Annotated in this window: 86 protein-coding genes and 5 tRNA genes (1 of these 91 only partly in view); 20 read left to right on the top strand and 71 right to left on the bottom strand. The window is 46.7% G+C overall.

Annotated features, from left to right (window positions below; translation table 11 throughout):
- Positions 1 to 81 precede the first annotated feature (81 nt).
- Together dusB and NG78_RS02845 are read right to left on the bottom strand one after the other, a co-directional pair.
- The gene (gene dusB, locus NG78_RS02840; RefSeq protein WP_004134561.1) at positions 82 to 1,236 is read right to left on the bottom strand and encodes a tRNA dihydrouridine synthase DusB; all 1,155 of its coding nucleotides are present in this window, start codon (positions 1,234 to 1,236) and stop codon (positions 82 to 84) included.
- Positions 1,237 to 1,314: 78 nt separating this feature from the next.
- The gene (locus NG78_RS02845; RefSeq protein ID WP_004134560.1) at positions 1,315 to 2,835 is read right to left on the bottom strand and encodes a glycine--tRNA ligase; all 1,521 of its coding nucleotides are present in this window, start codon (positions 2,833 to 2,835) and stop codon (positions 1,315 to 1,317) included.
- Positions 2,836 to 2,973: 138 nt separating this feature from the next.
- Here NG78_RS02845 and NG78_RS02850 point away from each other — a divergent pair, with 138 nt between their 5' ends.
- On the top strand, positions 2,974 to 3,354 hold the full coding sequence (locus NG78_RS02850) for an MTH1187 family thiamine-binding protein (RefSeq protein ID WP_004134559.1): 381 nt from the start codon (positions 2,974 to 2,976) through the stop codon (positions 3,352 to 3,354).
- A gap of 30 nt (positions 3,355 to 3,384) precedes the next feature.
- Here NG78_RS02850 and NG78_RS02855 read toward each other — a convergent pair whose 3' ends face one another.
- The 4 genes from NG78_RS02855 to NG78_RS02865 form a co-directional block, all read right to left on the bottom strand.
- Entirely contained in the window at positions 3,385 to 4,179 is a 795-nt protein-coding gene (locus NG78_RS02855) for an isoprenyl transferase (protein WP_004134558.1), read from the bottom strand.
- A gap of 76 nt (positions 4,180 to 4,255) precedes the next feature.
- Complete coding sequence (locus NG78_RS05925; protein WP_050543418.1) at positions 4,256 to 5,452, bottom strand: hypothetical protein; 1,197 nt, start codon at positions 5,450 to 5,452, stop codon at positions 4,256 to 4,258.
- Positions 5,453 to 5,827: 375 nt separating this feature from the next.
- Entirely contained in the window at positions 5,828 to 6,574 is a 747-nt protein-coding gene (gene recO, locus NG78_RS02860) for a DNA repair protein RecO (RefSeq protein ID WP_004134556.1), read from the bottom strand.
- A 51-nt stretch (positions 6,575 to 6,625) separates the two neighbouring features.
- Positions 6,626 to 8,092: a DivIVA domain-containing protein gene (locus NG78_RS02865; RefSeq protein ID WP_004134555.1), complete on the bottom strand. Its 1,467-nt coding sequence runs from the start codon at positions 8,090 to 8,092 to the stop codon at positions 6,626 to 6,628.
- A gap of 118 nt (positions 8,093 to 8,210) precedes the next feature.
- Between NG78_RS02865 and NG78_RS02870 the strand changes: the two genes are divergently transcribed.
- Positions 8,211 to 8,284, top strand: a tRNA-Val gene (locus NG78_RS02870).
- Positions 8,285 to 8,345: 61 nt separating this feature from the next.
- Here the strand turns inward: NG78_RS02870 and NG78_RS02875 are convergent.
- The gene (locus NG78_RS02875) at positions 8,346 to 9,251 is read right to left on the bottom strand and encodes a YlbL family protein (protein WP_004134554.1); all 906 of its coding nucleotides are present in this window, start codon (positions 9,249 to 9,251) and stop codon (positions 8,346 to 8,348) included.
- Between the two features lie 138 nt (positions 9,252 to 9,389).
- On the opposite strand from NG78_RS02875, the gene NG78_RS02880 reads away from it, so the two are divergent.
- Entirely contained in the window at positions 9,390 to 10,886 is a 1,497-nt protein-coding gene (locus tag NG78_RS02880) for a zinc-dependent metalloprotease (protein WP_004134553.1), read from the top strand.
- A gap of 80 nt (positions 10,887 to 10,966) precedes the next feature.
- Here the strand turns inward: NG78_RS02880 and NG78_RS02885 are convergent, their stop codons facing one another.
- Positions 10,967 to 12,481 (bottom strand): ATP-dependent helicase, encoded by a 1,515-nt coding sequence (locus NG78_RS02885; RefSeq protein ID WP_004134551.1) that lies wholly within the window; start codon positions 12,479 to 12,481, stop codon positions 10,967 to 10,969.
- A gap of 156 nt (positions 12,482 to 12,637) precedes the next feature.
- Between NG78_RS02885 and NG78_RS02890 the strand changes: the two genes are divergently transcribed.
- Both NG78_RS02890 and NG78_RS02895 read left to right on the top strand, forming a co-directional pair.
- A complete protein-coding gene (locus NG78_RS02890; protein WP_004134549.1) occupies positions 12,638 to 14,332 on the top strand; it encodes a phosphotransferase in 1,695 nt (564 codons plus the stop codon).
- Positions 14,333 to 14,350: 18 nt separating this feature from the next.
- On the top strand, positions 14,351 to 14,569 hold the full coding sequence (locus NG78_RS02895; protein WP_004134547.1) for a DUF3107 domain-containing protein: 219 nt from the start codon (positions 14,351 to 14,353) through the stop codon (positions 14,567 to 14,569).
- Between the two features lie 443 nt (positions 14,570 to 15,012).
- Here NG78_RS02895 and NG78_RS02900 read toward each other — a convergent pair whose 3' ends face one another.
- Complete coding sequence (locus NG78_RS02900) at positions 15,013 to 15,933, bottom strand: PHP domain-containing protein (protein ID WP_004134545.1); 921 nt, start codon at positions 15,931 to 15,933, stop codon at positions 15,013 to 15,015.
- Between the two features lie 119 nt (positions 15,934 to 16,052).
- Between NG78_RS02900 and NG78_RS02905 the strand changes: the two genes are divergently transcribed.
- Positions 16,053 to 16,703: a vitamin K epoxide reductase family protein gene (locus tag NG78_RS02905; RefSeq protein WP_004134543.1), complete on the top strand. Its 651-nt coding sequence runs from the start codon at positions 16,053 to 16,055 to the stop codon at positions 16,701 to 16,703.
- Positions 16,704 to 16,736: 33 nt separating this feature from the next.
- Here the strand turns inward: NG78_RS02905 and murI are convergent, their stop codons facing one another.
- The 5 genes from murI to NG78_RS02930 form a co-directional block, all read right to left on the bottom strand.
- Positions 16,737 to 17,510, bottom strand: coding sequence for a glutamate racemase (murI, locus tag NG78_RS02910; RefSeq protein WP_004134541.1), 774 nt, complete (start codon positions 17,508 to 17,510; stop codon positions 16,737 to 16,739).
- A 49-nt stretch (positions 17,511 to 17,559) separates the two neighbouring features.
- Positions 17,560 to 19,194: a nickel ABC transporter ATP-binding protein NikE gene (gene nikE, locus NG78_RS02915; RefSeq protein ID WP_004134539.1), complete on the bottom strand. Its 1,635-nt coding sequence runs from the start codon at positions 19,192 to 19,194 to the stop codon at positions 17,560 to 17,562.
- Positions 19,195 to 19,200: 6 nt separating this feature from the next.
- On the bottom strand, positions 19,201 to 20,994 hold the full coding sequence (locus tag NG78_RS02920) for an ABC transporter substrate-binding protein (protein WP_004134537.1): 1,794 nt from the start codon (positions 20,992 to 20,994) through the stop codon (positions 19,201 to 19,203).
- A gap of 215 nt (positions 20,995 to 21,209) precedes the next feature.
- Positions 21,210 to 22,256: an ABC transporter permease gene (locus NG78_RS02925; RefSeq protein ID WP_410296264.1), complete on the bottom strand. Its 1,047-nt coding sequence runs from the start codon at positions 22,254 to 22,256 to the stop codon at positions 21,210 to 21,212.
- An 89-nt stretch (positions 22,257 to 22,345) separates the two neighbouring features.
- On the bottom strand, positions 22,346 to 23,278 hold the full coding sequence (locus NG78_RS02930; protein WP_004134533.1) for an ABC transporter permease: 933 nt from the start codon (positions 23,276 to 23,278) through the stop codon (positions 22,346 to 22,348).
- A gap of 299 nt (positions 23,279 to 23,577) precedes the next feature.
- Between NG78_RS02930 and NG78_RS02935 the strand changes: the two genes are divergently transcribed.
- On the top strand, positions 23,578 to 23,853 hold the full coding sequence (locus NG78_RS02935; protein WP_004134531.1) for a BrnT family toxin: 276 nt from the start codon (positions 23,578 to 23,580) through the stop codon (positions 23,851 to 23,853).
- Positions 23,831 to 24,034 carry a hypothetical protein gene (locus NG78_RS02940; protein ID WP_004134528.1) on the top strand — a complete coding sequence of 68 codons (204 nt, stop codon included), beginning with the start codon at positions 23,831 to 23,833 and terminating at the stop codon, positions 24,032 to 24,034. The genes NG78_RS02935 and NG78_RS02940 overlap by 23 nt, the downstream gene beginning before the upstream one ends.
- Before the next feature lie 112 nt (positions 24,035 to 24,146).
- Here the strand turns inward: NG78_RS02940 and ileS are convergent, their stop codons facing one another.
- The 6 genes from ileS to NG78_RS02970 all read right to left on the bottom strand — a co-directional run bounded on the left by ileS (position 24,147) and on the right by NG78_RS02970 (position 36,881).
- Complete coding sequence (gene ileS / locus NG78_RS02945; RefSeq protein ID WP_004134526.1) at positions 24,147 to 27,545, bottom strand: mupirocin-resistant isoleucine--tRNA ligase; 3,399 nt, start codon at positions 27,543 to 27,545, stop codon at positions 24,147 to 24,149.
- A 366-nt stretch (positions 27,546 to 27,911) separates the two neighbouring features.
- Positions 27,912 to 27,984 (bottom strand) — tRNA-Arg (locus NG78_RS02950).
- Between the two features lie 44 nt (positions 27,985 to 28,028).
- Positions 28,029 to 28,349: an exodeoxyribonuclease VII small subunit gene (locus tag NG78_RS02955; RefSeq protein WP_004134524.1), complete on the bottom strand. Its 321-nt coding sequence runs from the start codon at positions 28,347 to 28,349 to the stop codon at positions 28,029 to 28,031.
- A 54-nt stretch (positions 28,350 to 28,403) separates the two neighbouring features.
- Positions 28,404 to 29,792, bottom strand: a complete 1,389-nt coding sequence (gene xseA, locus NG78_RS02960) for an exodeoxyribonuclease VII large subunit (RefSeq protein ID WP_004134522.1) — start codon at positions 29,790 to 29,792, stop codon at positions 28,404 to 28,406.
- A gap of 110 nt (positions 29,793 to 29,902) precedes the next feature.
- Positions 29,903 to 29,976, bottom strand: a tRNA-Lys gene (locus tag NG78_RS02965).
- A 731-nt stretch (positions 29,977 to 30,707) separates the two neighbouring features.
- A complete protein-coding gene (locus NG78_RS02970) occupies positions 30,708 to 36,881 on the bottom strand; it encodes a S8 family serine peptidase (protein ID WP_004134520.1) in 6,174 nt (2,057 codons plus the stop codon).
- A gap of 210 nt (positions 36,882 to 37,091) precedes the next feature.
- On the opposite strand from NG78_RS02970, the gene NG78_RS06155 reads away from it, so the two are divergent.
- On the top strand, positions 37,092 to 37,313 hold the full coding sequence (locus tag NG78_RS06155; protein WP_032837769.1) for a hypothetical protein: 222 nt from the start codon (positions 37,092 to 37,094) through the stop codon (positions 37,311 to 37,313).
- 271 nt (positions 37,314 to 37,584) lie between these two features.
- On the opposite strand, the gene NG78_RS02975 is transcribed toward NG78_RS06155, so the two are convergent.
- The 13 genes from NG78_RS02975 to NG78_RS03035 form a co-directional block, all read right to left on the bottom strand.
- Positions 37,585 to 38,691: a class C sortase gene (locus NG78_RS02975; RefSeq protein WP_004134518.1), complete on the bottom strand. Its 1,107-nt coding sequence runs from the start codon at positions 38,689 to 38,691 to the stop codon at positions 37,585 to 37,587.
- A gap of 703 nt (positions 38,692 to 39,394) precedes the next feature.
- The gene (locus tag NG78_RS02980) at positions 39,395 to 39,742 is read right to left on the bottom strand and encodes a hypothetical protein (protein ID WP_004134516.1); all 348 of its coding nucleotides are present in this window, start codon (positions 39,740 to 39,742) and stop codon (positions 39,395 to 39,397) included.
- A gap of 238 nt (positions 39,743 to 39,980) precedes the next feature.
- Positions 39,981 to 41,687 (bottom strand): SpaH/EbpB family LPXTG-anchored major pilin, encoded by a 1,707-nt coding sequence (locus NG78_RS02985; protein ID WP_004134515.1) that lies wholly within the window; start codon positions 41,685 to 41,687, stop codon positions 39,981 to 39,983.
- A 164-nt stretch (positions 41,688 to 41,851) separates the two neighbouring features.
- Positions 41,852 to 48,250 (bottom strand): hypothetical protein, encoded by a 6,399-nt coding sequence (locus tag NG78_RS02990; RefSeq protein ID WP_004134512.1) that lies wholly within the window; start codon positions 48,248 to 48,250, stop codon positions 41,852 to 41,854.
- A gap of 1,188 nt (positions 48,251 to 49,438) precedes the next feature.
- Positions 49,439 to 49,511 (bottom strand) — tRNA-Arg (locus NG78_RS02995).
- A 296-nt stretch (positions 49,512 to 49,807) separates the two neighbouring features.
- Positions 49,808 to 52,597, bottom strand: coding sequence for an ATP-binding cassette domain-containing protein (locus NG78_RS03000; protein WP_004134510.1), 2,790 nt, complete (start codon positions 52,595 to 52,597; stop codon positions 49,808 to 49,810).
- A gap of 54 nt (positions 52,598 to 52,651) precedes the next feature.
- Positions 52,652 to 53,260, bottom strand: coding sequence for an ECF transporter S component (locus tag NG78_RS03005; RefSeq protein WP_004134507.1), 609 nt, complete (start codon positions 53,258 to 53,260; stop codon positions 52,652 to 52,654).
- A gap of 422 nt (positions 53,261 to 53,682) precedes the next feature.
- Positions 53,683 to 54,525 (bottom strand): DUF4191 domain-containing protein, encoded by an 843-nt coding sequence (locus tag NG78_RS03010; protein ID WP_004134504.1) that lies wholly within the window; start codon positions 54,523 to 54,525, stop codon positions 53,683 to 53,685.
- A 157-nt stretch (positions 54,526 to 54,682) separates the two neighbouring features.
- Positions 54,683 to 55,336, bottom strand: coding sequence for a DUF3043 domain-containing protein (locus NG78_RS03015; protein WP_004134501.1), 654 nt, complete (start codon positions 55,334 to 55,336; stop codon positions 54,683 to 54,685).
- 52 nt (positions 55,337 to 55,388) lie between these two features.
- On the bottom strand, positions 55,389 to 56,756 hold the full coding sequence (locus NG78_RS03020; protein WP_004134499.1) for a dipeptidase: 1,368 nt from the start codon (positions 56,754 to 56,756) through the stop codon (positions 55,389 to 55,391).
- An 88-nt stretch (positions 56,757 to 56,844) separates the two neighbouring features.
- The gene (locus tag NG78_RS03025; protein ID WP_004134497.1) at positions 56,845 to 57,393 is read right to left on the bottom strand and encodes a low molecular weight protein-tyrosine-phosphatase; all 549 of its coding nucleotides are present in this window, start codon (positions 57,391 to 57,393) and stop codon (positions 56,845 to 56,847) included.
- Positions 57,394 to 57,469: 76 nt separating this feature from the next.
- Positions 57,470 to 58,135: a dihydrofolate reductase gene (locus NG78_RS03030; RefSeq protein ID WP_004134495.1), complete on the bottom strand. Its 666-nt coding sequence runs from the start codon at positions 58,133 to 58,135 to the stop codon at positions 57,470 to 57,472.
- Between the two features lie 56 nt (positions 58,136 to 58,191).
- Positions 58,192 to 59,064: a thymidylate synthase gene (locus NG78_RS03035; protein ID WP_004134493.1), complete on the bottom strand. Its 873-nt coding sequence runs from the start codon at positions 59,062 to 59,064 to the stop codon at positions 58,192 to 58,194.
- Positions 59,065 to 59,161: 97 nt separating this feature from the next.
- Between NG78_RS03035 and NG78_RS03040 the strand changes: the two genes are divergently transcribed.
- Complete coding sequence (locus NG78_RS03040) at positions 59,162 to 59,581, top strand: OsmC family protein (RefSeq protein WP_004134491.1); 420 nt, start codon at positions 59,162 to 59,164, stop codon at positions 59,579 to 59,581.
- A 198-nt stretch (positions 59,582 to 59,779) separates the two neighbouring features.
- Positions 59,780 to 61,054 carry a glycosyltransferase gene (locus NG78_RS03045; protein ID WP_050543421.1) on the top strand — a complete coding sequence of 425 codons (1,275 nt, stop codon included), beginning with the start codon at positions 59,780 to 59,782 and terminating at the stop codon, positions 61,052 to 61,054.
- A gap of 333 nt (positions 61,055 to 61,387) precedes the next feature.
- On the opposite strand, the gene NG78_RS03050 is transcribed toward NG78_RS03045, so the two are convergent.
- The 3 genes from NG78_RS03050 to NG78_RS03060 all read right to left on the bottom strand — a co-directional run bounded on the left by NG78_RS03050 (position 61,388) and on the right by NG78_RS03060 (position 64,736).
- Positions 61,388 to 62,413 carry a universal stress protein gene (locus tag NG78_RS03050; RefSeq protein ID WP_004134489.1) on the bottom strand — a complete coding sequence of 342 codons (1,026 nt, stop codon included), beginning with the start codon at positions 62,411 to 62,413 and terminating at the stop codon, positions 61,388 to 61,390.
- Between the two features lie 193 nt (positions 62,414 to 62,606).
- Entirely contained in the window at positions 62,607 to 63,323 is a 717-nt protein-coding gene (locus NG78_RS03055) for a C40 family peptidase (RefSeq protein ID WP_004134487.1), read from the bottom strand.
- Between the two features lie 135 nt (positions 63,324 to 63,458).
- Complete coding sequence (locus NG78_RS03060; RefSeq protein ID WP_004134485.1) at positions 63,459 to 64,736, bottom strand: CHAP domain-containing protein; 1,278 nt, start codon at positions 64,734 to 64,736, stop codon at positions 63,459 to 63,461.
- A gap of 233 nt (positions 64,737 to 64,969) precedes the next feature.
- Here NG78_RS03060 and NG78_RS03065 point away from each other — a divergent pair, with 233 nt between their 5' ends.
- On the top strand, positions 64,970 to 65,224 hold the full coding sequence (locus tag NG78_RS03065; protein ID WP_004134483.1) for a DUF2530 domain-containing protein: 255 nt from the start codon (positions 64,970 to 64,972) through the stop codon (positions 65,222 to 65,224).
- Between the two features lie 33 nt (positions 65,225 to 65,257).
- Here NG78_RS03065 and NG78_RS03070 read toward each other — a convergent pair whose 3' ends face one another.
- Entirely contained in the window at positions 65,258 to 66,565 is a 1,308-nt protein-coding gene (locus tag NG78_RS03070; RefSeq protein ID WP_004134482.1) for a sensor histidine kinase, read from the bottom strand.
- Positions 66,566 to 66,727: 162 nt separating this feature from the next.
- On the opposite strand from NG78_RS03070, the gene phoU reads away from it, so the two are divergent.
- Positions 66,728 to 67,408, top strand: coding sequence for a phosphate signaling complex protein PhoU (gene phoU / locus NG78_RS03075; RefSeq protein ID WP_004134481.1), 681 nt, complete (start codon positions 66,728 to 66,730; stop codon positions 67,406 to 67,408).
- A gap of 471 nt (positions 67,409 to 67,879) precedes the next feature.
- On the opposite strand, the gene NG78_RS03080 is transcribed toward phoU, so the two are convergent.
- Positions 67,880 to 68,620, bottom strand: coding sequence for a phosphoglyceromutase (locus NG78_RS03080; RefSeq protein ID WP_004128801.1), 741 nt, complete (start codon positions 68,618 to 68,620; stop codon positions 67,880 to 67,882).
- Positions 68,621 to 68,836: 216 nt separating this feature from the next.
- Positions 68,837 to 70,522, bottom strand: coding sequence for a lysine--tRNA ligase (gene lysS / locus NG78_RS03085; RefSeq protein WP_004134480.1), 1,686 nt, complete (start codon positions 70,520 to 70,522; stop codon positions 68,837 to 68,839).
- A 513-nt stretch (positions 70,523 to 71,035) separates the two neighbouring features.
- Here lysS and NG78_RS03090 point away from each other — a divergent pair.
- The 3 genes from NG78_RS03090 (at position 71,036) to NG78_RS03100 (ending at position 73,999) form a co-directional block, all read left to right on the top strand.
- A tRNA-Pro gene (locus tag NG78_RS03090) sits at positions 71,036 to 71,109 on the top strand.
- Between the two features lie 266 nt (positions 71,110 to 71,375).
- Positions 71,376 to 73,340, top strand: a complete 1,965-nt coding sequence (locus NG78_RS03095) for a DUF4037 domain-containing protein (RefSeq protein WP_004134479.1) — start codon at positions 71,376 to 71,378, stop codon at positions 73,338 to 73,340.
- Complete coding sequence (locus tag NG78_RS03100; RefSeq protein ID WP_329503157.1) at positions 73,337 to 73,999, top strand: DUF4125 family protein; 663 nt, start codon at positions 73,337 to 73,339, stop codon at positions 73,997 to 73,999. Before NG78_RS03095 ends, NG78_RS03100 begins: the two co-directional genes overlap by 4 nt.
- A gap of 185 nt (positions 74,000 to 74,184) precedes the next feature.
- Here NG78_RS03100 and NG78_RS03105 read toward each other — a convergent pair whose 3' ends face one another.
- The 23 genes from NG78_RS03105 to NG78_RS03215 form a co-directional block, all read right to left on the bottom strand.
- A complete protein-coding gene (locus NG78_RS03105; RefSeq protein WP_004134477.1) occupies positions 74,185 to 74,847 on the bottom strand; it encodes an HAD family hydrolase in 663 nt (220 codons plus the stop codon).
- 57 nt (positions 74,848 to 74,904) lie between these two features.
- Entirely contained in the window at positions 74,905 to 75,357 is a 453-nt protein-coding gene (locus tag NG78_RS03110) for a metal-sulfur cluster assembly factor (RefSeq protein WP_004128816.1), read from the bottom strand.
- Positions 75,358 to 75,392: 35 nt separating this feature from the next.
- The gene (gene sufU, locus NG78_RS03115) at positions 75,393 to 76,130 is read right to left on the bottom strand and encodes a Fe-S cluster assembly sulfur transfer protein SufU (protein WP_004134475.1); all 738 of its coding nucleotides are present in this window, start codon (positions 76,128 to 76,130) and stop codon (positions 75,393 to 75,395) included.
- Positions 76,131 to 76,187: 57 nt separating this feature from the next.
- Positions 76,188 to 77,564 (bottom strand): SufS family cysteine desulfurase, encoded by a 1,377-nt coding sequence (locus NG78_RS03120; protein ID WP_004134471.1) that lies wholly within the window; start codon positions 77,562 to 77,564, stop codon positions 76,188 to 76,190.
- Positions 77,565 to 77,617: 53 nt separating this feature from the next.
- On the bottom strand, positions 77,618 to 78,394 hold the full coding sequence (gene sufC / locus NG78_RS03125; RefSeq protein WP_004110671.1) for a Fe-S cluster assembly ATPase SufC: 777 nt from the start codon (positions 78,392 to 78,394) through the stop codon (positions 77,618 to 77,620).
- A 9-nt stretch (positions 78,395 to 78,403) separates the two neighbouring features.
- On the bottom strand, positions 78,404 to 79,651 hold the full coding sequence (gene sufD, locus NG78_RS03130) for a Fe-S cluster assembly protein SufD (RefSeq protein ID WP_004134461.1): 1,248 nt from the start codon (positions 79,649 to 79,651) through the stop codon (positions 78,404 to 78,406).
- Positions 79,651 to 81,189 carry a Fe-S cluster assembly protein SufB gene (sufB, locus tag NG78_RS03135; protein ID WP_004134459.1) on the bottom strand — a complete coding sequence of 513 codons (1,539 nt, stop codon included), beginning with the start codon at positions 81,187 to 81,189 and terminating at the stop codon, positions 79,651 to 79,653. The genes sufD and sufB overlap by 1 nt, the downstream gene beginning before the upstream one ends.
- Before the next feature lie 253 nt (positions 81,190 to 81,442).
- The gene (locus NG78_RS03140; RefSeq protein ID WP_004134457.1) at positions 81,443 to 83,125 is read right to left on the bottom strand and encodes a CTP synthase; all 1,683 of its coding nucleotides are present in this window, start codon (positions 83,123 to 83,125) and stop codon (positions 81,443 to 81,445) included.
- A 60-nt stretch (positions 83,126 to 83,185) separates the two neighbouring features.
- On the bottom strand, positions 83,186 to 83,641 hold the full coding sequence (aroQ, locus tag NG78_RS03145) for a type II 3-dehydroquinate dehydratase (protein ID WP_004134455.1): 456 nt from the start codon (positions 83,639 to 83,641) through the stop codon (positions 83,186 to 83,188).
- Between the two features lie 19 nt (positions 83,642 to 83,660).
- Entirely contained in the window at positions 83,661 to 85,328 is a 1,668-nt protein-coding gene (locus tag NG78_RS03150) for a bifunctional shikimate kinase/3-dehydroquinate synthase (RefSeq protein WP_004134454.1), read from the bottom strand.
- A complete protein-coding gene (gene aroC, locus NG78_RS03155; protein WP_004134453.1) occupies positions 85,325 to 86,512 on the bottom strand; it encodes a chorismate synthase in 1,188 nt (395 codons plus the stop codon). The genes NG78_RS03150 and aroC overlap by 4 nt, the downstream gene beginning before the upstream one ends.
- A gap of 47 nt (positions 86,513 to 86,559) precedes the next feature.
- Entirely contained in the window at positions 86,560 to 87,066 is a 507-nt protein-coding gene (locus tag NG78_RS03160; RefSeq protein ID WP_032837764.1) for a prepilin peptidase, read from the bottom strand.
- Positions 87,067 to 87,244: 178 nt separating this feature from the next.
- Complete coding sequence (mltG, locus tag NG78_RS03165) at positions 87,245 to 88,432, bottom strand: endolytic transglycosylase MltG (RefSeq protein ID WP_004134450.1); 1,188 nt, start codon at positions 88,430 to 88,432, stop codon at positions 87,245 to 87,247.
- Between the two features lie 45 nt (positions 88,433 to 88,477).
- Complete coding sequence (gene ruvX, locus NG78_RS03170) at positions 88,478 to 88,936, bottom strand: Holliday junction resolvase RuvX (protein WP_004134448.1); 459 nt, start codon at positions 88,934 to 88,936, stop codon at positions 88,478 to 88,480.
- A gap of 57 nt (positions 88,937 to 88,993) precedes the next feature.
- On the bottom strand, positions 88,994 to 91,678 hold the full coding sequence (gene alaS / locus NG78_RS03175; protein ID WP_004134446.1) for an alanine--tRNA ligase: 2,685 nt from the start codon (positions 91,676 to 91,678) through the stop codon (positions 88,994 to 88,996).
- 137 nt (positions 91,679 to 91,815) lie between these two features.
- On the bottom strand, positions 91,816 to 92,061 hold the full coding sequence (locus NG78_RS03180; protein ID WP_004134445.1) for a hypothetical protein: 246 nt from the start codon (positions 92,059 to 92,061) through the stop codon (positions 91,816 to 91,818).
- Positions 92,061 to 92,525 carry a DUF948 domain-containing protein gene (locus NG78_RS03185; protein WP_004134444.1) on the bottom strand — a complete coding sequence of 155 codons (465 nt, stop codon included), beginning with the start codon at positions 92,523 to 92,525 and terminating at the stop codon, positions 92,061 to 92,063. Before NG78_RS03185 ends, NG78_RS03180 begins: the two co-directional genes overlap by 1 nt.
- Positions 92,526 to 92,675: 150 nt before the next feature.
- Positions 92,676 to 93,350 carry a histidine phosphatase family protein gene (locus tag NG78_RS03190; protein WP_004128857.1) on the bottom strand — a complete coding sequence of 225 codons (675 nt, stop codon included), beginning with the start codon at positions 93,348 to 93,350 and terminating at the stop codon, positions 92,676 to 92,678.
- A gap of 319 nt (positions 93,351 to 93,669) precedes the next feature.
- A complete protein-coding gene (rpsD, locus tag NG78_RS03195) occupies positions 93,670 to 94,296 on the bottom strand; it encodes a 30S ribosomal protein S4 (protein ID WP_004105277.1) in 627 nt (208 codons plus the stop codon).
- A 257-nt stretch (positions 94,297 to 94,553) separates the two neighbouring features.
- The gene (locus tag NG78_RS03200; RefSeq protein WP_004134441.1) at positions 94,554 to 95,333 is read right to left on the bottom strand and encodes an ABC transporter ATP-binding protein; all 780 of its coding nucleotides are present in this window, start codon (positions 95,331 to 95,333) and stop codon (positions 94,554 to 94,556) included.
- Between the two features lie 4 nt (positions 95,334 to 95,337).
- Complete coding sequence (locus NG78_RS03205) at positions 95,338 to 96,549, bottom strand: ABC transporter permease (RefSeq protein ID WP_004134439.1); 1,212 nt, start codon at positions 96,547 to 96,549, stop codon at positions 95,338 to 95,340.
- A gap of 45 nt (positions 96,550 to 96,594) precedes the next feature.
- Positions 96,595 to 96,987: a DUF4418 family protein gene (locus NG78_RS03210; protein WP_004134437.1), complete on the bottom strand. Its 393-nt coding sequence runs from the start codon at positions 96,985 to 96,987 to the stop codon at positions 96,595 to 96,597.
- A gap of 139 nt (positions 96,988 to 97,126) precedes the next feature.
- Positions 97,127 to 99,787, bottom strand: coding sequence for an ATP-dependent helicase (locus NG78_RS03215; protein ID WP_004134435.1), 2,661 nt, complete (start codon positions 99,785 to 99,787; stop codon positions 97,127 to 97,129).
- A gap of 178 nt (positions 99,788 to 99,965) precedes the next feature.
- Here NG78_RS03215 and NG78_RS03220 point away from each other — a divergent pair, with 178 nt between their 5' ends.
- From NG78_RS03220 to NG78_RS03235, 4 genes are all read left to right on the top strand, one after another.
- The gene (locus NG78_RS03220) at positions 99,966 to 100,547 is read left to right on the top strand and encodes a xanthine phosphoribosyltransferase (RefSeq protein ID WP_004134434.1); all 582 of its coding nucleotides are present in this window, start codon (positions 99,966 to 99,968) and stop codon (positions 100,545 to 100,547) included.
- Positions 100,548 to 100,713: 166 nt separating this feature from the next.
- On the top strand, positions 100,714 to 101,934 hold the full coding sequence (locus NG78_RS03225; RefSeq protein ID WP_004134431.1) for a thiolase family protein: 1,221 nt from the start codon (positions 100,714 to 100,716) through the stop codon (positions 101,932 to 101,934).
- 100 nt (positions 101,935 to 102,034) lie between these two features.
- Positions 102,035 to 103,396, top strand: coding sequence for a hydroxymethylglutaryl-CoA reductase, degradative (locus NG78_RS03230; RefSeq protein ID WP_004134429.1), 1,362 nt, complete (start codon positions 102,035 to 102,037; stop codon positions 103,394 to 103,396).
- A gap of 7 nt (positions 103,397 to 103,403) precedes the next feature.
- On the top strand, positions 103,404 to 104,711 hold the full coding sequence (locus NG78_RS03235; protein ID WP_032837762.1) for a hydroxymethylglutaryl-CoA synthase family protein: 1,308 nt from the start codon (positions 103,404 to 103,406) through the stop codon (positions 104,709 to 104,711).
- 134 nt (positions 104,712 to 104,845) lie between these two features.
- Here the strand turns inward: NG78_RS03235 and NG78_RS03240 are convergent, their stop codons facing one another.
- The 9 genes from NG78_RS03240 to fni form a co-directional block, all read right to left on the bottom strand.
- A complete protein-coding gene (locus NG78_RS03240) occupies positions 104,846 to 106,282 on the bottom strand; it encodes a zinc ribbon domain-containing protein (protein ID WP_004134424.1) in 1,437 nt (478 codons plus the stop codon).
- 350 nt (positions 106,283 to 106,632) lie between these two features.
- Complete coding sequence (gene rplI / locus NG78_RS03245) at positions 106,633 to 107,079, bottom strand: 50S ribosomal protein L9 (RefSeq protein WP_004134422.1); 447 nt, start codon at positions 107,077 to 107,079, stop codon at positions 106,633 to 106,635.
- A 16-nt stretch (positions 107,080 to 107,095) separates the two neighbouring features.
- On the bottom strand, positions 107,096 to 107,344 hold the full coding sequence (gene rpsR / locus NG78_RS03250) for a 30S ribosomal protein S18 (protein ID WP_004105399.1): 249 nt from the start codon (positions 107,342 to 107,344) through the stop codon (positions 107,096 to 107,098).
- A gap of 108 nt (positions 107,345 to 107,452) precedes the next feature.
- Positions 107,453 to 108,061, bottom strand: a complete 609-nt coding sequence (locus NG78_RS03255; protein WP_004134419.1) for a single-stranded DNA-binding protein — start codon at positions 108,059 to 108,061, stop codon at positions 107,453 to 107,455.
- Positions 108,062 to 108,097: 36 nt separating this feature from the next.
- The gene (rpsF, locus tag NG78_RS03260) at positions 108,098 to 108,394 is read right to left on the bottom strand and encodes a 30S ribosomal protein S6 (protein WP_004128903.1); all 297 of its coding nucleotides are present in this window, start codon (positions 108,392 to 108,394) and stop codon (positions 108,098 to 108,100) included.
- Positions 108,395 to 108,699: 305 nt separating this feature from the next.
- Positions 108,700 to 109,848, bottom strand: coding sequence for a PfkB family carbohydrate kinase (locus NG78_RS03265; protein ID WP_004134418.1), 1,149 nt, complete (start codon positions 109,846 to 109,848; stop codon positions 108,700 to 108,702).
- 275 nt (positions 109,849 to 110,123) lie between these two features.
- Positions 110,124 to 112,559, bottom strand: coding sequence for an ATP-dependent DNA helicase RecG (locus NG78_RS03270; RefSeq protein ID WP_004134417.1), 2,436 nt, complete (start codon positions 112,557 to 112,559; stop codon positions 110,124 to 110,126).
- 849 nt (positions 112,560 to 113,408) lie between these two features.
- Positions 113,409 to 113,603, bottom strand: coding sequence for a 50S ribosomal protein L28 (gene rpmB, locus NG78_RS03275; protein WP_004105392.1), 195 nt, complete (start codon positions 113,601 to 113,603; stop codon positions 113,409 to 113,411).
- Positions 113,604 to 113,742: 139 nt separating this feature from the next.
- Positions 113,743 to 115,343 carry the 3' portion of a type 2 isopentenyl-diphosphate Delta-isomerase gene (fni, locus tag NG78_RS03280; RefSeq protein WP_004134415.1) on the bottom strand. 853 nt of this gene lie beyond the right edge of the window, so the window shows 1,601 of its 2,454 coding nt (coding positions 854-2,454); its start codon lies off the right edge, out of view; the stop codon is at positions 113,743 to 113,745.

Below are 115,343 nucleotides of genomic sequence, written 5' to 3'. Positions count from 1 at the left end.
TAGCCGGTAATTTTCTTTGAATAATCACAAGATAATCGCAAAATAATCAGCATATAAAAATGGCCAAAAGCCTAGAAAAACCTAGTAACTAGCGTCCATTGGGTCGTCGCCAAACAAGGCTTCGCGCTCTTCGTGACTTGTAGTACGAGAATCCAACCAACCGTATGGCAAATGAACTTTTTTAGCAAAACGCACGCGTCCGCGCGGCGTGTCTAACACTTGTTCTGGTAGGCGAAGAGAACCGTCGAGCATGTTGAGATTGCGCTTAATATCATCAATAGACTCGCATTCCATAAAGTTTTTGCGAGTTCCTCCCCCAACCGGGAATCCCTTTAAATACCAAGCAATATGCTTACGCAAGTCGTGAACAGCCATACGCTCGTCGCCATCATAAAACTCAACCAAAAGTTCAAGATGGCGCAAAATAACTGAGCCAACTTCCGCCAAAGTCGGGTTAACGCGCTCACTACTGCCCGCACAAGCGTTACGAATATCTGCAAAAATCCAAGGCCTACCTTGGCATCCGCGACCAATAGCAACGCCTGCGCAACCAGTTTCTTTAAACATTGCAAGCGCATCTTGCGCACCCCAAATATCACCGTTTCCAAAAACGGGAATATTAAGCGCCTCAACAAGCTCACCAATACGCTGCCAGTCTGAATGACCGCCGTAATATTCTGAAGTTGTGCGAGCGTGCAAAGTTACGGCAGCGCATCCTTCTTCTTGAGCAATATGACCAGCTTGCATAAAAGTTTCATGATTCTCGTCAATACCAACGCGGAATTTTGCCGTAACTGGGATTCCTGCAGGTTCGCAAACAGAAACAACGCGATGCAAAATTTCTTGCAACAAATCAGTTTTCCAAGGAAGAGCAGAACCGCCGCCGCGTCTTGTAACTTTAGGAACTGGGCAGCCGAAGTTTAAGTCAACATGGTCAGCCATGTTTTCATCAACAACAATTCGAGCAGCTTGTTCAACAATAGAAGGATTAACACCATAAAGTTGCAGCGAGCGCACTTTTTCGCTAGGCGCAAAACGGCAAAGTCTAAGAGCTTTTGGATTTCGTGCAACTAATGCTCTAGCCGTAATCATTTCTGCTACATAAAGGCCGTCCGGACCAAATTCACGGCAGATTACGCGAAATGGCCAGTTAGTAATTCCAGCCATTGGAGACAAAACAACAGGAGTAGCAATATGAACTTTCCCTAAATCCACTGGTTTTATAGAAAAATTCATATTGCTTTAACTCCATTCACTTTAATAATATTTTTGCTTTAATGCTTAAGCTACACTTAAACGATACTTAAGCGCGATTTAGTACAAGCCGCCAGCGGTTGCGATTTTAACAGGCTTAGATTCGTCTTCGCCTGCTTCTTTAGCAACATCCGTAGCGCCGTCAGCTGAACGAGTGCCAACGATTTCAACAGGTCCTTGCGGATACTTAACGCGCTTTTCGTTAATGCGGTCAGCAATGTAATCTGCAACCTTGTCCAAAGAAACGCGCTCCTGCTGCATTGTGTCGCGCTCGCGGATAGTAACAGCATGATCTTCCAAAGTATCGAAGTCAACTGTTACGCACAAAGGAGTACCGATTTCGTCCTCACGACGGTAGCGGCGGCCAATAGCGCCTGCTTCGTCATAATCAATAACCCAATCGTTCTGGCGAAGATCCGCAGCCAAATCTTGAGCAACAGACTGCAATTCCGGCTTCTTGCTCAAAGGCAAAACTGCAGCCTTAACAGGAGACAAGCGAGGATCAAGTCTAAGAACGGTACGCTTGTCAACGCCGCCCTTAGTGTTTGGAGCTTCATCAACGTCGTAAGCATCAACCAAGAATGCCATAAGCGAGCGCGTAAGACCAGCCGCAGGCTCAATAACGTAAGGCACATACTTTTCGCCAGTAGCCTGGTTAAAGTAGCTCAAATCCTCGCCGGAATGCTTAGCATGAGCAGACAAATCGTAGTCAGTACGGTTTGCAATACCCTCAAGCTCTCCCCAGTCAGAACCTTGGAAGCCGAATTTGTACTCAATATCGACAGTGCGCTTGGAATAGTGGCTGAGCTTCTCCTTAGGATGCTCGTACATGCGCAAGTTTTCTGGCTTCACACCCAAATCCACATACCAGCGAACGCGAGTATCAATCCAATACTGATGCCAGGCTTCGTCGGTTCCAGGCTCAACGAAGAACTCCATTTCCATCTGCTCGAACTCGCGAGTGCGGAAAATAAAGTTTCCAGGCGTAATTTCATTACGGAAAGACTTACCAATATTCGCAATGCCAAAAGGAGGCTTTTGACGAGTAGAAGTCATAACGTTCTTAAAATCAACGAAAATACCCTGAGCTGTTTCCGGACGCAAATAATGCAAGCTGTTTTCGTCTTCAACAGGTCCTAAATGAGTGCGAAGCATCATGTTGAAGTCGCGTGGCTCAGTCCAGTTTCCGCGAGTGCCGCAATCTGGGCAAGCAATGTCTTTTAAGCCATTTTCTGGCATTTTATCGCCATGCTTTTCGGCATAAGACTCTTCCAACTTATCTGCACGATGGCGCTTATGGCAGTTCAAGCACTCAATTAAAGGATCGTTAAACACGGAAACGTGACCGGAAGCAACCCACACTTGAGAAGGCAAAATAACGGAAGTATCCACGCCAACAACATCGCCGCGCGTGGTTACCATGTAGCGCCACCATTCGCGCTTGATATTATCCTTTAACGCAACGCCCAACGGACCATAATCCCACGCGGAGCGCGTGCCACCGTAAATTTCGCCAGCTGGGAACACAAAACCTCGACGCTTAGCCAAGGACACGACTTCATCAAGCTTTGAAACAGCCACAATACACCTTTTCGTAAAACTAGAAAATTCGGGTGAAAACGTTGCCATTATAGAAAAACCCTGTGACGCTTGTAGAATTATCAAAATAACATAAATATTACAATTTGTTTAATGTGGCGCGAGTTTAAAGGAATTACTATGAGCGAAAATAATAGCGAGAATACAAAAGACAATGCGAGCGACAATGCGAGCGAGCACAAAACTAACACGGTTGCTGCGTTGTGCATTGCTCCAAGCGGAGTTGGTGACGAGTTAAGCGAGTACGTGGCGGATGCTGTGAAAGTTATTCGCGATTCTGGATTAAAGAACGAAACTAACGCAATGTTCACAAACATTGAGGGCGAATTTGACGACGTTATGCGCGTTGTAAAAGACGCTACGATGGCACTAGTTAGCAAAGGATACCGCACTGGAGTAATCTTAAAGTTGGATATTCGCCCTGGCTTTAGCAATCAAATTGACGCAAAAGCTGCTCTTGTAGACAAAATTCTCGACGAACGCAAAAACAAAGAAGATTAAGCGCGTTTAAGTGCTTAAATATTCTCAAGCTTAGGCGTTTTTTACGCCGCCAAAACGTCGGTCGCGATGCGCATAACGGTCAATCGACCTCCACAGCGCTTCGCGGCCGTAATCCGGGAAGAGTTCCGGCACAAAATCAAGTTCCGCGTAGGATGCCTGCCAAGGCAAAAAGTTGCTAGTACGCTGCTCGCCGGAAGTGCGAATAACCAAATCACAATCTGGAATATCCGGATTATACAAGTGCTCAGCAATCATTTTTTCAGTAACACGATCGCCCTTAATTTTGCCATTTTGAATTTCTTTAGCAATTTGTGCACAAGCATCCGCAATTTCTGCTCGCCCACCGTAGTTTATGCAAAAAACAACGTCAATAGTTTTGTTGTTCTTGGTAATTTCCTGCGCTTTTTCCAACTCGTCAATAACAGACTTCCACAATCTAGGGCGCCTTCCTGCCCAACGAACGCGCACTCCCCACTCGTTCATTTGCGCAACTCTGCGGTGAATAATATCCCTAGAAAATCCCATTAAAAAGCGCACTTCTTGCGGCGAGCGCTTCCAATTTTCGGTAGAAAAAGTGTACAAACTTAAATAGCGCACTCCAGCTTCAATAGCGCCGGCAATAGTGTCAAAAACAACAGGCTCTGCGGCCTTGTGGCCTTCGGTTCGAATCATTCCGCGCTCTTTAGCCCAGCGACCATTGCCGTCCATAATCACGCCAACATGGCGAGGAACCTTGCCCTTAGGAAAATCTGGTATGCGAGAAGGGTCACTAAAAGGAGCCGCCGGAATATTAAGCGACGTATAATCCACGTTTTCAAAAGCCATACTTACGAATGTAACAACCCCATTGAACGAATAAAACACACATCTAAAACAGCGTATTTATAAAATACGCAATTAACTACATATTCATTTCTTCTCGCTTAGGGTTAAGGAACTTTGCCAAACCAAATGCTCTTAAAATTGCAGCTAAAATAATTGGCAAAATTGAAAGAGTTATAAATGTATACGCAAATTCTTCAAGATAGAAGTAAGAGATGCTTGAACCACTAATAATATCAAAAATAAGCATAATTATTACATAAGCAAAAGTAGAAATTAATACGCCAAGAATAGACCCGCCTATATTAGAACGTTTGCGAACAACAAACTGTCTTTGGAAAACCTCTAAAAGAATAATAAAAACCAATGTTGAAATTATGTAAAAAATAAAATACTTCATATTGTAATAATACTGAAGCCAAATGTAGTAAATAGTTCGAACAATAAACCAAACAATAGAAGGTACAATAACAAAATTATTTTTACGAGCAACTTGCGCAAAACCCAATACTACCGCAAGTGGAACTAATGGGTATGCAATATAAAAACAATCGATAATCAAACTATATTCATAGCCAAATCTTGGAGGTGGAGTAATCATAACAAGATATGTACTAATTGCAACAGCAATAGATAAAATAATTACTAAACCTATTTCTTTTTCGTTCCATTGTGAGCAAAAAGTATTAACAAGCTTTTCGTGCTCATTAAAACGATTATATAAGCTAGATTGAGCGTAACCTATAGGCGCACCGTATTGCGGCATACCAGGCCCACCGTACTGCGGACCACCATACTGGTTTACACCGTACTGGTTTACACCGTACTGAGACTGGGCGTAGCCTTGTGGATTTCCATTTTGCATCTGTGCGTAGCCTTGTGGGCTGCCATACTGCGGAGCACCATACTGTGAGCCATACTGCGGCTGAGCATACTGCTGCTGGGGCTGAGCATACTGTGGCTGGCCGTACTGAGTTTGAGAATACTGCGGCTGCTGATAGTAAGTTTGTTGCGACTGAGCATACTGCTGTTGAGCATACTGTGGCTGAGCATACTGTGGCTGCGCATACTGCTGCGGCTGCGTCGGCTGATATTGATCCTGCTGATACTGATTCTGCTGATACTGAGATTGATCATATTGCGGCTGATTGTACACATCAGATTGCTGATTTACATAAGATTGCGCGTTTTGAGAAGAATTTTCAGCATTATAAGAATTACTGTTCTCGCTATTAGTCTGATTATTCACAGCGTCAGAATTGTTATTAACGTCCATTTTGACTCTCTAGCTCTCGTAAAACAAACACTTAACGCTTATTCTACTACACAAATAAAAAGTATAGTTTATTTTACACATTAATTGCTTCGTCATTCATTCACGTGAATACTCGCACACTCTCCAAATTCGATATAACGCTCGCGCTATAAGCGCTCGCTTGCGAAACTCGCGTTGGAAGTCCACTGGACTTCCAACCTAAGCGAGTTTCCGCTCCGAGTTGCTTTCGCGCGCGCCGTGCTGCACTCAAGCAGGTCGTCGCGCACGTTTGGAGCGCAAAACAGCCATAAACGCTCCAAATGCGAGATAAGTTACCCACGTTTGGAGCGCAAAAATATTGAAAATACTAAAATCTAACGAAAAATTACAAGCTAACTAATCAGAAATTAGTCCCATTGAACGAATTGGGCGCTCAAGATAATACTCCGCCCAAAGTTTTGCGCAAGAAAGAGTAGAAGAATCGATTGGCACGCCGTCAATAGAATGCCAATCGCCTTGCAAAAGTGCGAATAGTTGAAGACGTGTTTCGTCAGAACAAATAATAGATTCGGGCGTATGATCGCCAGAACACATAACGCCACCGGCAGAAGGAGAAAAGTAGCACAAATTTTCTTCTTTTCCGCAAACAACGCAAGTTTTTAAACGAGGAGACCAACCAGCCAAAGACATTGCGCGCAAAAGGTATGAAATTCCAATAGCATTCGGCGCATGCTTTCTGTTAGATAGCGACGACAAAGCAGCAGTAAGTAGACGATACTGCCCGGAAGTATCTTGATATTCACGCATATACTCATCCGTATACTCGTTGGAAACTAGAGCATCTGCAACTTCCAACATAACGCTTGCATACTCATAGGAAGTATAATCGGCACAAATCGGGCCAGCGTAGGCAGATATAGAAACAGCCTGAGATACAACATCCAAAGACTTTCCTTGCGCCAAAAGCACATCTACACGCATAAGAGGTTCAAGTCGGCCACCAAAGCGCGATTTAAGACGACGAACTCCTTTTGCAACAGCACGAACTTTTCCATGCTGCTTTGTGAGCAAAACTACAATCCTATCTGCTTCACCCAAAGGAAAAGCACGAAGCACAACGGCTTCATCGCGATACAACGGCATAAATCAAACTGCCAGTCTAAAATTATTGCAAATCTTAGCAAATAAAAGCGTTTACGCTAAGCCGTCGCTAGTATCGTCATTAGTATCGTCATTATCTGAATCATTATTGAAAGAAGTTGATTCATCAATATGACCGATTATTGGGAATGAAAGATCCGGAATATCCAAACTCAATGGCTTGCTAGGCTCTAAATGCGTAACTGGGATTTGCATAGAATCAGATGCACGCTTTGCAGGAGCTGCAGGCGGGAAAGATGGTATAGAAGACGCAGGTGCAGGTGCAGGTGCAGATTCATCAGCTTCGTGCGTACGATGCGAAACCGGAGGGAAAGCAGGAGGCACGCTCGGCGGCATAGAAGTATTCGCAGCAGGCTTTGCAGCTGGTTTCACTGCTGGCGGCAACGTTGGAGGCAAAGTATTAGAAGCAGAGGAATTGTGCATTACTGTGGCACTTTGCAAAAGCTCATCGTTACTATCTTCATCTTCAAGATTTGCAGACTTGCTTTCTGCAGAATGAGCCGTAAAGATTGCGCGCTCAGACTTATTTAGCGCTTCAAACGAATCACTAGAAGGTTGATTATTGTAATCAACCGGAGCAAAAATGCTTTGCTTTTCGTGATCAGGAACATTAGGAACCAATTGAGAGCGAGTAATCTTTGGCAAAACATTTGAAGCTTCGCCCTTTTCTGCAGAAGAAGCTACAGAAGAAGCTACAGAAGATGCACTAGACACCTTTGCTGCAGGAGCAAAAGATGGAGCGTCAGAAGCGGCAGAAGCAGCCGCAGAAGAAGCAGCCGCAACGGACGCGCGCTTATCTTCAGCAGCAGACGCAGCAGCAATAGCCTCAACAAGAGTATGTCCTGAATAATCAGAATCAACGTACTTGTCTAAACGCTTAAGAGATTCCAAGCTACTTAACAAACGCACGCAAGCATTCAAGTAGTAATCAACCTGACGCTCATCATAACCATGTTTGCCAGTTTTTTGAGTGAAAATAACATTAGAAACATATGTGGAGTTAATGTCGTTCAAAGTATTTTCGTCGGTTTCCCACTCAAGCTCGTGACCAAGCATAAGCGCAATCTTATCTAAAGCTTGATCAACCATAATATCTACTTGCTTACGAGCATAAGATGGTCGACGAGAAGCACCGTTATCAAAACGTTCACGATAATCACGCTGAGCATGCTTCAAAAGCTTACGATACAACTCTTCGGCACGAGCTTTCCAAGCTACCCTACCGCACTCGGAAATCTCCTGCTCTGTGCATTTGTCAACAACTGCGCGCTCTAAGCGAGACAGTGCAGCATCAACCTGCCCAATAACATAACCATTGCGCTCTAAATCAAAAGAAACTTCTTGAATGTCTTGCTGAGTAAGTCGAGCCTCATCGCTTTCATACAAAGTGTGCGCACGCTCCAGAAAAGCATCTACCTGTGCGACGTTATATCCTAACTTACGCTTACCCACACGCTCCATTCCTGAAGCATTACGAGCGGTATCAGGTTTATGAGTCATCTACTATCGACCTCCTGAGCACATGTTTCCATTGAGTATACTCTACGCGATTGTTGAGACGCGCGCCACACGTTGCATTCGTACATACCTTCATGTATGTTTTTACTTTGTTGCAAACGGGCGATTAGCTCAGCTGGCTAGAGCGCCACCTTTACACGGTGGATGTCGGGGGTTCGAGTCCCTCATCGCCCACTTTCTGTTCGATTTGATTCTATTATTTAGATTTTTTTATTTAGATTCTCTTATTTTGTATTTATTTTGTATTTACATCTTTTGCGCTACAGCTTGGCAATTTATCTGCGCCACGGCCAGAACCTATAGATTTCAACGCTTTATAAGCTTCATCAATCGTACTAACTCGAACAACTCGCAAGCCTTGTGGAACATGACCAACTACTTCGTCGCAATTATCTTTGGGAGCTAAAAACCAGGTAGCACCATCTCGCTTAGCCGCAATCATTTTTAGACGAATACCGCCAATAGCTCCAATTTTCTTCGATTTTTCAATAGTTCCAGTGCCGGCTATAATTTTACCGCCAGTTTCGCTTTCAGGCGTAAGCTTATCTAAAATTCCAAGCGTATACATCATTCCTGCAGAAGGACCACCAACATCTTCAATATGCAAACGCAACTTCACACCCTTAGTATTAATTCCAAGATGCTTAGAGGCGTATTGTAAAGCAACGTTTTGCGCAACATCCTGCGAATTGTCCATTTCGTGTTCGGATTCTTTATCGTAATCATCTGCATTCTGGCCAACAGGAACAATTGCTTCGCGAGGAATTATCTCTTTTTGAGGATTCAGCCACGAAATAAGCGCGTAAAATGTTGAAACTTCATACCCTGGAACTCCAGAAGTATTAACAGTGAGCATTAATAATTTTCCGCTATCTTTATGCTTTGCATGATTTGAAAGTATTTGAATTACAGGAAGCTTTGAATTTCCAGAAACACCAAGCACATCCTGAGTAGGCCCCGGCTCTTCTACAACATACGCACTTGGTAGCATCAGCGCAATTAACGCAACTACTACGGCGAAAAATCCCGCAAAATAGCGCAAAGAATGTGAATCAATATACAAAATTAACTGCTTCGCAAATGTTAGCAATCTACCTGATAACCTACTAAATATGCGCAAACGTTTAGAAAAGCCAAGCATGTTTGTATCATTACACAAGCCCTATATAGATTAATTTAATTTTGTATTTGACTTATAATGCAAATAAAGCAAAATATAATGCATAAAACGTAATATATAAAACATATTTGCTTGAAACCGCAGCAAAAGGATGAACTCATGAACGATGATGCAATTCACCAGTGGCTTATTGAATGCTTTGGGCCAATACAAGGCGAAGAAGCATGGAAACAACTTGAACAACTTCCTTTTGAGTTGCGCGAACAACTCTTAAATCAGAATCCAGATAAGCTTCCTAAACCGGACGAAGTTCGTAGCATGATGCAAGCTTTCAGCGCGGGAGGACTAAATAATCCTAATGAAATGGAAGCAACACTTGAAGAAGGGCCAATTAACCAAAAACTTGCGCAATCAATTGCATTACAACGAGCAACCGGAGATCAAGGCAACGTAAATGCAGAAGTTGCTGACTCAGCTAGGCGTGCGCTAAGCCAAGCAAATTTGTGGCTAGATATTACGTGCAATTTCAACCCTGCTCCAGGAACACCAGCGGTACTTTCAAGAGCAGATTGGGTTGAAGGAACACTCGGATCATGGGTAAAATTCGCAAATCCTGTTGCAAAATCCGTGAACGAAGCGCTTACTTCTGTTATTGAGGAGAGATTGCGCGATGTGGACGATGCTGAAGTAAAAGGACTTTTTGCAGGAGTTGTGCCAATTCCGCTGCCTGAAGGAATGAATAATCCGTCGCAACTAATGAAACTACTCGGAAACACTTCCTTTGCTATGCAATTAGGTCAAGCTGCAGGCGCACTTTCGCACGAAGTACACGGAAGTTTTGATCAAGGACTTGCGTTATTGCAAAATCCTGCTGGAGGCTTAATTCCATACAACTGCATTGAATACGCAAAAGTGTGGGAGTTAGATATTACAGAAGTCATGAATTATTTGGCTTTGCGAGAAGCAGCTCACGCAAGACTATTCGCATCCGTGCCATGGCTTATGCCGCGATTTGAGTCGCTGATTATTAAGTACGCAAACGGAATAAACATTGATTTAGAGGCGATGGAAGAACAACTTCGCGACGTGGAAACTATGAATCCGGAAGCAATTTCGGGTGCTGTAAATTTGCAGAATATTGGTAGCAACGATTCTGAGGAGCAGCGTCAAGCATTGCACAGTTTAGAAACACTGCTTGCGCTTGTTGAAGGATGGGTTGATTGCGTTACTTGGCAGGCTGGAATGGCTCATATTGTGCATATTGAACAGTTGCGCGAAATGATGCGTCGCGAGCGCGCTGCAGGAGGCCCGGCAGAAGTGACTTTCGAATCGCTTTTGGGATTGAAACTTAGACCTCGCCGAATGAGAGAAGCAACTAAATTGTGGGAAAAGATTACGCAAGAGCGCGGAATTGATAAGCGAGATAGTTTGTGGAGTCACCCGGATTTGCTACCAACTTTGCAGGAAACTAGCGAAAACGCGAAGGAAGATGGTAGCGAATCTAATCATGAAAATAGTAGCAAAAGCGTGGATGCAAATAGCAGCGAAGTCTTAGATACTAGCTTAGGTACTAGCAGTAGCGAAAATTGGGATGCTGACTTTAGCAAGCTACTTGAGGAAGAAGAGCGCAAAAAGAAGCACGACGACGAAAACTAATCAACCGTGAGTAGTTTATGTCGCCTACGCGCGCAAATCCGACCAAAACAGCGCACGCGTGAGTAGTTTATGTCGCAAGATCAAGCCAAGAAGCGGCTAGGAGCGCGATTCATTCCCGCACTTCCCTCTTTTCGGCAAGCGTAAGACAGGTGAAGCGTTTTTTCAGCACGAGTCACAGCAACATACATAAGTCTGCGCTCCTCTTCTATATCTTCATCTGTAGAAGCCGAACCGAATGGTATTAAGCCTTCCGAGCAACCAACCACATAAACGTGCGCAAACTCCAAACCCTTAACTGCGTGAATAGTAGAAACCGTAACTGTTGAAATATCAAGCGTTTTAGAAGCATCACCCGCATCTAAAGAAGCCGGGGTTTGCACATCTTCCAGAACATTTCGCTGCCAGCCAACGTCTCTTCTCACTCGATACGGCATTTTGGCAAATTTCAAAGCTTTGCAAATAACCTGCTGCTGAGCGTTAGTGCGCGTTAGTATTGCGCAATCTCCAGGATTAGCAACGCCGCTTTTTACAAGCTTTGCAATTTGATTGACCACACCTAAAGCTTCATCAACATCAGTCGCAAAAACCTGCTGCGAAACACGAGTACCGCCTTTAGTAAGAGACTTAACTTTTACGTAGTCACGTTTATACGGCGAAGAAGCAAGCACGCGATTAGCAATACCAACTATGCGCTCTGTGGAGCGGTAATCCGTATTCAAACTAATATCGGCGCTTATTGGAGCAAATTCTTGCGGAAAAGCTAACAAATCGTAGCTACTTGCGCCGGCAAACGAGTAGATAGTTTGTGCAGGGTCGCCCACTACGCAAATATCGCGATTCTGCCCCATCCACAATCGCAACAATTCGTGCTGTAAAGGAGACACATCCTGATATTCGTCAACTGTGATCCATCCGATTGATTGCCTAATACGGTTTGCAGCTTCCGGAAAATTTCTCAAAATATGACATGCAAGCAAAAGAATATCGTTAAAATCAATACAATTATGCGAATTTTTTTCGGTTTCGTAAGCTTCGTAAACGTCGACGAATTGCTGTGGCTCTAATCCTGCAGGAGGCAGACGATGAGTTGCAGCACAAGCGCGAATATAATCATCCGGCGCAATAAGCGAAACTTTAGACCAGTTGATTTCCGCCAAAATATCTCGAGCTTGCAGCAAAGTTAAGCCATCAAAATCCGGATAACGCTTAAGAGCTGCAGATATTATTTGCTTAGGATCTTCCATAATAGACGGAAAAGGCGCTGAACAAACTTCGCTCCACACGCTACGAATCTGCTGCAATGCAGCCGAGTGAAAAGTTGCAACACAGCCAATATTTTTAACGCCAAGAGCCTCAATTCTAGAACGCATTTCCGCAGCAGCTTTTACCGAAAATGTAACCGCAAGCACACGCTCAGGATCCCACTTACCACTAGCGCAAGCATACGCAATTCGACGCGTAATAGTGCGCGTCTTACCTGCTCCAGCGCAAGCAATAATGCGCACCGGGCCTTCTACTGCCGTGGCAGCTGCACGTTGCGAATCATCCAAACCATCTAAAAGCGCTTCTGGAGAAGTTACTTGCGAAGAATTCATACCTACTATTGTGGCAGCAATAACGACGCTTGTGCAAGCTGAATAAAAACATGTGTATAACTTACGAAAAATTGGTAAAATCTCGGTGCTTTGTATTACTGTGGGAGTGTGACACAACTCAGTAGATTCAAGTTGGCAGCACTGGCATCTGCAGCCATGCCCGAAGTACAGTTTGCAGGAACGCGCCAAAGTGAGCAAGTTAATGCCACTGATACCGCGGCTGGAATTTCTCACGCCGTTGTGCAAGATATTTCAGGTAAGCTTTATGACGTTTTTATTAGCGCAGACAACAAGGGTCGCAAGCGTTTGCGCGACCGAGCTCGTGCAGCATGGACGCTTGAGCACAGCAAAGATTTAGCAGCTTTGGGATTTGCGTACGACACTATGCTTACGTTTATTCCAGGAAAACGCGAAGGCGAAGAAAACAATACTGCAGCCACGAATGCTAAAAATGCTGCAAATAGCGCAAATAGCGCGAATCTTAAGCAGCCTATGCGAAACATGTCTAGCATTATTTCCGACGAAAATGACGATGACACTGTGCTTATTTGCGAGCATCTTGAAGGAAGTGCGCGCGACTTGCGTCTTCTTACAACGGATGATTGCGCAAATGTTGGAACTGCAATCGGCGCAATACACCGACTTCGCCCTAGCTTCGTAACTCGCGGAAAATATTCTGCTTTTACTACTGGCCAAATTCGTGCGCAATTAACAGGCTGGATTAAAAGGCTTCGTCAAGCAGGTCACATTCCAACAGAAATTACGGACAGCTGGTCCAGAGTGTTGGAAACTGAAGGATTGTGGTCTTTTGAAACATGCCCAGTACACGGCGGTTTTGTTGACGGAGATATTCTGTTTTCAGGATCTACTATTACTGCCGTAACGAATTGGCAGGGCATGCAAATTAACGATCCTGCTCGAGACTTGGCTTGGATTTTTGCAAAACTCAACGAACAGCGCCGAAACGCAGTGCTTTCTGCATACGGCAGAATGATGGGTTCTAGGCTTGACAGTTTGATTATGCTTCGCGCAAACTTGTGGCTGCAAATGGAGCAAGTTGGAGATTTTATTCAGGCTTTGCAGCGTGCAGACACCACAAGTATTATGCGTTTTAAGGCACAGGTTGAACGTTTAGCGCACGAGCTTAGCCGTATTAGCAACGCTCAAGCAGCTAAAACTCACTCTGCTGGAAGCCCGGCTTCTACTATTACAGTTGGCACGCTTCTTGAAAACGACAACACAAAAAGTCGCCAAATTTTGCAAAATAATTCTTCTGCAAATGCTTCAAATGCTGATTCCGCAAATTCCGCAAATGGAGACGAAACCAACGAGCGCGATATTACGGTTGAAGGAAACGTTTCTAAAGATAGCGATCAGAACACAAAAGTCGCGCGCGAAACTGCAGAAAACGACGATACTCACGAGCGCACAGTTCAGTACGCTGTAACTAATTCTTCTAGCAACGAGGAAGCTGAAAAGGCTGCGTATATTGCAGACGATACGGCAACTCAAGTAATTACGCATGTTGAAGCTAAGTCTTCAAATAAGAATGATGACGTTGCAGATGATGACGTTGCGGAAGCTGAAGCTGAAGTTGCGGAAGCCGAGCCAGAAGCAGAAGCCGAAGTAGCAGAAGCTGAAGTAGCAGAAGCTGAAGTAGCAGAAACTGAGCCAGAGGAAGTTGCTGAGCCAGATGCTAACGCTGAAGCAAAGGCAGACGCTGAAGCAGAGGCAAATGCTGAAGAAACTTCCGCTAAGGAAGAAGATGATAAGCCGGAAACGGTTATTATTCCTCTTCACGAGCGCGAAGAGCGAGCAAAGCGCGACGCTGAAGAAGACATTAATTTATAGTACTTATAGGAGGACAGTATGCGAGTAGTGCTGGGAGTAAAGAACGTTTCCGATTCAATCGATTTTGAAACAAACCAGAGCGCAGATGAGGTACGCGCAATTATTAGCGACGCAAAAGATATGCTTGAGTTTACGGACGTAAACGGTCGCACGATTATGGTGTCTGCGTCGTCGTTGTCTTACGCACTAATTGGCGACACTCCAAAGCATTCAGTAGGCTTCGGCGCCCTCAATTAATATAACAAACTCTAGCCAAACCTTATGAAGCTTTGCAGTATTGCTCTGCAGAAGCTAATTACTTATTGCTTAGCGAACACTAGCATCCGTGCTACCGCGTATACTACTCCGGATGTATCTATAACGCACATAACACAGCATTTTGAGCGGCTTTAGTTGCACTTAGCAAACCACGCACTTTGCGTAACTTTCTGCACGAGTCTATGAGTTTTGTGTTGTTGATTAGTGTGTTGAGAGGCTGGAAAAATTGTGTTCAGTGCTAAAAGAGGACTGAGAAGCTACATTCTTTAAATATAGGCGAACACACTAAACTCTTTTAGCAGCCAGGCGCCCGAAGGACGGGACGCACGCAAACACAAATTTTCTAGCCTCGTCAAAAGCAAAGAACAAAATCAGTTACAAAACTCATAGACGAAAGCCAAGAATAACGAAAATAAATAGTTTTAGAGTGTATAGCCGCGAGAAAATATTTCGGACACTACTTCGCGGCTTGTTGTTTCTTCGCCCAAACGGTTTGGCTTGCCGGAACCATGCCAATCCGACCCGCCTGTTACAAGCAAATCGCACTTTTGCGCCAAATCAAGCAAACGCTGGCGCTGATCTTTAGAATTTCCGCGATGATATACTTCCAAACCGTCAAGACCGGCAGCAGCAAACGATGTAATCTGATCGTCTGAAAGAAGCACACGATTACGCGCAGGATCAGCAGGATGCGCAATCACAACAACTCCCCCAGCATCTTTAACAGCCTCAATAACCTCACGAACATTCGGCGAAGGCGTTGGAATATAGTACTTGCTTTGCGGAGAAACAGGGCCTGCAAAAGCCTCGGAGCGCGTGCGAAAAACGCCGGCTTTAACTAAAGCATCCGCAATATGCGGTCTGCCGATTGTTGTTAAATCACCGAGCTTAGCTTGAGCTAAAACATCATCCCAAGTAATCGGAAAATCGTTAGAAATTTGCTCAACCATGTGCTTTGTGCGCTCGAAACGATACTTACGAGTACGCTCAAACATGCTTACAATCTGCTCGTTTTTAGGATTGTACTGGTATGCGAGCATGTGCACATAAACTCCAGCATCTTGAGCAGTAATTTCCGAACCAAACAGCACGGGCATATTTGAAACCTTAGCAGCAGCGCGAAAATCATCCCATCCTGCTGTAGTGTCGTGATCTGTAATAGCAACTCCATGCAAACCAGCGAGCTTAGCTTGCATAATCAAATCTTCTGGAATGGCAGTGCCGTCAGAATAAACGGTGTGACAGTGCAAATCCCAGCGTTCGCTCGCGATACGTGTAAGATGCGTGCTACTAGCATTCGCATAATCAAATGCGTCGCGTTTTTCGTTGCTATTTTCGGTCATATAATCATCGTAAACTGTGCTATGTAAAGAGAAATAAATACGCACTCATAATCATTCGCTATTATTTGCTATTATTCCCATTGTTAGTAGTTTGTTATCGGTAAATTTTAGGAGCGGAAATGGAGCAGACCAGCAAAGCGCAAGAAAAATACGAAACAACACTGCGCGGATGGAGACACTCCTCTTTGTGGACTTACGGCGTAATGCTGTTCTTTTCTGCAGTGGCGCTTATAACATCGCTTATTCTTTCCGCAGAAACGCTTGCTTTGGCGCGCGCACCTAAAAAACTGCTCAGCTGCGATTTTAACAGCGTTGTGTCCTGCTCTAGAGTTGCACAAACTTGGCAGGCAGAAATGGTGAAATTTGGCGAATTAAGCTTCCCAAACGCATTCTTTGGAATTGCTGCAGAAAGCGTGTTCGTAACACTTGCTGTTATTGGTATGATTCGCGTTTGCGTGCCACGCTGGTTCGCAATCTGCACTTGGATTGGCGGATTATGCGCGCTCGCCTACGCTTACTGGCTGTTTTCGCAATCAATGTTTGTGATTCACGCTCTATGCCCGTGGTGCATTGTTCTTATGCTTTCCACAACCTTGCAATTTATGTCGTTGACGCACGCAAGCGTAAGCTCACAAAAGCTACTTGTTAAGCGTTTTACATGGGTTGAAAGCTACTATCGTTTAAGATACGACCTACTAGTTGACGTTCTGTGGATTGCGGCGTTAGTTACGCTGATTTTAAGCCAGTATGCGAAAGTAATTTTTAGCTAAGTTTAAAGTAAAAAGCTACGATTGAATATAAGACTACTTACATAAGCTTTTTGCAAGTTGCTGCATGCGCTCGCTTGTGTTGGAATTAGTAAGCGTAATTGAGCCTTCTTGAGATTCGCTTGCAAGCTCGCCTAGATCTTCCAGAATTTTTCGAAGATGGTTAATCGTGCCTTCGTTGCCGTCAACAATATTCGTGCGCGCAGGCAAAAATTCGCGGAAATAATCGCGATAAAACACAAAATGCGTGCAGCCAAGCACAACCGAATCAATACTGTCTAAATCATACTCGTCGAAATACTTGTGAAGAGCTGCAAAAACTATATTGCGATTATTAAGATTCCCATCTTCAACAATGCGCACTAAATCGGGGCAAGCTTGAGAAAAAATCGTATGATTTTTAGAAAAACGCTGCAATAAATCCGCAAACTTGTGTTCACGCAAAGTAAGCTCAGTTGCGGCCACAATTACGCGCTGAGACTTGCCTTTGCATAAGTCGCAAGCTAATTTAAGCGCCGGCTCCATACCTATGATAGGTATGCTGTAGTTCGCGCGCAAATCGTTTACTGCTGCGGAAGTGGCGGTATTACAGGCAATTACGATGGCTTTTACATTTAGACTAACAAATCGCTCAACAATTGCGAAGCTTAGCTTTTTAACTTCCTCGGGAGTTTTAATGCCGTATGGAGCGTTAGCAGAGTCGCCAAAATAGATGATTCGCTCGTGCGGAAGAGCAGCATGCAACTGACGAGCTACGGAAATTCCCCCAAGCCCCGAATCAAAAACGCCAATTGCTGCCGACGATGCCATAAACTACCTCCTAAAAACGCTTACTATGGTAATGGCGAGCCTCAACATACTACTCGACATACCGCACGCTGCCGTCACGAATTAGCGCAACTTCGTCAGCAATCTCCTGCACAACTCCCAAATCGTGCGTAATAAACAAGCACGCGTAATTGTACTTTTGTTGTAAATCACGCAACAAATTCAACACACGCCTCTGCACTGTAACGTCCAACGCGGAAGTCGGCTCATCCGCAATAAGCAGAGAAGGCTGCAAAATAAGCGCGCGAGCAATACCTACGCGCTGTCGTTGACCTCCGGAAAGCTCGTGCGGAAAACGCTTTGCAAGATCGGTCGGCACTTGCACTTGTTCCAGCATCTTCTTCACGCGCTCCTCACGCTCACTAGCATCAAGTTGCGTGTGCAAAAGCAGCGGTTCTGCAATACTCCAGCCAATGGTTTTACGCGGATTTAGTGCGGAACCTGAATCTTGAAAAACGTATCCAATTTGCGATAATGCTTGGCGGCGAGCTTTACTGTTTAATCTGTTTAAGTTTTCTCCATTAAGTAGCACTAATCCTGAATTTGGTTTGATTTGCCCAGAAATAAGCTTTGCAATAGTGGTTTTTCCAGCTCCAGACTCCCCGACTAAAGCTAGTGTAGAGCCAGAGTTAATGCGCAAGTTTGCGTTAGCGAGAGCAAGCTTATTTGAATCTTTGCTAAAACGAGCATGCGAATACTTCACACTTACGCCTTGAACTTCAACTACTGGAGATTTAGATCCTGGAGATTCAGAAATATTCTTATCAATATTCTTAGCAATATTCTTAGCAATCGCTTTTGCTGCTTCTTCCATACTTTCGTAAGAATCACCACTTGAAGCATATTGCATATCGAATTTCGGAACCGATTCCAGCAAAGTGCGCGTATATTCATGCTGAGGATTCGCAAAAATATGCTGAACTTCGCCAGATTCCACAATATTCCCGCCTTGCATTACATACATTTCATCCGCGAGCGCGCGCACAACACTCATATCGTGCGTAATAATCAGCACAGCAAGATGTAATTTCTCCGACAAATTACGTATAAGACGTAAAATATCTCGTTGCGTGGTGATGTCGAGTGCTGTTGTAGGCTCGTCTGCAATCAAAACTTGCGGACGATTTATTAACGCCATCGCAATCATCGCACGCTGAAGTTGACCTCCAGAAAGCTCATGCGCGTACGAACGATACACGCGCTCAGCATCACTCAACTCAACCTCGAGAAGCTGCGAAATCACACGCTTCTTACGCTCTCTTTGGCTAAGCTTTCCTGCTTTTTCAGGATGATATATTAGCGCTTCTTCTATTTGCTTGCCAATTGTTTTCACAGGATTAAATGCACTGGACGGCTCCTGAAAAATCATGCCAATCATTCCACCGCGAATCCGCTCGTAAGGCGCATTTTCGCTTAGTAAATCTATGGCAGATTCGTTGGCATAAGTAGCGTTAAGAAGCGCTCTTCCTTCAACTTTGGCAGAATCTGAAAGCAAACCCATAAGAGCCAGAGCAGTAAGCGACTTTCCGGAGCCGGACTCACCCACTAAAGCCGAAACTTCGCCCGCACTCATGCGCAACGATATATCTCGCGTAATTTGACGACCGCCAATCGAAATCGACATGCCATCGACACTTATAACAACTTTTTCTTTCAGATCAGTCACAACCAATCACCTCTTCAAAGATACAGCGGCGTAATTCGGGTACGCAGGGAAACTGCCGATGTAGAAATTCTCCACGCCACTTCCGTGAATAAACGTATTATGCGAGTAAATAAGCGGCACAACCGGCGAATCAGCCATAATAGTGCGGTCTGCTTGCTGCCACAATTTTTCCGCTTCGTGCGAATCGACAGTTTGTATTGCTTTTCGAAGCAGGGCATCTACTTTAGGATTTTCGTAGCGAGAAATATTCCAGTTTCCGCCACCAATTTGCGAAGAATCAAAAAGTGGGCCCAAATTGGCGTAAGCAGAAGGAAAATCAGGTTGCCAAGAAGCCAAAGCCAAATCGTAGTCGCCTGAATTTGATGTGATTGCGTCCGTAAAGTTTACTGCGTCAACGGTTTTAATAGTTACTTTTATGCCGACGCGCTGCAAGCTGGATTGCACAGAAGAAGCTACTTGCGTTTGATCCGGACGCGCAATAAGGCTCAACTTAATACCAGTTTGACCCGATTTTTTCAACAGTTGTTTAGCTTTCGCAACGTCTCCGCGTGGATCTGTAGCATACAAATTAAACTGCTTCCTGCCAGAAATACCAGGCGTAATAAGCGTTGTTGCAAAACCGCCGGCAATTGAGCCGCCCTTCGCCGTACGGTACGACTGCTTATCAACAGCATACTGAACCGCCTTGCGAACATTAACATCCGTCATTCTGCGCGTATTCATAGCCAAATATTCAAGAGCACCGTCACTACTTGTAGTGAGCAAGCTTCGTGACTTAGGGTTTGCCTGAGCCTGCGCAAGCTGAGCAGGCGGCACAAAATCAGCCAAAAATGCGGATTTTGTATCCGAATTTCCTTGAATCATCGACTGAGCCGCAACAGTAGCATCCGAACCAAGCTTCCAAACAATCTCATTAGGACCAGCTGTGCGAATACTGTCAAGCTTTGAATCCCAATACTTATTACGCTGCATAACAACTTTTTTGCCGACTTCGTTTTGCACAATTCGGTATGGTCCGGAAGCTTTAGGATGCTTTGAATACGTTTGCGCGTCGCCAGAATTCGCTGGAACTGGCACAAATGCTGCCAAAGACGCAACCCAAGGCCAATCTGCAAACGGAGCTTTTAAGTGGAAAATAATAGTTTGATCGTCTGGAGTTTCAATGGAATCAAGCGACTTTCCACTAAAAGGACCGTCATAATTTTCTCCACCAACAAGAAGAGTCTTATGGTAGCTAAAACCTCCGCTTAAAGAATCAGCAAACGAGCGCTCAATGCCGAATTTGATATCGCGCGAAGTAATTTCACTTCCATCTTCGTATTTGACACCCTTCTTAAGCGTGTACTTCCAAGTTTTGCCACCGTCGCTTGTGGTGCCGGTATCCGTTGCTAAATCTGGAACAACGCTCGTTTCGTTGCCTGAATTTGGACTTACTTTCCAAGTTGTAAGCGCGCGGAATATGAAATTATTTGATGTAATCGGCAAACCTTGGCTACGAGCTGGATCGAAATTCATATTGGTATTCGACGTAAATACCGTAAGACTGCCACCTTTTTGCGGATTGGAATTTAGCGCGGAAGCGTTGGTAACGCTGGATTTTGTAGAGCTGGCACTTCCGCAAGCAGAAAGTGAAAGTAACGAAAGTAGCGAAATCGGAAGCAACGAAAAAGCTGCAAGTGACGCAACAAACTTCTTCGAAATTGCAGTTACGCCTGAAGTTACGTCTGCAGTTACACCTGAATCTTTGTTTGTACTTGCATTTTTACTTTTATTTATATTTTTATTTTTAAAAGTGAACATAATAATCCCCTTATATTTATTAGTATTTTTTTAAATTTGTAATTTGACTCTTCAAAATGTGGACTATCGACCTAATTCCGATTTTTTCTTTACGTGCATGTACAGAAAAAATCGTTTTTTAGCGATATTTCGTTATTTTCTTTACACAGCAGTAAAGGAAATGTTGCTTATGAAGATTTTGAAGAGTTATGTTAATTTATGAGCGCGCGAATCCACTAACAGACTGCAGCGCGAGGATCGACGAAGCGATAACAGACGTCAACCACAAGATTCGCAACAATCACAAGCGCAGCCGCAAACAGCGTCACACCAACAAGCACCTGCAAATCAAGATTTTTCACAGAATCAAGAAGCAGAGAACCCAAACCTTGCATAGAGAAAACGCGCTCAGTTATTACAGCACCACCAAGTAAACCGCCCAAATCCAAGCCAAACATAGTCAGCACAGGAAGCATCGCATTAGGCATAGCGTGACGCGTTACAGCCTTCGAACGCGGCATGCCCTTAGCCAAAGCAGTACGCATATAATCCTGCTGCAACTCGTCAAGCATGTGAGCGCGAGTAAGTCGCGTATAGTATGCCGCATTAAGAAGAGCCAAAACAAGCCACGGAAGAAGCAAATGTTGAAGCCAATCTAAAGGACTTTCCGCAAAACTTACGTAACCACCCGTAGGAAAAATCGGAAAATAAACTGCAAAAGCAAGTATTGCAAGCATGCCAATTAAATACGCTGGAGATGAAATCCCTACAGACGAAAGCGCTCGAAGCGCACGGTCAATAAAAGATCCTTCTTTTGCAGCAGAAATAACTCCAGTTGCAACGCCTACAGTAAGCCAAAGAACTGCAGCACCAGTTGCCAACGAAGCAGTTACCACGAAACGACTCATAATAAGATTAGTTACAGGCTCGTTTAGCGTAAACGACCATCCTAAGCATGGACCAGCGCACACGATAGTAGCTCCAGAACTATCTGTGAACTCGCGCCCGAAGAATATGCCACGAATATAGTTTCCAAGCTGCTCATACCAAGGCGCATCAGTTCCCATGAATGCGGAAACTCGCGCCAAACGTTCAGGAGTGCAAGGCTTTCCGCAAGCAAGTTGCGCAGGATTGGCAGGAAGCATAAAGAAAATAAGGAATAACACGACTACAATCAGCGTTAAAACAAGTATTGCGCTTGCTGCACGCTTGCCAATAAAAACAAGAAAATCGGAAATCTTGCCGATTATTCGCAAATTGGCAGCAGATTGATTACTGCTCATTTTCTGCGTATTGATTATATTTTGTTGCGCATTCTGCGCATTCTGCGTATTTTGAGTATTTTGAGTATTTTGAGTATTTTGCTTGTTACTCATTCCGTCACCGCCTTTTTGGAAGCTCGCGGCTGACGAGCACTAGCCAAACCGTCGCCAACAAGATTAAAGCCGAAAGTAAGCAAGAACAGCGCAATTCCAGGGAAAAGAAGATACCAAGGATCAACCAAAACCCACTGAACTGCATCCGCAATAGCGCGTCCCCACGAAGGCGAAGGCGGATTCATGCCCACACCAAGGAATGACAACGCAGCCTCCGCTCCAATACGACCAGGAATAAGAAAAGTCACATTCACCAAAAGAAGAGGCAACATATTCGGCATTATCTGCTCACGCAAAATATGCCATGTGTTCGCACCCATTACGTAAGAAGCCACAGTGAAATTGCGAGATTTTAGCGAAAGCGTTTGTGCTCTAACCAAACGAGCGATGCTTGGCCAGCCAAAAAAGCCTAAAACAAGCGTTAGCAGAATCGGCCGCGGGAAATTTTGCGGCACAACTGCAGACAGCGCAATTGCAAAAATCAGGAATGGAAAACCGAAGAACACATCCATCGTGCGCGAAAGCAAAGTGTCTGCGAAACCACCGAAGTACCCTGCAATCATGCCGATTAGAATGCCGAGGAATAGCGAAATTACAGTAGAAGCTATGCCAATCCCAAGAGAAACGCGCGCTCCATGCGAAATAATCGCGAAAATATCAAGACCACGAAGCGGAGTTACACCGAACCAATGTTGGAAACTAATACCCCCCTGGCCTACTGGAACTGAGTTGGAATCTAATATTTCCGGATGCTCAGAGTAAGGATTATTGCCAGTAATTGTTGTAAAAACGTCGGCAAAAATAGCCAAAATCGCAAAAATAGCAATAATTACAGTTCCAGCAACAATGCCTGTATTAGTTCTTGTAAGAACGGTGACGCCAGATGAATCACGCTTATAGCGTGAACGAAATACACCGCCCCTTCTCATCTTTACTCATTTCGTCACCTGCACTTTCTTTTTGAATATCATGCAATATAAATTAACGCAAAATACAAATCGAGTAAAAATTTGTATTGTTGTCTTATCGACACTATAGGAACCCATGGAAGTATGTAAAGCGGAGTGTCGCATTGAGCTTGCTTCTATAAATAGCCTTTAACCACAATGCGTAAAAAATCTAGGAAAGCCGACTTAAAGCATTTACGATACTTAATGCAAAACAACAATCATTAAAAATAGTTTCAATTGATGCTATTTTACATTAGAATAGACGGTAGAAGGTGAGTATGAATTTTGAGTACGATCCTGCAAAAAGCTTAAAAAATTTAGCTAAACACGGTATCAGTTTCAAAAGAGCCCAAATACTGTGGAACAATGAAACAGCTGAAATAAAATCCAAAAATTCGGGCAACGACAACTCTCGCTACTTAGTTTTTGGAAAGATAGACAGTAAATATTGGACTGCAGTAATAACAAAAAGGAATAATCGAATTCGTATTATTTCTGTAAGAAGATCGCGCAAGAAGGAGGAACAATATTATGAAAAACACCACAAAAAGTAGAGAAATAAGCGGAGAAGAAATTGATAGAAAATTCGATAACGGCGAAGACGTACTTGAGTACTTTGATTTGGAGCATCCAATTATAGAGAACCACTCGAACGAACAAAAGCACGTCACTTTTATTATGCCTGAATGGATATTGAGAATAATGAAATTCTTTAGAGTAGCTACAACACTGTAGTCAAATAAAGAAGCAAAACTAGAGATAAAACAAAACGTGCCGACGTATTGAAAGATACACCGGCACGTTTTTGTTTAGTTAGATATATGTTTAGTTAGCTGTTAGTTGTGTTTTACGCACGCTTAAGGCTTACACTAAGCTCAGTTGCGCTAGAATCAGCCTCAACAACCTCGAAGCTCGTAGCCAAAGTCTCCTCCGCGATCAAATCGCGGAACTGATTAACTTTAGCAACGTCAGAAGCTGGAACGCTCAAAGTCAAAGCGATTCGGTCAGTAACATCCAAACCGTTCTCCTTGCGCGCATCCTGAACAGCGCGAATAGCGTCACGAGCATAACCTTCAGCAAGCAAATCGTCTGTCAAAGCAGTGTCGAGCATAACGAAGCCGCCAGTTGGCATTGCTGCAGAAGCTGTATTTTGAGCAGATTTAGCATCCGAAGATTCAACGCGATTCACAAGCTCATACTCGCCCTCAACAAGCGCAACTTCGCCGTTTGGAGTCTGAACAACAGGAGCGCCAGACTCGTCAACATGCCAATCGCCACTCTTAGAAGACTTAATAGCAAACTGCACTTGCTTACCCAAACGAGGGCCAGCCGCGCGAGCATTCACCTTAAGCTCGTGAACAATCTTCAAACCGTGGTCGCTTGCGTCCTGCAAAGTGCAGAATGTAACATTCTTCACGTTAAGCTCGCGCTCAAGCACCTGCTCGTAAGGCTCAACAGCAGCAGTATTTTCTGCAACAACAGTCAAGTTTGCCAACGGCTGACGCACGCGCAACTGTTCCGCCTTACGCAACGAAAGCGTAGAAGACACAACCTCGCGAACCTTATCCATAGCAGCAACCAAAGCATCGTCGTGCGCAAGAACAGCACCAAGCTCGGTGACTTCGCCAGCCTTAGGGTTCTTCTCGCCATCCGAAAGAGTCTCAGACTCAACCAAATAAGGCCAATCAGCCAAATGCACGGATTCGCCGCCAGTAAGGCCACGCCACACAGCCTCCGCTTCCATAGGAGCAAGAGGAGCAATCGTGCGCATGAACACTTCCAGAACAGTGTAAAGCGTGTTGAAAGCGGCTTCATCCTCATTCCAGAAGCGGTCACGGCTGCCACGAATATACCAGTTAGTAAGCACGTCAATAAAATCGCTAACAGCCGCGCAAGCATCGCTAATCGCAAACTCGTTCAAGCACTTTTCAACACGCTCAACAAGCAAACGCGTGCGCGCAAGCAAGTAACGATCCATATTGCAAAGACCCGCAACCTCGTCCGCGCGAAGGCGACGAGCATCATAACCCTTGCCACCGTTTGCAGCGTTCGCATACAGCGTAAAGAAGTAGTAAGAGCTCCAAACTGGAAGCATAACCTGGCGAACCGTATCCCTAATGCCGTCTGCAGTCACAATCAAATTGCCACCGCGCAAAATTGGCGAAGACATGAGGAACCAGCGCATAGCGTCAGAACCGTACTCGTTGAAAACGCCGTTCACATCCGGGTAATTGCGCAAATGCTTACTCATCTTCTGACCGTCGGAACCGAGCACAATGCCGTGGCAAATCACGTTCTTATAAGCCGGACGGTCGAATAGAGCCGTAGCCATAATGTGAAGCGTGTAGAACCAGCCGCGAGTCTGACCAATATACTCAACGATGTAATCGCATGGGAAGTGCTCTTCGAAGAATTCCTTATTTTCAAACGGATAATGGAACTGCGCGAAAGGCATAGAACCAGACTCAAACCAGCAGTCGAGAACATCCGTAATACGGTGCATTTGCGACTTTCCGGTAGGATCATCCGGATTTGGACGAGTAAGGCGATCGATATACGGGCGGTGCATATTCACATTACCGTCATCATCGCGCGGATAATCGCCAAAATCAGCCTTAAGTTCTTCCAACGAACCGTACACGTCTACGCGAGGATACTTTGGATCGTCACTCACCCACACTGGAATTGGCGAACCCCAGAAGCGGTTACGGCTAATCGACCAATCGCGAGCGTTAGAAAGCCACTTACCAAACTGGCCATCCTTAACGTTTCCAGGAATCCAATTAATCTCCTGATTAAGCTCAAGCAAACGCTTCTTAATCTTCGTAACAGACACAAACCAGCTAGAAACAGGCTTATAAATAAGCGGAGTTGCGCAACGCCAGCAATGAGGATAGCTGTGCACGTAGCTTTTTTCTTGGAACAGCAGCGCGCGCTGATCTTCCGGCATTTGAGCAAGCGGGCCGTCTCCTGCACGCAAGTTGCGCAAAATTGGCAAGTTGGCGTCGAAAACATACAAGCCTTCGTAATCTGGGCAGTCGCTTGTAAACTTGCATCCTGCGTCGAGCACGTCAACGCTGCGAATTTCGTGCGCGTTAAGCGTGTTCATATCGTCCTCGCCGTAAGGAGCCTGGTGAACGAGTCCAGTACCTTCAGAGGTGTCAACATAATCTGCAGTGAAAATCGTAAAAGCGTTAGGACCAGGAGTGCCACCCTCAGCGAGCGCAGAATCGCTTGCAAAGTATGGGAACACTGGGTAGTAGCGCCAGCCAGCCATCTCAACGCCCTTAAGTTCGCGCACAACCTCGTAGTTTTCGCCAAGTTCCTTAGTGTAAGAGCCGAGCAAAGGCTTACCAATGTAGAACTTTTTGCCAGCGAACTTGCCTTCGGTTGGACGAACTTCCACGTAGTCGATGTCTGCGCCGACTACGATTGCGAAGTTGGTTGGCACAGTCCAAGGAGTAGTGGTCCAGAAGACTGCGTAAGCGTCGGCTTCGTCGCGAAGCTTAACAGCCACGGAAACGGTAGTATCTTGACGATTCTGGTAAACATCCGCATCCATGCGAAGCTCGTGGGCGGAAAGCGGAGTCTGATCCTTTGGGCAGTACGGAAGCACGCGGTAACCCTTGTAAGCCAAGCCCTTATCGTAAAGCTGCTTAAAAGCCCACATTACGGATTCCATGTATGGAATGTTCAGCGTCTTGTAGCCGCGCTCAAAATCAACCCAGCGAGCCTGACGATGCACGTAGTTTTGCCACTCGTTCGTGTACTTCAAAACGCTGGCACGGCAAGCATCATTGAACTTTGCGATGCCCATTTTTTCGATTTGCTCAACCGACTCGATGCCGAGCTCCTTCTGCGCTTCCAACTCTGCAGGCAGACCGTGAGTATCCCAACCAAAAACGCGGTTTACTTTGCGGCCGCGCATAGTCTGATAGCGCGGAACCACGTCTTTTGCGTAGCCTGTGAGCAGGTGGCCGTAGTGAGGAAGACCGTTTGCGAATGGAGGGCCGTCGAAGAACACGAACTCGTTTTGGCTACCCTTGCCGGACGGGCGGTATTCGATTGACTTGCGGAAAGTATTGTTTGCATCCCAGTATTGAAGAACTGACTCTTCAAGCTTTGGGAAAGAAGGATTTGGTGCAACTTGCGCGCCGGCAGTTTCTTGCGCAGATGCAGAAACATTTACCTTTGGATATACGTTATTTGCGCACGACTTTTCGGCTGGATTAGTGGATTCGCTCACTGTGCTCTCCTCGCTCAACAGGGTGAATATTTCCCTGCGAGGACGACAGTTACTGCCGCGGTACCACCTCGCTTGCTATAAGATTTACGCAACGCAAGTTACGCAAGTTACGTGCGTAACGCAAGTGCGTAGCGCAAATACGAAACGTAATCGAACTATTCTTATAGCCTCTCGTGTTTGGCTGTACGGGCCAACCCCGTCGGTTCTAATAAGCGAGAATCTTACGAATCCTCGCCGTTCTTCCGAAAACTCCCCGCCGATAACGGATCATCGCTTAAGTTAGAAATAATCTAACACTATCCCCTAACATTGGGAAGTATTTCGCGACTCGCGAATAATACGAACAAAGTAAATAAGTAATAAAAGTGCCCCGGATCAGAATCGAACTGACGACACCCACTTTAGGAGAGTGGTGCTCTATCCACTGAGCTACCGAGGCAACAAATGGCAATTATACACTATGGCGTGTCACTGCGGCGCGCGCTAATCCTCAAGATTCGACTGCGTGCCAGCCGTCGCCGCCGTTGCCGACTGCTCCGCCTGTGCCGCGTCCAACTTGGCTCGAACCGTGGCAAGCAAACCCTGAGCGCGCTTTGCCAACGCCTCACCAATCTCCCACTGACGCATGGACTGGTCGAGCGTCAAACCGCCAGCTTCCAACGCTTGAACCGCCTGAACCAGCTTTTCGCGAGCCTCTTCATACGGCATCGCCTCAATCGCAGCGCGCTCTTCTTTCGTAAGAGTGCTTGCGAATTCTGTGCTTTCTGCTGATTCTTCAGCCTTTTTCGTTGCTTTCTCGCTCATATCTAACCTTTCGCTATATCTAAAATATATAAAATATCTAAAATATCTAAAAAATTACTTACTTGACTTTACGGCAGACGGATTTACGGCAGCCGACTTTACGGCAGCAGACTTAGTGCCAGTCACCTTGCCAAGAACAACGCCGCTTTTAAGCGTAACAGTCATATCGTCGCCAACTTTCGCTAAAGCCGCGTCGTCAAGCACTCGCCCACCGCTAAGCTGCACTACAGCATACCCGCGGTTCAACGTCGATTGCGGACTTAACGCAGTCAAGCTCGCGTGCGCCTTTTCAACAGTCAAGCTCGCGTCGTCAAGAAGTCGCACCAAACCGTGACGCATTCTCTCAACAGCCTGATTAACAAACAACTCGTGCGGCTCAAGCATAGTGCTCGGGCGCGTAAGACTCGGGCGATTCGCGTAACCCTCAACGAGACGAATCTCATTGTCAACGCGCGCAGAAATTCGCATGCGCATAGTTTGCAGAGCGTTATCAATAAGCTGCCACTGCTCGCGAACGTCCGGAACCACGCGCTTTGCAGCATCTGTAGGAGTAGAAGCGCGCAAATCCGCCGCCAAATCGATAAGCGTCCAATCGTCCTCGTGGCCGATTGCAGACACAATCGGAGTCACGCACGCAGCCGTAGCACGAACCACACCCTCGTCCGAAAAACCAATCAAATCCTCAAAACTGCCGCCGCCGCGCGCAACAATAATAACGTCAACCTCTGGATCTGCATCAAGCTGCTTAATTGCGGCAATCATATCCGCCGGGCACTGCACGCCCTGCACGTGCGCGTGAACAACCTTGAAGCGCGTAACAGGCCAGCGCAAATTCACGTTCGTAATAACATCGCCCTCTGCACGCGCTTGAGGAGCACACACGAGGCCGATGCACTTAGGAAATTCCGGCAGCGGAACCTTATTTTCAGCGTCAAACAGGCCCTCGCCCTTAAGTTTTTTACGCAACTCGTCAATTTGCGCTTTTAAGTCGCCGGCGCCGACGCGCCTGATTTCGTCCGCAACGAAGCTTAAACGCGTGGCTTTTACCCAAATATCAGCCTTGCCGTGAACAACTACGCGGTCGCCTTGGCGAAGTTCGCGCGCCTGCTGCACGAAATTGCTAAAGCCCATTACGGAAATCGACACTTCCTCGTTGCTGTCGCGAAGGGTGATGTAGCCGGAAGAAGCGCGGCGCATGTTGATTTCGACTATTTGACCCTCAATCCACGCGGATGGCCAGCGTTCGACGGCACTGTGGAACTTTTGGCTTAAAACGGCAACAGGCCACGGATTTTCGGCGGTTGTGTCTGCGGCTTTTAGAGGGAGCTGGCGCGGCTGCTGCTGATGCGGAGTAAGTGGTTGAGTAAGCGGTTGAGCAAGCGGCGCAAGATTTTGTGGCGGCTGCTCAGGCTGCGCATCATCCTGGAATAATTGCGGCATCATATTTGACGAGGTCATACTTCAAGATTGACTGCAAAGAGGGACAAAGAGGGCTTCGTTGCGTGTGGAGATTGATACGAAAAAACCCAAGCGCGAAGCTTGGGTTTTGCTTGTGCCCCCTCAGGGATTCGAACCCTGGACACGCTGATTAAGAGTCAGCTGCTCTAACCAACTGAGCTAAAGGGGCGTTGGTTATCTTGGCCCGCTTTGCGAACCGAGTAACTACTATACTCAAAATGAGCTTGCACGCAAGTGGGCGTGTCGCATTGCCCTTGCTTGAAGCTGCATTGCGCGCTTCAAGCAAGCTCAATGCGGTAGCGACGACTCAATGCTGAAAGCACAGTGTGCTTTCAGTGTCGGAGCGCAAACGATTGTGCTTTCTTTATATTCTTAAGAAAGCACAATCTGACTACCAGCAATCCAATAAGACACAAATCAATTGACTCGCTTTTTGCTTAATAGTAGCGCTCCATTTGCGAGGAAAGTTTACGGCGTTTGGAGTTTTGACACTACTTTGTCGCTCCAAACGCGGGGAAAGTTTACGGCGTTTGGAGGGTTTGGGGTTGTGCGGCGCTCCAAACGCGCGCGCTAAACCGCAACGCTCAAGCAAATCGTCGTGCTTCTTTCATAGTAATCTAGCGAAGAAGATTTACAACTCTTGCAATTTCAACAGAGTTCGACCTGTGTGAATATTTATTCTTATCACCATTAGTAAAAAGTGCCCACACACTCATAAGAGCAGTGGACACTTTTACCAGCCGTTAGCAACAACTAAACTTAGATTGATTAGCAAATCAAAACTCAATACTGAAATCGTTCAATATGCAAAAATCCAATACTAAATTCAGTCATTTTTCATTTATTCACTCATTCTTAGCTTTTTAACTAATCACGAGTTTTATTTTTAGTTATATTGTTTTATTTGCGGACAGCAGCGTTAGAACCAGCATGCACTCCATGGCGACGCGTGGTGAATGTTATTGCACCACTTACTATCAGTACCAAGAAGGTCACAACTGCAGCAACAACACCACTGCCAGTAGCAGCTAACTTTGAAGTCAGTTCCTTTGCAGCTGCACGTTCAGCAGTCTGTTCCTTACTTGAGTTACAAGCATCAGCACCAGCAGAATTGTTAGCACTGTTATTATCAGTAGCGCCATTAGATTCAGACTGAACACTGTCGGACTTATTTGCAGTGGCGGCATTAGCACTCTCATGATTCTCACCACCTTCTGCAGCACCTGACTTCGACTCTGCAGAAGCACGAACAGAACCACTAGCATTCTTTCCTTTCTTAGTAAAGGAACGATTAGCAGAATGGCTATTATACACACGATCTGAATGACTCTGACCAGTATGTTCTAGCTTTTTCTCAACAGGCTTAGATTCAGGCTTCTTCTCAGCCGGCTTCTTCGGAGCTGGCTTAGATTCAGCCGGCTTCTTCGGAGCTGACATATTGTCAGACTGAGTATCGGCATCAGCAACGTGTGCAGCAGACACAGTCACTTCACCAGAAGCAAGCTGACTACCATCAGCATCCATAAGCAAAATGGTATGTTTGCCAGTTAAACCAGCTGGAATCATAGCTTTGAAGTAGTACTTGCCGTTCTCATCAGCACGCACTGTTACATAATCATGACCATCTTCACCCTTAAGCTGCTGAGGCGTAGAGTAGATGAACGCATACATGCGAGCATCTTTCTTAGCATTATTCAAAGCTGCAGGTTTTCCAGAAACATACACACTCTGTTCCTTGCCAGCAACAATTTCCTTAGTATCTAAAGCAATCAGATTCTTTGTGAATTTTGCTGTAGAAACAGGAGGCAGCGGAGCTGAATCTGTTTGAGTTGATTCATCCTTAGTTTCCGGCTTTTTTGGAGTTGGCTTTGGAGCAGGAGCTGGCTTCTTGCCTGGTTTGTTTGGCTTACCCGGTTTGCTTGGCTTGCCTGGCTTGCTTGGCTTGCTTGGCTTACCTGGCTTACCCGGTTTGCTTGGCTTGCTTGGCTTACCTGGCTTACCTGGCTTCTCACCCTTGTGATCACCTGGCTTACCTGGCTTACCCGGCTTCTCACCATCAGCATGTTTCTTACTACGCTTCACAATAAATGTGTACGCAGTAGCATCAGCACTATTATCACTGGTGTCGCTAGCAGTATTGCCAGCAAAATCAGTCGCCTCAATAGTAAGGGTGTGATTACCATCAGCCAATTTTTCAGTCGGAATCTTCAACGTTAATGTTGTAGAATCTGGCTTATCTGGAGTTGGATTATCGTTGATGTTCTTCACATCAACTAAGGTGCTTTCAACAGTATTTACTGGAAGATAATTTTCCGTATACGCTACTGGACGACCATCAACCATAACACGCAAAGACTTCAAATGATCATCTGTTGCTCGAACAGTGATTTCATGACCATCAGCAATCTCTTCACCTTCAACCAAACCAGCTTCAACTTTTGGATCCGTTTCATCAAGCACAACAGGAATCACACCGAGTAAATGAGATTCAACCTGATCACTTAAGTGCAGCAGCAACTTGTCACCATCGTTTACTGGAATATCAGTTGAGAATTGGCGACGAGTTACTTCAGTACCATTCGTATCCAAAGTGTAGAAATCACCTACAGAATCATTATTAATTCGCAAAGTTTGACCGAAAGCATCATCCGACACATTGCCACTAAAGGTAACGGTATCGCGATTTGTAAATAACGTATGTCCGTACAACTTTGGCGTGTCAAAACGTGCTGTTGGAGGCGTAATGTCGAAGTAGAAAGCTGCAGGAGTATCGATTACATTCGTTTCATCGTCTTCATCAGCATCTTCGTCAGTTGCTTTTGTATTTACTTGCAAGCGGAAATCGTTGATTCCTGGATGCATCGGCAACTTTATGCTAAACTTGCCATTCTTAATATTCGCGCGCAATGGGTTTGGAGTTACGAACTTCTTGGTTTTGGCATCAATTCGCGTAGCTGGAGTGAACAGTACACTCGTTACATTAGCACCCACTTCGCCTTGAGCAACAAAATAATTTTTGCCAATAACATCTGATCCATAAGCTTTCTTATGCACTAACCACGCATAAGAACCCATAGAACCGGCATTAGTAAGCACGAAATCTTTTGTCTGTGGAGATTCAGGTGTAGCAGTTGCACGACCAGCAAGCGCTAGACCCATAGTAGTGCTATTTTCTGCGGAATCTGTAGCTACGAGCGTTACTGTCACAGCTTTAGCAGCAGGAGTAATCACTGTTTTAAAGCTACCGTCTTTGCCAACAGTTACCACTTCTTCAGTTTCCTTACCAGCTGCAGCCGCCTCTGCTTGCTTTACATTTGCATTAATACTCGCTTTTGAAGTTGTATTAGCTCCAGAAACAGCTTGCGAAGAAGATGCAGTAGTATGAGTGGCACCCGAACCAGCAACAACATTAGCTGAAGTAATATTGTCAGCAGCTTTCTGATACTTCAACGTTAGTTTTACAGTATCTCCAGGAGTGTCCGTTACTTTACCAGCAACAGTTACTTTACCATCTGCAGCTACAGGCAAATTACCCTTGTTGTCAAGACCATTCATGGTAATGTTTGGAGCTTGCGCGTTGAACGTTAGCTTAAGTTTCTTATTACCAAGACGATCACCTTTTGCATCGTACGCCTTAAACATCACAGTATTTTCGCCATTTTTCAGCGGCACAAACGCGTAGAAAGTATTCTCATCCTTGCGTTTTGCAACATTCGTAACTTTCTGCTTTGTACCACCATTAGGAGTTACGTAAGCTTGTATAGATGCGACGTTATCGGTAAGGTATCCTTCGATGTAGAACTTGCCATTAATATTCGGGTTAGTTTTACTTTCTTCTAGAGCATTAGCTTTAATTTGGTGAGAAGTAAGAACTTTTTCATTCGGAATGATAATGTTCCTAGTCGGTATTTCTTCTTCCTTACCACTTGCATTTTTTCGAGTATGCTTATTGAACACCTTCTTAACCTCAGTTGGGTTCATAGCATTGTCTCGAGCAAGCACATCTATATATGCTGCGTCAGTACCAATGTGGATAGGCTTGCACACTCGCGTACGAGTTGCTTCATTCAACGGGCATTGAGTATCTTCATCACCATAGTTCAAAGCATCTTTTACACCAGGAAGATGAATAGTTGGTACGCCAGGATCAGGACTCAATTCATCACTAATAACAATCTTCACATTGCCGTTAGCATCACGATCAGATACTGTGACTTTAGGTCCATGATTATCGATCGCTACCTCCATGTCATAAGTTTGCCAATCAAACTTATCTCCTAAGCGAGCCTGAATGCGATACGTATACCATCCATCAGGAAGAATGTCAAACCTACTTGTTTTTGGATTCCACACAGACCCGTCGAAATTTCCAGCTAAACCGTCGGTTGCACTAGCATCAGAGATAGTAGAACGATTTACATTGTGTTCTGTTCCAAGAACAATCTTAGTTTTATGATGAGAATCCAACACAGAATACTTTATGTCAGACGCACCTCGGAACATAGACATAGATGGCACAACGTAATCCATCCACCCATCTTGATTTGCAGGTGAAAATTCACCAAGTACATACGGCTTAGTTTCATTATTGACTGGAAGTTTGCCCATACTGCCTGCTACAGAAAGTAAAGAAGTCGTAAGATCACTATGATTTGCACCATAGCTTTCTCCCGGCTTTACCATAATTGGTTCAGCATTCCAATCGCCTACGAAACCGAGGTATGGCACAGCAACATCTGGCTGAGTATCGCTCAGCGATTCAAAACGCACCCAACCTTCAATATAATGATTGCCTTTAGAACGATCTGGGCTTAACGTAAACTTCACACCAGCGGTTTTCCCAGGCTTTACTGTAACTTCACGCGTTTTTGATTGCAACGTTTCAGTATCACTAATAGAGGTTACTGTATCTTTATTGGCCTCATTAGACTCATTGACAACATCCTGATCTGGGACAGCAAATTTTACTGGATTCTTACCATAATTATGTAAAGTAACCGTAAAGTTGCGATCAGCATTCACGTTTCTAAGAGCCACGTACGAATTGCCATCGACTGTTGCAATCACGTTAGTAGCAACAGCTTTATCGACCTGAGCTAAGCCAGCGCCAATTTGACGAGGAGCATACGGAATCTGCTTACTATCTGCAGAATCTTTACGTCCAATAATACTTGCTGTATTCATTAATGCTTGGCTTACACGGGTAGCCATTTCAGACTTTTTAAGCTTAGGGAAACGATTCTTATAGCTTTCCATCACTAACGCCGAAAGACCGGAAACGTTTGGAGCAGCCATAGAAGTACCGGACATGCTCGTGTATTTATTGCCATTCTGCGTAGACCACACGTTGCCACCAATGCCAGCAATATGAGGTTTGAAATCAAGTTCTGGCGTTGGTCCCCAAGAAGTGAAGGTTGAAGGCTTACCGTTATCTGGATTAACAATAGTAGTGAATTGGTTCGTGAAAGCTATCTTCACTTTCTCGCCTTTATGTAAAGCAGTAAGAATTTGCAATGCATAAGAACGAGGTATGGACGCACCAAAGCAATCCTTGATTTTCTCCAATCCGCCCATTCCAATAAACATGGATGAATCTTTGTCGTGATTATAAACAATCACACCTTTAGCACCTTTAGCAATAGCATTCTTAAACTTTTCCGTAAAAGTAATGCCACCACGTTCTACAAGAGCATACTTATCTTTAAGATCAAGATCTTTAACATCAGTTTCAGTAGCTTTTTTAGCATCCACAAGTTCATGCTGAGATACTGCGTCTATTAAAGAACCAATGGCAAGATTGTATGGCACTGCGTGAGATTTGCCATCTTTCCCTGTCCAGTTTGCTGCTTGCTGCGTAATGTTGGAATTTTCTACAGAAGCAACGCTGAAAGCGGAAGGATAAGAAGATGGAGAGCCGAGAGTAGCATCATCCCACTTGCCAAGCGCATCATCCTCACCACCGGAAGGAGAAAAGTTCAAGCCAGAGTTTCCAGCAGAAATCACTGGTAGTGAACCAGCTTCGCGAGCCTTTTTAAGTGCAATTGAAGTGGCATTAGAAGTTCCAGCAAAACCATTAGTTGAACCGAGAGACATGTTGATAATATCGGCGCCAAGTTTTACGGAATCTTCGATTGCAGCAACAATATCAACATCGCGAGCGCCATGTGCCTCAGGATTATTTGAGAACACTTTCATAGCAAGCAGCTGAGCGTTTGGAGCTACACCATCAACGCGATGATGTTCTGAAGCAGGAGAATCCTGTTCATCACCATTTGCAGCAACAATACCAGCCACATGCATACCGTGCTGTTCTGCACCAGAGTCTGTGAAGTTGTCGTTTTCATCGGCATAATTGAAACCTGCAGGAACTTTGTCAGTAGTGTCGCCTTTACCTGTTGGTTGTAATCGAAGATGTTGCTTAGCTGAAGCATCAAGCTTCATATCTTGGTGAGTTGGATCTATGCCGGTATCGATGATGGAAACCAGCATTCCAGTTCCATCAAGATGATGCTTTTTAAACACCGTCTGCACGCCTTGTAAATCGCGAGCATAATTTTCCATTGGATAATACAAGCGTTCTTTTGCAACAGAAACTACACCTGGCTCCTTTCGCAAAGCTTGAATATGATTTTCAGGAAGAGTAGCTTCAAAAGCGTTCAACAAGTAGCCAACTTGACGACGAACTGTCATATTGTATTTTGACTGTACTCGGTTAATAAAATCTTTCTGCTCTTGAATATTGGCTTTTTCACTAGCTTCGGTACGGTGAGGATGATAATTTTTCATCGTAACAATAACAGTTACTGGTTCAGAAGAGGCAACTTTTTTATTTGCATTCTGACTGCTGTTATTATATTTCTCTACCGCTTTAGCGAGCGTTGGATTAATGTGACGCAGCTGTTCTGGGGAAAAATTCGTACTTTTGCGCGTTTTGGTAGACGCTGCAGTGAATTCTGTGCCTGATGTTTCTTCAGCAAACGCTGCAGGCGCTTCAGCAAGTGGCACTAGAAGCGTAGCGGCTGCTACGCTTAATGCCGCTAAACGAGTCAGATATGACGTTCGTTTGAACTTCATAAACATACTCTCCTTCAAAATAGTGGTTAACTACCCAACGAAAAGTGCTTATAGATAATTCGCAAGAAAATGTTGGGAATGATCCCAAATTCTGCAAGTGAAATTTCCTTGGAAACCTTGTGCAATATATGCAAAATTTCCAGCACAATTTCATCTATAGGTGTAAATATTTTTGTTACGCTCATTTAAAGCATTTCCGCTAAATATCAAATGGGAAGATATACCCCCCACCCATATAAATCAACAAATAATGCCACTTTTCAGCAGATGCAACAAAAATATTTTTCACAAACTTTAGCACTGTTTGAGACAGAAACAATTCCAAATAAATTGCGTTTTCACAAACAAAAATATGAAGAAAATCACATTTTATATAAAAAATGGCTTAATTTAGCCATTTTTACACAAATATTTTCTGCGATGTCAACATAGAAAAAATTCTGTATTAACATATAATTTACATGAGACTTGAGAAAAAATACATAATGTTACTATTTTTTAAGAAATTTAGAGCTAATTACCAACAAATGTTAGTGCGTTGCACAATATAAACCGTAAATTTTTCAGCCAACCGACGATAGATACAAACGGCAGAAACTTTACACGGTGAGAGCGTTACCCCACATTTGGAGGGTTTGAGGCCGTGTAGCGCTCCAAACGCGCGCGACGATTTGCGCCACCGCGCTGCGTCACACGCCCAGCGCTACCCGCGCCCTAACTTACGCAGCACACTGCGCGACACCGCCAGCAAATGCCGTCCGCGCACATAAATCTCATCGCGCTTCTTACGCCACAAAGTCGCAACCATCGTTGCCAACACCGCAAACGTCAGAATCATAGCAAGCACAAACAGCGTCATCCAAAGCGGCCACTGCACGCGGTCCTCCGGCGCCTTCACCGGATCCGGCAGCACGCGGTATCCAGTCACCAACAGTCTGTGCGAGTTAACGCCATACGGGGTACACGTAAGCAGCGTCGCAAGGTCACGCCCCTTCTCGCGCTGCAGCAAACTAATGTCGTGCGGATCGACCACGCTAATGCGAAACACCTTGTAACGCAGCGTCTCCCCCTGCACATCAAAGTAAAAATAGTCACCCTTCTTCAAATTCACCAAATCGTCGAACATCGTGGCATCCGGCAAACCCGTATGCGCCGTCACCACCGCATGACGATTCTTACCGCCCACCGGCAAATCCGTACCATACAAGTGGCCGGCACCATGCGCCAAAACCTCCTGCGAACTACCGTGGTAAATCGGCAGCTTCACGCCAATCTTCGGAATCTTCACAATACCCATAATGCCCATAGGCTCATCAAGCTGCTTGGCATACTCCTTATACTCCGGCTTATTCATGTAATCCGTTGTGCCATCGTACGGATCAGACGTAATAATCGCCTTATGACGCGCATTATAGCGGCGAGCCGCGCGCATATGAGCACGACGCACATCGCCAGCCTGATCGTGATTATACTTATCGTACTCGGAAGAAATTTCCTTAGAAACGCGATTATTCCAAAGCGTAGAGCACACCGGATACGCAAAGCACAGCAGGCCCGCGAGCACGAAGGCTATTGGCTCGATGATGCGGCGGAGCATAGATTTTTGCTGGGATTTGTGGGCGGCGTGGGGTTTTGATTGATTTGGTGCGGTAGTTGCGTTATTTTCGGTTTCTGTGGTTGCGGTTGGGTTGGTTTCGGTTAAGTTGGTTGCGTTAGTTTGAGTTGCGTTAGCTTGGTTTTTGAAAAGCTTGTTTTGGGAGATTTTGTTGAGGAAAGCATATACTTTCGTAACGGCGCTGTTTAATTTCATGCTTCCTCGTTTCGTTGGATAATTTGGCTTAGATTGATTTGGTTATTTTGTTTAGTTTATTCGCGATTTTTATTTTCGTTATTCTTGCTTATCGTCTATGAGTTTTGGCTGGTGTTCTTGTTATTTGCTTTTGACGAGGCTGGAAAATTTGTGTTTGCGCTTATAGCGCTCGTACACTTTGCGTGTACTCGCTGCTGAGCTTGCGTTGAAAGCACACTGTGCTTTCAACTTGAGCAAGCTCACGCTCCGAGTTGCCTTCGCGCGCTACGCTTTAAGCGCTCCGGCAGGTCGTCGCGCCCAGTCCTTCGTCGCTTTAACTGTTAAAGCATTCTATTGTGTTCGCCTATCTTTTAACAATGTTGCTTCCTCAGTCCTCTTTTATTGCTGAACACAATTTTTCCAGCCTCTCAACACGTTAACCTGCAACACAAAACTCATAGACTCGTTAAGTTTGTTACGAAAGTGCGTGGTTTACTAAGTGCAACTAAAGTCGCACAATTAAGCTTCGGGTGGGTTGGTGGTTGAGAGTGGGTTTGGTGTGGTGTGTGCAGCAGCACGGATGTTAGCGTTCGCTGATCAACAGGAATCAACGTCTGCAGAGCATTGATGCAAAGCTACATTAACTCCAGCAGGCACTCATCTTAGTGCAACTACCTACCGAAAATACTACGACGCACTAAGTTACAGTTGCTAATACGCATACTTATTTCTTAGAATTTGGTTGAACTGTGTTATTTATTTTTTCAAGTTCATCTTCAGCAAGCTTCATTTCCTCATAACAAATACATTCCGCATAAACGATAATCCACTGCACAAACAATGCAATCATGCAAATAGCCATAATGCTCGCAAAAGAATAAGCATTCATTTCCATTTTAAGTACGTACGCAATGAATACTCCTACAAAAAATGAAAGAATAAATCCAGAAGAAAAGCAATGACAAAAATTGTAATTAAACCTTACTCTCGAAAGTTTTTCTTTTAACGCTTTTTCGTCGTGTTTGATTTCACCTAAATCATTCTTATACTCATCTAATGCATGTCCAAACATATTAACTTCTTGTTTAATAAATGATTCATTGTTGTTATTGATTAATGTTTTTTCCGAACGGAAAGAAAGAATAAGACAGCAGACTGCACTGTGCGAAGAAGAGGGATGCTCGCGCAAAGCGCGAACACAGTGCAGCCTGCTGAGTATTTAATTATAGCCAGGCGATTAAAATCTCGCGCGAAGCGCGTTTACAGCTTTAATCGCCTAGCTGATTGCAATTCTGAAGAATTGCGAAGAATCATGCAGCCTGCTGCTCTTCATCCTTCTTGCGGTTACGCATGAAGACGAAGATGCCGAAGCACACCAAGCACACGCCAGCCAATGCGAAGATCACAACGCCAGCAGCACCGGTCTTTGGAAGGTGGAACCAAGAACCGTTGTCCTTTGTTGGCACGTTAGCAATGTCGACGGATGTAGGATTTTGTTCCGTGGAAGTTGCAAGAACAACTGCTTTATGGGCCTGATGATCGCGCTCATAGTTAGCTGGAGCTTCAGTCTCAACAATGTAGAATGGGTGCGTTGAATCATCAACAACAACCTTCACAGGAGTTTGGAACTTACCACCGTCAACAGTAGTGAGTTCGCCAACCTTTGAAGCGTTTTGGCATTCAGTTGCGCTTGTATTTGCAGCACATGCGTCAGCATCAGTCTTCTTAGCGAAGAGCTTGAACTTAGCGCCAGCGAGCTTAGGCTTAGACGTCTGAGTATTCGCATCTGTTGATTTAAAAGTACCGTCGTACTTGTTCACCTGTAAGTATCCGTAATTGGATGTAACCGTTGAGCCACCATCGCCTGGAACTTCTGGGGTTGGAGTTGGCTTATTCTTACCCTGTCCCGGAATAAAACCAGACTTATTGGTGAAACTCTTTTCAGTGACTTGCGTAGGATCCTTAATCGTGAACGCAAATTCAACTTCTACCTTTGCATTAGCGTCAGCTTTAGCTGCTGTTGCGATGCTTGTTAATCCAGTTTCATTGAAAGAAACCTTAATACGTGTTGCTACGGTTGTATTGTTATCTTTACCTTTAACATCTTCAGTAGCAACAGAGATATTATTAGTACCTTTATCATCTTTCAAAGGTACAGATTTATCTGTAGTACCGTTTTCTTTATAAACCACTGTTGCAGACTTAACAACAGCTGCCGTATAGTCATTGAATACACCTGCAGGAGCCTGATCGAATACAGTGTATCCCGTCAGATCATCCTTAGTCCAATTCTTACGTTCTGTAGCAGTGTTACTAGTAACAGCAGCAGAAATCTTGTAGGTCATGGTATCGCCATTACCCACAAATGCTGTCTCATTTTCACCGCGAACAAGAGTCTTCGTAATCTTACCAGCAAGGCTCTGATTCTTTGGTTTTGCAGTTACATTGTAGTCATAGGTAACTTGCTTATTTGCTTCATGAGTGATTTCTGGAATAGTCATGTAGAACGGTGTAACGTCATTAGAGTGGCCAGGTGCTGGCTGTGTTTCTTCTACCTTATAAAGGCCGATAGGAAGATTGCTGAATTTCTTCGAACCATCAGAACCTGTTACAGCTTCTTGCGTAGCACTTGCATCAAATTCCATGCCTGCCTGATTAGGATTATCGTTAAGAGATTTCACCTTAGTAGCAAGAGCTTCCCAGTTCTTATAATCTTTGAGATCTGTGTTTGTGGTATCAGAGGTAGAAAGCTTCGTAACTCTTTGTACCTTGAATTTAGCACCAGGAAGAGGAACGGATGTATCACCATTACCCTTATCCTCATACTTCTTGATGGTGATGGAACCAACGCAGTTGGCGGTTTGGGTTGTATCCCATGGTGCCTTGTTGGCTGTGCATTCAGTCCCATCAACAGCCCACGCGGAGCTGCCAGCCACCACGGCGCCGGCGACGCACAGCGTGCCAGCCATTGCGAGCGAGGCCACAGCGGCCACGCATTGTTTAGTGAATTTATTCACTTTCTTCTCCTTTGTTCAGGCCCCTTTTGGGGCAGGTTTTGAGGAAAATACGTTTATTTTTAATTTTTCTGCGCAACAAGTTTTAGCGCGAATCGCATGCAAGCTTGCGAGCCAGTTGCGTCTTTAGACCAGCCGACGTGCAGGTTTGCGTGCAAATTTTTTCATCAGCATCGCCACCTTTCGGCAGCCCACCTTCCGACGCGCCTCAATGCGGCACGCAACCATCCGGTGGCTTTGCGGACAAAATCTTTTACGGACACAGAATAATCGTCAAATCGCCTAATATTCTTGACTTTTTTGACTAAACCGCGCCAAATTTCGGAAATTTTACTGTTGGGGTTACGGTTGCTGTTGCCGTCACGGTTGCCGTTGCTGTTTCGCGTGATGACAGCTTGCGTAGCGGAGCGCAAACCGCACATCATGCCAGCAGCCGCGCCGGCAACACCACCAGCCGCGCCAACGAGCATCGCGTGACCCCACTTCGTCTGATCAACGAAGAACGCGCCGCACATAACGCACATGCCGATCATCGCCACCACCAGCAGCACCATGCTAAGCCCGTCCCCGCCGGTCTTTGGCAGAGCGAATTTCTCGACCACGTTAACCTTGAACGATATGCGATCCCAGTCCTTAGATTTCACTAGAGAGCCATCAGAACTAAGATTTATATTCCACATATCAGTTGATGTAGAACCATTGGTAACAACTTTATTAAAAGCATCAAGCGCCTTATCTTTCAGCGCAAAAACAGAGCAAGAATACGTTCCGGTCTCCTTAGGATCGCCCTCGATTTCTTCTTCCCTGCGCGCCACAGCACTTTCTACACTTCCAGGCTGAGCATTATCATTCAGCAAGCCGTAGAGAACACGTTCAGCATGGCAGAATCCATTTTCTCTACACTCTTTCTGCTGCGCTTCGTTAGCAAAGGTCCATTCAGGAGTGCTCTCGCCGTAACCATTACCCAAGTGCATGTTCAACGTATTTTCAAGCCCGTGGCTCCACTTATTTTCGCCTTGCTTAGTGCACATCATGCGCAGATTGATCTTGCCTTTATCTTTTACGCTCCACGCTTGCACAAACGGGTTTTTAAGAAGACCAATGCCCTTCATTACTGTAAGATCACTCTTACTATTAAGAGGACTATCTGTATCTTTAGCTTTAGTTAGAACCATCCTCAAATCAGTACCCTTATAGCCTAAATCAGTCACCTGCACCTTGGCAAACACAGGGTTCATGGTGCTTGTTGCGCTGGAAGAAGCCTTAAACTGGTTATTACCAGCATCAGGATTGTCCGAAGTAGAGCCGTCTGGGTAGTGCACAATCACATGCGTCTGGTAGTAATCTTTAGCCGCAATAGTTACGTCTGGGCGGAATGTAACGTTTCCATACTTAGAGCCTGAGCCTACGCCAACATCTTTACCACTGTGATTGAGTGGGTTAGTTGGATCCTGACTTAATGGATTACTCTGGTCCTTAGGCGCATTGCTATCCTTCTGACCATTCTTCCAGAATGACCAATCGTATGCATTAGCGTAGTTTGCAGGCGACGACGCTTCTTTCTTCAGCTCAAACCAAGTGCCATCAGGGAAGGCTTCACCATTCGCAATCGCTTGATACGCAAGCGAGTCAGTCTTTACCTGATCACCAGTCGGCTTCTTGTTCTTTGGCAAACCAGACTGCACTTCCTTACCAGCCTGCACAGACACCTTTTCGTACACTGGATTGTACTTATGAGCTTGCGTATGAATGTGGATTGGTATTGTGCGCTTCGCATAGTCAACGCCTTCCACTGCCGCTGTTTTGCCAGTATCTCCATCAAGATTCCACTTGAAGCCACTCAAAGGATCAGTGTTACTTGGTGTTACTTTTCCGTTTTTATCTGGAGTAATTGACTTTACAGCTTTGTCGAATCTATCAAGCAAATCGTCATTGTCATTAATAAGATGCTGCTTATTTTTAATCGCGTACACTACGCACTCGTAGTCGCCAGTCTCATTAGCTGTGCCTTTAATCCATCCGCGAGTACGCTCTGTAGTGTTGCGTGAGTTACCATTCGTAATGTAATCGTCGTAGAGCTGCGTATCAGGGTGGCACTTGCTCCTATCATTCTCGCAAGCTTTCTGCTGTTTCGCATCCTCTGTATGATCCCAAATCTTTACATCTTGCATCTTAATGCCAGCAATGCCGCCCGACTGGTAGTGAGACATAGTGCCATCTGGATTAACCTTATGGCAGATTGTGCGCAAATTGATTTTTCCAGGCTTATACACGGACCAAGAATCAAGCCAACGAATCGTCTGATTAGCCGTCTTGAGCTCCTCGTCTTTACTAAGGCTAATCGTAAGATTTTGCCAGTCGCCACTACCTTCTTTATCGCCAACATTCAAGTGCAAATTATTAGCATATTCATCATGCTTACGCGTAATGTTTACCGTCGCATAAATAGGTTTGCCGTTGTTACCAGAATCCTTGTCTTCCGAAGTGGAATTGTCCGGATAATGCACAATAACCTGCGTTTTTTCAGATGCAGCAGGGAACCACCTGTGCGGTCGGAACGTAACCTTGCCAAACTTGCCCGTAGGATTCTTAGCTGAATTACCAGAGTCAGCTTTATTATCTTGATCATCCTCAAAGAATGTGTAGCTTAAAGATTTCTTAAACTCAAACCAAGTTCCGTCAGGCAGATCGCCTACGCGCACATCGTCTTGCAACTTATCAGCACCATTAGCATCCTTCGCGCTTGTAGGCAAAGCAGTGGCTTGTTTGGTGCCGGCCTCCATTGTAAGGGGGATATATTGAGGGTTGTAGTAGTGAGCGTCGTTATGCACATGAATTGGGAAGGTTACCGAATCCCAATCAACGTGCCTTTGAGTGGCATCAATAGGATTGTTTTTGCTACCCTTCTGATCCTTTAAGACTGTCTTAATAACATCTTCAAAATTGCGATCGCCAGGATTCTTTACAAACTTATTTAGCTCTGTATCAAACTTAGTTTGCAAATCGCCATGCTTACTTCCATTTTCAAGGTCTTTAATAGCGTACACAGTGCAAACAAAGTCGCCACTATTCTTGTTTACATTACCTTGTAACCAGCCCCAAGTGCGTTCTGTGGTATCATGCTCATCACCATATAAGTAAAGGTTACGGTTGCATTTGCTACCATCGGCTTTACACTCATTCCTCTGCTTTTCAGTAGCCGTAAGCCATTGAGAAGGTTTACCTACAACAAAACTACCGCTTTGTGTATTGCCATCTCGACCAGCAAGTTTTAGACCATTAACACCATCAATCTCATAGCTTTCAGGTTTACCAGTTTGTGGATTCTTTTTATAGCAAAGCATACGCTGATAAATTTTTCCTGGCTTAGCACTTGACCACGAGTCAAAGAACATTGGCTTGGTGTTGCCAGTAGCGTCGCCTAACACTTCACCTGGTCGGAAACGAATACCAGTATTATCGTTATCCTCAATTTGTCTTCCGCCGGCACCAAGGTGTGAATAAACCTTAAGCTTTAAATCATCATCTTGATATTGTTGATTAGTCACAGACACAGGTGCATACACAGGTTTGCCAAGGTTACCAGAATCTGGATCTTCGGAAGTTGAACCGTCTGAATAATGCACAATTACAGGAGCGAAATACTCTTTAAGTTCTGTACCTCTTAATGGTTTAAAAGTAACTTTGCCATACGCAGTGTCAGAAGTAGTATCTTCGGCTTCATTTTTATTCTGTTTCTTGTTACTCTGCTTATCTTTAAAACTAGACCACGAAAGCTTATCTTTTGAATCCGAATGTTTTGAGTATTTCTTTAACTCAAACCATGTGCCTTTTGGCAAACTTGTACCTTCTGGCACAAGATCCTGTTGACTCTTGTCGTTACCAGCGCCGTTAGCACCACGATGGCTTACTGGAGCAGCCGAAGTAGCTTCAGACAAAATCTTCACATACGACTTCTTGTACTGAGGGTTATATTTGTGAGCCAAAGAATGCGCAACAAAAGTTACTGTCTTAGACTGCCAGTCGAATTTTTGACTATTTTTAGGCAAAGTGACGTTATAGTTTTTCTTATTGACAGCGGTATCAAAATCAGTTTTTGCTTGGCTTCCATCTCTCAAAGCAAACACGCGGCAAACGTACTTACCGCCCTTCTCAGGCGTGCCGGAAATCTCACCACGCGAACGTTCAATAGTAAAAGCGTCCTTATCAAACAACTTTTTGCTATTGCACGTTCCGTTAGCAAAGCAAGTTTCCTGCTCACTATCGCTAGCATGAGGCCATTTTTCAGTCTGCTTAAAAGTCAATCCGTTAATAGTATTATCGTTATTCGTTTTAGACAGGTCACTAAAGGTATAGTTCTCCTTCTTGACACTATTACCTTCCTTTGTTTCCTTCCAACAAAGTGACTTCAACGATATTTGACCAATTTGATACTGAGCCCACGAATCAATCCAAATACTTGGTTTAAGCGGATCGTTAACATCAATAGTTACAGAGCCATTATCTCCTAAATTATTACTGCCGTAACCCTTATAAATATTCAGCTTCAGCTCAGAATCATTAGGATTTGGACGCTTAAGATTAACCGAAGCATACACTACGCTCTTGCTAAAATCTCCTCTTGCGTCAACATTAGCTGCATCGTCATCCGTAGAATTAGAACCATCCGCATAGTGAACTACTACAGGAGTACGGAACTTCCCGTCTCCAGGCTCTCTCCACTTGTTTGAATAAAAACGGACTTGTCCACTATTTTTATATTGCGAATCTATGTGAGACCAATCAAGAACGGAATCGCTCCTATTCTTACCTTTTACATACTGCTTCAGCTCAAAAGTAGCATCTTTAGGAAGATCACCAGCCTGAATACTATCCGCATGCTTCTTGCTTGGATCCTTAACGCTTTGTGGTTTAGCAGTGTAAACAATCGGATTAACATCTCTCTGATCCTGACCAGTTTTTTCCGTCAAATCAACTGGAGTGTAAACAGGGTTGTACAGCGAGGCTTGCGAAACGACCTTGATTTTAGTTGGGTGCTGCTCCGTAACGAAAGATCCACGATCATAATACTTACAGTTATACGGGTATCGAGAAGGATTAGGATAAGTAATTTTTGTCCCAAATTCAAGAACTTTGCCTTTATCTTCTTTTCTAGGATTATAAGTTACATGACCAGTTCTGCTATCAATATACACAGAGCCCTCAGGCATCTTCGATGAAGAATTAACTACTCTTACACCTTCAGGAATTTTGTTAGTAAGCTCATATTTTATGCCAAGATTGGTAGGCAAATTAGTAGTCGTACCACCATCGTATTCAAAACTGCCATGCGAAGAATCACCTCCCCACTCACCGGTTCTTGCAAACGGTTTCACTGTAACAGGGCGATGATATGTAGTAATAGGAATATTATCTTGCCCATACTTTTTATCATCTGAATTATTGTATTGAGGGTATGAAATCTCATCGCCATTTGTCGGATTCATTTTTACTTGATGCTCAACGTAATCAGGAATACCATCGCCATCAGTATCAAATGGACCCATAGCAGCCCACTTGTTACGTGTACCACTTCCCCAACTGCCAAGAGTACCATTTGAATTCCAACCAGCGATAATAGGCAATGTTTCCGGATTAACACCATCCTCAACGAAAGCCTCTATGTGCCACTTATATCCATAAGTAGTATCAGCCTGTCCCCAATCGGCTAGCACGCGACCAAACTTATTGCTGGAATCATTTGGATTATTCGGACTACCTCGCCACTTGCGAATTTCACAAAAACCATATTGATCCTTAAATTCGCCGCAAGTAGCCTTCTCGCCATATTTACCAAAAGTTGCATTCCAAACAGTCTGAAAATCTTTATCGCCATCAGCGTAAGAGTAATTCCTACCTGTAGCAAATTCTGCAGGACGTTGGTGATTATGTTTTACTTCATTTGAAAATACAAATTTATGTAATTCATTGTCAAAGGTACGCACTGTTTTCGTTCGTGTAATGTAAACAGAACTCTTATTATTTCTATCCCCATCCCTAAGACCCTTTGGAAGAAAAACAATAAAAAGCGGTCTACCTTCCCAAGACGCACCATCCTTAGGCTGATTGCCGTGAGGAAGTTGTTTCAACGAAGCAGAAGCAAACCCAATGGACTCCTGGTTGAAAACAATATCCCAGCTGATCTTAGTTCCGCTTTTACCATAATCACTATCCCACTGATTATATTCAATATTCGGATAGGTAATAGAGATATCACGAACAGCATCGCCAACCCAGAAGTTGCCATCAGTAAAGTAGCCATTGCCAGCGTAATCCCACCAAGCCTGAGTTGCATTTGCTTCTTTTACCGGCGGCACTATGAGCATGGTTACTATGGTGGCGGCGGCTACGAACATTGCGAAAAGCGCGCGACGAAGAGTGTGTGCTGGGTGAGCAGTGCAAGCGATGGTGACGTTGCTGGAAGTACGAACGGCGGCATCGCGCTCGCTGGTCTTACGCCAAGCCAAAGCGCGCGACGCAAGACGACCCACTCGTGATGCGAATCCACGGAACTTTGCTGGTAACATTCTCTCGCCTTCCTAATCCTTCGCTGCCGCAAAAGCCGCAGCTTCTAAACCTCGCGTAACCATACTGTGTAGCAGAGCAAACGAGCCGTGTAGCAGAGCAAACGCAGCCCTGCTGACCGTCAGCCTTCTATCTAGTAAGCCGCCAACCGCAGCCTTCTATCTACCCTGCTAATCAGCAAGCTTCCAACCGAAGCTAACTAATCAGCCAACTCACTAGTCAACTAACTAGCCAATCAACCGTCAACTCACTAGCAACTCACTAGCAAGTAACCGGCAGACAACCAATCAATTAACTAGTCAACCAACCGTCAACCAACCAATCAGTAGTACTACTAATAAGTAGCGCTACTAGTCACACTCAAAGCCAAGTGCTCAAGCCAACTCTAAGCTAGTAGCAGTGCCGCGCATGATGCCGTGCAGTGACGCGTAGCAATCCAACCACAGGTAGAGAGTATACATACCTATAAGCCCTATACGCAAGTGTGGCGACTAAAGCGGTCAGTAAAATAGTATGGTACTTTTAAAGCCTTTAGTAGTTATACCCCCCCCCATGAACGATTTCAAGCAAAAAGGGCATATAATATTGCATATAATCGCGCATATGGAAAAATTCCTATAATCTACTAGTACCGCTAAAAAATCTACTGAAAAATGCATTTAGAATGAATAATTTCCGGCGCCAAAACGACGAAATTGCGTCTTCGGTGTGTCTAAAGCCGGTCGCTTCCACGGGCTAAAATACTACATGTAGGTATGCTGCGCGCAGCGTGGTGCTATATGCTGTGGTAGAGCGGACGGGCGAGATTCCAACCCAAACCGACAACAAACGACGGAAAATTGCACGGCAAATGTGGTCAGCCGCGACCAAACCGACAACAAATGCCAGTAAAAATACACGGCAAATGTTTCACTACGCCGGTCTTCAGACACGCGCGCAGTAATAGTACTGCACGAATGTCTCAAAACAAGCAAAATGAGACCCTAACGCAGTACGCAATCTGCACTAATGTCCGAAAACAACCAAACAGAGACAATAACGCAGTAACTCATCTGCACCAGTGTCCCAAAATGGGCAAAATGAGACACTCGCGCAGAAAGCAAGTCATCGCGCGCTAAATCGCAGCGCTCAAGCAGTCGTCGCGCCAACGCGAGAAAAGTTGCACGCGCAATACGCAAGAAAATCAAAAGTGGGCCTAATGGGACTCGAACCCACGACCTTCTGCTCCGGAGGCAGACGCTCTATCCACTGAGCTACAGGCCCGCGACTCGAGAAAGTATACACGCCAGTGGGGATGCGATGCGTGACGACCTGCTTGAGCGCAGCACAGCGCGCGCGAAAGCAACTCGGAGCGGAAACAAACGCCAGAGAAAAATCACGGCAAATGTGGTCAACTTAGGCAAAACCGACAACAAACGCTAGAGAAAATACACGGCAAATGTGGTCAGATTCGGCAGAAACGACAACAAACGCCAGAGAAAAAACACGGCAAATGTTGTCAACTTCGTCAAAAACAACCACAAACACGGGAAAAGTTGCGCACATTTGGAGCGCTGGTATCACGCGCCGCCGAGGAATGCGAAAGTTCCGAAGTAAAGCGCCGACGCAACCGCAATTAGCGGCACAATCAGGCAAACCGCAAAAATCCACCAATCGTGCGCATGCACACTGCTCACGCGAGCGTGCGAACGCGCCCCAACTCCCCCAAAACCGCGCGCTTCCATAGCCGTGGCAAGCGTCGTCGAACGTCGAATCGAAAGCACAAGCAGCGCAAACGACTGTGGGAAGAACGCCCTCACGCGATGCTCATCGCCCAAACCGCGCGAACGCCTCGACGCCGTCAGCGCCGCCCAATCATCCTGCAGCACTCCAAAAAGCCTAATTCCCGCCAAACCGCCGTACACGAAGCGATCCGGCAAATGCAGCACCTGGCTAAAAGCATCCGCCAAATCGGTGGCGTCCATGCCAATCACCATTACAATCGACGGAATACCAATCGCCAAAATCCTAAGCGCGGTAGCAACGGCCAGCATCGCCGATCGGTCCGTGGCATGCATAAGCCACCACTGGAACCAAGTATTTCCGCCACTTTTGCCGTATAGCAGCACGGTTAGCGCGGAAGTCGGCGCACCCACCCACACAGGCCAGGAAAGATAAATCACGCGCCACGGAGTAAGTTTGATGCACGCGAAAATCGCAAATTCCAGCACCAGCGCCACCGAAGCCGACACGCAATCAAGCGTAAAAATCAGCGGAATCGAAGCCGCGAACGCTCCAAAAATACGAAATACCGGATTCATCGACGCAATCAGCGGCGATCTGCTGGAAAGTTTCGGCTTTTCGCTGCGATTGTTGACGGCACTCACTTTGATTTGCGAAATGTCGGTTGCGCCAGTGGTTGCGGAAAGAGCTTCGGAAGATTCGCTAGATTCAGAAGATTCAGCAGCTTCTGCACTCACTTCAGATTCTGCATCTTCCGTAACTTCAGCACCTTCAGCACCTTCAGCTTTCGCATCCGGCACAAGCTCCACCAAGCGCGCATCCAACGCCTCAACCAGCTCGCGATCGTGCGTCACCACAATAATGCTCACGCCCTCGCCGCGCAAACTTGCAATCAAGCGAATAATTTGCAGCCAAGTTTTGCGATCCTGCCCAAAAGTCGGCTCGTCCAAAATCAGCACGCGCGGAGCCGCAGCAAGCGACGCCGCCACAGTCAGTCGCCGCTTTTCACCGCCCGAAAGCGTGTACGGATTCGCATTCGCATAGCGCGCCAAACGGAATCGCTTCAGCAGCTCCTGAGCATTCGCACGCGCCTCATCCGCCGGAACTCCCGTGCGAAGCGGGCCAAGCATAACCTCGTCCAACACCGAACCGCACGCAAACTGATGCTCCGGATTTTGGAAAACATACGAAATTCGCTTCGCCAAATCCGGCGACTTCCACTTCATTGGATTCGCGCCGTTCGCGCCTTTAGCAAGAGCCTCGCTCGCCACAACCTCGCCGCTTACAGCCGGCAAAAGACCAGCCAAAGTTAGCGAAAGCGTTGATTTTCCGGTGCCGTTCGCACCAACCAAAGCCGTAATCTGCCCGGCTCTAAACTCAAGATTGATGTGACGCGCAATCGGCTCGCTGCTGTGGCTGATTGCGAGATCCTTCGTAGAAAGCAGGACTTCTCCGTAGCCTTCTGACGGATTGCAGTTTTCGGAAGATTTACTTTCGGAAGAAGTATCTGCAGAAGATTTTGCAGGAGATTTTACGTTTTTCTTGTAGCGCTCCGGAAGCCAAATACCCAGATCTTCAAAGTCCAAATCGGTGCGATTAAACACATCGTCCGGCGTGCCGTCCGCCACAATTACCGTGCGAGATGAAGCCGCGCGCGCAATATCGTCGTCGTGAACGGTTTCGCTGTGAACGGTTTCACTGTGAGCATCTTTTCCGTTCGCATTTCCGTTCGCAGCCTCGTCATTCTCAAGCCCAAGCACAACCACGCGATCAATCATTTCAATCCACGGCTCAGCGTGATGCTCCACAAGCACCATCGTGGCGCGCGTCGAATCCAAAACCGTGCGAACAGCGCCAACAATCTGCTGCGTGCCGTCCGGATCCAAATTCGCAGTCGGCTCGTCCAAAAGCAGCACGCTCGGCTGCATAGCAAGCGCGCCAGCAAGCGCCAAACGCTGCATCTGACCGCCGCTTAAATGCGAAGTTGAACGATGCAACTGCAAGCCATCCAACCCAACTTTTTTAAGACTTTCGCGCACACGATCCCAAATATCTTCGCGCGGAACGTTCATATTTTCCGGACCAAAAGCAACGTTATCGCCCAAACGCTGGAAAATCGCTTGCGCATCCGGATCCTGCAAAACAAGCCCAACCTTGCCTCGCGCGCGGCGAACAGGCACGCCGTCAACCAAAACACGACCCTCGCTCACGCCACCATCGGCATCTTCGACGAGAGTGGTTTGCTGGGATTTCGCGCTATTTTTTGCGCTATCTGCACTATCTGCGCTATTTTTCGCGCTATTTTTCGCGCTATTTTTAGTCACAAAATCATTGCCAATAAGACCAGCCGCACCGCTTAAAATCGTGGATTTACCAATGCCTGACGCACCCAGCAGCAACACGCGCTCTCCGGCCTTAATCGTGAGGTCCAACCCGCGCACAGCAAAAGCGCGACGGGAAGCATGACGATAACCCCAATGCTCAAAACGAAGTTCAGCGTTATTAGCTTTATTAGCGCTATCACTTGCATTACTGATAGCGCTATTAGCGCTGCTGTCACTATTGCAATCGCTTGAAGCTGATGGAAGGAAAGTTTCAGATTCTTGCGATTTAACAGCATCAGGCATAGTAAATCCTTTATGGCAATGATAGATTTTTAATTTTTGCGAATACTTTATTCGTTACTTTTCGCGGATTTCGCGACCGGATGCAAACTGATCCAACGCGCCGGTCTTAGCGATTCCCACATACAAGAACCACATCAAAACACCTGCGATTACAATGCCGGAAACCACGGTGCTAACGAAGTATGGAAGACCGTACTTGCCGAATACGCTAACAGCCTGCAACTTATCGAGGAAGGTGTAAGCCCAGCAGCCGATGCCGGTCAAAGCGCCGGAAAGAACCATGGTGCTCAAATTCCACTTCTTGTAAGCGAAAATAATGAAAGCAATTTCAGCGAACAAGCCCTGGAAGACTGCAATACCGAAGGTTGCAGCGCCACCCCACTGATTGCCCATCAAAGCTTCAAGCACACCAGCGACGACTTCAGCGTAAATAGCAGCGCCTGGCTTGCGAACGATTACTGCTGCCAAAGGAGCAGCGAAGAGCCAAAGACCGTTAATAATACCTGCAAAACCTGGAAGAATGCTGTTTAGTGCAGTCCATGGAACCTCACTAAAAATGGCAACAATCCAGTAAATAAAAGCAGAAACAACGCCAATTACGGAAGCAACTGCGATGTCTGCAACACGCCACTGCATGTTAATCTGATAATTTTCTTCTGACATAAAAAATGTGCCTTTCTTATTTTGTGTTGCAATGCGTTACATTGTGCGCAATGCAATATTTTGCGTTACAACGAAACCTTGCAACAGCTCTCAGGCACGGGAAAAACAGACCTCCGTGCGCCGGTATTACCCGGATTCACGTTCAAGCGGTTTTCTCTCAGCTTTGGCGGCGCGAGTAACGCGTCGGCGCAAAGCACCCGTGTCGATTGACGATTGTACGGCACCGCGTCGACGCCAACCCTTCAAACGCTAGAGAATTACACGGCAAATGTTTCCCAAATCCGCAAAACCGACAACAAACGCCGGAAAAGTTGCGCACGTTTGGAGCGATACAAAAGCAATAACGCTCCAAACGCGAGGAACTTATCTCACATTTGGAGCGCAACGCAACAATAAATTTAAAACACTAAAATTTACTTAATTTACTTACCGCGCATCGCACGACGGCTTATGCGCTGCGGACGCGTCGGATCAATTCCCTTCGGAATTCCAAATCCGCTCTTGCTTTGCAGCGTGCGCAAACGCTCGTTCAAAATCGCCAGCTCCGTCTTAGTAAGGAAGAATCGGCGGTTTGGATGAATCTTATTAAGCAGCGCAAACTTGTGATTCGAAGGCTGCAAAGTCTTGGCGCGCAACACTTTTCCGCGCAATTCCTTAAGCTTCACCTGGTTTTCGCCATTGCCAACAGCCATACGGTATACAGGTATATTAGATCCCGCCGTAACGCTTCTAATAGCGTGCTCCTGGCGATCCATCGCGTGCATCAAGCGCTCGTAATTGCCCTCGCCAATAAGGAAGATTCCGTTAAAACCGGTGCCGCGCCAAATCGCATCCTTCGTGCGAGGATCCACCCACACCGGCTGCTGCGGGAAGGTAAATCCGCCCTTGTTAATAGCCGAAACGATTCCAGCCGCCGCCCCAGGGCGACCTTCCAACTTCGCGTAACCAACCTTATCCGCACGCTTCGTAAGCACAACCGTAAACAGCAGCAAACCAACCATCACCGCCGTAACAATCATCATAATCCACGCAAAAATCGACCAGCGCAGCAGCAAACCAAGCACAATAGCCACAACTATTGGCGCTGCAAACGCCACAGACAGCCACAGCGGAAGCTGCTTATCGTCAGGATGCGTGTACTTATAAATGCGGATAATCTGCGAAAACATGCCCTGCATGCCCATCTTATTTCCGGATTTACTTCCGGATTTATTTCCAGACTGATTCGTGCTATGCGATTTGTCTTGTGATTTACCTTGTGCCATGCGTTTACCCCATGATATTCGCGTTATTTTGAGTATTCAAAATAATAATAGTAGGTTGTGCAAATATTAATAAATTTGCGATTACTATATTGCTAACTTTCGCTAACTTTCGCTAACTATATTGCTTATTTTCGCTTAACGTCAGCTTAACTCCAGCTTACTTCGGCCAATTTCCGCGCTTTGGCGAACTTGGCTTCGGCAAACGCCAGCGACGCATCTGCATCGCGCGGCTGAAAGCATACATGCCAGAACGCGACTGTTTCGACACCGCAACATCGCCGTAGCGACGCACAAGCTCCTTACGCAACTTGCGCCACATAATAAACATGTCAATCACGGAAGCAAAAAGATACGTGTACAGCAGCACAGCGAGTGCAATGTACACAATCACAAACCGCGAAAGCACAAACAGGCATACCATAATCACAATTGCAAACGGCACGAAAAACTCGCCGAGGCTAAAGCGCGCGTCCACGTAATCGCGAATATACACGCGCCACGGAAGCTGCTCAACCTTTGGCATATGCGCCAAATCACCCGTGCGCATTGCCTCGTACTGAATATTTTCGCGCTGCCTAATTCGAGCGCGAGCCTGCTTTGCGCTGGCCTTGCGATCAGCTGGAACAAGCGGACGAAGATTTTGCGCTTGAGCCGCGTTGCGCTTAGGAGTTGGCGCGTTTTTTTCGCGGGATTTCACAGCTGCTTTTTCGGCTGATTTCTCGGCTGATTTTTCGGCTGATTTTTGCTGAGCCGACTCGCCGACTTTAGCTTCGTTAGCAGCGGTTTTCTTTGCAAATGGATTCCATGTCATGTTTGCAGATTACTCAACAGACTAGACGCATGAACGATGCGAAGAAACGAAATTACTCGGCCAATCGATCCAAAAGCAGAGCTTCGGTCACAATATTGCCGCGCAAACCAGAAAGCGAAATCGACTCGTTCGGGCTGTGCGCATTAGACTTAGGGTCTTCCGGACCAGTCACAAGCACTTGCGCTTTAGGGAAGATGCGCTGAAGCTCCGGAATAAACGGAATCGAGCCGCCCTCGCCCTTGTTTACCGGCTCCACGCCGAAAGCGTCGCGCATGGAAGCGAGCGCATCCTTCGTTGCAACAGCATCCGGATCCATTGCCCAGCCCATGCCGTTATCAATCGGCTCTGCGGTAACTTCCGCACCAAAAGGCGCGTGAGATACCAAAAAGTCACACAAAGCTTTTTGCGCTTCTTCCGGACGCTGCGAAGGCGCGGTACGAAGCGAAAGACGCAGCTTAGTTTCGTGCGCGATCACATTAAAACTGCCCTCAACTGGGTGCGCGTCCATGCCGATTACCGTAAGGCTTGGCTTAGTCCACATGCGTGCTGCCAAAGAACCGGTGCCGACAAGCTTGTAAGAATCAACCACGGAAGCGTCGGCACGCACCTGCGCTTCGTCCAAATCTCGCTGCAAACCGCCAACCGGCTCCTGTGCTTCAATTCCAGGCACTGCCAAGTCGCCATCCTTGTTATAAAGCGAAGCAACAAGCATGGAAGCGAGCGTGTAAGCGTCCAAAATTGGGCCGCCGAACTGGCCGGAATGCACTTGATGGCCGAGCACTTTAACTTTTACGTCTACGTCGGTATTTCCGCGCAAACTCGTTGTAAGACTTGGGATTTCGGCGGACCAGTTGCCGGAGTCGGCCACGATGATTACGTCGGATTCGAATTCGTCTTTATGCGACTCGATGAAAGGAATGAAGCTTGGCGAGCCCATTTCTTCTTCACCTTCGATGAAAACCTTAATATTTACGCGCAAATCGTCGCTTAGTGCGCGCAAAGCTCCGTAGTGGATTGCGATTCCGCCACCGTCGTCAGCAGAGCCGCGGCCGTAGAGGCGACCGTCGCGCTCTGTGCCTTCAAACGGGTTGGTTTCCCACTCGGATGGGTCTGGAACAGGCTGCACATCGTGATGAGCGTAGAGCAAAACCGTTGGCGCGCTTGGGTTTACGATGCGAGAGCCCACAACTTCGAAAGCTCCAGGAGTGCCGTCCGGATTCGTGGACTGCTCGACGCGCGCGTCAATACCAACCTCACGCAATACCCCAGCCACGTATTGCGCGGACTTTTGCATATGCTCGCCGGCAATGCCCTTAGCAGACACAGCCGCAAGCGAAATCTTCTTATTCAACACAGAAACTACGTCGTTCCAAGCGTCTTGCACGCGAGCGCGCACGTCTTCAACAGCCAAACCTGCCATAAATCCTCCCAAATAAAAGTAGCAGAGCAGTAATTTATACTTAAAAAAACTATACCTATAAATTTAAACTATATTCACAAATCATGTGCTAAGCGCGCGCGATTCTACTTTCAACCCAATCGACAATATAAGGCGCGCACTGCTCAATCTGATCCATCGCAACCTCAAACTCGTGCGGACCGCCGTACCACGGATCTGCCAAATCAAGCAGCATCTCGCGACCTGGCTGCGGCTTCGGAAGCGACGGATCAAACGTGCGATACATATGCACCAACTCGCGCTTTTGCGCAGGAATCAGCCGCAAAAGTGAGTGCATATGCGAAGCCGTCATAGGCAAAAACAGGTTCGTTTCCGCAATCTCATCCGCATCAATTCGATGCGCAAAATGCGACGCCGGAAGGCGGTATCCGCGTTTAGTTAATTCCCTTTGCGCGCGTCGGTCAATCGGATTTCCGTATTCTTCGTCGCTAACTCCGCAAGATTGCACGGCAACTACGTCGCCCAATCCCCTCAACTGAAACTCGTTGCGCAACACGATTTCCGCCATTGGCGAGCGGCAAATATTTCCGGTGCAAACCGTCATAACAGTGTATGGGTGACGCGCATCTACCTTGATTTTGCTTGATTCTTCAGTCATGCTTCCTCGTTTATTTTGCTGTCTCGTTTATTTTGCAATTTCGTTTATTTTGCGATTTTTTATTTTGCGATTTCGTTTACTGCACAGGCTCATATACCATAAACCGGTATCGCGCAGGATTGCTTTCGCTTCCAACTTTAAGCGGCGCTTCCTCAAACTCGCCTTCGCGCGCAACACGCCATTTTCCTGCATCAACTAGCTCATGAACATTCGGAGCAAACGTGTCCGCTGCAACTTTAGCTTCGATTTGCGTAACGTAAGCCGCGTCCGCGTGATAATTCGCGAGCATTTCGCGCAAAATCGCAGCGCCGCCAATAACCCAGATTGCGGAGCCGTCTTGAGGCAAATCTTGAGGAGAATCTTGAGATGCGTCTAGAGATGCGCTTTCCTTATTTTCCAGCGCTTCCTTATTTTCCAGCCATTCGCGCGCGTAATCCAAAGCCGCATCAATGCTAGTAAAACTCCGAGCGCCATCTGCCACAAAATCCGGCTTATGAGTCACCACAATATTTTCGCGACCCGGCAGCGGACGGAATTTCGGCGGCGTTGCATCCCACGTACCGCGGCCCATAATCACAGGGCAGCCGATTGTCATCGCCTTAAAATAGCGCAAATCTGGGGAAAGTCGCCACGGCATGCCGCCGTTCACTCCCATCGCACCGGGCTTTCCGTCTAAACCGAAAGCCTCGCCCCAAATCAGTCGCACCGGGAAATTATTCAGCGCACTTACGCTACTTTCCATTTCGCCCCCTAAAAGCTAAATCAAAGCCAAAAATCAAGCAAAATAATTCGCAATTATCACACCGCAACCGGCGCTTTAATCGTCGGATGATGCTTGTAATCAACAACCTTAAAATCGTTGTAATCGTAGTCAAAAATCGAATCCGCCTTACGAATTTCAAGCTGCGGATACGGGTATGGCTCGCGCGAAAGCTGCTCAAGCACCTGCTCAACGTGATTGTCGTAAATATGGCAGTCGCCGCCCGTCCACACGAACTCGCCCGGCTCCAAACCTGCCTGCTGAGCCATCATCATCGTCAAAAGCGAGTAGGACGCAATGTTAAACGGCACGCCGAGGAACATATCGCAAGAACGCTGGTAAAGCTGGCACGAAAGCTTGCCGTCGGCAACGTAGAACTGGAAAAGCGAGTGGCAAGGCGGCAATGCCATATGCTCAACTTCCGCAGGATTCCAAGCGCTAACAATCATTCGGCGAGAATCTGGGTGATTCTTCATAAGATCCAGAACGTTTTCGATTTGGTCGATTGTGCGGTTTGGATTTTCCGCCGTAGGAGCCGGCCAACTCCTCCACTGCACGCCGTAAACAGGGCCTAAATCGCCGTTTTCATCCGCCCACTCGTCCCAGATGTGAACGCCGTTTTCTTGCAACCAACGCACATTGCTCGAACCTTTAAGGAACCAAAGCAACTCGTACGCAAGTCCTTTGAAAAACACGGTTTTTGTGGTGATAAGCGGGAAGTATTTACTAATATCGAAGCGGATTTGCTGGCCAAAAAGTGAGATTGTGCCAGTGCCGGTGCGATCTGATTTTAAAGTGCCTTCCGTAAGGATTTTTCGCACTAAATCCTCGTAAGGAGTTGGGATGCTGGAAAGCGGTTTTTGCGGGATGCGCGCGCGAATTGCGGCGAGTTCTTCTTCTGTTAAAGCCATGATTCAATGGTAACAATTGCACGGTAAGAATCGTGCTGTCGTGGCGGTAACAATCTAGCGTAAAATAGTTAGAACAAACAGTAGCAAAGGAGCAAAAATGTCTAGAAGATTATGGGTTGAGCGCACAGAAGACGGCACTTGGGAAGCACACAGCGACGACGGTGCAAGCCTTAAGTTTGGCCGCGGCGAAGGAATGTTCAATCCAGTTGAGCTGATGCAGATTGCTTTAGCCGGCTGCACCGCGCTTAGCAGCCAGTACGCGGCTGAGCAGGCGGTTGGCGAGGGTGCTGGCGCGCGCGTTGTGGTAAATGGCACGTATGACGCGGAAGAAGGCACGTACTTGCGTTTTCAAGAAGACGTTACGCTAGACGCGACTTCTTCAAAACCTGCGCTAAGCGAGGAAGATGCGGCCGCGCTTAAAGAGCGCATGGAACGTCATATTTCCAGGGGTTGCACGGTTAAGCATACGCTCGAAAATGGGGCGAAAGTAAGCGTAAACGTTACGGTTCGCCGCTAGAATAAGCCAAAAATCGTACGAAAATCTCGCTAAAGTTGCACTAAAATCTCGCTGAAAAGGCGAAAAATCACCCCAAAATCACCCTAAAATTCACCACATGTGGCACAATTGAATACACAATTGAGTACACGAATTGAGTACACAAGATACTTGCGCAATATTGACGCTACGCATGCATGTATGCAACCGGAGGAAACTTTGAAAATCGCTATTTTTACCGAAACGTATCCACCGTACATAAATGGCGTTGCAACACAGTCCTACATGCTCAAAAAAATGTACGAAGAGCTTGGTCACGAGGTGCTTGTGGTCACGGTCGGCTCCGAAAAACAGCGCAAAACCAAGCTTGAAGACGGCGTCGTCTATGTTCCTGGAATCTTGCTAAAAAAGCTTTACAAATACCGCGTGGCGCTTCCGATTGGTCACATGCGAAAGCAGCTGCCGCTTAAATTTAAGCCGGACGTTATTCATATTCAAAACGAGTTTGGAATTGGCGAAATCGGCTTGGAAGTTGCGAAAAAAGAGCATATTCCTGTTATTTACACGCTTCACACTGAATACGATAAATTCCTGTTTTATATTGGTTTGAAGCATTTTACTGAGTTTTCGCGCAACCTTTCGGCGAAATATTTTATGCGATTCTCGAAAAATGCCACAATTATTACGAGTATGTCGGCTAAAGCGCAGGCTTATATTGACCGTCAGAAGGTAGATAAAAAAGTTGTTGTGCTCAACAATGCCGTGGAATACAAGCAGTTTTTGCCAACGCCTGAACGACTTGCCTTCCGTAAATCTTTCCGCGAAAAATACGGCGTTTCGGATTCGACTAAGCTTTTCGTTTTCGTAGGAAGAATTGGTGCAGAGAAAAATATTTCTGAGCTTATTGACAACTTTATGTATTGCGATTTTCCTCGCGAAAAAGCGCGATTATTTGTGATTGGCGGCGGCCCGGATTTGGAAGACCTGCGAAAGCGCGTGGCAGACAACGGTTTTGACGATAGGATTTGCCTGCTTGGGCCGATTTCACACACGGAAATTCCGAAGTATTTGCACGCGATGGACTACTACACCACCGCCTCGCTTTCCGAAATGCACTCGCTTTCTATGCTCGAAGCAATGGCTTCCGGACTGTTTGCGCTTGTGAAGCACGATGTGCCGAACGAAAACCAGATTATTAGCGGCCAAAACGGGTATCAGTGGGATACTCGCGAAGATTTTAAGGCAGTTTTTAGCAAGGTTTTGAATATGAGCGAGGCTGAGCAGGCTCAGCTTAAGGCAAACGTGCTCGAGTATTCGAAGAATAACGATTTTAAGAGCCAAGCGCTTGAGCTGCTTAAGATTTACGAGCGCGCAATTGAGATGAATAAGAAAGATCTCGCCGAAAAGAAGGCGAAGCGAGATGCAAGACGCGCGCGTTTTATGCTAAAAAAGCGCGAGAATACTGAGGCGGACTCTAAAGAGCCGCAAGACTAGACAACCTGCGCGCTCCAAATGTGGGGTAAAATCCCCGGCAAATGTGGTCAGCTTCGGCAAAACCGACAACAAACGCCAGTAAAAATGCACGGCAAATGTTTCACTACGCCGGTCTTCAGACACGCGCGCAGTAATAGTACTGCACGAATGTCCCAAAATAAGCAAAATGAGACCCTAACGCAGTACGCAATCTGCACTAATGTCCGAAAACAACCAAACATAGACAATAACGCAGTAACTCATCTGCACCAGTGTCACAAAATGGGCAAAATGAGACACTCGCGCAGAAAGCAAGTCAACGCTAGTAATTCAGTGCTCAAGCAGGCCGTTGTATTAACGCAGCGGATCGATCGTCTGCTCAATCTCCTTGGCCGCTTCTGCCCCAGCCTTTGGAACATCAACCTCATGCACGCCAGAAATATCGTCAATAGACGCATTCTCGCTCTGCTTTTGAGCAGCCGCAACCTGAGCCGCAGTAAATTCCACATACTTTCTTGGAACAACGTACACAGGCCTCGAAGAATGCTGCAGCAAGCCCTGACTAATCGAACCAAGCAAAAGTCCAGTAAAACCGCCGCGTCCGCGCGAACCAACAACCACAAGATCATGATTCAAGCTCGCCTGAGTTAGCGCATCAACAGCAGAGCCAGGCACAACAGTTCGGTGAATCTTCAAATCCGGCAAACGCTGCAAAATCGGCTTCACGCGCTCCTCAAGATCTTCCATATAAGATCCCATAACTGCAGTGTCTCCCTCAGCGCCCTGCACGCTTGGAACCGCGGAAATAACATCCAGCTCAGCATTCCAGCTATCTGCCAAATTAGCGGCAATTTCCAGCGCTTTAAGACCCCACTTCGATTCGTCCGAACCAACAGCCACTCGCGAAATCGTGTTATTTAAGTGGATTCGCTGACCATCGTCGTCTGTGTAAGGCACAACCACAATCGGGCAGTACGCGTACGCCGGCAGCGAAGAGCTAGTTGTTCCAAGCAGACGCTCCGCCAAGCCGCCTTTACCGCGGTTACCAATCACAATAAGCTGATAATTTCGCGAAAGCTCCACGAAAACCGACGAAGGGTCTCCAGTAACAATCAGAGTAGTTGCGTCAACGCCCTGCTCGAGCGCCACAGCCTTGGCTTTTGAAAGAATTTCTTGCGCATCGTGATGAGCCGCGTTGTCGTCACCAATCGCAGTATAAGTAGCATCAAACGAAACGGCCGCATAGCTCGGCAAAGAATACGCGCAAACAATTTGCAACTGCAAGCCTGCATGTTTTGCGTAGTTTGCCGCCCACCAAACTGCCTTATAACTCGCGTGAGAGCCATCAACTCCAACCAGAACAGCTTTTTCGGGAATCATCACCAACCTCCTCATACAGGCACTTGTGGCAGCAGCGTCACTCGTGCGCAAACGTATTTACTATTGTAGCGTAATTTTAGATTGATTGCGCGCAAGTTTTGCGATATATACTCACAAGACGATATATACTCGCAAAACGCAATACAATTACAAGACGAGATATATAACTACAGGACGAGAGATATATATATAACTACAGAACGCGACGAATAGAGTATCCAGCAGGGAAAACGTAGCGGATTGGGTCGTACTTAGTGCCGGCAAGCTGGGAATTAATTACCATTCCGTTACCAACATAAATAGAAGCATGCTGACCGTTGGCAATAATATCGCCCGGCTGAGCTTGATCAAGGCTTGGGATTGGAGTTCCAACAGTTGCCTGCGCACCAGAAGTACGAGGCAAAGAAACGCCAACAGCCGCAAAAACGTACTGCACAAAGCCGGAGCAATCCCAACCAGCAGGAGTTGTACCGCCACTGCGATACGGAACCTTACCTAAGAATTGCGTAGCGAAATTAAGCAAAGCCTCAACAGACTTACCGTTTGGCGGCACAATATTAGCCTGCTGAACAGGCTGAACGCCACCACGGTACTCAGAACGGCTTGCTGCAGCTTCATAAGCGTTTCGCGCGGCAGCGGCGGCAAGTTCGCTAGGAGTTTTAGTTTGAGGAACGTTTAAGCTTTCAATTCCACCCCAATGGGAGTTGGAATCTACATCAGTAGAGGTAGATTCAGTCAAAAGATCTCGGCGCACGCTCGACATCTTTGGGAATGAGCGCGTTGAAGTAACAGCCGCCTGCTCTGACACATGCGAAGACTCTGCCATGGCCATTGGAGCCATAACAGCAAGCATTGAAGCTGCAGTGACTGCTGATGCAATAACTGAAAAAATCTTACTGTGATTTAACATACTTTTAGAAGTTTAACACTACGCTGTTACATGCGAGTTTGGCGCATAATTCCGCGCTTTTTATAAGCGATTAGCAATAGATAAATAATAAAGATTGGCAGCAAAGATTAGCCGCAAAGATTGGCAATCAATACTTTAGTAGTGAATGAATTGATACTGAGAAAGCTGCTTTGCATCAAACTTACGAGAGAATGTTTTTCCGTGCAAAGAAGCGCCAGATTCCGAGGTTTCAATCGAACCGTCTGGATTAATCTTCTCAACAATTGCAACATGCCCGTAGAACGGATCCGAACCAGCCTGACCAGCGCGGAAAACCATAACATCTCCAACGTGGCGAGGCGTGCGATCAACCCAATAACCGAGTCCGCGTGCGGAATCAGCCCACATATTTCCGTTGCCAAAATGCGAGCCAACAGGCAAACCAAGCTGATGACGACGCACATACACCCACCAAGTGCACTGGCTGAACTCATACGCGTTACCGGTATCTCCAGTTGCATGATTTGGATTAAAGCCCTTTGGCAATACGTCAAAGTCTTTATCCATAAGCAAAGCGACTTGCGGATTATCTGCAGCAGAACGAGACATTTCAGCAATATTAAAGCTAGAATCCGCGCCCAGCTTCCAAGAATCCGACTTAGAAGACGTTACAGAAGCGGTTCCAGGATGCGAATTTGCTGCGTTTCTTGCAGTTGAAATACCCAAAACGCCGGAAATTCCCGAAGAAGCATAAGCGCCGGAATTATTAGCATTTGCAGAATAATCAGCGTGTGCAGCATGTGCTGCATGAGCTGCATGTGAAGCATCGCCGGAGTCTGAGCCACTAGCGTTTTCAATAGCGTCAACAGCGTTATTGATTGCATCCATAGAATCTGGCGAATCAAGCGAAGTGCGCTGGCTAGAGCGAGACACGTTCAAAGCCGAAGAATCGTCCACGCTAGTTATGCCATGCTCAAGCTCGGCTACGCGAGAATCAAAAGTATTAATTTTTGTAAGCGACATAGTTGCCGCAACAGCGCCAATCATAGCAAGCATAGAAGTTGAAATAAGCAAGCGGCGACGACGCTCATTAGCAAGCCTAGACAACCTGATTTCGCGACGGCTTTGCGGCATAATCTCTTGCAAACGCTCGGCAACAGCATCCGAAACCTCAACAACAGCACCATTGCTTGCTGCGAGCGCAGTTAAACGCTCACTATTGCGATTAGTTTGGTAAGAACGCGCGCCATGAAGGCTGTGAGCTCCGCGCGAAGTGCGAGGGCTATGCGAAGAATCATGCGAAGAAGTACACGAAGAAGTATGCTCACTGTGCGAACCATGCGCACCATGCTCACCATGCTGTGCTACAAAAAGCGAAAGCGGCGAATAGCTACGCCCCTTTGCCTTCGGAGCACCATGTGCAGCACGCTTCATACGAATCACTTTCTTACGTAAACTTTGCCTGTAAATGCTGTGAACATTGTGGATTTAGCGACACCCAACGCACGCCTTCCACCGACACAGCTATTTAAGATTACAACGTGGCGCGGATGTAGGAAACACTTATTGCAATCTTGTGCGCAATATCGTACGTAATAGCAAGCGTAATAGCGCACTTAATCGCGCTGCATAATTTTTTAGACTCGACTCAGTTGTATGGTTAGAGTATGAAATTAGCACCTATAGTTAATCCAGACGCCAGAAAGCCCGCGCCAAAGCCACTTCGCGTCGATTTACGCAAGGTTTTTTCTATAGGTACGATAGCGTGGATTATTGCAACAGTAGTTACGTTTATTATTGCGTTTTTGCATATTACTACTTGGTTTCCTGCGCTAGTTTGCGCAAGCGGAATGATTATTGGCATTCTGCTTTTAATTTGGGAGCATTTTGACCGCTGGGATTATCGCCGGCTCGGAAAATAGCTTATATTCACTGGACTTAATTATTCACTGGACTTAATTATTCGCAATCGGCACAGCAAAACTAACTGTAGTCCCCTGCCCCGGCCTGCTCCACAATGTAATATTTCCGTGATGCGTAAGTGCCACATGCTTAGCAATTGCAAGCCCCAAGCCAACGCCATCCTGACTTTTATTATTCTGATTTTGCGCACGGTAAAAACGCTCAAAAATGCGCGACTGATCTTCTAAATCAATGCCAACGCCCCTGTCAACCACGCGAATTACAGCGTAACGACCATCCGAAGAAGGCGCGGCAGATATTGAAACCGTAGCATTTTCCGGCGAATACGTAATCGCGTTTTCAATCAACTTACGAATCGCGGCTTTAATCTGATCTCCGTCACCGCGCACGCGCAAAGAAGAATCGGCCTTTATCTTAAGCAAAACGCCGCAATTCTGAGCAAAAGAGTCAGTCTGATTTTTAACCGACTCAAGCAAATCTGCAACCGACAGCAATTTAGACGCATTTACGTCAATAGGATTTTGCGCACGAACAAGCCACAGTAAATCTTCAAGCATATGCTCAAGTTTTGTGGAAGATTTATTTGCGATTTTCGCTATTTCCTTAACTTTTTGCGTAGAAACGTTAGCTTCCTGCAAAACTTTAGTAAGCTGAGTTAAGCTGCGCGTGGAATTTATTAGCTGATCAGAAACGTTTGCAATAAAGTCGTCTCGAGTTTGCGCAAAACGGTGAGCTGCACTCGTGTCCTCAATAATCAACACAACCATGCCGCCGCCAACGCTACCTGCTGTAATATTTAGCCAGTTTGGGCGCGAAATCGTAGTAGATTCTTCGGAATTATCCGCAATTTTATAACGCTCCGGAGTTGAAGTAACCAAAGAAAGACGCTCAAATCCACCGGAAGCACGAACGGAATTAACCGCTTGAAGCACGCGCGGCTGGCAGAGCGAATCGTCAATAACAACGCCCAGCAAATAAGCTTCGGAACTTGCGCGAATAACGTCATTTTCGGAGTCGATTACAACAGTAGGCATGTTCAGCATTGCCAAAACTTGAGACGCGTCCGAACTTAAGTCGTCTAAATCGGCAAGATTTTCGGATTCGCGGCCTGAGTTGAGATTTGAGTTGAGATTTGAATCTAAATCGGAATCGAAAGAATCGTAAGAATCGTAAGCAGTATTAGAAGTTAAGCCGCGCGCAATATTAAATCTTTTAAACGCGCGCACCAAAAAACGCCACAACGGCGAGAACCAATCCAGCGCAAAAACGCATAACGCAAGCACAACGCAAAGCGAGAGCACGCCAAACGCAATAAACACTACGGCTGAAGAATCAGGCATACTATTATAATCTCATATTTTGCGCACTTTGGTAACTTCCGCAAATAAAAAGCGGCATAAACTTTACAGCGCTGTAAAGTTTTGGTCGCTTCGTTACTAGCGTCGTCTATAATTAGAAATTATGCACGCATAAAGCTTATTGCAACAACGAAAGGATGCACCATGCGAGTGATTTTCAACGAAGAAATGAAGGCCGTATCTGCAAACCTCGAACGCATGGCGGAACTTGTGTCGAAAGCTATGAACGACGCGGGAAGCGCGCTTGTGAACGCGGATTTGGAATCTGCGCAGACAGTTATTGACAAAGACGCAGATTTAGACGCTTTGGAAGCCAGCACTATTGATCAGTGCTTAACTTTGCTCGCGCGCCAAAACCCTGTTGCAACGGACTTGCGCGAAGTTGTGGCTACTATGCGTTTGGCGGCAACTTTCGAGCGCATGGGCGATTTAACTAGTCATATTGCGCAAATCACTAGGCGAACTTGGCCAGAGTCCGCTATTCCTCAAGAAGCGCGCGAAACAATTGTTGCGATGATTGACTTTTTGCATGAGCTTTCAGGGCGATTAACTACCATGGTTGCTAATCGCGACGTAAAAATGGCGGAAACCATTATTGCTGGAGATGACGCGCTAGACAAGCTGCATGAGGAGATTTTTGCGCTTGTTGAAGGTGAAAATTGGCACGGCACGCGCAGGCAGCTGATTGACGTTGTGCTGCTGAGCCGCTTTATTGAGCGCATTGGCGACCACAGCGTTGCTGTTGCAAGGCAGATTGTGTTTATTGTTTCGGGATTTGATCCAACAAAGAAGCCTGAGCCAGATAAAGACACTGTGATTGCGTAGCGGTGATTTTGGCGCGTTGAGCGTGCGTTAAGTTGTGCGTTGTGTTGTGCGTTAAGTGGCGCGTTAAGTGGCGCGGATTAAGCTGTGAATATAAGCAGCGTATATTAACTATGCAAGATTAATATTTATACAATGCAATACCACTATATTTAGTAGCAGCCTCAATCCCCCATATCTAAAAACTAAATTATTATTCATTCAATACTCATTAGGGGGGGGGGCGTATAAAAATTCCTAGAATATTGCGGATACGCTCAATCGTAAACAAAAAAGAAACGGGTGAATTTGCAATACGCAACAAATTCACCCGATAGAGAAATTAGAAAGAAGATATTTATAAGTATACGATGCTATTTAATATTACGCAAGTACTTTTATAATATTTTCTTAAATTTTCTTTTTAATTTTTCGCTAAGTATTAACTAAGCCTTCCTAAGTCTTAACTAAGCTCGACTTAAGATCGACTTAAGCTCACTTCTGGCCCTGAGCAGCCACAGCGGCAGCGCCAGCAGCAGCAGCTTCTGGATCCAAATACTCACCGCGAGGCTTGATTGGCTTGAAGTTTTCATCCAATTCGTAAAGCAGCGGAATAGCGGTTGGAATATTCACCTTGGAAATCTCTTCCTCGCTCAAACCGTCGAGCATCTTAACGATTGCGCGCAAGCTGTTGCCGTGAGCTGCAATCATTACAGTCTTGCCAGACTTAAGCTCAGGAATAATATCCGACTCCCAGTAAGGAGTTACGCGAGTTACAACATTTGCCAAAGCCTCAGTTTCTGGAACTGGATCGCCTGCGTAACGAGGATCGTTAGTCTGAGAATACTCGTCGTTTGGATCGATCTCAGGAGGTGGAGTTGCGTAAGAACGACGCCAAATCATGAACTTTTCATCGCCATATTCCTGACGAATCTCAGACTTGTTCTTGCCTTGCAAAGCGCCATAGTGACGCTCGTTCAAACGCCAGCTGCGGCGAACTGGAATCCAAAGGCGGTCGGCGGCATCAAGCGCGTAATTCGCGGTGTTGATAGCGCGACGAAGCAAAGAAGTGAACACGATGTCTGGAAGAACGTTCTTCTCCTTAAGAAGCTCGCCACCATGCTTAGCTTCCTCAACACCCTGCTCAGTCAGCGGTACATCAACCCAACCAGTGAACTGATTGGTCTTATTCCATGCGCTCTGACCATGTCGGAGCAATACTAATTTGTATGTCATAATTGCCTAGTTTATTCACGCCTTACGACGACAGACCTAAACGCTCCAAATGTGAGAAAAGTCGCGCGCGTTTGGAGCGATACACCACACCAAACCCTCCAAACGCGAGACGATGCTCTCATGTTTGGAGCACTACGCAGCAACCTCATCGCATACAAAAAAGCCGCCGAATGCTAAACAACATCCAACGGCTTTATATCCCTTAAAATTTACCAACTAGCGAAGAGGCTTCACAAGTGGGAATGTAATCGTCTCGCGAATAGTAGCGCCCGTAAGAGCAATCAGCAAGCGATCAATACCCATGCCCATGCCGCCAGCAGGAGGCATACCAACGCCTAGAGCCTCAATGAAGTCCTCGTCAATATCCATAGCCTCAACATCGCCAGCCAAAGCATCCTTAGCCTGAGCCACAAAACGCTCGCGCTGCACAACAGGATCGTTAAGCTCGGAATAGCCGGTTGCAAGCTCAAAGCCGCGCACGTACAAATCCCACTTTTCAACCATGCCAGGCTTCGTGCGGTGACCCTTAACAAGCGGGCTGGTCTCAACCGGGAAGTCGCGCACAAAGGTTGGCTCGTAAAGCTTATCCTCGTAGAAGTGCTCCCACAAGTGCTCAACCAACTTGCCGTGATTCTCCACGTCGTCGCGCTCAACGCCAAGCTTGTCTGCAATCGCACCCAAATGCTCAACGGAAGTTTCCGGCGTAATCTCCTCGCCCAAAGCTTCGGAAAGCGAGCCGTACATTGTAATCTGCTTCCACTCTCCGCCAAAATCGTACTCTTCGCCGTTAAGCAAAGTCACCTTGGTAGAGCCGAAAGCGTCGATAGCAGCCTTCTGAATCAGCTCCTTAGTAAGAGCGCCAATCGTATCATAAGTGCCGTAAGCCTGGTAGGCTTCGAGCATTGTAAACTCTGGGGCGTGAGTTGCGTCCACGCCTTCGTTTCTAAAGTCGCGGTTGATTTCAAACACGCGGTCAATGCCACCAACCAAGCAGCGCTTCAAGAAAAGTTCTGGAGCAATACGCAAATAAAGATCAATGTCAAAAGCGTTCATATGAGTTGTGAACGGACGAGCAGCAGCGCCGCCGTGAACCGTCTGCAACATTGGGGTTTCAACTTCCAAGAAGTCGTGAGCGTCAAAAGTGCGGCGAAGAGAAGCCACAGCGTGAGAACGCCTGCGAACCATATCGCGAATCTTCTCGTCCGCAATCATGCCAATATATGGCTTGCGCGTGCGAGTATCGTCGCTTAATTCCTTGTGCAAAGCAGGAAGCGGCTGCAAAGCCTTAGCTGCAATCGCCCACTCGGTTGCAAAAACGGAAAGCTCGCCGGTCTTAGAAGAAATCACGCGACCGCGAACGTAAAGGTGGTCGCCCAAATCAACCATCTGCTTAAAGCTTTTAATGGACTCCTCACCAATTTCCTTCTTGGAAACCATGGCCTGAATCGTAGTGCCGTCACCGGCAGAAAGCTTAACGAAGCACAAGCCGCCAGCGTTACGCAAGAAAAGCACGCGACCTGCAATACCAACCTCGGTATCGGTTTCTTCGCCGGCTTCAAGCTTGCCGTCGAACTGCTTACGAACCTGCTCGATAGTATCCGTAACGTTAAGATGCACCGGGTAAGGCTGCACGCCTTCCTTAAGAAGCATCGCACGCTTAGCAACGCGCATCTGCACCTGCTCCGGGTGCGCAAGCGGACCAAACTCTTTATTGCTTGGGTCGATTGCTTCGTCCAGAGTTGCGCCTTCGTTTACGCGCTTGGCGATTGCCTCGTCTTGCGCGAGCAGCATTTCGGCGTGCTCAACGGTGTCGATTTCGTTGGCGATATCTGTGGTGGTATCTTTTGCTTCGTTTTCTGCGGCGTTTTGCGCGGCAGACATTGCAGTATTGGTGTCAGTCATAAACGCTAATTGTAGCCAGTAGGTAATACAGATGTAAGGGTTTTGAGTACGTTTTATTACGCTATTAGCTTGATTCGGGCGACCATTTTTGCAGAAAACGTTAGTTTTTGTAGAAATATTTATATTTTTCTGTTTTCGAAAGAAAAATGCTTTTTTAGTAAAAATTTTTATTATTTTATTAAGATATACAAAATTATTTACGAAAAGTAGGATAATTTTGCAAATATTGCGGCGTGCTCTCTGCGCGCGCAGGGCGAATGCATAGTGAATGCAGCCGCAAAATGACACAAGCGAATTTTTATAAAAATTTTTTATAAAAATTTTTCGAAAAACTGAGAGAGATGCTTGGAAGCGACACACATTGCTGATTTGTAGAAAGTTTACGCTAGTATAACCGAGTTGTCGAAGTGTTGCGAGACGTGCGTGAAGCGCTAAGTGCGTGACGTACGAAAATACGAGACGCGTGCGGCGCAAGTAATCGCAAAGCTGTTTCTTAATCAGCACAATCGACATCGGGCTGTAGCGCAGTTTGGTAGCGCGCTTCGTTCGGGACGAAGAGGCCGCGGGTTCAAATCCCGCCAGCCCGACTTTTGGTTTCCCACATCACAATCCACACACACAAATTCCGACATTTCCTATACAACGCTGTAAAGTTTCTGTCACCTTTCAGCACTATTCAGTTATTTTCTATACATCTCTGTAAAGAAAAAATCGGTATTGGGCGAGATACCGTTATTTCCTTTACACTGCTGTAAAGTTTCTGTCGTTTTTAGACTAGATTACGTTATTTTCTTTGCAAGAATGTAAAGTTAAAGTCGATTTGGAGCACGAGGGCGATAGCAAGGGGGCTTTGATGCAGAACGCTGCGCAATTTTATAGCGAGCTTGACGAAATGTTCGCGAATCATGCGGGCGCGGAGGCAATTGAATCGTACCTTTTGCGAAAACTTGCCGAAACGCAGGAAGCAAACGCTCAAGCATTGCAACTATCTGTGTTAAACGAGTTGATGGGATTTTACCGTTCGCGCGGCGAACACGCAAAAAATCAGCCAATTATCAATCGCGCTCTAAATCTGGCCGATTCCATGCGCATAGCTGGCACGGAAGCAGGCACAACCACGCTTATTAACGCTGCCACAAGCCTTCGCGCGGCTGGCTACTACGATCGCGCCGAAAAAATTTACACTCAGGCTCTTAACGAATCCGCCGCAACGCTCGGCGCCAAGAATCGCAAGCTTGCAGCGCTTCACAACAATCTTTCGATGCTTTATAGCGAAACCGGTCGCACGAGTGAGGCAATTGAGGAGCTTAATCAGGCGCTTGAGATTTTGCAGAATACTAGCACGGATCCTGATCGCGACATTGATATTGCAGCCACGCACACGAATATTGCGCTTGCGATGCTGCATGAGTGCGCTAAGCCTAGCGAAAGCACAAATAGCAAATCTGATAGTCTTAACGCTGCTTTTAAGCACGCTTCGACCAGCGTTCGCATGTATATTGCGGGAAATAACGAGAATCAGCCGCACTACGCTTCTGCTTTGGCAGGTTTTGCGCAGGTTCAGTGCGCGCGCGGCGAGTACGCTCAGGCGGCGGAAAGTTATAGTAAAGCGCTTGATTTGATTGCAGAATGCTACGGAAAAGATAGCGAATCTTACGCGATTACTGCGGAAAATTTGCGGCAGACGCGTAAGTTAGCAGAAAAAGTTACGGAAGAATCTATAGAAATTCATGAATCAGCAAAGCGCGAATTACCTACCCCACAATCGCCAACCCCGCACATAACAACCGGCATGCAACTAGCGCAATCATACTGGCAAACTTACGGAAAGCCGTTACTTGATCAGCCAAAATTCACGAGGTACAAAAATCGCATTGCAGCAGGATTAGTTGGCCACGGTTCGGAATGCTACGGTTTTGACGACGAGATTTCGCGCGACCACGATTTTGGACCGGGCTTCTGCTTGTGGCTTACCGACGAAGATTACGCGGAAATCGGCGCGGATTTGCAAGACGCTTACGACGCACTTCCGCGAAAATACGCCGGTTTTGAATCTCGCAACGAAACGCCGCGCGCCAAATCATGCGAAAGCAGCAAGCGCGTCGGAGTATTTCGCATAAGCGAATTTTTCGAAAATCTAACCGGCTTCCCCACTGCCCCGGCCGCAAACGAGCCGCACTTATGGCTCTCATTAAGCGAGTCAACGCTTGCAGCAGCGACGAACGGCAAAATTTTCGCGGATCCTCTTGGCGAGTTCTCAAAGGCGCGCCAAAGCTTCAAACTCATGCCGGACGACGTGCGAATCTCACTAATCTCCAGAAGACTTGGCATGATTTCGCAAGCCGGCCAATACAATTTCCCACGCATGATTGCGCGCAAAGACGCATCCGCCGCGTGGCTTTCTATAAACGAATTCGTGCGCGCAACCGCTTCCCTCGTTTTTCTACTCAACAATCCCGTAACCGCAGGCTACTTGCCTTACTACAAGTGGCAGTTTGCGGCATTGCGAAAGCTCAGCAATCGCATGGCCTCTAGGCTTCCGGAAGCGTGCGGCAAACTTGAGTCGTTAATGCGACTTTCTTCCGCTGCATGCTTTGGTGGCGACGGCTCCGGAGGCGACGGTTTTGGCGAAGGCGGCAAAGGAGCGGGAATTGCGCAAAAGCAAGTTACGCAAATAATTGACAGTATTTGCGAGGATATTGTGCGCGAGTTGCAATACGAGGGCTTAAGCGATTGCGGCGAAACTTTTTTGGAATGGCAGCGGCCGTACGTTGAAGCGCATATTAATTCGCGCGCTTCGTGCTTAAGGAGCTTATGATGTGTGATTTATTGGCAACGAAAGCGCAAAATCAGAAAGCGCAAAATCCAATATCAGAAAAGCTTGCGGAAGAAATCACCCAACTCGAGTGGAATCAGTTCCAGCTTACAGAAAACGAGGGCGGACGCGCGAATTGTCAAGGAAACTGGCCAACTTTCCGCATTATGCGCATGAGTCAGTTTTTGGCGTGGCCGCTGGATTTGCAGGAGTCTTATAAGCAGGATCTTGAGCGCGCGAATAGCGACGGCCGCAATTTGATTACGGAAAAGTATGCGCGAATGATGGAGTCGACTGCGCCGGAAATTTTTGAGCGCACGATTAAGCCTTATATTAAGCCGATTTTGGAGCCTAGAAAAAGCGCGCAGGAGCAGATTATTTCAGTGCAAGTTGAGTGGGCTGCGGATTTTCGCAATCGCTACCCGCATTTGGGTCTTGCAATGCGCGTGCTTAAAACTAGCGAGGATACGGCAGAAAATACGTCTTTTGAAACGTATTTGCGAGGCGAATTAAGCACGTATTCTGACGCAACTTTCGCAAAATACCAGCGTTTTGTAAATAACTTGCGCACGGAAAATCTAAATCTTACGCAAATGATAATCGCGAATACTGTGCGCATGTATGGCTACGATTCGCTCGAAGCGGCAGAGCGCGCGCAATAACCTGCTTGAGTACTGCGCGAGTGTCCCTAATCGGTAGTTTTAAGACACTAACGCAGCACAGTTTCTGCGTTAGGGCCTCTTAATTGCGTTCTTCAGACACTAACGCAGATTGGTTACTGCACTAGGGCCTCATTTTGCTGTTTTTGAGACACTCGCGCAGATTAAGATGCAGCTTAAGATGCAGCTTAAGAATAGAGCAGCGACGCTGCAGAAGCGGCGTGAGAGTCGCCTTCGAGGAAAAGCGTGGAGGAAGCGGAAAGACCAGCTTGTTGCAAAAACGCGCGGTAAAGCATTACGTCGGGTTTGCGCAAATGCAATTCATAAGATGCACAAACGCCGTTAAGCTCGCCAAGTATTGGGCAAGTTTTGCGCGCGCAGCAAAGCCAATCGCAAGAAGCATTACCCAACGCCCACACGCGCACGCCGTTCGCAATCAACTCGCGCGCCACGGCAGAAGCATCCGCGCGCTCGCCTGCAAAACCGCGCTCAAAACGCTCAAAATACAAGCGATACAGCCACGTAACCGCAGGGCCGTGATGCTCATCAAACGAATTCAACGCCTGATCGCAGCTCCACCCAGCCTCGCGCAAAGACTCGTGAAACTCAAATCCCCATTCAGGCTCGAAACTAAAAAGCACTTCCCCAATAAAATCCGGGTAATCCGCGGCCAGAGTGCGGCGCGCATCCCAATCCACCAGCAGATTCAAATCGAAAACAACGTCGGAAATTTCGCGCGAAGCATACTTGCGAATACTATTTTCGCGCACATCACTTATTTCGCGCACACTATTTATATCGCGAATATCACAGACTCCGCTTGCACTAACTGCTTTTATTTCAGCGCCCATAATTCCCACTTGTTTAGTACGTTGCTATCAAAACAAAACGGCAAGTTAACCAAATACTCACGCGGTTGGCGGAATACCAGCGCCCCCAACTACCCCAGAACCATACATTCCAGCCGCAAAGTTCGCCTGCAAACTGTTGAGATTGTAGCCAAGCGCCTCAAGCTGCGCGCGACCGTCTTCATTAATGTTTTCAACGCTCCAGCGCGGCTTCCACGTCCAATCAATGCGAAACTCTTCCACCAAACCTGCGAGCGCATTCGCACACTCGTCCTCAATCAAATCAGTAAGCGGGCAAGCCGGAGTTGTAAGCGTCATTGTAAGAATCGCGCGACCCAGCTCGTCAATTTCAATGCCATAAACTAGGCCTAAATCAACAACATCAATGCCCAATTCCGGATCGACAACATCGTGAAGCGCTTCCTTAATATCTTCTTCGGTAACCCTGCCAATATCGTTCGCGCTTAAAGGTGTCGACGCCGCCACCTCAACAGCCGATTTATTTTCTTCCATAATATTCCTTGCTTTGCTTGTACCAAATTTCGATTTTACAAGCTGCCAAGAATTTGCGAATTCAAGTTTTGTGAAGCTTTTGCAATGCTGTCTTTTAGGCCTTCCCACGCCAAAAGCGCGCACTTAATTCGCATTGGGTATCGCGATACACCTTGCAAAACCATTGCGTCTTCCAGCGCATCTTCCTCATCTTCGTTTTTAAGACCTTCGCCGCGAGATTCCATAAGTTTGTGGAAAAGCGCGTCTAATCGCAAGGCTTCGTCAACCGACTTTCCTTCGACCAAATCAACCATCATTGAAAGGCTTGCTTGCGAAATTGAGCAGCCGTGACCATCCCACTTAACGCTTGAAATTACTGGGGTTTCGTTATTATTTGCGATATTTGAAAGCTCCACGCGCATTGTTACTTCGTCGCCGCAAGTTGGGTTGAATTGGTGCGATTGACCTAAAGCAGAGTTTTCTGCAAAGATTGCTACAGCGCAACTTTCGTGAGTATTATTTAGGGTGATTTCGGCAGATTCTGTATTTTCGGCAGATTCTTGAGATTCTGTATTTTCTGTATTTTCAGCAGATTCAGTAGATTCTTGAGATTCTTCCTGCAGCTCCGCTTTTGCGAGCGCATCCGTGCTTTCAAAATGAGTTTTGCCATGCGGATTTCGCGCAGCATCCAAAATCACTTCTTGATACATGCTTTCCAAGCCGTCACCAGCCGCATCTGAAAAACCAGCACCTGCACCAAAACCAGCGCCCGCACCAAAACCTATATCAAACATACGCACTCCTTACCTACTTCCTAACTCGCTAACTATCCAACTCGCTCGCTAACAATATTATGCGCCAAAGTAGGCGCGAACGTGGGAAACGGCTTCAACAAGCGCTTGAGCTTCGTCAATTGTGTTGTAAACACCAACGGAAGCGCGGTTTGAAGCGTACACGCCAAAATGACGGTGAATCGGCTGAGCGCAATGATGCCCAACGCGAATCGCAATGCCCTGAGCATCCAAAAACTGGCCAACGTCATGCGGATGCACGCCTTCAACTTCAAAAGCAACCGTGCCAATTCGATTCTCTAAATCAGTCGGCCCCAAAATGCGAACGCCCGGAACGTCTTGCAATTTTAGCAATTCTGCAGCAATTTCCTGCTCATGCTCTGCAACTTTATTCATGCCCACCGCGCGCAGCCAATCCGCCGCAACGCCGGCCGCAACCATTTGCGCAACCGGCTGAGTTCCAGCCTCAAAACGGTAAGGCGCATCCATGTATTGCGCCGGCTTGTTAAGCCACGCAAGCTCCACCATTGAACCGCCAAAATTGGCCGGCGGAAGCGCATTCAAAAGCTCGCGGCGACCATACAAGAATCCAACTCCCGTAGGTCCATACATTTTATGCGCACTAAAGGCTGCAAAATCAACGTTTAAAGCGTGAAGATCAACTGGAATATGCGGCACTGACTGGCATGCGTCGAGCACAAAAATCGCCCCGACTTCGTGAGCGCGCTTGCAAATCGGCGAAACATCCGTAATAGCGCCAGTAACGTTGCTAATATGCGTAACTGCAACGATTTTCGTGCGCTCGTCAATAATTGTTCGCAAATAATCCGCGTCCGTGCGCACGCGGCCGTCTTCTGTTACGTCAATCCAACGAAGCTCCGCTCCCGTGCGAAGAGCCAGCTCTTGGAATGGCAGCAAAACAGAGTGATGATCTGCGCGAGATACGACTATTACATCGCCTTCTCGAAGAGCAAAATTTTGGCGGAAATCACGCTTAGAAATAACAGAATCGGCAGAATCGGCAGAATCGCTACCAGCCAAATCAGCACTATCTTTTTTGCAAATCCTTGCCTTCGCACTAGCGTTGCCAATAGCAGTTGCAAGAAGATTAAGCGCACCGGTCGCGCCCGGAGTAACAACAATTTCTTCGCGCCCAGCATCCGCGCACGCTCCAACCAGCCGCGCAACTTTCGCACGCGCTTCTTCGAACGCAACCGTGGAAAGCGCCGCCAACTCGTGCGCTCCCCTGTGAACTCCTGCGTTAATTGTTTCGTAAAACTCTTTTTCGGCGTCGATTACAACTTGCGGCTTTTGCGAAGTTGCTGCAGAATCCAAGTAAATCAAGCGTTTTCCGTGCACAGTGTCGTAAAGCGAAGTGCCGTGAACTGTGCGACGCAAAATCGGAAACTGCGAGCGCAAATCGCTAAATTCTCGCATAATATTTTCTTCAGTCACTGTAGTCATATTCTAAGCCGTTAGTTAAGTAGCGCTTAAGCCAGCGCCGACTCGGTTGCACCTTCCGGCAAATACTTGTCGTAGCCTTCTTCTTCCAGCTCGTCCGCAAGCTCCGGCCCTGCAGTCTTCACAAAGTGACCTTGCGCAAAAACGTGCACAATATCCGGCTTAATATACTTGAGGATTCGCGTGTAATGCGTAACCATCATAATGCCCAAACCGGTGTTTTCTTTGGCGCGATTCACGCCTTCCGACACGATTCGAAGCGCGTCAACGTCTAGTCCGGAATCAGTTTCGTCCAAAATTGCAAACTTTGGTTTCAAAAGCTCTAATTGCAAAACTTCCGCGCGCTTCTTTTCGCCGCCAGAAAAGCCTTCGTTTACGGAACGCGACGCAAATTTTGGATCCATTCGAAGCTTTTTCATAGCCTCGCTAAGTTCTTTCACCCAGCTTCTTAAAGATGGAGCTTTTCCTTCGACTTCTGTTTTTGCAGTGCGAAGGAAGTTCGTCATAGACACGCCCGGTACTTCTACTGGGTATTGCATTGCTAGGAATAATCCGGCTTTTGCGCGCTCGTCAGGAGTCATTTTCAAAATATCTTCGCCGTCTAAAAGCACTTGGCCGGAATCGACTTCATACTTTGGGTGACCTGCCAAAGTGTAGGCAAGAGTAGACTTTCCAGATCCGTTAGGACCCATAATTGCGTGCGTTTCGCCAGAATTAACTGTAAGATTTACGCCTTTTAAGATTTGCTTGCGACCTTCTTTTGTTTCTACAGAAGCGTACAAATCCTTAATTTCCAAAGTTGACATAATTTTCTCCTATTCTTCCGTTCTTGCAAGACGGCGCTCAATCGCCTTCATTAAGTGATCAACAATTTCCGGAACGCCAATTTCTTCAATCAGCTCGTTAAAGAATCCGCGCACAACAAGCTTTCGAGCCTCAATCTCACTAATTCCGCGAGACTGCAGGTAGAAAAGCTCTTCGTCGTCAAATCTACCAACCGAACTTGCGTGACCCGCGCCAATAATATTGCCGTTTTCAATTTCCAAATTCGGCTCAGAATCGGCGATTGCGCCAGGAGTGAGCACCAAATTACGGTTCAACTCGTACGAATCTGTGCCAGGAGCTTCCGGCTTAATAAGCGCGTTTCCAACCCAAGTTGAATGCGCGCCCTTTCCTTCCAAAGCGCCCTTGTACACTACTCTGGACTTGCATTCTGGATAATTATGCACAACCATCGTGCGGTGCTCAACATGCTCGCCAGGATCCACAAAATACATGCCGAGCATGTTCAAATCACCCTGCTCGCCACCAAAATCCTGATCCATGCGAATTCGCACAACATCTCCACCAAGAGTGACCATCGTGTGGCGAAGCGAAGCTCCCTCACCAACGTGAATACGCTGATTTCCAACGTGCTTGCTTCCAGAATCCCACTCTTGAATAAATGTAGTAGAAACGTGCGCGTGCTTTCCGAGGATGATTTCCACGCCTTCTGCAAGTTTCGCGATTCCTGTATGTTCGATAATAATATCAGCGTTTACGCGCGGGTCTGCTTCGATTACTAAGTGCAGCGCGTCAAGCATATTAACATTATTACCCTGAATTTTAAGCACGATTGGCTTTTTGATTTCGCCAGATACGTGAAGTACGTGCGCTTGTTTCGCTGCATTCCATGCGACTGCAGCCACGCGATCAGACGGCTTCATGTCGGTATGAGGAGCCTCGTTTTGCGGCTTTACTTGCAAACTTACAGAACCGTCGCCGCCAACGTAAGAATCATCTAATGCAGCTCCACCAACGCCTTCAAGCGTTACTTGAATACTATTAGACGGCTCGAAACGCTCAAAAAACTCGGAAATTCGCTCAACTGGAGTGTATCGCCAATCTTCCTGCTTGCGCGTTGGAATCGCAAAATCTTCCACATTGAACGAGCGCACGGATTTGTCGGCGCTAGAAGGCATTGCAGCAGGAACCGCATACGGATCATTAGGGTCTGCTACAGGAATAGTAATTTCTTTTTCCGTCATTTTATTGCCTAAATTCTTATTTAAATCTTCGCTCATCAGCCAACGGATCCTTCCATTTGCAACTCAACTAAGCGGTTAAGCTCAAGCGCGTACTCCATTGGAAGCTCACGGCTAATCGGCTCCACGAATCCGCGCACAATCATGCCCATAGCCTCTTTTTCTTCAAGTCCGCGGCTCATCAAGTAGAAAAGCTGATCTTCGGAAACCTTGGAAACAGTGGCCTCGTGAGCCATCGAAACGTCATCTTCGCGCACGTCAACATGCGGATAAGTGTCGGACCTGGAAAAATCGTCAACAAGCAAAGCATCGCACACAACCGAAGAACTAGAGCCGCTCGCGCCTTTAATAATCTTCACAAGACCGCGGTAAGCTGAGCGACCGCCGCCGCGCGAAATAGACTTAGCAACAATCGTAGAACTTGTGTGAGGAGCTAAATGAATCATCTTCGCACCAGTATCTTGGTATTGTCCGCGGCCAGCAAAGCTCAAAGACATAGTCTCAGCTTTTGCGTAAGGCTCGGCAAGAATACAAGCAGGATACTTCATAGTAGCTTTGGAGCCGATGTTGCCGTCAACCCACTCCATTGTGCCGCCCTCGCGCACGTAGGCTCGCTGAGTTACCAAGTTGTACACATTATTCGACCAGTTTTGCACTGTTGTGTAACGCACGCGAGCATGCTTTTCTACAACGATTTCAACGTTTGCAGCGTGAAGCGAATCTGTGGAATAAATTGGAGCCGTGCAACCTTCAACGTAATGCACGTAAGAGCCTTCGTCTGCAATAATAAGCGTGCGCTCAAACTGACCCATGTTCGGCGTATTAATGCGGAAGTAAGCTTGAAGCGGAATATCCACGTGCACGCCTTTTGGAACGTACACAAACGAGCCGCCACTCCAAGCCGCGGTGTTAAGAGCAGCAAACTTGTTGTCGTCAACTGGGATCACGGTTGCAAAATACTTTTTTACCAACTCCGGATACTTTTGCACTGCCGTATCCGTATCAACAAAAATCACGCCTTGAGCTGCCAAGTCTTCGCGAATCGAATTGTAAATAACTTCCGACTCGTACTGTGCTGCAACGCCTGAAACTAAGCGCTTTTTCTCCGCTTCCGGAATTCCTAAGCGATCGTAAGTTTTGCGAATATCTTCCGGCAAATCGTCCCAAGTTTTTGCTTGATCGTGAACCGGGCGCACGTAGTATTTAAAATCGTCAGCGTCAAAACCGCTTAAATCCACGCCCCAATCCGGCATCGGCTTTTGCAAAAACGCGCGGTAGCCTTGCAAACGAAGATTTAGCATCCACTCCGGCTCGTTTTTATCGGCAGAAATTGCGCGAACAACCGACTCGTCAATGCCTTTTTTTGCAGCCTCGCCTGCAGCGTCCGAATCGTGCCAGCCGTAATTGTAATCGCCAAATTCAGCAACAATCTGCTCGTCTTGGCGGATTTTCTCTTCGTTTACGCGAGCGCGACCTGCCACATACTGGCTCATTTCAACGTCTGCAGCTTTATTTTTTGCGGGATTTCCATCGCTTGCTGCAACGCTTGTATGACTAATATTGCTAGTATCGCTCATACGCTTATAGCACCTCCATGCATAACGCATTGCTACGCTCTTACCTTCGAGCGCAATCGCAAAAGCTATTCCCCAACGCTACTTTTGCATTCTGTCTAGTCTATTTCCTACATATTCAAGGTTACCGCGTAATGCGATTTCTTGGTATAGCCGTGTTATAAACAAAACGTAATGTTTATCACAATCTAATAAAACAAAAAGCGGTAAAACTTAAGGATCCCAAGTTTTACCGCCTTTTTTACTTAGCTTAAGACTACTTATCTGCCTTGCTATTTTGTGCAGCAGACTGATGTTCCAGCGCCGCTGCTACTAATCCAGCAAACAGAGGATGAGGCTTAGTTGGGCGAGACTTAAACTCTGGATGAGCCTGAGTTGCCACGTAGAATGGGTGAACTTCCTTTGGAAGCTCCACAAACTCAGTCAGATTACCGTCTGGGCTTTGGCCGCTAATACGCAAGCCAGCTTCGCGCAGGCGATCCTTATAAGCTACGTTCACTTCGTAACGGTGACGGTGACGCTCAGTAACATGCGTAGAGCCGTAAAGCTCAGCAACAATCGAGCCTTCTTCAAGAGTTGCAGGGTAAGAGCCGAGTCGCATTGTGTGACCCATATCTCCCTTACCATCCACAATATCTTTCTGCTCTTCCATAGTTGCGATTACTGGATCGCCACAATCCTTTTCGAACTCTGTGGAATTAGCATCCTCAAGACCGAGAACGTGACGAGCGTACTCAATAACCATAGATTGCAAGCCAAGGCAAAGACCAAGCGTTGGCAGACCGTGCTCGCGAGCGTAACGCAAAGCGCCAATCTTACCTTCAATACCGCGAATGCCGAAGCCGCCTGGAATAACCATGCCGTCCATTTGGTCAAGAGCTGCAGCAGCGCCTTCTTGAGTTTCGCACTTGTCTGCAGCAACCCAACGCACGTTCACCTTAGCCCAGTTTGCAAAACCGCCGGCCTTAATAGCTTCGGTAACGGAAAGGTATGCATCTGGCAGATCAATATACTTGCCAACGATTGCAATGTTTAGCTCATGCTTTGGATGATGCACGCGCTCAAGCAAATCTTCCCACTCGTTCCAATCAACATCGTGGAATGGAAGCTCAAGTTCGCGCACAACGTAAGCGTCCAAGCCTTCGTTGAACAAAATCTTCGGAACGTCGTAAATGCTTGGAGCGTCCACGCAGTTTACAACGCCTTCGGCATCAACGTCGCACATAAGCGAAATCTTGTCTTTAATAGCCTGATTAAGCGGACGATCGGAGCGCAAAACAAGTGCGTCTGGAGAAATACCAAGCTGACGAAGCATCATTACAGAATGCTGAGTTGGCTTAGTTTTCAACTCGTGCGCGGCTGCAATATAAGGCACCAAAGAAACGTGCACAAACATGCAGTTTTCTGGGCCTAAATCGCGGCGAACTTCGCGAGCAGCTTCCAAGAATGGCTGGGATTCAATATCTCCAACTGTGCCGCCGATTTCCGTAATAATCACGTCTACATCGTCGGAAGCTTGCGCGCGCATACGCGACTTAATTTCGCCGGTAATATGCGGAATAACCTGCACGCACTGACCCAAATATTCGCCAGCGCGCTCCTTACGAAGCACAGACTGATAAATCTGGCCTGTAGTTACATTCGCTTTTTGACTTAAGAAAACATCAAGGAATCGCTCGTAGTGGCCAATATCAAGATCTGTTTCTGCGCCATCTTCCGTAACATAAACTTCACCATGCTGGAATGGGTTCATTGTACCCGGGTCAACATTGATGTAAGGATCGAGTTTTTGTTGCAAAACGTGAAGGCCGCGGCTTCGCAAAAGTCGTCCTAAAGACGATGCGGTAAGACCTTTTCCGAGGGACGAAACAACGCCACCAGTGACAAAAATATGCTTTGTAATATGCTCCTGAGAGTTACCATGTTTTCTTCTAACCATGGAACTCCATAGTATCTTCGAGCCTCGACTCGGGTGTTGTATTAAAAGCGACTTAAAAAGTTATATTAAGTGCGCAACAGCCTCGAGCGCAAGCTTGTAACCGTACAATCCCATGCCTGTAATAGTGCCGGTTGCAACAGGACTAATCACGCTTATTTTACGGAAGGAATCGCGTGCGGAAGGATTAGAAATATGCACTTCCATTAGAGGCACTCCTGCATCCAAAACCATGTGAGCCGCGTCCGCGAGCGCGTAACTGTAGTGCGTAAAAGCAGCAGGATTCATAACAACTGGCGTGCGAGTATCAGCAGCTTCGTGCATCCAATGAACCATTTGCGCTTCGTCGTCGCTTTGGCGAACTTCTACTTTTAGCCCAAGCTCCTCGGCCCACTTTTCGCAAAGCGAGCGCAAAGTTTCAAAATCTTGACTGCCATAAACGTCTGGCTGACGCACACCAAGACGACCTAAGTTCGGGCCGTTTACTACAAGAACTTTTTTAGGTTGTTGATTTTCCATTATTGCCTCGCAAGGTTAATTATTTTTTATATACGCGCTCAAAAGCCTCTTTAACTGCTTCAATAGGCGGATTGTCAAGATGAATAGGGTTAGAAATACCATCCAAAATTACGAAACGTAGCATGTTGCCGCGCGCTTTTTTGTCGCGATGCATAAGATTAAGCACGCGCTCAAAAGCAGAGTCAGCATCTTCTTCACGCTGCCACGAAGTCGGCAATCCAAGCGAATCTAAAAGCGAATGATGATACTCAACGTCTCCAGCATCCAAATATCCCAAAATTTGCGCAAGCTCGGCCGCAAAAACCATGCCAACAGAAACAGCGTTTCCGTGACGCCAACGGAAGTGTTCAATCTGCTCAATCGCGTGTCCAAGCGTATGCCCATAGTTCAAAAACTCGCGCAAACCCTGCTCTTTTAAGTCGCTCGAAACGTGGTACGCTTTTACTCTAACCGTTCGCTCAATAAGATTCACAATAAGCTCGTGAAGTTCGCTATTATTTTCAAGCTGATCTGCGTTAAACTCGCGCAAAAGCTTAGCATTATTCGAGTCGCTAAGAATTTTCAAAATTTCGCCGTCTAGAATAAAACCAGATTTTGCGACCTCGCCCAAGCCTTCAATAAGAATGTCGTTTGGAAGAGTTGCAAGCGTAGAAGTATCTGCCAAAACGCCGGCTGGAGTGTAGAAGCTGCCGACCAAATTCTTTCCAGCATCCGTGTTAATACCAGTTTTTCCGCCTGTTGACGCGTCAACCATTGCAAGAAGCGAAGTTGGGCAGTTTACGTAACGAATTCCGCGCATCCAAGTTGCAGCAACAAAGCCGGCAACATCCGTAGCTGCTCCTCCGCCTAAGCCAACAATTGCGTCGGAACGAGTAAAACCAGCTTCACCCAGTCTAGCCCAAATTCCGCTCGCAACTTGAATAGTTTTCCCGGCTTCAGCATCCGGCACAAGTATGTCTAAAACTTCGTAGCCTGCTTGGCGCAAAATTGCGCGAGCTTTGTCGCTGTGGCGCTGAACCGGCTGCGTGTGCACAAGAGCCACTCGAACAGGCTTTTGCGTTAACATTTGCGGCAAAAGTTGCATGGCTCCCTCGCCAATTCGCACGTCGTACGGCTCTATTGCTTCGCTTGTAACATGCACTATGCGTTGCATAATCATGCTCCTTAACTTTTCTGCAGCCATATACGGATTTGAACCTTTTGTTGGCATGTGAATATTTGATACTGCCTTAAAAATTGGGTCTCGCTGCTCAAATAATTCCATCCAACGCTTTTGAGCGTCTTGACCGATTAGCATAGGGCGATTATTGCTCCAACCTGCGCGCTCAATAGCATCGTTTGCATTGGTTTGCAAATACACTACGCGACCGCCAAGATTCATGTATTCTTTAAGAACTTCCTGCGTTTCTTTGCGAACAGGAGCGCCGCCGCCAAGAGAAACAATGCCGCAATCAGCCTGATTTTCTAAAATTACGTTTTTAACTATTCTGGCTTCTATATCTCGGAAGGATTCCTGACCAAACTGCTCAAAATATTGAGTAATTGGCATATTAATTTCGCGCTCAATCATGTCGTCTGTATCGTAAAAAGGCAGATTCATAAGATGCGCAACTTCGCGGCCAACGCGCGTTTTTCCGGCGGCAGGCATGCCGATTATGACGACCAGCGGAATTTTAGTGCTGCTCATTTCATATTCTCCGGCCAGGAAGCTAGGTAAGACTCTACATTTCGGCGCGTTTCTTGCAAAGAATCTCCACCAAACTTTTCCAAAGCATACTTTGCCAAAGTAAGCCTTACCATTGCTTCTGCAACTACGGAAGCCGCTGGAACAGCAGTAAAATCGGATCGCTGGTTAATAGCTTGAGCCGGCTCTCCAGTTAGCACGTCTACAGTTCGCAAAGCGCGCGGAATAGAAGGAATTGGCTTCATTGCGGCACGCACGCGAATAATTTCGCCGTTTGACATACCGCCTTCAATACCCCCCGCACGATTAGTTAGGCGGGTGATTTTGCCATTTTCGTCTGTTACGATTTCGTCGTGCGCGGCCGAGCCTGGGCAATCTGCTTCTGCAAAACCGTCGCCAATTTCCACGCCTTTAATCGCCTGAATTCCCATAAGCGCAGCCGCTAAAGCAGCATCCAAACGGCGATCCGACTCAACGTATGTTCCAACTCCAGCAGGCATACCGTATGCAAGTACTTCTACTACTCCACCTAAAGTATCTGCATTCGCTTTTGCTTCGTCAATGCGAGCCATCATGTGAGATTCGGCGTCTTTATCGAGAGTGCGAACTGGAGAAGCGTCCAAAGCAGCAACATCGTCAGGTGTTGGTAAAGCTAAACTTTTGTTAGCGTAAACGCCACCGATTCCAACAACGTGCGCAACAGTGCGCACACCCAACGCCTGCTGCAAAAACGCATCAGCAATAGCACCCAAAGCAACGCGCGAAGCTGTTTCCCTAGCGCTAGAGCGCTCCAAAACTTCGCGAGCATCATTAAAACCGTATTTGCGCATGCCAGTTAAATCCGCATGCCCAGGGCGCGGCCTAGAAAGTGGCGCGTTTCGACCAACTTTCTCAATCTCATGATCCAAAGGATCTGCGCTCATTACTTCCGCCCACTTTGGCCACTCTGTATTCGCGATTTCTACAGCAATTGGAGAGCCAAGCGTTACTCCGTGGCGAACGCCGGTTAAAAGACGCACTTTGTCTTGCTCGAACTTCATGCGAGCGCCACGGCCGTATCCAAGACGACGGCGCGCAAGAGCCGCAACAACATCGCTACTAGTAATGCGCACGCCAGCAGGCAAACCTTCAATCATGGCAACTAATGCTTCACCATGCGACTCCCCTGCAGTTTGCCATCTAAGCATGCCATTCTCCATTCTCAACTAATTTACGTGTCTAAATACTTACTCTACTAAGCACCAAGTATTGAGTGGGTTGTTATTGACAGCAATGCTGCGATTATGGCTGATATTGCTTCTACTGGCACGAATGGTACTGATGCGTTGGCTGGCATGCGGATTTTGCAGTAAATTTTCCATGCTAAAAGCCAAAGTAGGCCAACTACTCCAACTAAAGCAAACCAGTAAATTAAAGAGTCGAAGCCGAATAATACCAATGCTTGTGCAATCATTGACGCACTCGTAACATCTCCGAAGCCAACGGAATTTGTTGGAGCGAGTTTTCGCATAATCCAATAAATTACAAAAACAAATACGCAAGAAATACAGCCTAAAATAAGCACGCTAATATTTCCAAACAAAATAATCGAATATATAAGATTCGCAAAAGATTGAAAAATTAGCGCAACAACAACCCAAAGTCTTGGAACTACGCGACTTCTTATATCCGTTACGCAAACTGAAATTAAGCACACAAGCGTTGGTAGCGCCGATATTATCGTAATAATTAATTGCCTCATTAAAGCAAATTACGAAAACTTATAAAACTTTTGCAACCTAAACGCATCCATGTGGTTAAAACCCTCCAAACGCCGGAAACTCCTCTCGCGTTTGGAGCAAATAGCACTCCATAACCCTCCAAACGTGGGAAACTCCTCTCACGTTTGGAGCGCCACGGCAATCAAAAATAAGCTTAGTTTAGTTGCCTTCAGGATTGTTGCGCTTGTACTCGTCGCGGAATTTCAAAAAGTCGTCTTTGTTATCCGCAAACTTCGTCTCACCAGTCTTCAAATTAGTGGTGACGAAGTAAAGCCACGGACCGTCTTGAGGCTTAATAGTGGCAAGAAGAGCGTTGTCTCCAGCAATACCAATAGGCGTAGGAGTCAAACCCTTGTGAATGCGAGTATTGTAAGGATTATTTGGATTGTCTAGCATTGATTGCGTGAGCTTTATAGGCTTTACTCCCGCTCCGTAACCAATTGTAGAGTCCATTCCAAGAGGCATATCTTTTGCCAAACGGTTTAGTATTACGCGCACAACTTTGCCGTAATATTCGCGATTATTCACTTCAGCTTCGGCAATTGAGGCCATAATTAAAGCTTTTTCGCGATCTTCGCCTTTAGGAATACCGAGAGAGTCGAGCTTAGCAATACGCTTTTTTACCATTGCGGAAAGAATATCTTCCGCGCTTTTCATAGATCTTACGTTATAAACTCCAGGCTCTAGCCAGCCTTCGATGCTTCCTTTAGCTTCTGGAGGCAAAATTCCAGCTCCCCCATCTGCTAAAGCTGCTTTAAACTTATCCATGCTTATTCCAGATAAGCTTGAAGCGCGCTGCAAAACTTCAGTAGCGTGGTCTCCTGCACGAACTTCTAGGAAGCCACCTGCTTTAGTTTGGTCGGAAAGAATATTAACCACGTCAATAGCAGCCATATGCTTTTTAAGAGAGTAAACTCCCGGGTACAGGATTTTATTATTCGCAGCAACCGCAGAAGTAAAAGCTGATTGAGATTTAACAACATTTGCCTTAACTAATTTGTTGGCAACGCTAATAGCTCCCTCGCCGGTGTCAATAGTAAACTCAACCGTTCCAAAGCCTGGGCCTGGCCAGTCTGCAACAGACTCGCTATTTTGAGATAATTTCCACGCGCGAACCGCACTGTATCCAAAATATCCAACAACAGCTAATACGAATACGAGCAGAATAGCTAAAACGACTTTTGCTCTACGCCTGCGTTTTTTTGCTTCAAGACGAGCTTTAGCACGTTTTCTGGAGCTAACAGTCGAAGACTTGTCTTTAGAATTAGATGATTCTGACGACGGCTCGCCATCATGCTCAGTCCACTTTGCATGTTTGTCAAAAAATTCATCAAAATTGTCAGACACGCTATTCTCCTCTTCGCTATTTCTGCTTTTACTCGATTTTCAAAACTACTCTGCATTATTTGCGTCAAGCGCAGACTGCAAAATCAATACTGCCGACTGCTGATCTACCATAGGGCGATGCTTTTTAGTAGAAAAATCAGCTTGTAGCAACTGTCGGTGGGCGCTAACTGTTGTTAAACGCTCATCCTTCCAAACAATATCAGGTATGTAAGAAAGCGTCCAATCTCCAACATTTTTCGCTAATTCAATGCGTTTAGCTAAATTTTTCCCCCACCGACGCGCTTTTTTCGCAGATTTTCCTTCAGAACCGTCTAATTGAAGAGGCAAGCCAATTACAACACGTTTAACTTGATTTTCTTCTATTAGATTCATGACTTCGTCAATAGCTCTAAAGGAATCTCCAAAAACTTGCACATTTCCGATTGGATGCGCAAAAGTGAGCTCAGGGTCGGAAAGTGCAAGTCCGACCCTGGCATCACCTAAATCAATACCTAACCACACCATGAATTTTGTGCTGCTTTTGGTAAAGATTTTTAAATTTTAAGCAGGAAGCTACGCGGCTCAGGCGAGCTCAGCCACTTGCGCTTTTACAGCTTCCAACGCTTCGTCAATCTTAGAAGCGTCTGTGCCGCCGCCCTGAGCGAAGTCTGGCTTGCCGCCGCCACCGCCGCCAAGAACCTTGGAAGCAGTGCGAACCAAGTCACCAGCCTTAGCACCAAGGCCACGAGCAGCCTCGTTAGTTGCAACTGCAACCATTGGCTTATCGTCCTCGTTTACGCCGCTCAAAACTACTACTGCAGGAAGGTCCTCACCTAGGCGAGAGCGAACGTCAAGAACAGTCTTACGAAGAGTTTCAAACGATCCGAAGTTTCCAACGTTCTTAACAGCCAACTTAACGCTTCCGGCACTAGCTTTAGCGGACTCAATCAAAGCTGGAACAGAATCTGCAAGCTGAGACTCGTAAACGGCTGCAAGCTTACGATCAGAATCCTTCATCTTGCTAAGCAAAGATTCCAAACGTTCAGCCAACTCATCTGGGCGAGCATTAACCATGTCTGCAAGTTGAGCCACCAAAGTGTGCTCGCGAGCGCCATACTCGTATGCTGCCTCGCCGCAAAGAGCGTCAATACGGCGAACGCCAGAGCCAATAGAAGACTCGGAAAGAATAGTTACCATACCAATCTTTCCGGTGCTCTTAGCGTGAGTACCGCCGCAAAGCTCGCGGCTCCAACCGTCGCCGATTTCAACCACGCGCACAACGTCACCGTACTTTTCGCCGAACAAGTGCATTGCTCCAAGCTTAAAAGCGTCGTCGATTGGCATTTCCTTAGGAACAACCTGCAAATCGTCGCGAATACGCTCGTTTACGCGAGCTTCCACGCGGGAAAGCGCATCCTTTTCAACAGCCTTTGGCCACTGGAAGTCGAAGCGCAAACGATCTGGATCAACCACAGAACCGCGCTGAGTTGCCTGAGGACCAAGCTCTTCACGCAAAGCCTTGTGAAGAGTGTGGGTAGCAGTGTGAGAACGTGCCAAAGCAGCCCTGCGAACCTGGTCAATATTCGTGTTTACAGGAGCACCAACGCTAAGCGTTCCTTCAGTCAAACGGCAGCTGTGCACAATCAAATCCTTGATCGGACGCTGAACGTCGTCAACTTCCAAAATTGCGCCGTCGTCGGAAATAATCTCGCCCTGATCTGCAATCTGGCCGCCGCGCTCAGCATAGAATGGCGTGCGGTCGAGAATAATCTCAACGTTTGCAGGAGCAGTAACGCTTTTAACAGAGCCTTTACCTGCTTCAACAATTGCCAAAACGTTAGAACGGCTTGAGAAGTCTGTGTAACCGAGGAAGTCGATTGGCTTTTCAAGCGCCTTCTTAATATCGTCGTAAACGCTAACGTCCACGTTGTGACGCTTCTTCAAAGCGTCAGCGCGAGCGCGACCTTTCTGCTCGCTCATAAGCTCGCGGAACTTAGCCTCGTCAACCTTAACGCCCTGCTCGGCTGCCATCTCAAGAGTAAGCTCAATTGGGAAGCCGTAAGTATCGTGCAAAGTAAACGCGTCTGAGCCGCCAACCATAGGGTCGTCCTTTTTCTCTTTCTTAGCTTTTTCAACAGCCAAGTCGAGAATAGTCGTGCCCTTTTCAAGAGTCCTACGGAAAGCATCTTCCTCACCGTAGGCGGCTTCACTAACCTCGTGGAAAGTATCGTTAAGCTCTGGATAGCTTGGTTCCATTGCAGACTTAGATACTGGGAACAAGGTTGGAAGAACTGGATCTTGCACGCCAAGCATACGCATTGCGCGAACAGTTCTACGAAGAAGACGACGAAGCACGTAGCCGCGACCAACGTTACTTGGGCGCACGCCATCGCTCATAATCATCAAAGCGGAACGCACGTGATCTGCTACAACGCGGAAACGCACGTCAGCATCGTTATTATCGCCGTACTTTACGCCACTAAGCTTTTCTGCAGCTTCAATAACTGGGTAAACTTCGTCAGTTTCGTAAATATTTTCCTTACCTTGCATAAGGTAAGCCAAGCGCTCCAAACCAGCGCCGGTATCAATATTCTTCTGATCAAGCTCGCCAGCAATATGCAAATCAGTTTTAGACTTGACGTTATCAACCTGGTAGTTTTCAAAAACCAAATCCCAAATCTCAATAAAACGAGATTCGTCGGCAGCAGGGCCACCGTCGCGACCATATTTAGGGCCACGATCAACGTAAATTTCGGAGCATGGGCCGCCAGGACCAGGGCCGCCGGTAGTCCAGAAGTTATCTTCCATGCCGAAAACTTGCATGTGTTCTGGATCAAAGCCCTCGTTCTTCCAAATTGCGCGAGCCTCGTCGTCATCAGTGTAAGTAGTAACCCAAAGCTTTTCAGGATCGAAACCGTAGCCGCCCTTATCTTGTGGACTAGTTAAAAGCTCCCAAGCGTAGTGGATTGCTTCTTCCTTAAAGTAATCACCGAAGGAGAAGTTACCAACCATTTGGAAGAAGGTTCCGTGACGAGTAGTCTTACCAACTTCGTCAATATCAAGAGTGCGCACGCACTTTTGGTTCGAAGCCATACGTCGAGAAGGAGGCGTCTGCTCACCAAGCAAATAAGGAATAAACGGCACCATGCCGGCAATAGTAAAAAGCGTCGTTGGGTTCGGCGAAATTAGGGATGCCGAAGGAACGACCATATGACCATTTTTAGCAAAATAGTCAAGATAACGCTTTGCAATTTCTGCTGTGCGCATACGTACGAACTCCTTGTGTAATTTTTAGCAAGATCTTGTCATGCAAACATTCAATATAGTACTTCAACACTTAACTTAAACAAACTTTTTCGACTAGCATTTTAGTAAAAACGCAAGTCTAACTAGCAAAAGATTAGTTAAAAATCCTCATGACGACTGTGAGCATAACGAGAATTAAGCTCGTCCTCATGCTTTTTACGACTTTCATTAAAATCTTTAAACAATCCCAATATTGTGCTTAAAGTAATATTTTCCGGCTCTTTACTAAACACAAATTTGCGAGCAGTATCCGGCATTTTGGCTTTTACGTAGGCACGCGCTTTTGTTACAGCAAGCACACCAATTACAATGCCAACACACATCCAAAATAAGCGCTTGAACATTACTCCCCCTTGCTTGCAGCGCTATTGCTTGCAGTACTATTGCTTGCAGAGCTATTAGAAGATTCTTTTGCAGCGTGACGGCCAGTAGAATGAGAATCGGTCGGAACAGTAGGATTATTAAAGAAAGAAGCAACCGTGTCTTTTAGCGCGTAGCCGGCAGCCGCAACCTTAACAATAGGTTTTCCAAGGAAAGCACCATACAAATCAGTAAGAGCACCAATATTTGTAACAGTTGTGCGCGTAGCACCTGAAACAGCGTTCACATCGTCAAGAGTCTTATTAACTTGCTTAATCGTCGTAACAGACTCATCAATTGCAGGCATCGCATGCTCACCCGACTCTTTGACAGTTTTCGCAATCTGATCGAACAACTTGCCCAATCTAATTAGCGGATAAATCAAAAAACCCGAAAGCACAGTAAACGCAATCGCGGCAATAAGAGCAGCTATGTCTCCAACGCTCATCGTAACCTCTTTCTGTACCATTTTTGCTTAAGACTTCACCACGCTGAAAGCTAATACAACAGCAAATCAGACTACAGTTAAAACCATTCGCAATGACTTAAGACTAACGAACGGTAACGACGCATACGTTAAGAAAGCTGCAGCAAAAATCTACTCGTTGTAGCCTCGAATAGTAATAGCGTTATCAATAGGTTTAGTAGTGTCAAAATCTAGCCTAGTTACGCTTCCATTTTCCGGACGCTCGCTTAAATCGTAACCAGCAGGTGCAAAACGGTGCATAAGACTTAAAAGCGTATTTCCGTGCGAAATCTGCAACACGTTATCGCCATCTTTAAGCGAAGAATTTGAGGCGATAAGCTTAAAACCGTCTTCTACTCGAGTCCAATACTCAATATCCGACTCGGCATCGTGGAAAGGATCAGCCTCTTTAAGCATGTCGCGCGTGGCTGCAAGACCAAACTTTTCAACGATTTCGTTGTAGGTGTGCGCTCCGTTCGGCGCTCCCGCAGCCCACCAAGCCATTTGCATATCTTGGCCTTCAAAATAGCCGTAGCATTGCTCGCGAAAATGCATATCGCTTACAAGCTTTGGACGCGCGTTACCAGCGGCTTCGTTTGCGTCGAGAATACGTTGAGCCGTGATTTGCGCACGCGTAGTATCCGAACAGTAAGCTGCAGCAAAAGTAATATTTTCTAGCTTTTTTGCAGCCTTGTCCGCATCCTTCAAACCTTTTTCGGTAAGCGGAGAATTTGACCAGCCTTGCAGACGATTGTAACGATTAAATAGCGTCTGACCGTGACGCACTAAATAAAGATGCAGCAACATAGCTCCATTATTACACTACGATGTACATAAGCGTCAAAAGTTGCGCGACAACAAATGCCGGAGAATTTCCCCGCGTTTGGAGCAATACGACAGACCAAACCCTCCAAACGCGAGATTGATTCCCCACGTTTGGAGCGCCAAACAACCCCAAACCCTCCAAACGCGAGATTGATTCCCCGCGTTTGGAGCGCCAAACAACTCCAAACCCTACAAACGCCGGAGAAAAACACGGCAAATGTTCCATAAAACGCATTGACCCCTGCCACGCGAATGCGCAACAGGGGTCAAGCGGTATGTCCTTAAGAATTAAATCGGCGAATTAACGAGCGTAGTATTCGACGACGTACTGAATGTTGACTTCAACTGGAATCTGATCGACTTCCGGCTTACGAGTCAAAGTAGCCTTCAAAGAGGCAAGATTCACATCGAGATAACCAGGAACTGCTGGCAAAACGTCGCGATGAACGCCTTCTGCAGCCATCTGGAATGGAACCATGGTCTGGCTCTTGGCACGAACCTGAATGGTCTGGCCTGGCTTGACACGGTAAGATGGGCGATCAACAAGATTGCCATCAACCAAAATATGACGATGTACAACAAACTGACGAGCCTGGGCAGTGGTGCGAGCAAAGCCTGCGCGCAAAACCAAAGCATCAAGACGAGTTTCCAAATCGGTGAGCATTGCGTCACCGGTCTGGCCTGCAGTGTGCGTACCCTTCTCGTAAGCAGCGCGAAGCTGCTTTTCGGAGATGCCGTACTGAGCGCGAAGACGCTGCTTCTCGCGAAGACGTACTGCGTAATCGGACTCGGTGCGACGACGAGTGCGGCCGTGCTCACCTGGAGCATATGGGCGCTTCTCGAAGATACGCTGAGCCTTTGGGGTCAAAGCGATGCCGAGGGCGCGAGAAAGACGCACCTGACGGCGAGAACGCTGAATATTAGTCATAACTAATCCTTTAATTCTGTCGTTATCTGAACGGAACGTGAGCCAAACTTTTAAGCATTCGTTAAAATACTTAAAAATTACTCACGCTGAGCCGGCCTCTCCAGTGCTTCTTCGTGCTAACACACGAACGCGTAAGTATTAAAACGTTGAAATAACGCCATAACTACCGCGCGCCGACCCACTGATGGGCTAAGGCTCCAGATGATGCTTACACAAAATAGGCATCGTTTCTAATTCTACACACCACTAAGAATAAATTAGCGAAGGGAGCCAGCATCCATTGTGTAAGTGCAATCCGCGCTTCGAGCAGCTTCAGAATCGTGCGTTACCATAAGAACCGCAGCACCAAGATTTGCAGCCTCACGCAACATTTCCACCACTATTAGAGTGTGCTCTGGATCTAAATCTCCAGTAGGCTCGTCCAAAAGCAGCAGCTTCGGATTGTTTATTAGCGCGCGCACAATCATCACTCTGCGCATCTCGCCGCCGGAAAGCTCCTTTGGGTAGCACCACAGCAAATCTTCAATATGCAGGCGTTTGCAAAAATCAAGAGCGCGATTTGAGTAGTAATCTTGAACGTCTTTGCTACTTTTTACTTCGCTACTTTTTACTTCGCCACTTTTTACTTCGCTACTTTTTACTTCGCTACTTTTAGCAATCTGCACGGGCAAAAGAATATTGTCATACACAGTAAGATTCGGCAAAAGCGTTTGCGATTGCGTAACAAAACCTATATTTTGCGCGCGCAATCTAGATACTTCACCATCGCTAAATTCAGGCGCGGAAATCTCCTTGCCTAAAACCGTTACACTTCCGTGAGTTGGCTTAAGCAATCCGGCAATCAAATTCAATAAAGTAGATTTTCCGTTGCCTGATTTTCCAACAATTGCAACAAAATCGCCACTATTTAGCGAAAAACTTACGTTATTTACCGCAGAGAATCTGTGCTTTCGTCGCATAAACTCTCTAGTTACGCGAGTAAGATTCAGCACTGAAACAGGCGATTTTTCGCTATTTAATACCGTTTTTTCGCACATCTAATCACTCCCCTGCTCGAAGAGTCAAATACGTTTCACGCATTGCAATACGCCATGTTGTAATCGCCGAAGCCGCAACAACCGAAAGCAGTGAAAGAACTATGCTAACAGCCATCAAAGCTATTACAGGAAGTGCCGTAACTTCCAAATACGGAAGCTGCAATTGTGAGGAAATAAGCGAACTATAAGGGAAGATTATAAGACTTGCAGACGCAACTCCAATAACTCCCCCCGCAAAACCAAGTATTGCAGATTCGCGCGTAGCCACGCCCAAAAGCATTTTTCGCGTAAAACCAAGTATGCGAAGAGAAGCAAACTCTTTTTTGCGCTCATTTAGCGAAGTTGCAAAAACAACAATCAGCACAAGCAATCCAACAATCCAACATGCGGAAATTATAAAAGTAAGCGAACGCGTAAAAACGCCAAGATTAGCCTGAGTTGTTGCGGTAATTCCTCCCGGGAAAACTATGCCAATGCTAGAAAGCCCAGTTGTTTTTTTAATATTTTGCGCAACTTGTTTGGCACTATAACCTTTGCGTACCTTCACTAAAACTGCAGAAATTGCTTTTTTTGCGTACTCTTTTGGAATGGCAGTATGATGCACTTTTGTAGAATACTCAACTACTTGCGGCACGCTTTCGCGGCGCACAAACACTGAATTATCAATGCTTGTGCCAGTTTTTGCAAGCTGAGCTACAACCGGCCATTGGTGACCAAAAAGCCGAACCGTATTCTTGTAGGAAACTAGTACGTTTGCTCCAGCAATCATTTCGCCTTTATGCAAAGTCTTTTTATGCTGCGAATAAATCCAAGGGCCTATAACAAAATCGGAATCCGGATCAAAACCAATAATCTGCAGCTTTTCCGCGCAGCATCCTGCAGAAAGTGAGGAAATGTAAGTTTGAGCGCTCGCCTTTTGAACGCCGGGCGAACGTCTAACTAAATCCTCAATATTATTGGTGAAGTAAAAAGTACTTGATCCGCCATTAGTAAGTAGCGCTTCGGCTTTAGTATGCGTGCCGTTTGGAATAACCATAATGTCGGCTCCCATACGGGCGCGCATACTGTTTAAGCCTTGCGCAAGATTCATAGAAATAAGCGAGCCGCCGAAAAATATGGCAGATAAGCACGCTGCAGCTACCAGCAATGCGGCAGTTCTAAGCGGCTTTCGTTTAAGATTTTCCAGCGGCAAACGCTTTAGCGTAATAGTGCGCATAATTTTTGCTTTATTAAGCTGTTCTACAAGCTATGCTATTAGCTATTAGTCTTCTTTGCTATCCAAATACACGGAAATAGCTGCGAACACCAATGCGAGCACAGAAAGAACAATCAGCGTTGGGCGCGTAACAGATGCGCAATGCATCATTGGGCTCTTGCAAACGCCAATAAGGAATGTTGGAACCGCAATCATAAGCAAAGAATTCACGATTACAGCAATGCTCAAACCGATGCGAACATTTTCTTTAACAAAAAGCGCAACAATTCCGAGAACTGCAATAACTATGCCAATTCCAAGAGCAGCGCGACCAGTGTAGTAGCATGCCATATGCATTCCGCCTTCAGTTTGGCAAACTTTTGCGAAAGTTAGCGGAGCAATAGCAATCAATATGCCCAAAATAATAGATGGAATTGATGCGAATAATTTGTTTTTCATAATTGATACCTCATAAATGTATATTATTTATTTTTTGTGTTGCATTTTCCTTAATACAACACGCTTCTCGGCGCCCACACCTTCAAGCGCCACGTCCCTGCTAAAAAATATCTTACCTTGAACCGCATAAAACGAAATTTTACAATTTTTCGATTGGAGCGACTCGAAGCATTAAGCGCTTTACGCCGTCAGAACCAAAATCAACTGTAATAATTGAGTTTCTGCCCTTATCTTGAGTTGCAAGAACAGTTCCTAAACCGTAAGTGTCGTGCGTAATTTTGTCTCCAACTTGGAAATCTTGAATATTGAGATTGTTGTCTTTGTCTACTACTGAGGAAGATGAGCCAAGTTTTGTCTCCCTTGTTGACGACGCGGATTTTGCGGTGATTTTGCGCGTTTTTACAGCGCTTGACTTAGACCAATTCGATTTAGAATAAGACGAACCGTAGGATTTAGAACCGTAAGAAGAGCCGGATCCGTAGGAAGAGCCGTAAGATTTGCCGGAGCCGTAAGATTTAGATCCATACGATTTGCTGGAACCATACGACCTAGATCCATAAGATTTAGATCCGTAAGAGCTTCCGCCGTAAGTTGTTTTTTCGCCAAAAGCATCGCTGTAATCGTCATCCCAGCCGCCAAAATCACTGTCGAAATCACCATCGAAATCACTGCCAAAACTGCCTCCGCGCGCACGCGAGCCACCCCAACGAGTAACATCAGCCTCTTTGCGCTTCCAATCAATCAAATCATCTGGAATCTCATCCAAAAACTGGCTCGGAAGCATATCTTGAGCCTGACCCCACTGCGCACGAACAGCAGCACGCGTCACATACAAACGCTGCTTAGCACGCGTAATTCCAACATAAGCAAGTCGGCGCTCCTCGCAAAGCTCGCCATCGTCTTCCAAAGCGCGCGCATGCGGAAAAGTACCCTGCTCCATGCCTGTTAAGAACACAACCGGATACTCCAAGCCCTTAGCTGTGTGAAGCGTCATCAAGGTAACTTTGCCAGTGTCCTCATTTTCGTCCGGCAACTGATCCGAATCCGCCACAAGAGCCGTCGTTTCAAGGAAACCAGCCACGCTGGCATCCGGCGTATTCTGCTCATACTCGGCCGCAACCGACTGCAATTGCGACAAATTATCCACGCGCGAAGCATCCTGCGGATCTTCCGAACGCTGCAAATCTTCCAGCAAACCGCTGTCTTTTAAAATGCTGTCAATAACTTTTGAAGGCTTCGAATCGTTATCTTGCATGCACGTCATCAAATTGTGCATAAGATCTCGAAACTCTTTAAGCTTTGCTTCAGTGCGAGTTGGCATGCCTTCGATTGACTCCAAATGCTCCAAAGCTTGCCAGAAGCTCACTCCCTGAGTTTGCGCATACAAGGTAAGTAAAGATTCTGCGCGAGGCCCCAGTCCGCGCTTTGGAACGTTCAAAATTCGGCGCATATTCACGTCGTCGTCCGGATTTGCCATGGACTGCAAATACGCGAGCGCATCCTTTACTTCGCGGCGCTCATAAAACTTTGTGCCGCCAACCAGCTGATACGGCAAGCCCGCCTTAACAAGCGCATCTTCCAGCGAACGCGACTGCGCATTTGCGCGGTACATAATTGCAATATCCGAGTAGGAAACGCCTTCCTCGCCAGCTAATCGCGCTATTTCCCCAGCAATCCAAGCCGCTTCCTGCTGAGCGCTGTCTGCAGCGTAGCCGCAAATTGGAGCACCCTGGCCTAAAGCCGTCCACAATTTTTTAGGCTTACGGCCCTGATTATGCGAAATAACAGCGTTTGCAGCGTCCAAAATAGTTTGCGTAGAGCGATAGTTTTGCTCAAGCATAATAGTCGTTGCGTTCGGGAAATCTTTTTCAAAGTCTTGAATATTGCGAATATCTGCGCCGCGGAAAGCGTAAATTGACTGGTCGGAGTCGCCGACGACGGTGATTGATGCAGGAGGATCAACGGATTGTGATTGCTGCTGCAACTGCTGCGACTGATGTACCGCATTTGCGTTACTTTGCTTTACATCCACTCCCGCAAGCTCTCGAACAAGCTCATACTGCGCGTGATTAGTATCCTGATACTCGTCAACCAAAATATAGCGGAACTTGTGACGGTAGTATTTAGCAACTTCCGGAGCTTCTCGCATAAGCTGCACGGTTCGCATAATCAAATCGTCAAAATCAACAGCATTAGCCTGAGCCAAACGATGCTGATATTCCGCATAAATCGAAGCATACACGGCCTCAGCATTCCCAGCGTGCGCAATCTGCTGACCCAAAACGCCCGGCTTGTAATCGTTGGCATACATGTCTAGCTGCTCTCGCCAACCAATCAAACTATTCTTGCAATCCGAAATCTTCGCCAAAATATTTCGCGGAGTAAAGCGCTTAATATCAACGTTAAGCTCGGTTGCAATCATTTTTACTAAACGCTCACAATCGGCAGTATCGTAAATAGAAAATCCCTGTTTTAAGCCAATACTTTGACCCGACCTGCGAAGTATTTTCACACATGCGGAATGGAAAGTCGAAACCCACATTGTATTTGCTTCGCTTCCAATAAGACTGCTTAAACGTTCGCGCATTTCGGCTGCGGCTTTGTTGGTAAAAGTGATTGCTAAAATTTGGCTTGGCCACGCGCCTTTTTGGCTTAAAATCCAGGCGATTCTGCGCGTAAGAACTCGTGTTTTGCCACTACCCGCGCCTGCGCCAATAAGAAGAGCCGGGCCGTCGTACTGCACGGCTTTAGATTGCTGCGGATTTAAGCCTTCGAGTAAAGATTTTTTAATTACGCACATATTTAATCAGGTTTACCACATACTGCAGTCGTTTTTGCGCGATTTGTGTCACACGTTTGGGTATGCTTGAGCGTACTGCAATTTAATAAGCAAGTGCAATCTGCAAATGTAATCGGCAATGCAATCTGCTGTAATTGCAATGTACTTGCAATATAAGTTACGCAAGAAGGGGAACATCGTGCAAGAACTGGAAGAACGCATCCTAAAAGACGGTATTGTAAAACCTGGAAACGTTTTGAAAGTAGACGCTTTTTTGAACCATCAGTGCGATGTTGAGCTGTTTGACCACATGGGAGCCGCGTGGGCTGAGCATTTTCGCGATGCTGGCATTAATAAGATTCTTACGATTGAAGCTTCCGGCATTGGTATTGCTTGCGTTGCTGCACGTCACTTTGGAAATATTCCCGTGGTTTTTGCCAAGAAAGCACAGTCGATTAACCTCGATGGCGACCAATACGTTTCCACCGTATTTTCCTTTACAAAGCAGCGCGAGTTTCCGGTAATTGTGTCTCGCAAGTATTTAAGTGCGGAAGATCGCGTGCTTATTTTGGATGATTTTTTGGCTAACGGCAAGGCTTTGCAAGGTTTGATTGATATTTGCGACCACGCTGGAGCTACGGTTGCAGGAATTGGCATTGCGATTGAAAAGGGATTCCAAGGCGGTGGCGACGCGCTTAGAGAAGCCGGGTACGACTTGGATTCGCTGGCGATTGTTGATGCGATGGATGCTGTTGACGGCTCAATTTCGTTCCGTAAGTAAATAGTGTGCGTATTTAGACGCGCAAACTCACTGAAGTAAGTTTAATTGTGAAAAAACCGAGAAGAATTTTTTGAGACTCTCGATTTTGCTCAAGAATACGATAAAGTAGTCCGGTTGGTATGTTGCAATACAGATGCAACAAACAATTGATTAGGTGGCTAAACATATGACTGAAGTGGTGATTGCAAGCGCTGTACGCACGCCTATTGGCAAATTCGGCGGCAGCTTATCTTCGCTTTCCTCAGTTGATTTAGGAACGATTGCCGCAAAAGCCGCAATCGAACGCGCAGGTCTTAATGCTCAAGACGTAGATCAAGCCATTTTCGGCAACGTTTTGCAAGCTGGCAGCGGTCAGAACGTAGCTCGCCAAATCGCATTGCGCGCAGGACTCGACACTTCCAGTTGCGCAATGACTATTAACGAAGTATGCGGATCCGGCTTAAAAGCAGTGCGCTTGGCACAATCTGCAATCGTTATGGGGGACGCGCAAGTTGTTGTTGCAGGCGGCACAGAAAGCATGAGCAACGTGCCATTTTACGCAACTAACTCGCGATTTAGCGGTCATCGCTATGGAAACTTTTCGCTTATTGACGGCCTACAGCGCGACGGCTTAAACGACGCTTTTACAGGCGACGCAATGGGCGTTACTGCGGAAAATGTTGCCGCAAAATTTGGTATTACTCGTGAAGCTCAAGATATTTTTGCGCTTAAATCTCACCAAAAAGCTGTTGCAGCTATTAAACGAGGTGATTTTGACTCCGAAATTGTGCCAGTAACGCTTGCAGACGGAACTGTTGTAGCGCGAGACGAACATCCTCGCGAAGACACGTCTTTAGAGCAGTTGTCTAAATTGCGCACGCTGTTTAAAGCGTCGGAAGAAAATGCAGGCGCAGAGCACGAAGTTAGCGAGCGCGAATCTACCGTAACTGCCGGAAACGCAAGCGGAATCAACGACGGAGCTGCAGCCTTAGTACTTATGAGCAAAGATTACGCGCAAGAGCACGGAATCGAATATATTGCGCAAATTGTGGGATTTGCAGAAGGCGGAATCGACCCAGATTTAATGGGATACGCTCCAAAACACGTGATGGAACGCATGCTCCGCTCAACCGGAAGCAGCGTTGAAAGCATTGATTTGTTTGAGATTAACGAAGCTTTTGCAGCGCAGAGCATTGCGGTTTCTGAGCAACTTCATATTGATGAGGCAAAACTCAACGTACGTGGCGGAGCGATTGCGCTCGGCCACCCTCTGGGAGCTAGTGGAGCGAGGATTTTGACAACGCTTATGTACGCTTTGCGAGACAGTAATAAGAAAAACGGCGTGGCAGCTCTTTGCGTTGGCGGCGGAATTGGCGTTGCAATGCAGATTAGAATGCGAAGCAATTAAGCTAGAATGCTAAACAATCAAGTTAAAAGGCGAAGCAATTAAGCTAGAATGCGAAGCAATCAGTAGCCTTCGTAGTCGGTAAAATCATGAGGTGATTTCGATGACTGCTTTTCGTGAATTAAGCGTGGAAAATCGCATCAAAACCTTGCAAAATGATGGCGCAATAAACGAATCTGAAGCAACTTTTTTGCTTAAGCAGCTTTCGGAAAGTTCCGACACTACAATTCCTGCGGATGTTGCGAATCATATGATTGAGCATCAGATTGGAAAGTACACTCTGCCGGTTGGCGTTGTGCGCGGGCTGATTGTGAACGGAAAAGCGCGGGACGTGCTGGTTGCAACCGAGGAGCCGTCCGTGATTGCGGCGGCGTGCAATGGGGCGAGGATTGCGACTGCGGCTTGTGATGCGGCAGGTGTTGCGGCTGTTGATGATGAATGCGGAATTATTGCGCACTCCCCACAATACGTAACCACCGCGCAAATCGCTTTTGAAGACGCGGACGGGAGCGTGGCGGCGCGTTTGCGCGAGATTATTGAGGATTGTGCAAAGGTTGAAGAGCTTCTGCGCGTTGCAAACGAGTCACACCCATCAATGAGTAAAAGGGGCGGCGGCGCGCGAAAATGCCGCGCTTTAGCTTTGCACGGCTTCGCCAAACTAGAGATTGACGTAGACACATGCGATGCAATGGGCGCAAACACAGTGAACACTATGGGCGAAGCCGTCAAAGCCCAGCTGGAAAGCTGGCTCGGCGTTGAGGCGCTTGTGGCGATTCTTACCAACACAAGCCGCGTTGCCAGCACAGCAGAAGTGCGAATACCGGTTGAAGCCTTAGCTTCAAGGCGGCTTGAAGAAGCTAAACGCGAAGGCGAAGGAAAGCGCCTCGCACGCCGAATCGCGGCATTAAGCGCACTAGCCGCCAGCGACCCTGAACGCGCCGCCACGCACAACAAAGGAATCCTAAACGGCATTGCAGGAGCCGCGCTCGCGTCCGGAAATGATACGCGAGCGCTAGAAGCGGCAGCACACGCGTGGGCGGCGCGCTCCGGCCGCTACCTACCACTGTCAACGTGGAACACCGAAAGCTTAAACGAGCAAACCATACTCCACGGTCGTATTGAAATTCCCCTACAAGTCGGCATTGTTGGCGGCTCAATCTCATCTCTTCCAATGGCAAAACTCGCAATCAAAATCGGCAAATATAAAAACGCAAACGACTTTAGAAACACGCTTGCAGCTTTAGGATTGGTGCAAAATCTTGCGGCACTTCGCGCGTTGGCAGGCCCAGGAATTCAGGCCGGTCACATGGCATTGCAGGCCTCAAATCTTGCAATCGCAGCCGGCGCTAAGGGCGAAGAAATCGAGAAAATCGCAAAAAATCTTCTGCAACTTAGTCCTGCAGAAAGAACTACGAAAAAAGTTGAGCAATTACTTAAAATATTTCGCGAATCAAGTAAAAATTGAGGAAAAAATGAATACCACAACCCCACTTACAGTCGGCATCGACCGCATCTCATTCGCCACGCCGCACTACTACTTAAACCTCACGGATCTTGCAAACGCGCGCGGAATCGACCCTAATAAATTCACAATCGGAATCGGCCAAAGCGAGCAATCCGTGCCGCCAAATCACCAAGACATCGTCACCCTCGCCGCCCAAGCCGCTCTCCCACTCCTGCCATACATCAGCAGCAATCGCCTCAAAATGCTAATCGTCGGCACAGAAAGCGGCGTTGACGCAAGCAAATCCAGCGCGCTATACGTTCAAAATCTGCTAAAACTCACTCCGTGGGTGCGTGTCGTTGAAGTAAAAGAGGCTTGCTATGGCGGCACCGCAGCTTTGATGATGGCATGCGATTATGTGCGCGCGCACGCCAAAAAAGATCCGCAAGTGCTAGTAATTGCGTCCGATATTGCGCGCTACGGTCTTGCTACCCCTGGCGAAGTAACGCAAGGCGCTGGGGCTGTGGCGATGCTTGTAAGCGCGAATCCGCACGTGCTTAAAATTAACGACGACAGCGTTGTAAAATCCGCGGATATTCAGGACTTTTGGCGACCAGTTTACCAAGACACCGCTCTTGCTCGCGGCAAGTTTTCAACAGAGCAGTACATAGAATTTTTCTGCGACGTGTGGCAAAAGTATTGCGCGCAAAACGATTGCAATTTCAACGATTTTGCAGGGTTATGCTTCCACTTGCCGTATACGAAAATGGGTTTGAAAGCGCTTAAAGCGGCGATGGACTCTTGCGATAATTCTTGCGCAGATTCTTGCAACACCGCCAATTCTTGCGCTGCTGCCAACTTAAGCGAGTCGTCGCGCAATCGCTTGCTTTCGCGCTACGAAACCAGCACGAAGTACAGTCGTCGCGTAGGCAATATTTATACGGGATCCCTGTATTTGGGATTGCTTTCTTTGCTTGAGCTAGACGGACTTGAGCCAGACGGACTTGAGTCAGACGAATCTACTCACAAAAATAACGAGCTTCATCCACTTAAAAGCGGTGATAAAATCGGCCTATTTTCTTACGGATCCGGCGCTGTTGGCGAGTTCTTTAGCGCAACTCTTGTGCCAGGATTTAAAGACGCGCTGTTTACTCAAGAGCACGCGGATATGCTCGATTCTCGAGTGCGATTAAACGTTGCAGATTACGAAGCGATGTTTTCTAGCGTTGCGCCTTACGCTCCGGAAGATTTCGTAAGCGATACGTCTCACCGCGAGCGCGCACACTTCTTCCTAGACTGCATCGCCTCGCAAGAGCGCCACTATAGCTCGAACTAAAGCGAGCCACGAGGCACACGACCCAAACTACTCACCCTTGCGCAGCCTCAGCCGCGCAGCCTCACCCGCGCTGTCTCACCCGCGCAGCCTCAGCCGCGCATCCTCACACGCGCAGTTTCACCAGCGCAGCCGCTCTACTCGCTATACTCCTTTATCAAATGAATCTCGCCCACAGTAGGTTGACGAGCCGGCAATTCCATCCAATTTCCACCGTCATAGCCACCTGGGCGAGCCGCAACCATAATCTTTTTGCCAGCATACTTTTCAACAAACGCAGCCTGATCTTTATCCGAATTATCAAATCGAACAGAAACAAGATCAAATATCATGTGACTTGGCATAAACCCACCATACATTCCAGTGCAAAAACCGTTACCAGAACGCTTCTGATCTAATGCAATAATGTCAAAAGTACCGTTTCCTACGTCTCCTTCGTTAAGAGATTTCATAACTTCATCCTTAGCATTTGGATCATTTGGAGTAATGCCAGGATAATCGTACGCTTCTTCAGCACTCAACCTCTTAACAGTTCCAGAAAAAACTTGATACCCTTTTTCGAGCCACTCGTTAATAGTTTTATTCATCTTCTTCTGCTCAGGAGTTAAATTCGGGGTATCAATCAGATTGTTTATATCAGTTAAGTCATTAACGGACACAAATTTTGGATACACAAAATTTTGCAAACCAGCCAACGAGCCTGTAGTAAATTTGGTCTTAAATTCTATAGGCTTAGCAACGTCAACCGTAGATTTATCAAAACTCTTACCATTAATTTTGTATGTATACACATGCCAAGGAAGACCATCAACACCATCATTTCCAGGAGTTTGATACGATCTTGCAACAACAATACCGTCATGATTACCGCCGAAGAACATAGTTCCACGCTCTTCATAAATATCATGCTTATCTATAATGTCCGGATACGAAACAATCTTCCCATTTTTGTACGAGAATACGTGAATATATTGATCTTCACCAATATTGAAATCTTCAGACGCAGTAACAACCATTTCCGGAATATTGTCGCCATCAATATCCCACAATGCGTAGTAATAGCTGTAATGCTGAGGGAAATTAGTAGAAGTATAAGATCCGCTATCAATCAAATTTTTGTAAGCTTTACCGGCATTTGAAATAATATCGTCTTGAGTTAAAGCTTTAGGCGCGTTTGCGTTATTAAAAGCGTTACCTGCAGCATTCGGATTAGAATTTGCGCCGCGAGTTGATGAAGAATTATTATTTGAGCGGAAGTACCATACGCAAGTGCATACAACTAGCACAATTACAACAACAGCGGAAATTACGGTAATAATAAGATTCTTAGGTTGACTTAGTGCTGCAAAGAACTTGGAAAACTTCTGTTTAACTGGATTAAGCTGCTGTGTATAAGCCGACGGTTGCGATTGCTGGTATTGCTGCGATTGCTGAGCCTGCTGAGGCGTGTAAGTCTGTTGCGGCTGCGTATGAGTCTGCGGCTGCTGAGAAGCTTCATCTTCTACTCTTGCACCGCATTTTGTGCAAAACTTGGCTGTACCATCAATAGGATTACCACAATTAATGCAAAACATACGAAACCTTCTCTCACGCAGCAAACCATAAGCTAAATCGCATAACCATCATCAATTCTAATAGATAAACGACAAAATAAATAATAAAAAAGCTCTGTGCTGTGTTACGTGAGTCTTAAACCCAAGTAACACCGCACAGAGCCAATGCTTAAGTTCAATCAACGCAAGCAAACAAGCAAACCGCTAAAGCAATCTGCCTGCCACACGCGTTTCGTAAAATCTCGTAAAATTTCGCAATCTAGCAATCTAGCAATCTCGTAAATTCCGCAAATTCCGAAATCCCGTAATCACGCAATCCCGTAATCACGCAATCTCGTAAAATTTACAAAACTGCTACCGAAAGCTACCTACTACTCAGCCACAACCTTCACGGTGAAGGAAGCGGTGATTTCTGGGTGCAACGCTACGGTTGCTGGGAACTCACCAGTGGTCTTAATAGCAGCAACCTTGATTGCGCGAGCTTCCACAGCGGCCTTTGGAGCCAAAGCAGCAGCAATCTTCTCGGCAGAAATGCCACCGAAGAGCTTGCCAGACTCGGAAACCTTAGCAGAAAGCTCCACAACAGTGCCTTCAATCTGAGCCTTAGCTGCAACAGCCTCTTCGCGAGTAGCAACAGCCTTAGCCAAACGAGCGCGACGCATTGCTTCAATCTGGGAAGCAGCACCCTTATTCCATGCAAAAGCTAAACCTTGTGGAATAAGGTAGTTACGAGCATAGCCAGCCTTAACTTCAACAACGTCACCAGAGTGACCGAGGTTGGCAACAGTCTTGGTAAGAATAACCTTAGTTTCAGCCATTGTTACAACCTCTCAATCAGCGACCGGTAGTGGCGTATGGAAGCAAAGCCATTTCGCGAGCGTTCTTCACGGCCTTCGCGATCTTGCGCTGTTCCTGCACGGTTACGCCGGTAATACGACGGGAACGAATCTTGCCGCGGTCAGAAACGAACTTGCGCAGCAAAGCAACGTCTTTATAATCAATTTCAGTAATCTTGGCAGCCTTCAGAGGATTTGGCTTCTTCTTGAAAGGCTTGACCGGTGGTTGCGGCCTCTTGCGTGACATAAGATGTCCTCTCTCAAATCCGTTATGCTATTTGTTCGCATAACATTTAACTGATGATGAAATTATTAGTATTAAGCAAATAATATTAAGCAATATTAAGTAAACAGCCTAGAATTCCGGCTCTTCTGCGTCGCCGCCAAAATCAGCGCCGGCACCGAAAGTAGTAAATCCGTCGTTAGTTGGTGCAGAACTCCAAGGATCTGCTCCAGCATTCGCGTTAGAAGCAGCTTGACTTGCAGCGTAATTTGCGCCGCCAGCATAACCGCCGCCCTGAGCGAAGTTAGGTTTACTTGCGCCGTTCGCGCCGCTACCAGCTACAGCTGCACGAGATCCGCCAGCAAAACCAGCTGCGGAAGTCTGTCGATTAACCTGAGCAGTTGCGTAACGCAAAGACGGACCAATCTCATCGATAGTAAGCTCTACTACCGTGCGATTTGAACCATCTTGCGCCTGATACGAGCGCTGCGACAATCGGCCTTGCGCAATAACGCGCATACCTTTAGAAAGACTATTAGCGCAATGCTCTGCAAGATCTCGCCATGCTGAGCAGCGCATAAACAATGCAGGACCGTCCTCGAACTGATTCGTATTACGATTGAACGTACGAGGTGTAGACGCAATGGTAAAGCTTGCAACTGAAGCACCATTAGAAAGCGACCTTAATTCAGGATCTGCCGTGAGATTTCCCACAACAGTGATAATTGTTTCGCCTGCCATAGTTTGCCTTTTCTTTCTCGCTTTTGCTTGATTTATTTACTTAGCGTCCTTGCGAAGAATCTTCGTGCGGATTACAGACTCGTTAAGGTTCAAAACACGGTCAAGCTCGTCGCTTACAGCTGGCTCAGCAGTGTAGTTAACCACAACGTAGTTACCTTCAGTCTTACCTTCGATTTCGTAAGCGAACTTGCGACGACCCCAGTAATCGGTACCGTCAACAGAACCGCCCTCGTTGGTGACGAGCTCAAGATACTGCTCGGTCAACTTCTTAAGACCGTGCTCATCCAGCTCAGGATTTGCAATGAACATCAGTTCATACTTATGTGCAGACATCACCCACCTCCTTCGGACTATCGGCTATGGACTTTCCACAGCAGGAGTGTGTTTGCAAATATGCGCAGCGTTAAAACCGCACATAACTTGGCTATTCTACCCCGCGCTCGCGACGACATAGTTAAGCAATAAAAGTGAAAGACGGAAGCGCAAAATTCCGACCAAAACGACAACAAACGCCGGAGAATTACACGGCAAATGTTTCCCAAATCCGCAAAACCGACAACAAATGCCGTAGAAAAACACGGCAAATGTTTCCAAAACCGACCAAAACGACTTAAGAGCGAGCAGTTTAGGTCGTCGCGCTACGCGCGCTCGTGAATATTAACCATGCGAGTCGCAATCAGCTCCGGCGTAAGCGACTCATGCACCGGCTGCACCGACTCCGTATTAAGCGCGGCCGCAGCAACAGCAAAACGACCAGTCTTAGCTGGATCAAACTCGTTGTATCGCGCATAAATCAACGCCGCCGTCGCAACATCGCTAGAACCGTTGTCGTTTCCAACAGCCTCAACGCCAACGTTTCCATTGCCGTGCGCAAGCATCATTCGCTGCACGCGCTTTACAGGCACAGGGTAAAACGCCACTCCCTCATCTGCCACACCGTAAGCCACGCCCGCGCGACCAGCATTCACAAACACATTCTTCACACCGCGCTTAAGCAACGCACCCGCGCAACGCGTCGCGGAACGCTCGTCAATCGCATTAATTCCAGTAAGTGCTTGCGATTCTGCAGTATCCAGCACAAGCGTATCAATTTTAGACAATCTCGACAGCACGCGCGGAGCCTTCGCATCCGTAATCGCGCGCACAACAATCGGACGACGATACCTATCGCACAACCACTCAAGCGACTTCTGCGGAATATTCGTATCAAGCACCAAAATATCTGCGTTTTCAATAATCGACATGCGTTCGCGCAGAAAATCAGGAGTCATATGATCATAAATACTCATGTCGTCCAAGGCGAGCAAACGCTGACCAGAAGCGTCGCCAACGTACATGTAAGAAGCGGTCATAGAATCCGGAAGCTGCTTTGCGTAACCAATATCTAAGCCGTTTGCAGCAGCATCAATGCGGAACAATTCGCCATTGTGGTCGCCGCCGTACACTGAAACCATGCTTGTTCGCATGTTAAGTCGCTCCAAAGCAACAGCAATATTTCGTCCAACACCACCGAGCATGTAGCGCACGCGCGAAGCGTTAGACGTGTAATCCATTAAATCTCCGCAAGCAATTCCCAGCACGTCCATGCTGATGCCGCCAACAACGGTTACGTAGCTTGGAGGCGTAACAATATAGCCCTTGCCGCGCAAGTAGCCTTTGCGAATGAGATTAGAGATATGCGCCGCAACACCAGAACGAGTAATACCTGCAAGATTTGCAAGTTCCTGTTGACTAATCATTGGATTTTGTTGAATCCAAGCCAAGATTTGCTGTTCACGTTCAGTCATTGTAGGCCTCATCTCTATTGCTATTACAAATGATCCTTACCTTTGCTTACTTTCTAGGATATTCACAAATCTCATAATATGCACGTAAATTTATAAAATTTTATATATTTTTGTTTATTTTTGTGCCAGGAACTACCATTTCAGGAGTTTTGTTGGTTAGATTTGGGTTGATTTGGGTTGATTTGGTTTGGTTTGGTTTGATTTGGCTTGATTTGGGTTGATTTGGTTTGGTTTGGTTTGGTTTGGTTTGATTAAGTTTGATTGACTGCGCAAGTTTAGTTGCTTACGATTTGCGCGCGTCCGCCTCTAGTAAAGTCTAAAACAGCTCCGGCAAGATTCGTCAAATTTGTAAGATGCACGTCATCGCGCAAAATTTCAGCAGCATCATCTCGCGCCTGCGCAATAATCTTCGCATCTTGAACAACGCGCAAAAGCTTCAAACTCGAGCTTCCACCAGACTGCGAATCGCCCAAAACGTCGCCAACATTGCGCAATTCCAAATCTTTTTGCGCAATAACCGCTCCATCAAGGGATTTTTCAACAACCTGCAAACGCTCCTGAGCAACTGTGTCACCATCAGTTTGCGCAACCAAAAACGCCCAAGAATTCGTGCCACCGCGCCCAACTCGACCACGCAACTGGTGCAATTGCGCAAGACCGAATCGATCCGCATCAAAAATCACAATGCAGCTTGCCTGAGGCACGTCAACGCCCACCTCAATCACAGTAGTTGCAACCAAAACCTGCACGTCTCCGCGCAAAAAACGCTCCATAGTTTCGCGCTTTGTTGCGTCGTCGTCGCGGCCGGTAAGCTGAGCAAACTTAATACCTTTGAACTGCGGAAGCGCGGAAAGTCGCTTTAAAATGCCGGTGACTGTGTGCAATTTGCGGGCGGGAGTAAGGTTTGCTGAATCGTCGGAAGATGCGCGAGATAAGTCGGAAGCGGTGCGAGATAAGTCGTAATTGCTACGAGATAAATCGGAATTGCCTTGCGTTAAATCATCGTCGCTTTCTAAATCATCGTCCTCAATATGCGCGCAGACCACGTACGCGCGCTCCCCCGCATCAATTCTCGAACGAATATGGGCAAACATGCGCGCCATAGTAGACGCATCTGCTTCTTGCACAACAAAAGTGCGAATCGGCTTTCTGCCGCCAGGAAGTTCCGTCAAATACGAAGCATCCAAGTCGCCGAACCAGGTCATTGCGGCAGAGCGCGGAATAGGAGTTGCCGTCATTACCAAAAGATGCGGGGTGATTGAAGAAACTTCTGTATGCGAATCTTCGCTTATTTTGCGCATTAGCACATCTCGCTGCGCAACCCCAAAGCGATGCTGCTCGTCGATTATAACCAGCGCCAAATTCGTCGGCTTAAAAGTCGCGGAAAAAGCTGCGTGAGTGGCCACAATCAGCGCAGGCTCACCGCTTGCAACACTCGCAAGCACGCGGCGACGCTCGGCAAGCTTCATACCGCCAGTAACCAAAATAACAGGCACATTTAGATTCGCCCGCTTAATCATCTGCCGCAAATTTTCGGCGTGTTGAGATGCCAGAACCTGAGTTGGAGCAACCAAAACCGCCTGATACCCAGATCCGACTGCTTCCAACATTGCGCTCACAGCCACAACCGTTTTTCCGGAACCAACCTCGCCCTGCAGAAGTCTACGCATTGGGCGGCGCTCATGCATATCGCCAATAATTTCGTCAATAACCTCTTGCTGGCCGCTTGTAAGCGAAAACGGTAAACTTTCCGTAAATTTGCAGCGAAGACGAGAATTATTACAGGATTTTGCCTGATTATTTTTAGAATTTTCGCGAGATTGCAGCACAGCCACTTGCGAAACAAAAGCTTCTTCGTAGCGCAAGGTGGCAATAGCTTTGTAAAATTCGTCGGCTGATTGAGGATTGTGAATAGCGCAAATTGCTTCCGCGCGAGGCAAAAGATTGCGCTTTTTTAGCACGGATTCCGGAAGAATATTGGGGATTTGGGCGGAAAGAGCGGATGCGGAGAGCGAGGATTGCGCGGGTTGCGCAGATTGCGCAGATTGCGCGGATTGCTCGGGTTGCGCAGATTGCGCAGATTGCGAAAGTGCGGAAAGCGCGGAAAGCACAGTTTCGTGAATATGCTCGCTGGAAATCCTAGAATTTGCGTGATAAACCGGCTGCGGTGCGCAAAGCCTAGCCAAACCTTCCTCAACGCTTCCAACAGTATCGGCAGACTTATTAAAAGTATCTCGATTTTGTGAAGAATCTACTATTAAAATCTGCGGATGCGCAAACTGGAGTCGACCATTAAAAGCGCTCGACACGCCGCCAATCACAACGTTTTCGCCCACACGAAACTTAGCCGAAAGCCAATTAGCGTAAGCGCGATTTTTGGAAAAATAAATAAGTTGCGCAACTGATTGCTGATCTTGCAAAACGTTGACTTCCAGCCTAAACCCGCGGCGCGCGTTCATAGGCACGAGGTTAACCGACTGAATCTGCGCATAAAACGCAATCTCTTCGCCGATTTGAACATCACGCAAACGCGCGATTTTTAGCGGATTTGTAACCCTGAACGGGTAGTAAGTTAGCGCATCTTCGATTGTGATAATGCCAAGCGACTTCAGAGCAGAAACGCGGCGCTTGTTGCTGATTATTGAGGAAAGTGCAGCGTGCGTTTTGGCTGAGTTCGTGTGCATATTTAGCATATTTCGATTATAAATCATCCGCAAAGCATTTACGCGAGCGCGAGTTTATTTTCGTTATCCTTTAGTATCGTCTATGAGTTTTGTAACTGATTTAGTTTTTTGGTTTTGACGAGGCTAGAAAATTTGTGTTTGCGCAGGCGCGACGACCTGCTTTCGCGCAGCATTGCGCGCGCGAAAGCAACTCGGAGCGTGAGCTTGCTCAAGTTGAAAGCACGGTGTGCTTTCAACGCAAGCTCAGTAGCGAACGCGCTTTGCGCGTGAGCGTTCCTTCGTCGCTTTATTCTTAAACGTTTTTAACGATACGCTCGCGTTTTATTACGCTCGCTTGCGAAACTCGCGTTGGAAGTCCACTGGACTTCCAACTTTAGCGAGTTTCCGCATTGAAGTGCCTTCACGCGCTACGCTCTAAGCGCTCCGGCAAGTCAATGCGCAGTCCTCGTTTTATTGCTGAACACAATTTTTCCAGCCTCTCAACATACTAAATGCCAACACAAAACTCATAGACTCGTGCAGAAAGTTGCGCAAAGTGCGTGGTTTACTAAGTGCAACTAAAGTCGAAAAATTAAGCTGCGGGTGGGTGCGACTATCTATTTTTATGGTTTGTTTAGTGCGAAAAATCTCAAATCTCACCACACTAATATTCCTGCAACTAAAGTTGCAAAACCACGCTGCTGTGAAATGCGTGGTAATAATGCCCGACGTGGCGTGTGCAGCAGCACGGATGTTAGTGTTCACCGATCAACAGGAATCAGCGTCTGCAGATCACTGGTGCAAAGCTACAGGAACATTTGCGGAAGAATCTGCGAATACAAAAAAGCCCCGAGCACTGCTCAGGGCCTTACAATTTAAACGCAATCAATACGCGATTCACGCCTCAACGCGCTGAACCTTGCCAGCCTTAATGCATTTCACGCACACGCGAAGACGAACATTTTCGCCATCAATAGTGGTGCGAACCGGCTGAAGATTCGGGCGGAAGGTGCGCTTATTGCGGATATGCGAATGTGAAACACTGAAACCGGTCTGCGGTCCCTTGCCACATACTGCGCAACGAGCTGCCATAATGGACTCCCTATTTTCTTTGACTTGCAAGTCTTGCGTCATTCAACCATGCCACCGCCCGCGCAAATTACGTATTCAAATAGCCTACGCAAATAGCACAAACAAATAAGCACGCTGAACGCACAACTACACAAGTATATCACTTACCAAGACAATCCGAATGCACAAACTCCGTATTATCTCGCAAGTCCGCAACACTCTTGCACCCAAGAAGCGCCATAATTACGTGAATCTGCTCCTGCCAATCTAAAATTTGCTGCAAAAGCGCATCCTCACCCTCGTGCATAAGCGTGTGCAAAAACTCGCCAGCAACTCCCACAGCAGACGCCCCTAACGCAAGCGCGCGCACAACATCAAGAGGTGTTCTAACTCCTCCACTCGCGAAAATCTCCACCGGATCAGCTTTAAGCGCATCGCACTTTTGAATATCAATAAGCGACTCAACGGTTGTAAGACCCCAATCCGCCAAATAATCGTATCCACCGCGCGAGCGACGAGCATTCTCAATCGCCACAAAATTAGTGCCGCCGCGCCCAGAAACATCAACCGCGCGCACACCAATATTGCGCAAACGCAAAACATCTCGAGCCGTCATACCGCAGCCAGTTTCCTTCACAACAACAGGCACATGCTGAGCCTCGCACGAGCGCACAATCTGCTCAATATTTTTAAGCCAATTTCGAAAATCGCGGTCGCCTTCCGGCATCACAAGCTCTTGAGCCGCGTTCAAATGCACCTGCAGCGCGTTTGCCTGCAGCATTTCAACGGCTCGCATAGCATCGCTTTGACTCGTGCCAGCGCTTACGTTCGCCATTACAAAACCGTGCGGATTTTCGCTTCGAATCACGCTAAAAGTGGCGGATAGCGCGTTATTTTGAAGGGCGGCGCTTAAAGATCCGCTTGCGATTGCCACGCCTGTTTTTGCCGCAACGCGCGCGAGTTGTGCGTTTATTTTTTGCGCGTTGGAGCTTCCGCCGGTCATTGCGTTAATGTAGAGCGGCGAGCGCCAAAGGAAGGATGGGGTGAGGATGGATGTGCTGGCGGATGTAGCGTCGGCGCTGGCGGGTGTGCCGTCAGCAGTGGCGGATGTGCCGTCGGCTCTACTTGCCTCTTTCGCAAACACGTGCACGCTAGAGTCAACCTCGTCCAATGCCAACTGCGGCAAAGCATTCGGCATAAATCGCACGGAGTCAAAACCGGAATTTGCGCGAGGATTGTACTGAGCGTCGGCTAGGGCAAGATGCGCGTCCTTGCGATTTTGAATTGTTTGAGAAGGCTGATTTTCCGGCGCTTTAACTGCGCAAGTTTCCTGAGTTTTAGCGGCGCAAGTTTCAGCCGCTTGAACGGCGCAAGTTTCTGAATTTTCGCCGTCGTCAGGAGCTTCCGCAACTTCAATATTTAAAGGCATAATTCCGTGATTTTCCCAAGCTGACTTCATACTTTCAACCCGATTCTTTTCGTAAATTGTTGTAAGCGCAATTGCACAATCTCCTCCGCCAGCGCCGCTAGTTTTCGCCGGAATTCCGGCAAAATTGGCGTCTTCAATAAAACGCGTAAGCTTTGGAGTTTCAATTAGCGTTCCTGTAAGCGCGCTTAATTTTTGTAATAATTCGCGGTTTTGTGCAAAACAAGCAGAAATATTATTTAATTCTGATTCTTTTAGAGAAGATTTTTCTAGCGATTGCGCCAATTTCTGCACGCAAACTTCGCTTTGATTGCAAAAATCTTGATATGTAAATG

The sequence above is a fragment of the Gardnerella greenwoodii 00703Dmash genome (assembly GCF_000263635.1).
Classification (GTDB): domain Bacteria; phylum Actinomycetota; class Actinomycetes; order Actinomycetales; family Bifidobacteriaceae; genus Bifidobacterium; species Bifidobacterium greenwoodii.
This window is presented reverse-complemented; position numbering and strand designations above follow the sequence as displayed.

Excerpts from the sequence above, each read along its gene's own strand:
- dusB (WP_004134561.1), bottom strand. The coding sequence starts at position 1,236 with ATGAATTTTTCTATAAAACCAGTGGATTTAGGGAAAGTTCATATTGCT.
- NG78_RS02850 (WP_004134559.1), top strand. The coding sequence starts at position 2,974 with ATGAGCGAAAATAATAGCGAGAATACAAAAGACAATGCGAGCGACAAT.
- NG78_RS02855 (WP_004134558.1), bottom strand. The coding sequence starts at position 4,179 with ATGGCTTTTGAAAACGTGGATTATACGTCGCTTAATATTCCGGCGGCT.
- NG78_RS05925 (WP_050543418.1), bottom strand. The coding sequence starts at position 5,452 with ATGGACGTTAATAACAATTCTGACGCTGTGAATAATCAGACTAATAGC.
- recO (WP_004134556.1), bottom strand. The coding sequence starts at position 6,574 with ATGCCGTTGTATCGCGATGAAGCCGTTGTGCTTCGTGCTTTTCCTTTG.
- NG78_RS02865 (WP_004134555.1), bottom strand. The coding sequence starts at position 8,092 with ATGACTCATAAACCTGATACCGCTCGTAATGCTTCAGGAATGGAGCGT.
- NG78_RS02875 (WP_004134554.1), bottom strand. The coding sequence starts at position 9,251 with ATGCTTGGCTTTTCTAAACGTTTGCGCATATTTAGTAGGTTATCAGGT.
- NG78_RS02880 (WP_004134553.1), top strand. The coding sequence starts at position 9,390 with ATGAACGATGATGCAATTCACCAGTGGCTTATTGAATGCTTTGGGCCA.
- NG78_RS02885 (WP_004134551.1), bottom strand. The coding sequence starts at position 12,481 with ATGAATTCTTCGCAAGTAACTTCTCCAGAAGCGCTTTTAGATGGTTTG.
- NG78_RS02890 (WP_004134549.1), top strand. The coding sequence starts at position 12,638 with ATGCCCGAAGTACAGTTTGCAGGAACGCGCCAAAGTGAGCAAGTTAAT.
- NG78_RS02895 (WP_004134547.1), top strand. The coding sequence starts at position 14,351 with ATGCGAGTAGTGCTGGGAGTAAAGAACGTTTCCGATTCAATCGATTTT.
- NG78_RS02900 (WP_004134545.1), bottom strand. The coding sequence starts at position 15,933 with ATGACCGAAAATAGCAACGAAAAACGCGACGCATTTGATTATGCGAAT.
- NG78_RS02905 (WP_004134543.1), top strand. The coding sequence starts at position 16,053 with ATGGAGCAGACCAGCAAAGCGCAAGAAAAATACGAAACAACACTGCGC.
- murI (WP_004134541.1), bottom strand. The coding sequence starts at position 17,510 with ATGGCATCGTCGGCAGCAATTGGCGTTTTTGATTCGGGGCTTGGGGGA.
- NG78_RS02920 (WP_004134537.1), bottom strand. The coding sequence starts at position 20,994 with ATGTTCACTTTTAAAAATAAAAATATAAATAAAAGTAAAAATGCAAGT.
- NG78_RS02925 (WP_410296264.1), bottom strand. The coding sequence starts at position 22,256 with ATGAGCAGTAATCAATCTGCTGCCAATTTGCGAATAATCGGCAAGATT.
- NG78_RS02930 (WP_004134533.1), bottom strand. The coding sequence starts at position 23,278 with ATGAGAAGGGGCGGTGTATTTCGTTCACGCTATAAGCGTGATTCATCT.
- NG78_RS02935 (WP_004134531.1), top strand. The coding sequence starts at position 23,578 with ATGAATTTTGAGTACGATCCTGCAAAAAGCTTAAAAAATTTAGCTAAA.
- NG78_RS02940 (WP_004134528.1), top strand. The coding sequence starts at position 23,831 with ATGAAAAACACCACAAAAAGTAGAGAAATAAGCGGAGAAGAAATTGAT.
- NG78_RS02955 (WP_004134524.1), bottom strand. The coding sequence starts at position 28,349 with ATGAGCGAGAAAGCAACGAAAAAGGCTGAAGAATCAGCAGAAAGCACA.
- xseA (WP_004134522.1), bottom strand. The coding sequence starts at position 29,792 with ATGATGCCGCAATTATTCCAGGATGATGCGCAGCCTGAGCAGCCGCCA.
- NG78_RS02970 (WP_004134520.1), bottom strand. The coding sequence starts at position 36,881 with ATGAAGTTCAAACGAACGTCATATCTGACTCGTTTAGCGGCATTAAGC.
- NG78_RS06155 (WP_032837769.1), top strand. The coding sequence starts at position 37,092 with ATGGGAAGATATACCCCCCACCCATATAAATCAACAAATAATGCCACT.
- NG78_RS02975 (WP_004134518.1), bottom strand. The coding sequence starts at position 38,691 with ATGAAATTAAACAGCGCCGTTACGAAAGTATATGCTTTCCTCAACAAA.
- NG78_RS02980 (WP_004134516.1), bottom strand. The coding sequence starts at position 39,742 with ATGTTTGGACATGCATTAGATGAGTATAAGAATGATTTAGGTGAAATC.
- NG78_RS02990 (WP_004134512.1), bottom strand. The coding sequence starts at position 48,250 with ATGTTACCAGCAAAGTTCCGTGGATTCGCATCACGAGTGGGTCGTCTT.
- NG78_RS03000 (WP_004134510.1), bottom strand. The coding sequence starts at position 52,597 with ATGCCTGATGCTGTTAAATCGCAAGAATCTGAAACTTTCCTTCCATCA.
- NG78_RS03005 (WP_004134507.1), bottom strand. The coding sequence starts at position 53,260 with ATGTCAGAAGAAAATTATCAGATTAACATGCAGTGGCGTGTTGCAGAC.
- NG78_RS03010 (WP_004134504.1), bottom strand. The coding sequence starts at position 54,525 with ATGGCACAAGGTAAATCACAAGACAAATCGCATAGCACGAATCAGTCT.
- NG78_RS03015 (WP_004134501.1), bottom strand. The coding sequence starts at position 55,336 with ATGACATGGAATCCATTTGCAAAGAAAACCGCTGCTAACGAAGCTAAA.
- NG78_RS03020 (WP_004134499.1), bottom strand. The coding sequence starts at position 56,756 with ATGGCAGGTTTGGCTGTTGAAGACGTGCGCGCTCGCGTGCAAGACGCT.
- NG78_RS03025 (WP_004134497.1), bottom strand. The coding sequence starts at position 57,393 with ATGACTGAAGAATCAAGCAAAATCAAGGTAGATGCGCGTCACCCATAC.
- NG78_RS03030 (WP_004134495.1), bottom strand. The coding sequence starts at position 58,135 with ATGGAAAGTAGCGTAAGTGCGCTGAATAATTTCCCGGTGCGACTGATT.
- NG78_RS03035 (WP_004134493.1), bottom strand. The coding sequence starts at position 59,064 with ATGGCTTTAACAGAAGAAGAACTCGCCGCAATTCGCGCGCGCATCCCG.
- NG78_RS03040 (WP_004134491.1), top strand. The coding sequence starts at position 59,162 with ATGTCTAGAAGATTATGGGTTGAGCGCACAGAAGACGGCACTTGGGAA.
- NG78_RS03050 (WP_004134489.1), bottom strand. The coding sequence starts at position 62,413 with ATGATTCCCGAAAAAGCTGTTCTGGTTGGAGTTGATGGCTCTCACGCG.
- NG78_RS03055 (WP_004134487.1), bottom strand. The coding sequence starts at position 63,323 with ATGTTAAATCACAGTAAGATTTTTTCAGTTATTGCATCAGCAGTCACT.
- NG78_RS03060 (WP_004134485.1), bottom strand. The coding sequence starts at position 64,736 with ATGAAGCGTGCTGCACATGGTGCTCCGAAGGCAAAGGGGCGTAGCTAT.
- NG78_RS03065 (WP_004134483.1), top strand. The coding sequence starts at position 64,970 with ATGAAATTAGCACCTATAGTTAATCCAGACGCCAGAAAGCCCGCGCCA.
- NG78_RS03070 (WP_004134482.1), bottom strand. The coding sequence starts at position 66,565 with ATGCCTGATTCTTCAGCCGTAGTGTTTATTGCGTTTGGCGTGCTCTCG.
- phoU (WP_004134481.1), top strand. The coding sequence starts at position 66,728 with ATGCGAGTGATTTTCAACGAAGAAATGAAGGCCGTATCTGCAAACCTC.
- NG78_RS03080 (WP_004128801.1), bottom strand. The coding sequence starts at position 68,620 with ATGACATACAAATTAGTATTGCTCCGACATGGTCAGAGCGCATGGAAT.
- lysS (WP_004134480.1), bottom strand. The coding sequence starts at position 70,522 with ATGACTGACACCAATACTGCAATGTCTGCCGCGCAAAACGCCGCAGAA.
- NG78_RS03095 (WP_004134479.1), top strand. The coding sequence starts at position 71,376 with ATGCAGAACGCTGCGCAATTTTATAGCGAGCTTGACGAAATGTTCGCG.
- NG78_RS03100 (WP_329503157.1), top strand. The coding sequence starts at position 73,337 with ATGATGTGTGATTTATTGGCAACGAAAGCGCAAAATCAGAAAGCGCAA.
- NG78_RS03105 (WP_004134477.1), bottom strand. The coding sequence starts at position 74,847 with ATGGGCGCTGAAATAAAAGCAGTTAGTGCAAGCGGAGTCTGTGATATT.
- NG78_RS03110 (WP_004128816.1), bottom strand. The coding sequence starts at position 75,357 with ATGGAAGAAAATAAATCGGCTGTTGAGGTGGCGGCGTCGACACCTTTA.
- sufU (WP_004134475.1), bottom strand. The coding sequence starts at position 76,130 with ATGTTTGATATAGGTTTTGGTGCGGGCGCTGGTTTTGGTGCAGGTGCT.
- NG78_RS03120 (WP_004134471.1), bottom strand. The coding sequence starts at position 77,564 with ATGCGAGAATTTAGCGATTTGCGCTCGCAGTTTCCGATTTTGCGTCGC.
- sufC (WP_004110671.1), bottom strand. The coding sequence starts at position 78,394 with ATGTCAACTTTGGAAATTAAGGATTTGTACGCTTCTGTAGAAACAAAA.
- sufD (WP_004134461.1), bottom strand. The coding sequence starts at position 79,651 with ATGAGCGAAGATTTAAATAAGAATTTAGGCAATAAAATGACGGAAAAA.
- sufB (WP_004134459.1), bottom strand. The coding sequence starts at position 81,189 with ATGAGCGATACTAGCAATATTAGTCATACAAGCGTTGCAGCAAGCGAT.
- NG78_RS03140 (WP_004134457.1), bottom strand. The coding sequence starts at position 83,125 with ATGGTTAGAAGAAAACATGGTAACTCTCAGGAGCATATTACAAAGCAT.
- aroQ (WP_004134455.1), bottom strand. The coding sequence starts at position 83,641 with ATGGAAAATCAACAACCTAAAAAAGTTCTTGTAGTAAACGGCCCGAAC.
- NG78_RS03150 (WP_004134454.1), bottom strand. The coding sequence starts at position 85,328 with ATGAGCAGCACTAAAATTCCGCTGGTCGTCATAATCGGCATGCCTGCC.
- aroC (WP_004134453.1), bottom strand. The coding sequence starts at position 86,512 with ATGCTTAGATGGCAAACTGCAGGGGAGTCGCATGGTGAAGCATTAGTT.
- NG78_RS03160 (WP_032837764.1), bottom strand. The coding sequence starts at position 87,066 with ATGAGGCAATTAATTATTACGATAATATCGGCGCTACCAACGCTTGTG.
- ruvX (WP_004134448.1), bottom strand. The coding sequence starts at position 88,936 with ATGGTGTGGTTAGGTATTGATTTAGGTGATGCCAGGGTCGGACTTGCA.
- alaS (WP_004134446.1), bottom strand. The coding sequence starts at position 91,678 with ATGCGCACAGCAGAAATTGCAAAGCGTTATCTTGACTATTTTGCTAAA.
- NG78_RS03180 (WP_004134445.1), bottom strand. The coding sequence starts at position 92,061 with ATGTTCAAGCGCTTATTTTGGATGTGTGTTGGCATTGTAATTGGTGTG.
- NG78_RS03185 (WP_004134444.1), bottom strand. The coding sequence starts at position 92,525 with ATGAGCGTTGGAGACATAGCTGCTCTTATTGCCGCGATTGCGTTTACT.
- NG78_RS03190 (WP_004128857.1), bottom strand. The coding sequence starts at position 93,350 with ATGTTGCTGCATCTTTATTTAGTGCGTCACGGTCAGACGCTATTTAAT.
- rpsD (WP_004105277.1), bottom strand. The coding sequence starts at position 94,296 with ATGACTAATATTCAGCGTTCTCGCCGTCAGGTGCGTCTTTCTCGCGCC.
- NG78_RS03200 (WP_004134441.1), bottom strand. The coding sequence starts at position 95,333 with ATGTGCGAAAAAACGGTATTAAATAGCGAAAAATCGCCTGTTTCAGTG.
- NG78_RS03205 (WP_004134439.1), bottom strand. The coding sequence starts at position 96,549 with ATGCGCACTATTACGCTAAAGCGTTTGCCGCTGGAAAATCTTAAACGA.
- NG78_RS03210 (WP_004134437.1), bottom strand. The coding sequence starts at position 96,987 with ATGAAAAACAAATTATTCGCATCAATTCCATCTATTATTTTGGGCATA.
- NG78_RS03215 (WP_004134435.1), bottom strand. The coding sequence starts at position 99,787 with ATGTGCGTAATTAAAAAATCTTTACTCGAAGGCTTAAATCCGCAGCAA.
- NG78_RS03225 (WP_004134431.1), top strand. The coding sequence starts at position 100,714 with ATGACTGAAGTGGTGATTGCAAGCGCTGTACGCACGCCTATTGGCAAA.
- NG78_RS03230 (WP_004134429.1), top strand. The coding sequence starts at position 102,035 with ATGACTGCTTTTCGTGAATTAAGCGTGGAAAATCGCATCAAAACCTTG.
- NG78_RS03235 (WP_032837762.1), top strand. The coding sequence starts at position 103,404 with ATGAATACCACAACCCCACTTACAGTCGGCATCGACCGCATCTCATTC.
- NG78_RS03240 (WP_004134424.1), bottom strand. The coding sequence starts at position 106,282 with ATGTTTTGCATTAATTGTGGTAATCCTATTGATGGTACAGCCAAGTTT.
- rplI (WP_004134422.1), bottom strand. The coding sequence starts at position 107,079 with ATGGCTGAAACTAAGGTTATTCTTACCAAGACTGTTGCCAACCTCGGT.
- rpsR (WP_004105399.1), bottom strand. The coding sequence starts at position 107,344 with ATGTCACGCAAGAGGCCGCAACCACCGGTCAAGCCTTTCAAGAAGAAG.
- NG78_RS03255 (WP_004134419.1), bottom strand. The coding sequence starts at position 108,061 with ATGGCAGGCGAAACAATTATCACTGTTGTGGGAAATCTCACGGCAGAT.
- rpsF (WP_004128903.1), bottom strand. The coding sequence starts at position 108,394 with ATGTCTGCACATAAGTATGAACTGATGTTCATTGCAAATCCTGAGCTG.
- NG78_RS03265 (WP_004134418.1), bottom strand. The coding sequence starts at position 109,848 with ATGACTGAACGTGAACAGCAAATCTTGGCTTGGATTCAACAAAATCCA.
- NG78_RS03270 (WP_004134417.1), bottom strand. The coding sequence starts at position 112,559 with ATGATTTATAATCGAAATATGCTAAATATGCACACGAACTCAGCCAAA.
- rpmB (WP_004105392.1), bottom strand. The coding sequence starts at position 113,603 with ATGGCAGCTCGTTGCGCAGTATGTGGCAAGGGACCGCAGACCGGTTTC.